The following is a 99,253-nucleotide window of genomic DNA, read 5'->3' as shown; positions in this document are numbered from 1 at the left end:
CCAACTACATCGCCAGGGCACTGCTCGAGACCGGCGGGTTCAGACCACGACTCCTACACCCTCGATTGGGATGAGCCCCCAATGCTCCACGCTGATCACTCCCTCACTGTGTCGGAGGGGGGTCAACATTCATCCGGCACCAGGGGGTCAGTCTTCACGCGGCACTGACACGCGGTACGGCGCCTCGACGAAGGTGAAGCTGTGGGTAGCGGCGTGGGTGTCGACCCCGACGGTGTGCCGGCAGTTGTCGGCCACGGTGGCAGGCAGTCTGGACATGACGAGGTGAGCCTCCAATCGCTTGAATCGACGTCGTTGACGGCGTCGGCCCAGGGCCAGAAGTGCTACGAGGCGGGACTGTAGTGAGCCATGCAACCGGGTCGGCAATCTCGGTGGTGGACATGCTTGTGATCAAGCCATCGTGGGGTCAGGGGCGGCGCCGGAACCTTCACACCCAACGGAAAGCCGGCCTGACACCCGAGCGTCAGACGATTCAGGAGCTACGACGGGCCAAGGGTAGGCGCAAACCCAGGCCAGCGCACCAAGCCATACATGCATTCAATCCGCCGGGCACACGAAAGCGGCTTGCAAACGCTCCGCGTATCGAGCAAGGGAAAGGCAACTAGGCAATGCCGAAATAGCGGGCCACAGGGACGCGCCAAAGGCCACTGAGATTATCGTCCCTCCCCCCTGTCAGGTTACCGGGTGGCCGCCGAGTCGCTGCCTGAGCCCATGAAGGCGTTTCGTGGTCAAGCGATAGGCCAACTCGGAAACAACCAGCGTCGCTACGAGAGCGATGGGCACGGCCAACGAACGTTGGGGAATCCAGTACAGAAGCATGGCGAGGAGTGGCAAATGCCAGAGGTATATTTCGTAACTGATGCGACCCAAGTGAACTACTGGCTTCCATTCCAACATGCGCAGCAGCCAGGCCGAGGACGAGGCGAAGACCACCCCCCAGAAGAACACGAAGATGGCCATGGATTGAGGCGTGTACTTCAGGGCAACTTCGTATGACTCGCTCCAGTGAATCATGGAGAGCAGCATTAGCGCTCCGCCACCCCAGACCAGCGTCATGCCCACAATACGACTACGTGGCGCTCGCAGGAACCCAGCGTCCAGCAAGAGCGTCAGAAGAACACCCCACGCCATAGAATCCAGACGTGTAAAGGTAAAATGGTAGTTGATCTGATCCGCTACGTGACTGCTATCAAAGCTGAAGAAAATCCAGTACCGCAACACCAGCGGCACGAATATGGCAACAGCGACGGCAATTAAACGCCCCGTGCGCGACCGAATCAGGAGTAGCGCAGGAGGGAGCAGCAGGTAGAAATGCTCTTCAACGGCGAGACTCCACAGCGGCTCGAGAGCTTCGTTGCCGGTGTCCCACCCCCAGAGCAAACCGCCGAATTTGACCACATTCCCCAAATAGGCGAACGATAGCCCGACCTGGGTCCATGAAAAATGTCCCGGATACATAATATACAGGGCAGGGACCGTCACTACTCCCATTAGGAGAAGTGGGGGGAGAAGTCGCACGAACCGGCGAGTGTAGAACCGACCGAGGAGTAGGGTCCCGGACCGCTTCTCCTCCGCGAGCAGCAGTCGGGCAATAAGAAAACCGCTAATGAAAAAGAAGAACGAGACCCCGAATCCACCCGGCAGGATATTAACGATCTCGAAATGTCTTACGACCACTATAAGCACTGCGAACAGTCGCAGCCCGTCGAGTCCGTAAACGTAGCCGAACTGTGCGGCGGGCTTGTTATTCATCAATGCTGCTCCGATCCGGCGTAGCGGGAATTTCTGAATCTAGTTGCGCACGCGTTGCGGGCTTGGCGTAGAAATGCGGACTTAGCATTACCCCCAGAAGCACCCAGAAGGGTGGCCACGCGGCAGGGAAGCTCTGCGCCCAAGCGATGAACAACACAGAGACGGCAAGCGCTCGCAGTGGAACTTTCGACCGACAGGCAAAGATGAAGACAACAAGAATGTAGGCCACGCCTACGATCCCATATTCTAAAAGGATGACCGCGAAATATGACACCGGAGATTGCGTCAGGGTCCATGGAACGTTCATAGCGTAGTAACCACTCAAGCCGAACATCGAGCCGAGATCATGCCGTTGATAGACGCCCAGTGCTTCACTCGTGAACGAACCAGCTCCGAAACCGAGCAGGTCCGAATCAAAGAGGCCTAGGATGCCAACCGCGTTATGGAGGACGCGGTAGGAGGCGGTGGTGTCCATGAGTTCATGAGGTGACTGGATTGCAGAGATTAGGAGATCAAGACCCCGGACGTCAGAAGTAGGAGCAGCCCCGAGCGCCATGAATCCACTGATAACGAGACCCCCCATAACGAGCAAGCGCCCCACAAGCCCGAGACGCCCAGAATTAGAGAAGAGTAGGTAAAGCAGAAAGACAACCGCAAGGGTAAAGAAAGCGATTCCAGACTGCGAAAGGAGCGCGCCGAGCACCGCGAGAGCTATGGGCCAACCCCGCACGGACTCCCCGCGACGTTGTAAAGCCGCCCTCGCGATTAAGCAGAGGACCGCGAGGAAGGCCATAGTAAACCCGAAATCCGTCGCCTCTGGCGCCAGGCTTGAGGTGCCTCGTTCCGTAGAAACCACGATCGTGGGCACCAGCGGTGATATTGCAGAGACGTATAACCCAGGAGCGATATATCCCAACAATGCAAACAACACCCAGAGAGGTGTAACGAACTGCAGCGCCCGCCATAGGAGCCGTGGTGTCAGATACTGGCTAGCTAAGACAATCCCGGCGCTCAACAGGAAGGCGCCGGAACGACGGAAATATAGCAGCAAATCGAATCCGTCGCCCGCATAGACGTAGACCATAAACCAGACACTGAAGGCAATGAGTGTCCAGATGAAGTAGGGAACCCTTAGGTCTCCCGACAGAAGTTTGCAGAAGACCCATGCCCAAGCCACGAGCGCCGCCCACGGTTGGACTTGAGAAGGAACGGCAAGTGGCCCGAGCCCTAGGTAAGGGACAAAACACAGGACAACGACAACAAGAAGCCCCTTGCCCTCCGCTACAGCCAACTGCGGAGCGCTGTTCTTGAGCGCGATCGGACTCCTCTTCATGAACGGCCTTCTCGAGGGGGGACGTTTCGCGGGGACGCAGGTGAAGGTCCGGACCTCATGAAACGCAGGCTCGGGTGCAGCCATACCCCCAAGTGTCGCCGTGTTAGAACAATGAGAGTGGTGAATACCGCTACTGAGTAGCCTGCTTGAACTGAAGCCATCATCCAGAGTTCGCTTTGAGAGGCAAGCGCCAAGCCACCCATCAACAGTGAGAGACCACAGGTAAAGACGATGATTACATCTTTCTCGCGACCGAGCATTTTGAGAACTTCATCCACGGCCCCCCCAAAAGACTCGGCCAAGACGCCTACAAGCAGGATCGCGACAAGCAAGCTGACCTGCTGGAACCCGGGACCGAAGGCAAGGGAGAACACAGATTCTCCGAATAGCATTACGAGCACCAGCCCCCCGATCGTCAGAATCGTCGTTGCGGCGCCTGCAGCGCCGCAAACGGTTTGCACGCGAAGCACATCTTTGGTCGCCAAAGCCCTGACGATCCCTGGGCGAATAACAAATCGGACGGCGGCGGTTGCCGCTGCTGCAGCCGCAGCGAGCCTTCCTGCAGTGCCGAGGTAGCCAGCCGACGAGGCATCTAGAAGCACGCCGGCAGCGAGGGTGGGCAACCACAGCCCGAGTGAATAGACCGCTCGCGCACAGGACAACCAGATACCGCGCTGCACCAGTTCTAGGCACTCCCTCGCACGTGCCTTCGCCTGCCCCGAGGTGCGTTGGAAGACGAGCCATTGCGCATAACCCGCCAACAGGAGAGCCGCGGAGGTCGTGAGGGCGGCAATACCACTGAGCGTGGGAGTCGCGGCAAATAGTACATACGGGACGCTGCTCAGAAGCAGCGATACGTTTAGGGCGGGATAAAAAAAGAACGAGCCAATCTTGGGATGTCCGAGCCCCAGAAGAATCTGCGAGGCATTAAAGGTGAGTCCGCAGGCGAGGAAAAGTCCGAGGGAAAACCAAAGGACAACGCTCCCTGGAGCCACAACTGCGATGGCGGAGCCGGCGCCCAAGGCTGCCACACCTGCGCTGCTCAGGGCAGTGACAAGAGCCGTGCGGCCGAGGCGTCGAGCGTCGGCGGTACGTCCCTCCGCGATTAGGGTTGGGGCCTCACGCACGACCGTTTCGGAGGCGCCCAAGCCCAAAATGAAATTTGTGGGTAAGGCGATGCTCAAGGCTACGAGATAGTTCCCGTAGTCATCAGTTGGCAACGCGTGTGCGACTACGAGGAGGATAACGAACTGTAGGCCGATCCCGAGATACCGAAAAGCTACAGTAGAGAGCATCTACTATCCCTCCGCATGCCAGCGGAGTTCATGGCTGGCTAAGTGGAACAATTGAAGAACTCGTTCTCAAGGGCCAAGAAGTGCCGCTCCCAGGTCCATTCTTCAAGGACGTAATCCCGTGCTCGCGTTCCCAGTTGAGCGGCCTGGTCAGGATTTCGCAGAAGTTCGAGCACGGCACTGGCAAAGAGGTCCGCTCCCTCAACAACTAGTAACGAGTCGCCTGGAGCTCTGATGCCCTCGTTGGCTACCGGGGTGGCTACGACCGCCTTGCCGCAGGCCATGTATTCGATCAACTTGTTCTGCATGCCACCCGCAGCGAGCATGGGGTTTATGCATACGTGCGCCGAACGGACGATCTCGCCGACATCGGCCACGGTCCCGGTGACCCAGATGTTATCCCGGCCGTCCAACGCGCGGATTCTCGCAACAGGGTCACGCCCCTGAATAACCAGAGTGGCGGTTGGCACTTCCCGAAGAATCGTCGGCCATATTTCACTAACGAACCACATCACGGCCTGGACGTTGGGTGGATAGAGCATTGAGCCCGAGAACACGATCCGGTTGGGAATCACTTCCTCGGGTTCGGCGGGCTGGTAGCGGTCCGTATCGGTACCGTGGGCCGAGTAGAACCAATTGTCGATTTCCGGTTGCCCATACTTGCGACACTGGCTCCTGACAGCTTCGACGTCAGCGGGCCCAATCAGCGCAACTCGATCGAAGTCACGCCAAACACTGGCCTCGAATCTACCCATCAGGCGAGCCTCTACGCCGAAGACTAGCTTCTTGAGCAGGTTCTTCTCGTGATTTGCCATGCGACGAGTATTCAGTGTTTGTGACAATTGAAGAGCCAAGAAGGAACTGGCGCGACTGTCGCCCCGCTTGACATGGGCCACCATCATCGCCGATCGCGGGTAGTAGCAGTACACGATGTCATACTCACCACTCGCAACGGCACGGCGTATGTCACGTGCCATATCGCGGTTGTGAAACATCCCGATTTGAAGCGGCAGTAGACGCGGGAGCCCGCGCGCTATACCCCAGGCCTTTGCATACTTAGACTGGTGGTAAATCTGGACCCGTCTGCATGTGTTCTTGAGCCAGGTCTCTTGCTCATCAGTCATGGAGCCGTCAGCGTCCTGCGTGTAGAAGTCAACGGAGTGTCCCCGCTGGCCAAGGAAACCAAGTAGATGTGCCACGGTGACCTGATCACCGCGCATCATGGGGAAGGGAACCCGGCTGTATACCATAGCTATTCGCAGTGACCTAGGCGCAGTATGACACCGCATCACTTTGGGAAGGGACGTCATCCATCGCTCCTATTGGTTGCGGGCATCATTGAAGGCGGTTGATATCAACGAGGCGCTTGTAGTCGAGATCGTAGTTTGAGGCTCCAGATCGAGTGTCGATCACCAGATCCCAGGGACTTGCTTCCATGGTTTCCCGGCTGATCAGAATGTCTCGTACAAATGGAGAGCGCGAAAGCACCCCGAGGTTCTGGCCAACCAGGTTCTCGGGCTTTACGTATGGGTCATAGATGGAGAGTTTGTAGCCCGCTGTAATAAGCATCCGGGCGAGGTCGATGTTAGGGCTCTCTCGGAGGTCGTCACTCTTGTCTTTGAAAGCAAGGCCGAGCAGGAGAACTGCCGAACCGTGTTCAAGCGAGGTCGTCACATGGTTGAACAAGAAGTCCTTGTGTGACTCGTTTGATGTGAGCAGGCCTTCAATCACGGGGGTGCGTCCGCCCGCCCCCCGCGCGATGTGCTGAAGAGCCCGGACATCCTTCGGTAGACACGAGCCGCCAAAGGCGCCGCCTGGACGCAAGTAATAGGGGGAAATGTTCAGTTTGGTGTCGGAGATAAAAATACGGTGCACCTCGCGAGCGTCAACTCCCAAGCTGACGCAGATTCGACCGATCTCGTTCGCGAAAGCAGTCTTCAGTGCGTGAAAGGTATTGTCGACAAACTTGGTTATTTCGCTCTCGCGATACTTGACATTAAACGTAGGCGCGTGAATTCCGTCATGTATTGCATTGAGGGCAGCGGAGGGCTCACCGTCATGCGTGCCGATTACAATTTTCGGTGGGGAGAAATAATCCTGGATCGCGGATGACTCGCGTAGGAATTCAGGGTTATAGACGACCTCTACACGTGAGGCCTCCTCGCCGAGAATACTGCGATAGATTGGGATGATGAGTTCGTCGATCGTCCCAGGCTTGATCGTGGACCTGTAAGCCACGGTGGTTACTGCATCGGGGTGTTGACGCATCTGTTCTGCAAGTTGGCGTGTGACTTCGGCGATGTAACCCATGTTGTGGGCCCCGTCAGGCGCGCTCGGGGTTCCCACGCAGACGATGGCCAACTCGCACGGGGAGTCGATGTCGTCCAAGCGGCCCACGGCCGTCAGTCGGCCAGCATCCACTGCTTCGGCGATCAGCTCCTGCAGCCCAGGTTCCTCGATCGGTGAGCGGCCTGCTAAAACTGCGTCTACTTTTGACGGATTTGGGTCGATGCCTACTACGGTGTGTCCTTGTTTCGCAAGACAAGCCGCCGCCGTCATTCCCACGTACCCTAAACCCAAAATTGCAATCTTCATTTTATAGACACTTCCGTCCTTCTCGTCGTTCTTTGTCGGCGCATTGTCCGATGGCGATCCGTCACTGGGCTAGTGTCCATCGAGAATGACGCGATGGGCCAAGCGTGCCAATTCAATCGCAGTGCCTCGATTGGCGACCGACACGCCATAAGCTAGAAGTTGCGTTCTGTCGGATATGCGCTCGGGGCGGAGGGTCAACTCGGTTGCTGGCTCGGGGGACATGTAACGTCGAGTCCATTCGGCTTGAGACGCCGGGCCTTTTGGCTCACCGATTAACAGAGTTAATTCTGTTGACAGCTCGTCTCGACAAAATTGCCAGTAAGCTTGCAGCGGGTCCTCTTGGGAGGTCACGAGACGCCATTCGCCGCTGACCAGCAATCGGACTTCACCTATCGCGGATCTTCTCCACTCGTCCACGATGACGAGCCCGCCACCCGGAGCCGCGACAACTATGCGATTTACGCTTCCTGGTCCGAGTTCCAGGCGCCCCCCGACCCAAGGTGCTCCGATATCCCGACGTTGTGGTATCGGCTGCGCAGCCGCAAGGCGTCCGACCTTAAAGCACCCGGAGTACGCAACGGGTTCTAGGCCGGTCACGCGGGGACCATTATGACTTGCTGCCGACCGCTCGAATGCTCTGCGTTCCCCGGTTGAATATTGGGATGTTCCAGGATCCACAATGAAACGCTTCTCGTGCACGTCCACTTCGAGCGAAAGAAAATCGGCGTGGCCATGCCCTGGGTTCCATCGCGGGCCAATCGGGCCACAATCCATCAGGGCTACCGTGGGCCCAGAGTGAATTCGATGGTACCCGCCATTCTTGAGAGTCTCTGTCGCGTGGTGTGTAGTCGCGGGGCCAGGGATCAAGGCTGTCGGCGGTGGAGTTTCGCCGATCCAACTGTCATTGAATAGCGCAATCTCGCCGTCGTGATGAGTAAGGACTGCCAGTGCGTGCGTGGCCCGTTCTGCCCGATCTCTGGCCAACTCGCGCGTTTCCAAGCTCAGGAAGGGGCAGGCGGCAAATATTCGAAGCGACATAACAGTTAAGCCCTGGTACATAGCGGAGCGCTCGATCTGCATGCCGTCAGGTAGTACGGTCGCGCGGATAATAGCTCGGACCTTGCGCTCAAGCCAGATTGATCGTCTCTGTGTGAGAGAGCCCGCCGCTGTGTGGTAGAGGCAAAGTGCGGCGAGATTTCGTTCGGTGTGGTTGTTCCGTAGATCGAGCTCTACATTCATCCACAAGAAGGCCACATCGCGCCTTATGAATCGCCGCACTCGATCGTGTGTCTCGACGGGGATGTCGCTCGACTGCAGTGCTAGGCCGGTAGTCAGGCTCAGGATACGGTGTGAGACGCCGTATGGAGCCCAAGTGGTTTTGAATGCTTCTGGATGGGCTAGATCAGCGTCAGCATCGAACTTGTCGAGGATTTGATCGATGCCCATGGGCCACTCGGGACCTTGGGAACGGAGCATCGTATGGAGAATCTCGAGCTGGCATAGTTTCATGCGCCAGAGGTGGTGGTCTCGTTCCTCGGGCAGCTTCCGGTACCAGTCGATATGTTCGATACTCCCGAAGTTGACCTGCCTCCCCAGGAGTCGGAATTTCCCGGCCAAGGTGTTCCGCGCGTCCTGAGGTGACTGTTCGTAGTATCTGGCGATGAGTTGGGCCAGGTCCTGATCCAGCGGGATCGGATCGGAGAGTTCGGGTACGCGAGAGGTCTTCGCTCTGAGGAGCCTCGAGTAATTTTTGCCGGCGAGCGGGGCGGCGTGGTCTCTGAGTTTTCGCTTCACCTGGTAGCGAGCCATGGTAGGTGTCAAGCGGGTAGCTGCGACGACAGTTGCCCAGTCCACTTGAGCCCCCTGACAAGTTCCGGACACATTCGGTCGTTCGTGCGACAGAGTATATCTAGCCCGGCCGAGGGATGGTTGCTCCTGACCAGCAAAGTCCGGGCGCGCAGAGTGTCATAGATCACGTGTAAACGGGTTGGTGTCGCCTACTCGCGATCAAAGAGGGCTGGGACGAGAAGGTGGTTGCTAATTTTCGCCCGTCGCTTGGTCGGCCCACGCAGGAGGCTCACGCGGCGCCGTCTCACGTGGCGCCCCATTTTTGCTCCCGTCGTGCGGCAGCGCGTTCTGACAAGACGGAGCTTGGTATAGGCCGTTTGACTTCGCGCGTGAAGCCTTGGCGTGAATCACCTTTGTCACGCTTGTGTTGTGCAGCCGCAACAGAAGTGCCTGGATGCGCGTTGCGTCATTTTCCCCTGGGACCTTGACCTTGGCCGACGGTGGAGGAAGGTGTGACTGGTCAGGGTCCTTCAAGGCGTGCACCCGGGTAGGTGCTCGTCAGCCCGACGCGAGGGCTAGTCGAGCACCACCCTTGCGTTCAACTGCCAAGAGCCGGATGCGCCCCAGACACTTATGGATCGCCACTGCCCGTTCGCTAGAGGACAGGTGTCCCTATCCGAATCTTGGATAGCTCCCGCGCGAGACTCTCTGCGATCGGCCGTTGGCGGCGCCCAAATAGGCACCTTGACCCCTGATTAGCCTGTTAGTTGATCATCCCGGCGCCCACTGTCACGCCCGTGGCCTCATCGATCAGGATGAACGAACCCGTCGTTCGGTTCTTCGAGTACGGGTCGCACAGCAGCGGCACGGTGGTGCGCAGTTGGACGCGGCCGATCTCGTTGAGGCCGAGCTCCTTGGTCTCCTGGTCGCGGTGCAGCGTGTTCACGTCGAGGCGGTACTGCACATCCTTGACCAGCGCCCGCGCGGAGCGGGTGGTGTGCTTGATGGCCAGCTTCTGGCGCGGACGCAGCGGCTCGTTGGTCATCCAGCAGACCATCGCGTCGATGTCCTGCGACGGCTTCGGAGCGTTGGCCGGACGGGCGATCATGTCGCCGCGGGAGACGTCGACATCGTCCTCGAGGCGGATGGTCACGCTCATCGGCGGGAACGCCTCGGTGACCTCCTTGTTGAAGAGGTCGATGCCGGCGATCTTGGACGTCATGCCGCTGGGCAGCACGACGACCTCGTCGCCGGGCTTGAGGATGCCGCCGGCCACCATGCCGCCGTAGCCGCGGTAGTCGTGGTGCTCGTCGGACTTGGGGCGCACGACGTACTGCACCGGGAAGCGCGCGTCGATCAGGTCGCGGTCCGAGGCCACGTGGACGTTCTCCAGGTGGTGCATCAGCGTCGGCCCGGAGTACCAGGCCATCTTCTCGGAGCGGTTGACGACGTTGTCGCCCTGCAGCGCGGAGATCGGGATGACCTGGAGGTCGGGGATGTTGAGCTTGGTGGCGAACTGGGTGAACTCGGCGTGGATCTTGTCGTAGATCTCCTGGGAGAAGTCGACGAGGTCCATCTTGTTGATCGCCAGCACCAGGTGCGGCACCCGCAGCAGCGAAAGGATCACCGCGTGGCGGCGCGACTGCTCGGTGAGGCCCTGGCGGGCGTCGACCAGCACCAGGCCGAGGTCGGCGGTCGAGGCGCCGGTGACCATGTTTCGGGTGTACTGCACGTGGCCCGGGGTGTCGGCGATGATGAACTTGCGGTTGGGCGTCGCGAAGTAGCGGTAGGCCACGTCGATGGTGATGCCCTGCTCGCGCTCGGAGCGCAGACCGTCGGTCAGCAGCGCCAGGTCGGTGTAGTCGTAGCCCTTGGACTGGCTGGTGGCCTCGACGGCCTCCAGTTGGTCCTCGAAGATCGACTTCGAGTCGAGCAGCAGCCGCCCGATCAGCGTCGACTTGCCGTCGTCCACGGAACCGGCCGTCGCGAAGCGCAGCAGGTCCATGTTCTCGTTGAGGGCCGCGGCCGCGGTCGCGTGGGCGACGGTCTCGGGAGCAGGGGCGGTCATCAGAAGTAGCCTTCCTTCTTGCGGTCTTCCATGGCCGCCTCGGAGAAGCGGTCGTCGCCCCGGGTGGCGCCACGCTCGGTGACGCGGGCGATGGCGATCTCGTCGATGATCTCGGCGGTCGTGGAGGCGGTGCTCTCCACGCAGCCGGTCAGCGTCAGGTCGCCGACGGTGCGGAAGCGGACGGTGCGCACGCTGGCGGTCTCGCCGGGGCGCATCGGGTTGAACTCGCTCTCGGTGAGCAGCATCCCGTCGCGCTCGAAGACGCTGCGCTGGTGGGAGAAGTAGATCGTGGGGATCTCGATCTTCTCGCGGTCGATGTAGGCCCAGATGTCGAGCTCGGTCCAGTTCGACAGCGGGAAGATCCGCATGTGCTCGCCGGCGTGGATGCGGCCGTTGTAGAGGCTCCACAGTTCGGGGCGTTGCATCTTGGGGTCCCACTGCCCGAACTCGTCGCGGTGGGAGTAGACGCGCTCCTTGGCGCGGGCCTTCTCCTCGTCGCGGCGCCCGCCACCGAAGGCGGCGGTGAAGCCCTCCTCCTCGATGGCGTTGAGCAGGGTGCCGATCTGCAGCCGGTTGCGGCTGGTCTTGCCGTCGTCGACGACGATGCCGTTGGCGATCGCGTCCTCGACCGAGGCCACGATCATTCGCACGCCCAGCCGGTTCACCCAGGAGTCGCGGCAGGCGAGCACCTCGGGGAAGTCGTAGCCGGTGTCGACCTGCAGCATCGGGAACGGGATCTTCGCCGGGTAGAAGGCCTTCTCGGCCAGGCGGAGCATCACGATGGAGTCCTTGCCGCCCGAGAACATCAGGACCGGCTTCTCGAACTCTGCGGCGACCTCACGGAAGATGTGGATCGACTCCGCTTCCAGCTGGTCGAGCTGACTCAGCCGGTAGTCGGCGTGCGTCTCAGTCATGACTGAATGGGGACCTCTCGTTGGGACAGCAACCGTCATCGTAGCGGCGCCATGCGGAGGGCAGCGAAACGCTCTCAAATGCGCCGCCGTGGCGTGTGACCTGGGGCATCGCGGGGTACGCCGTGCCTACTCCTTGCCGGCGGGCTGGTCGGCCGGGCGCTCGCCCGCTGGGCGCTCGCGCTCCGGGTGGCGCCAGGCGCCGGAGTTGGGGTCGAAGGCCGGCAGCCCCCGGGTCTGGCGCACGAAGCCCCAGGCGAGCGGGCCGAGCAGCAGCAGGCCGGCCCCGATGATGCCGACCGCCTCCGGGCTGACGCCGAGCAGCTTGAGGCCGGTGAGGCTCAGCACGATCACGATGCCGCGGCGGATCACCGACTGGCTCACCCAGTGGGCGATGCGGGCGCCGATGAACGTGCCGGGGATGCCGCCGATGACGAGCGGGATCAGCACCTCCCAGTCGACGCCGCTGACCAGCACGTGCCCGATCGCCGCCGAGAGCACCAGCGGGACGGCCTGGACCAGGTCGGTGCCGACCAGGCGCAGCGCCGAGAGCGTGGGGTAGAGCAGCAGCAGCGCGACCATGATCAGCGAGCCCGAGCCCACCGAGGTCACCCCGACCAGCAGGCCGCCGACCGCGCCCACCAGCAGCGTCGGGATCACCTTGATCTCGGGGTTCTCCGCGGGCGCCTCGTTGCCGGAGGTCACCATCCGCAGCTGCAGGTACATCCGCAGCGTGTAGGTCGCGGCGGTGAACAGCAGTGCCACGCCGATCGCGGTCTTGACGAACTCCTCCTGCTCGGGGCCGCCGCCGAAGTAGTCGATGATGAAGGCGCCGGCGAACGCGAACGGCACCGACCCGGTGATCAGCAGCCCGGCCAGCTTGAGGTCCGGGGACCCCTTGCGCCAGTGCACGCCGGCGCCGACCGACTTGGTGATCGAGGCGGAGACCAGATCGTTGGCCACGGCCGCCGTGGGGGAGACCCCCAGGAAGATGAGCGCGGGCGTCATCAGCGCGCCACCGCCCATCCCGGTCAGGCCGACGACGATGCCGACGCCGAAGCTCACGACGAGAACGGCCAGGGCTGCGGTGGTGAGGAGCTCGTCCATCAGTTCTCCGGAAGGTCGAGGAGGGGCGGGAGGATCGTGTCGAGCAGGCCCGTCAGCAGCGTCGCGCTGGCGGCCGCCGCGGCGGGGCCACGACGGTAGGGGTCCGAGACGTCGAGAGCGACGTCGGCGGAGCCACGGTGCCGGCCGGCCTCGGTGAGCAGGGCCCGCCCCCTCAGTGACGGGTCGAGCTTGCCGACCGTCTGGGCGAACTGCCCGAGGGTGAACACCTTGCGGAAGGCCGCGACGTGGTCGTCGAGGATGAAGCTGCGGTGGGACTGCTCGGCGGTCAGCACCAGGTCGGCGTCGCGGATCAGCGCGCCGTTGAGGCGGCGACTGCGGAAGTCGCCGTGCGCGATGCCGCGGTCGGTGAGCTCGGCGGCCATCACCTCGTCCATCGCGTGGTCCACGAAGCCGTGCGTCCCGGCGCTGGCGACCGCCACCTGGCCCGCGGCGCCGAGGGCCTGGCGCGCGTAGAGCTCCATGAACGGGGAGCGGCAGATGTTGGCGGTGCAGACGAAGAGGATCGAGAGCATCAGGGGGTCACGACAGGCTCGACCGACGAGACGGACAGGTCCAGCAGCCCGGCCTCGCGCAGCGCGATCAGCACGTCGTCCACGGCGTCCTCGATGGACCGTCCCGTGGTGTCGACGCGCACCGCGGCGTCCTCGGGCTCTTCGTAGGGCGAGGAGATGCCGGTGAACTCCGGGATCTCGCCGCGCCGGGCCTTGGCGTAGAGACCCTTGCGGTCGCGGCGCTCGCACTCCTCGAGCGGCGTCGCGACGTGGATCAGGAAGAAGGCGCCGCCGGCGTCCTCCACCATCTCGCGGACCTGCCGGCGGGTCTCCTCGAACGGCGCGATCGGGCTGCACACGGCCACCCCAGCGTGCCGGGCGATCTCCGCGGCCACCCAGCCGATCCGGCGGATGTTGGTCTCCCGGTCGGCCTTGGAGAAGGTCAACCCGGCCGACAGGTTCCGCCGTACGACGTCGCCGTCGAGGCTGGTGACGGTGCGGGTGCCCTGCTCGAGCAGCCGGTCGATCAGCGCGCGGGCCAGCGTGGACTTGCCGGAGCCGGACAGGCCGGTGAAGAAGAGGACGAGGCCCTGGGCGTCGGGGGCCGGGCGGTCGGCCGCGACGACGGCGGCGATGTCGTCGGGGTAGTGGTCGCCGGACGGCTGCTGCGCCGCCCCGTCGACCATCGCGGGCTGAGTGGGGGCCTGGACCGGGTCGGGACCGGCGTAGTTGGCGACGACCTGGACGCCCAGCGCGTGGTCGACCTCGGGGGCGCCGTGCGAGGCCAGCGGAACGGCGACGACGTGGCCGTCGTCCAGTCGGGCGGCGGCGAGCAGGCTGGCCCGGATCAGCGCGACGGCGGAGAGGTCGGGGGTGCCGGCGCCGACCAGCGCCAGCAGCACGACCCGGCCGCCAACGGCGCGCAGCTCCTCGATCTGGCTGGTGGTGAGCGCATCGACGACCGGGACGAACCTGGCGCCAGCGTGGGCCGCGCGGGTCTGCTCCGGGGACAGGTACAACCGACGGAACGGCCCGAACGCGGCGTGCGCGAGCGGCGTGACGTGACCGGTGAGTGGCGCGACCAGGGCCAGCGGCACACCCTCGGGGTCGACCAGCTCGACCGCGCCGGCCGCGCGGGCCGGGGTCGCGACCTCGTCCGGGAGGGTGAGCGTGACCGGGGAGCCCGGCTCGTTGAACGCCGTCAGCGGAGCCAGCGCGCCCTGGGCGAGCAGCTCCAGGTCGTCGAGCTCGGTCGGGGTCGGGCAGTGCTGAGGCACGGGTGGGGTCGACACGGGAGCATTGTCCCAGAGAGCCCCTGACTACCCTGCGCCCATGTCCGCGTTCCCCATTCCCACCCCCACTCCAGCCTCCGTCCCCACCGTCGTCGCCGAGATCGTCCGCTCCGGATTCGTCGAGGGCCGCCACCACGGCTCGGTCGTGGCGCTCGACCGTGACGGCCGCGTCGACTGGTCGCTCGGCGCCGTGGACGTGCCGGTGCTGCCGCGCTCGTGCAACAAGCCGCTGCAGGCCGTGGCGATGGTGCGCGCCGGCCTCGACCTGCCGCCGCACCTGCTCGCGCTCGCCGCGGCCTCGCACTCCGGGGAGGAGTTCCACGTCCAGGGGGTGCGCGAGATCCTGGCGTCGGTGGGGCTCGACGAGTCGGCGCTACAGACACCGCCGGACTACCCGCTCGAGGACCGGGTGCGCGAGGAGGTGGTCCGCGCCGGCGGCTCGCCCTCCTCGATCCTGATGAACTGCTCGGGCAAGCACGCCGCGATGCTGGCCACCTGCGTGGTCAACGGCTGGGACACCGCGACCTACCTGCAGCCGGATCACCCGCTGCAGCGGCTGATCGTGCAGACCTTCGCCGAGCTCACCGGCGAGCCGGTCGACACCATCGCGGTCGACGGCTGCGGCGCGCCGCTGCTGTCCACCTCGCTGGTGGGGCTGGCCCGCGGCTTCCGGGAGCTGGCGCTGGGCCACCAGGGCACCGCCCCGGTCGCCGAGGCCATCCGGACGCACCCGGAGTGGGTCTCGGGGACCGCGCGCGACGAGCGGCGCCTGCTGGCGGCGATCCCCGGGGCGATCGGCAAGGCCGGGGCCGAGGCCAGCTACGCGGTGGCGCTGCCGGACGGTCGGGCCTTCGCGCTCAAGGTCGACGACGGAGCGCCACGCGCGCGGCCGGTGGTGATGGCCGCGGCCCTGGCCCGGGCCGGGGTGGACCGGGAGGCGGGCGTGGACGGTGCCGCCGTACGGCGTACCGGGGAGCACGTCCTGCTCGGCGGCGGGCTCCCGGTCGGGGAGATTCGCCCGAGCGCCCTGCTAGCTCCCTGAGCATCCTCCTGGGCGTGCTTCGCCGGGAGAAATCTGAGGTTTTCCTGACGGGTGCTTGCTAGGTGCTTGCATTTGCTAGCAGTAGCAAGCACTATGGGGGACATGGTCAAGGGCAAGGTAGGCAAGACCGCCGAGTCGCTCGGTGAGTACCTCAGGGAGCAGCGGGTCTCCGCCGAGTACTCCCTGCGGCAGCTCGCCGATCTGGCCGGCGTCTCCAACCCCTACTTGAGTCAGATCGAGCGTGGTCTGCGCAAGCCCTCGGCCGATGTGTTGCAGCAGATCGCCAAGGCCCTGCGGATCTCGGCGGAGCAGCTCTACATCCGCGCCGGGATCGTCAGCCCCGACGACGGCGTGGCCGGCTCGGTCGAGCTCGCGGTCCTCGCGGACCAGGGGCTCACCGAGCGCCAGAAGCAGTCACTGCTCGACGTCTACTCGTCGTTCCTCGCGATGAACGCGGGGACCGCCGGGGACGACGACACCCACCACTAGGCCCCGGCCCGAAGCCGGGACCACCTGAAGGAGAGATCGACATGGCCAAGGCCAAGTTCGACATCAAGACCGAGGCGACCCGTCCGTTCTACGCCGGCGTGGGCGTCACCGACATCGCCGTCGAGTTCGTGCGCAACTACGTCACCGAGGCCCAGACCCGGCTCGCCGACGTGCAGAAGAGCGTCAGCTCCCTCGACCTCGAGCCCAAGGCGCTGCGCGAGCAGGCCGCCTCCGCGGTCAACGCCCGCATCGAGGCCGTCACCAAGGAGGCCAAGGCCCGCCAGGCGGCGGTCGAGGCGCGCGTCGCCGAGCTGCAGGGTGACGCCCTGGGCCTGCCCCGCCGGGTGCAGACGCTCGTCGACGGCAACGTCGCGGCCGTCAACGACACCTACCTCGGCCTCGTGAAGCGCGGCGAGACGCTGGTCGAGCGGATCCGCAAGCAGGAGGCCAGCCAGGCCGCCGCCTCGTCGGCGAAGACCACGACAGCCAAGGCCAAGACCACCACCACCCAGGCCAAGAAGACCACCAAGACGGCCGCCAAGAAGTCCACCACGGCAGCCAAGCGGACCGCGAAGAAGTCGTCGGCGCCGGCCAGCGCCAAGGCGACCACGACCGCGGCCAAGAAGACCGTCGCCAACGCGACGCAGGCTGCCGGCGACGCCGCCAAGAAGGTCGGCGACTGAAGCGTCGTCGACGACGGGCAGCTGACGCTGTTCTGAGTGAGGGCCCCCGGAGGATGACTCCGGGGGCCCTCGACGTTCAGACAGTGGACCCTTCGACGCGTAGGGTGGAGGAGTGATGAACGTGTTCGCCCTCGAGAACGCCGTGATGCTCGTCGTGCTGCTGGTGCTGATCGTGGTGAAGGCATTCGCCTTCATCAACGCGATGACGTTCCCCGCCGAGGCCTACACCGCCGCCGGCAAGCTGACCAAGCCCGCCTGGCTGGCGATCCTCGGGCTCGGGCTGATCTTCGAGCTGCTGATGTTCCAGCCGATCGGGTTCCTCGGGATCGCCTTCACGATCGCCGCGCTGGTCTACCTGGCCGACGTGCGACCCGCGCTCAGCTCGCTGCGTCGACGCTGACCGGAATCCGCGCTTCGGTCACCGAACCTGGTGGCCCACGGTAGCCTTGCGGGATCATTCGGGTCTTCGAAAGGAAGCATCGTGGGGGAGAAGTCAGCCGACCGACCGTGGGGCTCCTGGCACGTCATCGACGACGGCCAGGGCTACAAGGTCAAGCGCATCCACGTCACGCCCGGTCAGCGACTCTCCTACCAGACCCACCAGCACCGCTCCGAGCACTGGGTGGTGATCTTCGGCATCGCCACCTGCGTGGTGGACGGTGAGAACGTGGTGGCGGGCCCCGGCGAGTCCGTGGATGTCCCGACCGGGGCAGCGCACCGGATCTGCAACGAGCACTCCGAGGAGCTCATCATCATCGAGGTCCAGCACGGGGCCTACACCGGCGAGGACGACATCTGCCGGCTCAACGACGACTACGGCCGCGAGGACATCGCGGAGCTGACTGCCGTCGAGCTCTCCGGCGATATCCGCTAGCCGCCGCAGTAGCGACGCAGCGCCACCAGGGCGTCCTCCGGCTCGAACCCGGTGCCGCGGAGCTTCTCCAGGCTCAGCGCGCTGTGCCGCGGACGCGGAGCGAGGTCCTTGCCCGCGCCGTACTGCTCGGTGCTGATCGGCGTCACGTCATCCGCGCTGCGCCCGGAGAGCTCGAAGACCGCCTTGGCGACGTCGGCCCACGAGGTCGGCTCCCCGGCGTTGCTGACGTGGTAGAGGCCGTACGGCGCGCGCGTCTCCAGCAGGTGGCGGGTGGCGCGGACCAACTCACCGGTGAAGGTGAGCCGGCCGACCTGATCGTCAACCACCGACGGCGAGACGCCCTTCTCAGCCAGGGACTGCATGGTGCGCACGAAGTTGGCGCCCTCGCCGACCACCCAGGAGGTCCGCAGGATGTAGTGTCGCGGCGCCTGGGCGACGGCGACGTCGCCGGCGGCCTTGGTCTGGCCGTAGACGCCGAGCGGGCTGAGTGGCTCGTCCTCGGTGTGCTCGCAGCGGGTGCCGTCGAAGACGTAGTCGGTGGAGTAGTGCACCAGCGTGAGCCGGTGCTCGCGGGCGATCCGGGCCAGTGCGGCCGGCGCCTGCACGTTGACCGCCCAGGCGGCGACGCGGCCCTCGGGGGTCTCCGCGGCGTCGACGGCCGTGTACGCCGCGGCGTTGAGCACCAGCGCGTACTCGTGCCACGGCCAGGCGGCGAGCGCCTCGGGGTCGCACAGGTCGAGCTCGTCGCGGTCCACGGCCACGGCGCCGGGGAAGGCGTCGACCAGGGCGCGGCCCAGCTGCCCGTGCGCGCCGACGACCAGGGTCCGCTTCGGGGGCATCGGCGTCACCGCGTCCAGCGTCGGGTTGTGCCGGTCCTTCTCGGAGAGATCGGCCTCGGCCAGCGGGATCGGCCACGGGATCGCGGCGCTCGGGTCACCCAGGTGCAGCGCCGGGTACGGAGTGCCGGGGCGCCAGTGGTCGTTGACCAGGTAGGTGTAGGAGGTGCCGTCCTCGAGCGCCTGGTAGGCGTTGCCGACCCCGCGCGGCACGAACACCGCGACGCTCTCGTCGATCTCCAGGTGGAACGTCGTGCCGAAGGACGGGCCCTCGCGCATGTCCACCCAGGCGCCGAAGACGCGCCCGCAGGCCACCGAGACGAACTTGTCCCACGGCTCGGTGTGGATCCCGCGGGTGGCGCCGCGGTGGGCGTTGTAGGAGATGTTGTTCTGCACCGGTCCGAAGTCGGGCAGGCCCAGGGCCAGCATCTTCTCGCGCTGCCAGTTCTCCTTGAACCAGCCGCGGGAGTCGCCGTGCACCGGCAGGCGCAGCACGACGAGACCCGGGATCGGGGACTCGTCGAGGCGCGGGGTCTCGACAGGCTCGCGCACCGAGGTCACTGGCCCTTCGCGGCGTAGGTGGCCTCGACGGCGTCCTTGTGCGGGCGCCACCAGTCCTCGTGGGCCTGGTACCACTCGATGGTGCGGGCCAGCCCGGTCTCGAAGTCCGCGAAGCGGGGCGCCCAGCCCAGCTCGGTGCGCAGCTTGGTGGAGTCGATGGCGTAGCGCATGTCGTGGCCGGCGCGGTCGGTGACGTGCTCGAAGTCGTCCTCGGGGCGGCCGAAGTGGCGCAGGATCATCCGGACCACGTCGAGGTTGTTCTGCTCGCCGTCGGCACCGATCAGGTAGGTCTCGCCGACCTTGCCCTCGTTGAGGATCGTCCAGACCGCCGAGGAGTGGTCGTCGGCGTGGATCCAGTCGCGCACGTTGAGCCCCGCGCCGTACAGCTTGGGGCGGCCGCCGTCGATGACGTTGGTGATCTGGCGGGGGATGAACTTCTCGATGTGCTGCCAGGGGCCGTAGTTGTTGGAGCAGTTGGAGATCGTCGCCTGGACTCCGAAGCTGCGCACCCAGGCGCGCACCAGCAGGTCGGAGCCGGCCTTGGTCGCGGAGTAGGGGCTGCTCGGGTTGTACGGCGTGGCCTCGGTGAACCGCTCCGGGTCGTCGAGCTCGAGGTCGCCGTACACCTCGTCGGTGGAGATGTGGTGCAGGCGCACGCCGGCCTTGCGGACCGCCTCCAGGATCGTGAACGTGCCGATCAGGTTCGTCTGCACGAACGGGCTCGGGTCGTGCAGGGAGTTGTCGTTGTGCGACTCCGCCGCGAAGTGGACCACCGCGTCGTGCTCACCGGTCAGCCGCTCCAGGAGGGCGGCGTCGGCGATGTCGCCGACCACCAGCTCGACGCGGTTCTCGGGCAGCCCCGCCAGCGCCTCGCGGCTCGCCGCGTAGGTCAGCTTGTCCAGAACGGTCACCCGGACGTCGGAGTGCGCGAGGAGGTGGTGGACGAAGTTGGAGCCGATGAAGCCGGCGCCGCCGGTGACGAGGAGACGATCCATGCCCGCGATCCTAGTGAAGTCCGCGGCGATGGCCCGATCGTCGGCCGCGCGGACCCCTAGGGTGGGGGACATGCGCGGAATCATCCTGGCCGGCGGCACGGGCTCACGACTGCACCCGATCACCCAGGGCATCAGCAAGCAGCTGGTGCCGGTCTACGACAAGCCGATGATCTACTACCCGCTGTCCACGCTGATGCTGGCCGGGATCCGCGACGTGCTGGTGATCACCACCCCGCACGAGGCCGAGGGGTTCGTCCGGCTGCTCGGGGACGGGTCGCGCTTCGGCATCTCGATCAGCTACGCCACCCAGCCCAGCCCCGACGGGCTCGCCCAGGCGTTCCTGATCGGCGAGGAGCACATCGGCGACGAGAAGGTCGCGCTCGTGCTCGGCGACAACATCTTCTACGGCCCCGGTCTCGGCCACCAGCTGCGCCGCTTCTCCGAGGTCGAGGGCGCGGCCATCTTCGGCTACCACGTGGCCGACCCCACGGCGTACGGCGTGGTCGACTTCGACTCCGACGGGATCGCGGTGTCGCTGGAGGAGAAGCCGGCCCAGCCGCGCAGCAACTACGCGGTGCCGGGGCTGTACTTCTACGCCAACGACGTCGTCGGCTTCGCGCGCGACCTCAAGCCGTCCGCGCGCGGCGAGCTGGAGATCACCGACCTCAACCGGATCTACCTCGAGGCCGGCCGGCTCCAGGTCCAGGTGCTGCCGCGCGGCACCGCCTGGCTCGACACCGGCACCTTCGACTCCCTCAACGACGCCTCCAACTTCGTGCGCACCATCGAGGGCCGCCAGGGGACCAAGATCGGCTCCCCCGAGGAGGTCGCCTGGCGGATGGGCTACCTCGACGACGCCGAGCTCGCCGAGCGCGCGCAGGCGCTGGTGAAGAGCGGCTACGGGGCGTACCTACTAGGGCTGCTGGGTCAGTAGGCGCCGCGGGAGCCGACCACGGCCCCGAGAGTGCGGGCCAGGATCGACAGGTCCTGCACCATCGACCAGTTGTCGACGTAGTAGAGGTCGAGGCGGATCGCATCGGCCAGGGACAGGTCGTTGCGGCCGGAAACCTGCCACAGGCCGGTCATCCCGGGGCGGACCCGGAGTCGACGGCTCATGTGCCCCTCGTAGAGCGCCACCTCGCGGGGCACCTGGGGGCGGGGACCGACCAGGCTCATGTCCCCGGAGAAGACGTTGAAGAGCTGCGGGAGCTCGTCGATCGAGAAGCGGCGCATCCACCGGCCGGGCTTGGTGATCCGGGGGTCGTCCTTCATCTTGAACAGCAGGGCGCTCTCGCCCTGTTCCTCCTGCAGTTGCGCGACCATGGCCTCCGCGTCCATCACCATGGTGCGGAACTTGAAGCAGCCGAACTCCACGCCGTCACGACCCACCCGCGTCTGTCGGAACAGCACGCTGCCGCCGTCGTGCAGCTTGATGCGCAGCGCGGTGAAGAGCAGCACGGGACTGAACGCGAGGATCAGCGCCGACGAGCCGACCAGGTCGAAGACTCGCTTGGCCCAGCGCGAGGCGTGCACCGCGCGAGGTCCCTCGACGTGGATGAAGGGGAGCCCGCCGACGGGACGCATGCTGACCCGCTCGCGTGACACGTCGGTGACGCTGGGGGCCACGATGACCTGCACGTCGTGAGGCTCGAGGTCCCAGGCCATCCGGCGCAGATGGTCGGACGAGCCGAGGGCGCCACCGGCGATGAAAAGCACCTCCGCGCCCGCCTCCAGGGCAACCGAGGCGACGTCACCGGCGTTGCCGAGCACGGGCACACCCGACGGCGTCTCCTCGCTGAGGTCGTGCGTTGGGGTCAGGGCGCCCACGATCTGATACCCCAGCCAGTCCTCCCGGTTCAGCACGTGGGCGACCTCGTCGATGTGCTCCCGGGTGCCCGCGATCAGCACCCGGCGCTGCAGCGCCCCGGACTTCCGGGCCTGGTGGAGGGCTCGGCGTAAGAGACGGCGAGCCAGCAGCAGTGCCACCGGGCCGAGGAGGAACGCCAGGACGTAGAACCCGCGAGCCAGGTCGAACTTCACCAGGTAACACCCGATACCGACGCCGGCGGCGGTGCACAGGGAGGCGTTGGCCACCCGGCGGAACTCGTCGGTGCCCTCGCCGAAGATCGCGTTGCTGTAGCCGCCGAAGGCCGCGATGGTCAGCACCCACAGCACGACGATCAGAGGCCCGGCCTGCCACAGCGAGGTGCTGAGCGCGGCCGTGCTGAAGCCGTCCAGCTGCTTGCGTCCCAGCCCGGCCGCGAGCATCACGGCGATCACGACCGCGAGGTCGAGGGTGAACGCCGAGAGTGGCAGCAGCTTGACGGTGCGATGATGCACGAGACTCTGTCGCCGCGCCGTGGTCTGCAACTCCACCGTCATGTCGCCCCCGTTGCTGTGCTCGTGACCATGCCCCCGAGTGGGCTTGCCCCCGCACCAAGTCGAGTGAACCATTCTCGCGGGCGTTCGTTACGAGCACGAGTCAACAGTGCTCAATCTCCGATTTTGGAGAGTGAGTTGCATCACACAAGAGTTTGGCGCTGTCAGATGGAGGCCAGGTCGGCGTCGACCATCCGGCCGACGAGGCCGACGAAGTCGACGCTGGGGGACCAGCCGAGCCGCTCTCGGGCCCGGGTCGCGTCGCCGGCCAGCTCGGTGGCGTCGGCGGGGCGGGTGAGCCCGGCGTCGGTGCGTAGCCGCGACTCCCAGTCGTCGATGCCGGCGTGGGCGAAGGCGGTGGCCGCGAAGTCGCGCACGGAGTGCGCCTCACCGGTCGCCACCACGTAGTCGGCCGGCTCCTCGGCGCGGGCGGCGCGCACCATCGCGTCCACGTAGTCCGGCGCCCAGCCCCAGTCGCGGCGCGCGTCGAGGTTGCCCAGCGTCAGCGTCTCGGCCTCGCCGCGGGCGATCGCGGCCACCGTCGCGGTGATCTTGCGGGTGACGAACCGTTCCGGGCGGCGCGGCGACTCGTGGTTGTAGAGCACCGCGCTCACCGCGTGCAGCCCGCGCCGGCGGTACACGTCGACGGCGAGGTGGGCGTAGGCCTTGGCCGCGCCGTACGGGTTGACCGGGCGCACCGGCGTCCGCTCGTCCTGCGGGCTGCACTCGGGCTGGCCGAAGATCTCCGCGGAGGAGGCCTGCACGAACCGCACCGTTCGCCCCTCGCGCTCCTGGACCTGGCGCGCCGACTCCAGCAGCCCGACTGCCGCGAGCCCGTTCACCCGCGCGGTCAGGTCGGGCTCCGACCAGGACTGGGCGACCGAGCTGATCGCGGCCAGGTTGTAGACCTCGTCGGGGGCGAGGTCGAGCAGCAGCGCGCGGGTCGCCTCGATGTCGGCGACGTCGCCGCGGTGCACGGTGACGCCCTCGGGGACCGTGGTCGGCTCGGTGTGCAGCGCGAGCGCGTGCACCTCGGCGCCGTCGGCGAGCAGGCGCTCGGCGAGGTAGCCGCCGTCCTGGCCGCCCACCCCGGTCACGAACGCGCGGACCACCTCAGAGCCCGGCCAGCCGGCGCTGCTCGGCGAGGTCGGAGTCGACCATCATCGTGACCAGCTCCTCGAAGCCCACCCGCGGCTTCCAGCCGAGCACCTCGCGGGCCTTGCCGGCGTCGCCGACCAGCATGTCGACCTCGGCGGGGCGGATGAACCGGTCGTCCTGGCGCACGTGGGACTCCCAGTCGTCGACCCCGGCGCGCCGGAACGCCACCTCGACCAGCTCGCGGATCGAGTGGGTCTCCCCGGTGGCGATCACGAAGTCGTCGCCGTACGGCTGCTGCAGCATCAGCCACATCGCCTCCACGTAGTCGCCGGCGAAGCCCCAGTCGCGCTGCGCGTCGAGGTTGCCGAGCACCAGCTCCGACTGCAGGCCCAGCTTGATCCGGGCCGCGGCGCGGGTGACCTTGCGGGTGACGAACTCCGGGCCGCGGCGCGGCGACTCGTGGTTGAACAGGATCCCCGAGGAGGCGTGCATGCCGTAGGACTCGCGATAGTTGATGGTCATGTAGTGGCCGTAGACCTTGCTCACCCCGTACGGCGAGCGCGGCCACAGCAGCGTCTTCTCGTCCTGCGGCACCTGCTGCACCTTGCCGAACATCTCCGAGCTCGACGCCTGGTAGAAGCGGATTGACGCCGGGTCGTCGCCGGCCTGCAGGCGCACCGCCTCCAGCATCGTCAGCACGCCCTTGGCGGTGACGTCGGTGGTGACCGCGGCGTTCTCCCAGGAGTAGGCCACGAACGACACCGCGCCCAGGTTGTAGACCTCGTCGGGCTGGGAGTCGCGCAGCGCGCGCATCAGGCTCGACATGTCGGTCAGGTCGCCGTTGTGCAGCTGGACGTCGGGGAGCAGCTCGCGCACCAGCTCGCGCTTGGGGTTGTTCTGCCCGCGGATCACGCCGTGCACCTCGTAGCCCTTGTCGAGCAGCAGCTCGGCGAGGTAGAGACCGTCCTGGCCGGTGATTCCGGTGATGAGCGCGCTGGGCATGCCGGGATTGTGTCAGTACGCGCAGGAAGCGCGTGACGCCGTGCGCGCTGATCCGTTGGGGACAGCGTTGGGCACGAGGCGCAGCGTGGGTACGACGACTTCTGGGAGGCTGGAATGGCACACGTGGACGCGAGCGGGCACCCGCTGAGCGGGAAGGTGGTGCTGGTGACCGGGGCCGCCCGCGGCATCGGCGAGGCCACCGCGCGTGAGCTGGTCCGGCGCGGCGCCCGGGTGGTGCTGGCCGACGTGGACGAGGCGCCGCTGCGGGTGCTGGCCGACGAGCTGGGCGAGGCCGCGGTCGCCGCCCGGTGCGACGTGGTCGATCTCGCCTCCGTGGAGGCGGCCGTCGCCGCCGGCGTCGAGGCGTTCGGCGGCATCGACGTGGTGCTCGCCAACGCCGGGATCGCGTCGTACGGCTCGGTGGCGGCGGTGGACCCGGCGACGTTCCGCCGGCTGATGGACATCAATGTGCTCGGCGTCTTCCACACCGTCCGCGCCGCGCTGCCCTCGCTGGTCGAACGGCGCGGCTACGTGCTGGTGGTCTCGTCGCTGGCCGCATTCGCTCCGGCGCCCGGGCTCGCGGCGTACAACGCGTCGAAGGCGGGCGTCGAGCACTTCGCCAGCGCGCTGCGCCTCGAGGTCGCGCACCAGGGCGTCGACGTCGGCATCGCGCACATGGCGTGGGTCGACACCCCGCTGCTGCAGGACGCCAAGGCCGACCTCAGCGCGTTCCGCGAGCTGATCTCGCGCCTGCCCGGGCCGCTGAAGCGGACCATCGGGGTCGAGGAGTGCGTGACGCGCTTCGTGTGCGGGATCGAGCGCCGGCAGCGTCGGGTCTACGTGCCCGGGTACGTGCGGCTGCTGGGCTGGGCCAAGCCGGTGGTCACCTCGCGGCTCGGTGAGCTCCGCTCGCGTCAACTCGCGCCCGAGCTGCTGCCGCGGATGGACGCCGAGGTGGCGCGGCTCGGACGCTCGACGAGCGCGCGCAACGTCGAGGCGGAAGGGCGGGGCGCGGGGCGCTGACCGGGGTCAGCGCGGGTAGGCGTCTCCGGCGGCCTGCCGTGCCGCCCAGGCGCTGGCGACCATCTGGCGCAGGTCGTGGCGCATCTCCCAGGCCAGGTCGCGCGCCGCGAGCTCGCCGCTGGCCACGATCCGGTCGGGGTCGCCGGGACGGCGCGGGTGGATCTGCGGCTCGAAGTCGATGCCGGTGACCTCGCGGATGGTGTCCATGATCTGACGCACCGAGCTGCCGTCGCCGCTGCCGAGGTTGTAGACCGGCTCGAGGGGCTCACCCGCCGAGAGTCGACGGGCCGCCGCCACGTGCGAGAGCGCGAGGTCGGCGACGTGGATGTAGTCGCGCACGCAGGTGCCGTCGGGGGTGTCGTAGTCGTCGCCGTTGATGCGTGGCGTGTCCCCGCGGTAGAGCGCGTCGAACACCAGCGGGAACAGGTTGTGCGGGCTGGCGTCGAAGAGGTCGTCGGACGCCGAGCCGACCACGTTGAAGTAGCGCAACGACGTGTGGTGCAGGCCGTGCGCCACCTCGGCGTCGCGGAGCAGCCACTCACCGATCAGCTTGGTCTCGCCGTAGGGGGACGCGGGGCGCGTCGGCGTCTGCTCGGTGACCAGGTCGGAGTCCGTCGCGCCGTACGTCGCAGCGCTGGAGGAGAAGACGATCTTGTCGACGCCGGCCTCCTGCATGGCGCGCAGCAGCAACACGGTCGCGGTGACGTTCTGCTCGTAGGTGTGCAGCGGTCGCTGGACCGACACCCCGGCGTACTTGAAGCCGGCGACGTGGATGACGCCCTCGACGTCGTGCTCGGCGATGGTCGCGGCGATCGCCTTCTCGTCGAGCAGCGTCGCCTTCACCAGCGGCACGCCCTCAGGCACGAACGACGCGAAGCCGGTGGAGAGGTCGTCGATGACCACCGGCCGCAGGCCCGCCTCGAGCAGCGCTCGCACCACGTGGGAGCCGATGTAGCCCGCTCCGCCTGTCACCAACCACGTCATCGTGCGCTCCTCGTCCTGTGCTTCGGTAGGACGAGGATAGGCGAGGGCGGTGGTTGGCCGGTGGGGCTGGGGCGGGTGGCGAGGTTGGTGCGGCTTTCACGAGTTACCTCGTGAAACCCGCACTTCCCACGTGATGGAACACGTGGGAAGTGCGGGTTCCGTGTGGCCAGTGCCCCGGGGGTGACCGGGATGCGGACGGCGCGGGCGCGGCGGGGGCGGCTGGCCGCGGGCGAGACGTACGGCGGGCGGGGGCTCGCACCGCGGGCGAAGGGCCGCGCCGGGCCGGGCCGGTGGCGTTCAACGACCGATCCCCGGAAATTGAAGAAGTCGCCCGCGGTCTCGGGTCCGCGGGCGACTTCGAGGACGAAGCTACGCCATTTTGGGGTTGACTGTCACAAGTTCGCGGAGGATTTTACTTTCGCGCTCAGTCGTGACCGGAGCCGGCAGCCGCGCCGGGTGTCCGGCGTGGGCGCTCAGTCTCCTGAGCTCTCCTGGGCGGCCTGTCGGTCGAGCAGCTCGCGGGCGTGGACCCCGGATGCGCCCTCCTGGTCCAGTCCGCGGCGGAAGCTCTCCAGCTTCTGCTCGCCGGCGGGGAACGGTGGCAGCAGCGGCACGTCGGCGTCGACGACCGCCTCGATCAGCGTCGGCCGGTCCGCGGCCAGCGCGCGCTGCCAGGCGTCGTGGATCTGGTCGGGGGAGTCGATGCGGATCCCGCCCAGGCCGAGCAGCTCGGCGTACTGCGCGTAGGGGAAGGCCGGCAGCGTCTGGCTGTCGTCGAAGCGGGGGTCACCCTCCATCTCGCGCTGCTCCCAGGTGACCTCGGCCAGGTCGCGGTTGTTCAGCACCAGCACCACGAACCGCGGGTCGCGCCACTCGCGCCACAGGTGCGAGACGGTGATCAGCTCGGCCACCCCGTTCATCTGCATCGCCCCGTCACCGAGCATCGCGACCACCGGCCGATCCGGTTCGGCGAGCTTGGCCGCGACGCCGTACGGCAGGGCGGAGCCGAGCGTGGCGAGCGTCGAGGAGAGGTGGGCCTGGACCCCGGGCGGCAGCCGCAGGTGACGCGCGTACCAGTAGGTGATCGAGCCGACGTCGACGCTGACCTGGGCGTCACCGGGCAGGTGCTCGTTGAGGCCGCGCACCACCGCCTCGGGGCTCAGCGGCTCGGCCGGCATCGCGGCCCGCTCGGCCGCCAGCGCGTGCCACTCGCCGACCACCTTCTCCACCCGCTCGCGCCACGAGGAGTCGCGGCGCTCCTCCAGCAGCGGCAGCAGCTTGTCGAGGGTGTCGGTGGCGTCGCCGGTCAGCCCCACCTCGATCGGGTAGCGGTTGCCGAGGTGGCGCCCGTCCAGGTCGATCTGGACGGCGCGCGCCTGCCCGGGCGGCGGGTAGTACTCGGTCCACGGGTCGTTGCTGCCGATGATCAGCAGCGTGTCGCACTCCTCCATCAGCCGCGCCGACGCAGTGGTGCCGAGGTGGCCCATCACCCCGCAGGAGTAGGGCAGCGACTCGTCCCACCACGGCTTCCCGAGCAGGCTGGTGGTCACCCCCGCCCCCAGCCGCTCGGCCACCGCGCGGACCCGGTCACCGGCGTCGCGCACCCCCTGGCCGACCAGCAGCGCGACCCGCTCGCCCGCGTTGAGAACCTCCGCGGCCTCTCGCAGCGCGTCGTCGTACGGCGTGACGTGCGGGCGGCGCCACCCGGGCGCGGTGACCATCACGCCGTGCTCCTGGGGCAGCTCCTCGGGCGCCGGCTCCTTCTGTACGTCGTGGGGCACGATCACCACGCAGGGCGAGCGCGTCGCCAGCGCCGTACGGAACGCGCGGTCGAGCACCATCGGCGCCTGCTCGGCCGAGAGCACCATCTGCAGGAACTGCGCGGCCACGTCCTTGAACACCGACTGCAGATCGATCTCCTGCTGGTACTCCGAGCCCAGCGTCGTGGTCTGCTGCTGGCCGACGATCGCCACCACCGGCACGTGGTCGAGCTTCGCGTCGTACAGGCCGTTGAGCAGGTGCACCGCGCCCGGCCCCTGGGTGCTGGTGACGACCCCGACCTCGCCGGTGTACTTGGCGTGACCGACCGCCATCAGCGCGGCGTTCTCCTCGTGCCGGGCCTGCACCAGCTGCGGGTTCCCGTCGGCGCGACGCAGGGCGCCCATGAACGAGTTGATCCCATCGCCGGAGTACCCGAAGAGCCGGGTCACCCCCCAGCGGCGCAGGCGTTCGACGATCAGGTCTGCCACCAGGGGCTGCGCGGGGGTCTCCATGGGCGGGCCGGTACCCGGGGGGAGTGGTCGCAACGCGGTCGGGGCGCGGCGGTTTCCCCGGTCGGCCGGGGAACGCTGACCTTGTCGGCCGAAACTTCGCCCGACAACATCAGGGATCGCCCGCCCAGTCGCGCTCGTACGCCAACCGGGCACCGATAGTTCAGTTGTGTTCTTCACCCTGACACTGTTCAGGTCTAACATGAACTCATGGCAAGTTCAGACATGACCTTCACACTGATCGGTGATCTGGTGGCGTCCCGGTCGGTCACCGCGCGGGCGTCGGCCCAAGGTGCACTGGTCGAAGCACTTGCCCGGGTGGCGGAGGTGGTCCCGCCGCTGGATCGACTCGAGCCCACGGTCGGCGACGAGTTCCAGGGGGCCTTCGGCTCCTTCGCGGACGCGGCGTTGGCCGCGCTCCTCGTGCGGCTGCACCTGCTGCCGCACGTCGACTCGCGCTGTGGTCTCGGCGTCGGTCGCCGAGAGGTGTTCGACGCCGACCGCCGCCCGATGCTTCAGGACGGTCCTGCCTGGTGGAGCGCTCGTCAGGCGATCGACGAGTTGGCTCGGCCGCGGCGACGCTCCGCGCGCACGTGGTACGACGCGAGCCACGCGCCGCTCGAGGAGTCGCCCGGCCCCGACCCCGTGCTCGCCAACGCGTTCCTTCTCTGCCGTGACCAGCTCGTCGACCGCCTCAGCGCACGGGGATGTCGGATGCTTCTGCTCTCCTTGGAGGGTGCGACGCAGCGCGACATCGCGGCTGCGGAGGGGATCAGCAAGTCGGCGGTCTCCCAGCAGTTCGCGCGGGGGATTCAGGCGGTGAAGGAGGCACAGACGATGCTCGGAGACGCTCTGTGACTGCCCTCGCGCTGTGGCTGGTCGTCGTCGGACTGTGCGATCTGCTGCGGGCCGCCGGCGACGCGACAAGCGGGGCGCGCCGGCTGCTGCTGTGCCTGATCGGCCTCGGGCTCCTGGGTGGGGGAGCCGCGCTGGTCGCGCCCGCGGGAAGCGGAGCGCTCGGTTGGTTGCTCGGGGGTGCCGGCCTGTGCGGATGGATCGTCGCCTCGTCGGTCGTAACCACGCAGGGAGGGACCGGTCGTCGCGGATGGGTCGCTGCGTCGTACCTCTCGTTGGGCGCAGGGCTCGCCGGGCTCGTCGTCACCGGACCTCGGGGCGGTGATGCCGATGGGTTGCACGCCGCGCTTGATGCGACGGCGCTCGCCGGCGTCGACCCCGACCGGCTACTGCTGGTGTGCGGTGTGCTGCTCGTGCAGGTGTCCACGGCCAACATCGCTGTTCGGCTGCTCCTGGACGTGGTCGGTGTGCCGGCTGGTGACCACGAGAAGAGGCTCCGTGGCGGACGCGTGCTGGGGCCGATGGAGCGGCTGCTGATCGTCGGGCTCGGGCTGTCCGGCGAGCTGACCGGCGCAGCGCTGGTCGCGGCCGCCAAGGCTCTGCTGCGCTTCCCCGAGCTCAAGGAGTCGGAGCGGGCGGGGCGCGAGCTGCCCGGACCCAGCGACGTGACCGAGTACTTCCTCATCGGCAGCTTCGCCAGCTGGCTGATCGCGCTCGCCGGCGTGGCGTTGGGCTCCATGTGGCTGTGATGTCCGTTACGTTGTCGCCATGCCTCTGGACCCCGCGCTCGGCGCCCTGTTGGAAATGATGGAGTCCGCCGGACAGCCCCCGATGCACGAGGGCACCCCGCAGGAGGCGCGTGCCGCCTTCGGTGCGCTGGCCTCGATGTCGGCCGCGCAGGAGGGCGTCATCGTGATGGCCTCGGTCGAGGACATCACCATCCCCGGTCCGGCCGGCGACATCGGGGCCCGCGTCTACCGTCCCGCGGGCCAGGGGCCGCGCCCGACGGTGGCCTACCTGCACGGCGGCGGCTTCGTCATCGGCGACCTCGAGAGCCACGACCCGAGCTGTCGGCGGATCGCGCGCGACGCGGACGCCGTCGTGGTCGCCGTGGACTACCGCCTGGCGCCCGAGCACGCCTTCCCTGCCGCTCCCGAGGACGCGCTGGCCGCGGTCACCTGGGTGGCCGACCACCTCGCCGACCTCGGCGGTGACGAGCGCCTCGGCGTCGCCGGGGACAGCGCCGGCGGCAACCTCGCCGCGATCGCCGCGCAGGCCCTTCCCGAGCGGATCACCGCCCAGCTGCTGATCTACCCCGTCACCGACCTGGTCGGCGAGTACCCCTCGCGGGTGGAGAACGCCGAGGGTTACTTCCTCGACGCCGCCACCATGGGGTGGTTCGGCATGCACTACGCCAGCCCCGGCACCGACGCCGCGGACCCGCGACTCTCCCCGCTGCGCGCGCCGTCGCTGGCCGGGCTGCCGCCGGCGGTCGTGGTCACCGCCGAGTTCGACCCGCTGCGCGACGAGGGCGAGGCGTACGCCGCGAAGCTCGCCGCGGACGGCGTACCGGTGCAGCAGGTGCGCTACGACGGGCTGATCCACGGGTTCGCCGAGATGGGCATCTTCAGCCCCGCCGCGGCCAAGGCGGTCGACGACTACATCGCCCGGTTCCGGGACCTCCTGCACGCCTGACCCGGTGCCGCACAGCCGCCGACGTGCCGCCGAGCGGACGCGGACGCCCCGGACAGGCCGCTCGTCATTAGTGTGAGGGCGGCGCCCCCGGGCGCGACCCCCGACGACCGCGTCCCGGACGCGGCCTGACCCTAGGAGTAGGCAACGTGACGATCGACGAGAAGCTGGCCGGCAAGACGATCGCCGTGCTCGGTGGCACCGGGCCGCAGGGGCGCGGACTGGCCCGCCGCTTCGCCGCCGCCGGAGTCCCGGTGGTGATCGGCAGCCGCAGCGCCGAGCGCGCCGAGTCGACCGCGGCCACCCTGGTCGAGGCGGTCGGCGGGACCGTCACCGGCGCCGACAACGCCGGCGCCGCAGCGGCCGGCGACATCGTGATCGTGGCGGTCCCGTGGGACGGCCACGGCGACCTGCTCAAGGAGCTCGCGCCCGCGCTGGCCGGCAAGATCGTCGTCGACTGCGTGAACCCGATGGGCTTCGACAAGCAGGGCGCGTTCGCGCTGCCGGTCGAGGAGGGCTCCGCGGCGATGCAGGCCCGCGCGCTGCTGCCGGACTCGATCGTCACCGCCGCGTTCCACCACGTCAGCGCGGTGCTGCTGGAGGACCCCGAGGTGACCTCGATGGACACCGACGTGCTGGTGCTCGGCGACGACCGCGAGGCCACCGACACCGTGCAGGCGCTGGTCGACGTGATCCCCGGGATGCGCGGCATCTTCGGCGGCCGGCTGCGCAACGCCCACCAGGTCGAGGCGCTGACCTGCAACCTGATCTCGGTGAACCGCCGCTACAAGGCGCACGCCGGCGTGCGGATCACGGACATCTGATGCTGACCTCCGCGATGTACCCGGCCTACCCGGCCCCCTCGGAGAAGGCCCAGCGGCTGTTCGAGGAGATGCGCCGCTTCGTGGCCGAGGAGGTGCTGCCGGCCGAGGCGTCGTACGACGAGTATCGGCGCGCCGCCGGCCCCGACGATCACACCCTGCCGCCGGTGGTCGAGGAGCTGAAGGCCAAGGCCCGCGAGCGGGGGCTGTGGAACCTGTTCCTGCCCGCGGAGTCGGGGCTGTCGGTGCTGGAGTACGCGCCGATCGCGGAGCTGTCCGGCTGGTCCATCGAGATCGCCCCGGAGGCGATCAACTGCCAGGCGCCCGACACCGGCAACATGGAGCTGTTGCACCTGATCGGCACCCCCGAACAGCAGGAGCAGTGGCTCACCCCGCTGCTGAACGGCGAGATCCGCTCGGCGTTCGCGATGACCGAGCCGGGGGTGGCATCCTCGGACGCGACGAACATCGAGACCCGCATCGAGCGCGACGGCGACGAGTACGTGATCAACGGGCGCAAGTGGTGGATCTCCGGGGCCGCCGACCCGCGCTGCAAGGTGCTGATCGTGATGGGCAAGACCGACCCCGAGGCCGCGCGGCACCGCCAGCAGTCGATGGTGATCGTGCCCGTCGACACCCCGGGCGTGGACATCCAGCGCTCGCTGCCGGTGATGGGCCACCAGGACCAGCACGGGCACAGCATCGTCGAGTTCACCGACGTCCGGGTGCCGGTCGCGAACATCCTCGGCGAGGAGGGCGGCGGGTTCGCGGCCGCGCAGATGCGCCTCGGCCCGGGCCGCATCCACCACGTGATGCGCGCCCTGGGTGCGGGGGAGCGGGCGCTGGCGCTGATGGTCAAGCGCTCCCAGGAGCGGGTCGCGTTCGGTAAGCCGCTCGCCGACCAGTCCGGGGTGCGCGAGCGGATCGCGGAGTCGCGCATCGAGCTGGAGCAGGCTCGCGCGATCTGCCACCGCGCGGCGTACGTGATCGACACCGAGGGCAACAAGGCCGCCCGGCACCTGATCGCCGCCGCCAAGATCGCGGTGCCCCGCGCCGTGCTCTCGGTGATCGACCGGGCGATCCAGGTCCACGGCGCCGCCGGGGTCTCCGACGAGACCGTGCTGGCCGGGCTCTACGGCTGGATCCGCGCGATGCGGATCTTCGACGGCCCCGACGAGGTCCACCTGGTCACCCTGGGCAAGGCCGAGCTCGGCACCGAGCCGCTGTTCAACCTCTGAGCGCAAACCCTCCGGCGCCGGCCTCTCCGGGGCCGGCTCCCCGGGGATCGGCGCCCCGGGGATCGGCGCCCCGGGGATCGGCGTCGCGGGGGCGGGCCAGGGCGAGGGCCACCGCGGCGGCCGCGGCCATGATGGCGGCGGCCGCCAGCAGCGCCGCGACCATGCCGCGCTCGTCGGGCTCCGCGCCGGCGGAGAACAGCCCCATCACCGTGACGCCGAGCGTGGTCCCCACCGACATCCCGAGGTAGCGCAGCACCTGGTTGAACGACAGCGCGCTCGCGGTCTCCTCGCGCGGGACCTGGCGCACGATCACGCCGGGCATGCTGGCGAAGGTGCCGCCGCTGCCCAGCCCGGCCAGCCCCATCCAGACCAGCACCAGCCACACGTGGCCGTGCCACAGCGCCATCCCGGCCGCCGCCGCGACGTAGAGCAGACACCCCAGCGGCAGCACCAGCTCCGGCGCGATTCGCCGCCCGATCACCAGCGAGACCCGGCTGCCCAGCACGCTCATCAGCGAGTAGGGCACCAGCACCAGCGCCGCCACGCTCACCGGCTGCCCGAGCCCCCACCCGTCGGCCTGCATCAGCACCACCGACAGCGTGAGCAGCATGTACATGCCCACCCCGCCGGCCAGCCCGGTCGCGTGCGCGGCGACCACCCCGCGGCGCAGCGCCAGGCGCAGGTCCACCAGCGGGTACGGCGTGCGCAGCGCGTGCGCGACCCAGCCGGCGAGTGCGACGAGGCCGAGCAGCGCGGTCACCAGCGTGGTCGATGAGGCCCAGCCCCAGGTACCGCCCTGGCTGACCGAGAGCAGCACCGCCGCGGTGCCGGCGCCGAGCAGGACCGCGCCGGTCCAGTCCACGCCGGTGGCGGCGGCGTCGGTGACCGGGGGCAGGAATGCCACCGCGGCGCCCAGCGTCAGCGCGCACAGGACCAGCCCGAACCAGAACGCACCGGAGACGCCCCAGGTCTGCGCCACCAGGCCGGTCACCGGGTAGCCCAGCCCCGCGCCCGCCACCGTGGTCACCGACAGCAACGCGATCGCGCCGGGCAGGCGCTGGCCGCGGATGCCGTCGCGGGCGGCGGCGATCGCCAGCGGGGTCAACGCCAGGCCCACCCCCTGCAGGGCCCGCCCGGCCAGCAGCGCGGTGAAGCCCAGCGGCAGCGCCGCCAGCAGCAGGCCGACCAGGACCACGCCCAGCCCGGCGAGCACCACCCGGCGCCGGTGCCGTCCGCTGCCGAGGCGGCCCAGGACCGGCGTGGAGACCGCGCCCATCAGCATCGTCGCGGTCAGCGTCCACTGCGCGTCGTGCAGGGAGACGTCGTGCTGCGCGGCGATCACCGGCACCAGCGGGGCGCCCAGGCTGCTGACGACCGCGGTGACGGTGGTGAGCAGCGCGAGGGAGGTCAGCAGCCAGGGCTGGGGCTCGGGGGAGTGGTCGGGGCGGGTGGAGTCGGGGGTGATGGTGGTTCCTCGGGTGATCGGGGGCCTTCGCAGGTTACGCCGTGGGCGGGAGCGACCGTTCAGAAGGAAAACGCAACGCCCTCGGGCCTGCCTCAGGCGTGGAGGCCCTCGCGTTTTCCTTCCGAACGGTCGCCTGTGGAGGACTCCAGCGGCCGACGGCCGGTTCCCGGCAGGCTGAGCCGCATGTCCGGCACCGCCGAGTCGACGATCGAGGGCGAGTGGGTCACCGCCCTGGACCCGGTCGACGCGCTGATCCGGCTCGGCGGCGTGGCGACCCGGGCCCGGCTGCTGCGGTTGACCACGGTCCGTCGGCTGCGCACGGCGGTCGCGCGCGGGCAGATCAAGCGGCTGACGCGCAACCGCTACGGGCTGCCGGACATCGACCGGGCGCTGCGCAAGGCCGCCGAGCTGCACGGTGTGGTGTCCCACCTCAGCGCGGCCCAGGCCCACGAGTGGCAGCTCGCGTTCCGTCCGTCGACGCCCTGGGTCACCGTGCCCCGCAACGCCGCCCGCAAGAGCAGAAGGGGCGTCCACCTGCACTACGCCGACCTGGCCGAGGAGAGCGGGCTGGTCACGTCCAAGCTGCGCACGGTCCTCGACTGCGGCCGCGCGCTGCCGTTCGGCCCGGCGCTGGCGGTGGCCGACTCGGCGCTGCGCAGCGGGGACGTCGAGGCGGCCTCCCTGGTGCGGGCGGCGCAGCGGGTGCGTGGGAAGGGGGCGGCGGCCGTGCGGCTGGTGGCGGCGACGGCCGACGGCCGCGCGGCCAACGCGTTCGAGTCGGTGCTGCGCGCGCTGGCCCTCGAGGCGGGGCTGGCGGTGGTGCCGCAGCTGCCGGTGACCGCCGGGGGCAGGGTGCTCCACCCCGACCTCGCGGATCCCGGGCGGCGGATCATCCTCGAGGCGGACTCGTGGGAGTTCCACACCGGCAAGGATGCCCACGAGCGCGATTGCTGGCGCTACACCGCCTTCGTGCTGGCGGGCTGGACCGTGCTCCGGTTCAGCTGGCAGCAGGTGATGCTCGACCCCGACTACGTGCTGGACTCGCTGCGCGCGGTCGCCCGCCTCCGCTAGGTTCCGAGCCATGACCTCCCTGTGGCCTGCCGACCTCGACACGCTGCGACCGGAGGCGCGCGAGGTCGCCGAACGGATGAAGGCCTACTTCGCCGCGAACCGCTCGCCGCTGACCGACCCGCTCGAGCGGGCGCTGGCGATGCGCGCGGCCTACCGGCACACGGAGGTGGAGTCGCCGCACGGGGTCGACGTCGAGCGAGCCGGCGTGCCCTGTCGCGTGTTCGAGCCCGAGACGCCGGCCCGGGGGACCTACCTGCACGTGCACGGTGGCGGGTTCTTCCTCGGCAGCCCCCGGATGAACGACCTCTCCAACGAGAGGCTGTGCCGCACCCACGCCGTCCGCGTGGTGTCGGTGGACTACCGGCTCGCGCCCGAGCATCCCTTCCCGGCCGGCCCCGACGACTGCCTCGCGGTGCTCCTCGACGTGCTCGACGAGACCGGGCCGGGCCCGGTGCTGATCGGCGGCGAGTCGGCGGGCGCGACGCTGGCGGTGAGCGCGCTGCTCCGGCTGCGCGACCTCGGGCGGGTCGGCGAGGTCGCCGGCGCGAACCTGTCCTACGGCGTCTACGACCTGACCCGCACCCCCAGCATGCGCGGAGCCGTCCCCTCCGCGGTGGCCGACGACGCGCTCGGCGCGCTGCCGTTCGAGCTCTACGTCCCCGACCGCAGCGCCGAGGAGCTGCGCACCGGCGAGTACTCCCCGCTCTACGCCGACCTGCACGAGATGCCGCCGGCCCTGTTCACCGTGGGCACCGCCGACGAGCTGCTCGACGACACGCTCTTCCTGGCCGGCCGGTGGGCGGCCTACGAGCGGGAGGCCGAGCTCGCGGTCTACCCCGACTGCGGGCACGGGTTCACGGCGTACGACATGGAGATGACGCGCCGGGCCCAGGCCCGCACCGCACAGTTCCTGGAGCGCTGCCTGTCCTGAGCGGTACCGGGGCTGAGCGCTGCCGGGGCTGGCTCAGCGCTCGAACACCGGCTCCCGCCGCTCCAGGAAGGCGGTGACGCCCTCGGCGAAGTCGGCGGTGCCGGCCAGCACCGACTGCCCGGCCGCCTCGCGCGCCAGCGCACCCTCGAGCTCGGAGAGGCTGCTGGCGTTGATGGCGGCCTTGGTCAGCGCATAGGCGCGGGTCGGTCCGTGCGCCAGCCGCGCGGCGAGCGACGTGGCGTCGGCCAGCAGCCGGTCGTCGTCGCTTACGCTCGCCACCAGGCCCCACGCCAGCGCGTCCGCGGCGGGGATCGGGTCGGCCAGCAGCGCCATCCGCAGCGCCCGGGCCCGCCCGGCCGAGGCGGCCACCAGCGCGGTCGCGCCGCCGTCGGGCATCAGCCCGATCCGGGTGAAGGCGAGCATCAGGTACGCCGAGGCGCCCATCACCACCAGGTCGCAGGCCAGCGCCAGCGAGCAGCCGACCCCCGCGGCCGGGCCGTGCACCGCCGCCACCACCGGCACCGGCGCGTCGCGCAGCGCCCGCACCGCCGCGTTGGCGGCCTCGACCGACACCGGCTCGTCGGTGCCGGAGAGGTCGGCGCCCGAGCAGAACCCGCGCCCGGCCCCGGAGAGCAGCACCACCCGGACGCCCGGCCCGCTGCCGAGTGCGCCGACGTCGCCGAGCGCGGTGGCGAGCTCCTCGAGCAGCGCGGTGGTCACCGCGTTCAGGCTGTCGGGACGGTGCAGGCGCAGGTGGAGCACGCCGTCCTCGGAGAGCTCGCGGCCCAGTCCGTGCGTGGAGACCTCCATCTCAGCTGCCCACCGCGGCCTCGTCGCGGACCAGCTCGCGCAGCGGGCTCTTCAGGATCTTGCCCGAGGCGTTGCGCGGCATCTCGCCGAGCACCACCACCCGCGTCGGCTTCTTGTACGACGCGAGCCGGTCCGCGCAGAACGCGATGATGTCGTCCTCGGTGGGCGCGTCGGCGGGGTCGCGCGGCACCACCACCGCCACCGGGGTCTCGCCCCACTTGGGGTGCGGGCTGCCCACCAGGGCCACCTCCAGGACCTTGGGGTGGTCGGCGATGACCGCCTCCACCTCCGCGCTGTAGATGTTCTCCCCGCCGGAGATGATCATGTCCTTGAGCCGGTCGACGACGTAGAAGAAGCCGTCCTCGTCGACGCGGACCAGGTCGCCGGAGTGGAACCAGCCGCCGCGGAAGGCCTCCTCGGTGGCGCGCGGGTTGTCCCAGTAGCCGCGCATCGTCTGGGGTCCGCGGTAGACGATCTCGCCGATCTCGCCCTGGGCCACGTCGTTCATCTGCGGGTCCACCACCCGCACCGCGACCAGCGGCACCGGCTTGCCGATCGAGCCGATCTTGCGGATCGCGTCCTCCCCGGGCAGCACGGTGGTGATCGGCGACATCTCGGTCTGGCCGAACGTGCACACGTTGGGCACGCCGGGGAAGGCCGCCTCCATCGCCCGCAGCACCGCCGGGGTGGCCGGCGCCGCGCCCCAGGCCATGCTGCGCAGCCGGATGTCGCGGCGGGGGATGGTGGGGCTGGCCGCGACCGCCTGCCACTGGGTCGGCACCAGGAAGGCGCTGGTGGCGCCCTCGGACTCGACCAGGTCGAGGAACGCCTCCGGGTCGAACGCTCCGGTGGGGGTGATCACGGTGGTGAAGCCGAGCACCAGCTGGGGGAGCAGCGCGCCGACCGCGGCGATGTGGAACATCGGCGAGGTGACCAGGCCGATCTCGTCGCCGCCGTGGAGCTGGAAGGCCTGCACCAGCGTGATCGTCTGGCCGAGCAGGTTCTGGTAGGTCAGCATCGCGCCCTTGGGCAGCCCGGTGGTGCCGGAGGTGTACATGATCAGCGCCAGCGCGTCGAGGTCCTCGGGGCCGGCCGCGGGGTGGGGCTGCGCCGCGGCGAGCGCATCCTCGTAGCCCTCCGCGCCGGGTCCGGCGCCGCTCACCTCCTCGCCGGCGACCAGGCAGGGCAGCCCGCCGGGGCGGGCCTGACGCACCTCGGCCACCAGCGGCGCCAGCGCCTGCTCGACCACGACCGCGCAGGCCCCGGAGTTCTCGGCCAGGAAGGCGACCTCGGCGGCCACCAGCCGGAAGTTCACCGGCACCGCGACCGCGCCGAGCCGGTTGATCGCCACCAGCGCCTCGACGAACTCCGGGCGGTTGGTCAGCAGCACCAGCACCCGGTCGCCGGCGCCGACGCCGCGCTGCTCCAGCGCCGAGGAGAGCCGCCGGGAGCGCTCCTCGAGCAGGGCCCACGTCGTGCTCTGGCCACGGAAGCGCAGCGCGGCGCGGGTGGGCTGCGTCTGCGCGTGCTTGGTCACCTGGTGCACCCAGGTGAGGGGCTGGCTGGGGTGGTTGCTGACGGTGCTGGTGTCCATCGGGGGCTCCCTGTGGGGTGGGCGGGTCATCGACCGCTGGAGCGCGGGTCGTCGTCGACGTCGTCGGAGAGGTACGTGGGGTTGGCGACCGCGAGCCGGTCCGCGGTGATGGTGCGCAGCGCGTCGAGCAGCCGTACGTCGTCGGCGTCCAGCTCGCCGTCCCGGATCCGCCGGCCCAGCTCGGCCTCGTCCTGGGCTCCCAGCCCGGCGAGCAGGCGGGCGTAGCGCTCCTCGGTCTGCGGCGCCAACGCCAGCTCGCGCTCCAGCGTGCGCAGCAGGTTGGCCGCGACCCGGGCCTGGAAGGAGACCCCGGCGTCGGTCGCCGGCATCACCTCGTGCTCGAGGAACTCCCGCACGGCGACGACGATCTGCGTGGCGTCGGGGTAGGTGTGCAGCATCAGAGCATCCCTCCCGAGAGCGCGATCGGGGGGCGCACGGGCACCCGGCCGTGCAGCATGTTCAGCAGGTCGAACTCCTGCTCGGCGACCCGGCGCCCGATCGCGGCGAGCTCCACGGACCGGGTGGTGCCGGAGAAGTGCCGCCCGGCCTGGACCAGGCAGCCCACCGCCCACGAGAGCGTGCCGGCCACCTGCCACCAGTGCACGACCTCCGGGTCGGGCCGGTGCCCGCTCACCGCGGTGTAGGCATCGAAGAGCTGGGAGAAGTCGCCGACGCCCGCCACCGGGCGGGGCCCGCCGAAGCGCCACGCCCTGATGCACAGGTAGCCGAGGTCCTCCATCGGGTCGCCGATGTGGACCAGCTCCCAGTCCAGCACCGCGGCCAGGCCGGTCTCGTCGACGATCACGTTGCCCAGCCGGAAGTCGCCGTGCACCAGCACGGGCGCCTCGGTGAGCGGGGGGCGATGCCGCTCCAGCCAGCGCAGCGCCAGCTCGAGGACCGGGCGCACCACGGCGGTCGCGTCGTACTTGGCGCGCAGCTCCTCGAGGACGTCGAGCCGCGGGATCTGCGGGACCTCGGCGAGCGGGACCCGGTGGATGCGCGCGGCCGCGGCGCCGAGGTCGGAGGCGAGCACCTCTCGGGCCCGGGCGTAGCGCTCGTCGCGCAGGATGCGGCGCGCGAAGGTCTCGCCGGGCACGAACGTCATCAGCAGGTAGGGGGCGCCGAGCCGGTGCGGATCGGCCGAGAAGTCGATCAGGTCGGGGCCTGGGACGCCGTGGCGCCGGGCGGCCCGCAGGGCGGCGGCCTCGCGTGCCATCTCCTCGGGGCGCGGCTCGGAGGGCGGGTCCCGGCGCAGGATCAGCTGACGCCGCTCGCCGCCGGGCCCGTGCACCTCGAAGGCCCAGGTCTGGCGACTCGCCCCGCCGGCGACCCGGCCCAGGCCGGCCGGCGTGTGGTCGCCGCCGAAGAGGTCCCCGACCAGGGCGGTGAGCATGCCCTCGAGGGCGCTCTGCTCGTCCACGCGGGTCTCCTTCCACAACGCCCGGGCTGCGGGGCGGATCGGGCCGGTCGTATATCGGTGAGCGAGCGGTCGCTCGTACTTCTAAACTGATTTGACGCACTAGAGAGTGAACTCGGTCACACCATTTGCCGTCAAGTCATTGACTTCTCACCCCTCTGGCGTGTTCGCTTTCAAGCGATCGCTCGGTAATCAGTGAACGACAGCAGTTCGTGTCGAGGCTGGGTGCGGACCGGGCGCAACCCCTGGAGGCTGACCATGAACCACCGCCATCGCGCGCTCGCCGCGCTTGCCTGCGCAGCGCTCGTCCTCTCCGGCTGCGGGGGCCGGGACGACGAGACCAGTGCCAGCGGGGACTGCTCCCCGGGCATCACCGACGACAGCATCAAGATCGGCACGAGCATCCCGATGTCCGGTGCCGGCGCCGTGTACGGCGCGATCGCGCGGGCCAGCGAGGCCTACTTCGACGACCTCAACGCCGAAGGCGGCGTGAAGATGGGCGACGGGGTCACCCGCGAGATCGAGTACAAGGCCCTCGACGACGCCTACGACCCGGCGCGCACCGTCAGCAACACCCGCACCCTGGTCGAGCAGGACCAGGTCTTCGCGCTGATGAACGTGCTGGGCACCTCGCCCAACCTCGCCATCGGCGAGTTCGTGGCCGGCGCGGGGGTGCCCAACCTGTTCGCGATGACCGGCACCGACGAGTTCCTCGACCAGGAGGAGAACTGGTCGATGGGGTTCCTGCCGCAGTACGAGTTCGAGGCCCAGGTCATGGCCGACTACGTGCTGGCGAAGAACCCGCAGGCGAAGGTGGCGGTGCTCTACCAGAACGACGGCTTCGGCAAGGGGATGCTGGAGAACTTCGAGGAGGAGTTCGAGGGCACCGACGCCGAGATCGTCGCCTCCCAGGCCTACGAGCAGTCCGGCGGCACCGCCGACTCCCAGGTGGTCAACCTGGCCAAGTCCGGGGCCGACGTCTGGCTCAACTACGCCACCGGCACGTTCATGACCCAGTCGCTGAAGAAGGCCGACGAGCTCGGCTGGAAGCCGCTGAAGATGATCACCTCCGGCACCAACCACGCCCAGAACATCATGCAGCCGGCCGGCGCCGGGGCGACGGACGCGGTCTCCTTCACCTGGCTCAAGGACGTCTCCGCCCCGAACTGGAAGGACGACGAGGGGATGCAGGCCTGGCAGGCCTTCGCCGAGAAGCACAGCGGCGACGTCGACGCCGCCGACTCGGTCGGAGCCACCGGCTACACCAGCGCCCAACTGATGGAGGCCGTGTTGGAGGGCATGGACGGCTGCACCCGCGAGGACATGCTCGCCTCGGCGCAGAGCCTCTCGGGCGCGCAGGGCGACCTGCACCTTCCCGACGTGAAGGCCTCCACCACCGAGGACTACCCGTTCTTCACCACCCAGGTGCAGATGATGACCTTCGACGGCACCACCTGGCAGCTCGAGGGCGACGTCCTCGAGCGGGAGTGACCCGATGCCCATCGCGAGCGTGGCCGCCGGCGAGCCGTTCCTCACCGTGCGCGACGTGCGGCTGCGCTTCGGCGGAGTGGTGGCCCTGGACGGGCCGTCGTTCGACCTGGCCAAGGGCGAGGTCTGCGGGCTGATCGGGCCCAACGGGGCCGGGAAGACCACGCTGTTCAACTGCATCAGCCGGCTCTACGAGCCCGAGTCGGGCGAGATCGCGCTGGCCGGCGTCGACCTGCTCCGGCTGCGCACCGAGCAGATCGCCTCGGTGGGCATCGCCCGGACCTTCCAGAACCTGGGCCTGTTCGGGTCGATGACGGTGTTGGAGAACGTGCTGGCCGGGGGCTACCACCGCACCCGCTCGGGCATGTGGGCGACCGCCCTGGGCTGGCTCGGCGTGGCCCGCGAGGAACGCGCCGAGGTGGCCCGGGCCCGCGAGCTGCTCGCGGAGCTGGGGCTGACCTCGGTGGCCGGCAGGCTGGCGGCCGGGTTGCCCTACGGCACCCTCAAGCGGGTCGAGCTGGCCCGCGCGCTGATGGCCGAGCCGGAGCTGCTGATGCTCGACGAGCCGGCCAACGGGCTGATCCACTCCGAGGTGATCGAGCTCGCCGACACCATCCGCCGGCTCTGTGACGAGCGCGGGCTCTCGGTGCTGCTGGTCGAGCACCACATGGCGATGGTGATGCGCGCCTCCGACCAGGTGGTCGTGCTCAACCTGGGCCGCAAGATCGCCGACGGCCCGCCCGACGTGGTGCGCGCCGACCCGCAGGTCATCGAGGCCTACCTGGGAGGCGCGGCATGAGCCTGCTCGAGGTGGACCGGCTGGTCGCGGGCTACGGCCCGGTCCGGGTCCTGCACGAGGTCACCCTGAGCGTCGAGAAGGCTCAGGTGGTGGTGGTGCTGGGCGCCAACGGCGCCGGGAAGACCACGCTGCTGCGGGCGCTGTCGGGGATCATCAAGGGCAGCGGCCGGGCCACCTTCGACGGGCACGAGCTGCTGGGGCGCTCCAGCGAGCGGATCGCCGCGCTCGGCATCGCCCACGTGCCGCAGGGGCGCGGCACCTTCAGCGACATGAGCGTGGAGGAGAACCTCCGGATCGGGGCGCACCTGCGCCGCGACCGCGAGGAGCGGTCCCACATCGAGCGCTGGTACTCGATCTTCCCGCGGCTGGGGGACCGCGCGACCCAGCAGGCCGGCAGCCTCAGCGGCGGGGAGCAGCAGATGCTCGCCATCGCCCGGGCCCTGATGCCCTCCCCCCGGCTGCTGCTGCTCGACGAGCCGTCGCTGGGCCTGGCGCCCAACACCACCCGCCAGCTGTTCGACTCACTCGCCCAGATCAACGCCGAGACCGGGACCGCGATGCTCGTCGTCGAGCAGAACGCCCACCTCGCCCTCGACATCGGCAGCACCGCCGTGGTGCTGGAGGCGGGCCGGGTGGTCTCGTCCGGCCGGGCCGAGGACCTGCGCGACAACGACGAGATCCGCCGTGCCTATCTCGGCTACTGAGGAGCGATGATGGACCTGTTCGTGCAACAACTGCTCGACGGCATCGCCTCCGGGGCGTTGTACGGCGCGCTGGCCCTGAGCGTCGTGCTCGTCTACCGCGCCTCCGGGATCGTCAACTTCGCCCAGGGCGAGATGGCGATGTTCGCCGCGTTCCTCACCTGGCAGCTGTGGACCTGGGGAGTGCCCCTGCTCGTGGCGATCCTGATCTCGATGGGGATCGCGTTCGCCTTCGGCGCCCTTGTCGAGCGGGTGCTGATCCGGCCCTTCGGCACCACCGCGTCGGCGCACCTGTCGCTGATCATCGTCACGCTCGGCCTGATGCTGGTCCTCACCAGCGGCGCGGGATGGATCTGGGGCTACCTGACCAAGTCGGTCCCGCCCACCTTCGGGGAGGGCTCGGTCGACCTCGGCCCGGCCGCGATGTCGCGCCAGGCGCTGGGCATCGTCCTCGCCGTCGCGGTCGTCGCCGGCCTCCTGTACTGGCTCTTCCAGCGCACCCGGCTGGGCCTGGAGATGCGCGCGGCGGCCAGCAACCCCGAGTCGGCGCGGCTCGCGGGGATCCCGGTGGGGCGGATGCTGATGCTCGGCTGGGGCCTGGCCGGTGCCATCGGCGCGCTGGTGGGCGCGCTGGCCGCGCCGCAGCTGTTCCTGCAGCCCAACATGATGGCCGCGATGCTGCTCTACGCGTTCGCCGCGGCCACGCTCGGCGGCTTCGACAGCCCGGTGGGGGCACTGGTCGGCGGGCTGATCGTCGGCGTACTGGAGAACCTCGCCGGCACCTACGTCGACGCGATCGGCAACGACTTCAAGCAGGCGGTGGCGCTGGCCATCATCATGGCCGTGCTGCTGCTCAAGCCCGAGGGTCTCTTCGGATCGAGGACGGTGGCACGCGTATGAGCATGGTCAAGATCGGTGCTCCCAGCGGGATCCGCGCACTGGCGGACCGGGCGCTGGCCCTGCGCCAGGCGCAGGCGGTGCTGGACGCGCCGATCTGGCTGAGGGTGGCGGTCTTCGTCGCGGTGGCCGGCGCAGCGGCGATGGTGCCGTTCAACTCCGCGCCGTACGTCAACTTCGACCTCAGCATGGTGATGATCTACGCGATCGTCGGGATGGGCCTCAACCTGCTCACCGGCTTCAACGGGCAGATCTCGCTGGGCCACAGCGCCTTCTTCGCCACCGGTGCCTACGTGGCGGCGGTACTGATCCAGGAGGGCTGGCACTACCTCGCGGTGCTGCCGGTCGCGGTCGTCGCGACGTTCGTGCTCGGCTACCTGTTCGGTCTGCCGGCGCTGCGGCTGCAGGGCCTGCAGCTCGCGCTGGTCACCCTGGCGCTGGCCATCGTCACCCCGGCGGCGATCAAGCGTCTCGACGACGTCACCCAGGGCCAGGAGGGGATCGCGCTGTTCACCGCGCAACCGCCGGAGTGGACCGGCCTGGCCCGCGACCAGTGGGTCTACCTGCTGTGCCTGGCCGCGGTGCTGATCGGGTGGATCCTCACCCGCCGCCTGGCCAGCGGCCGGATCGGGCGCTCCCTGGTGGCGGTGCGCGACAACGAGACCGTGGCGCGGACCCTCGGCGTGCGCAGCTCGCGCACCAAGACGGCCGTCTTCGCGCTCAGCGCCGCCTACACCGGGGTCGGCGGGGTGCTCTACGTGTACGTCGTGCAGTTCGTCGGCCCGGACTCGTTCGGGCTGGTGATGGCGATCGCGTTCATCTCGCTGATCGTCGTCGGCGGCCTGGGCACCATCAGCGGCGCCATCTTCGGGGCCTTCTTCATCACCTACGTCCCGGAGTGGACCGCGGACGTGAACGCCTCGGCGGCGAGCCTGGTCTACGGCGTCTCGCTGATCGTCTTCATGTTCGTGATGCCGTTCGGCATCGCCGGCCTGGTCCGCGCCGGGCTGCGCCCCGTCGTCGAGCGGATCCCCGGGCGGCGCGGCCCGCTGAGCAGCCGCTCCGCCGGCGCCGGCCCCGCCCCGAGCGTCACCACCCCCGCCCCTGCCGAGCGCCAGGAAGTAGAGGAGAGCACGCCATGACGCACCCGACCAGGCGGGACATCACGCTCAGCGTCGCGGACGGCGTGGCGACGATCCTGCTCGACCGCCCCGAGGCCCTCAACGCCTTCACCGACCGGATGGAGGTCGAGCTGATCGAGGCCCTCGACGCGTGCGACCGCGACGACGAGGTCCGGGCCGTGGTGATCACCGGCGCCGGGCGGGCCTTCTGCGCCGGGATGGACCTGAGCGCCGGGGCCGCGGCCTTCGAGGAGTGGGGAGCCGACGACGCCGACGGCCCCGCGCCGCTGCGCCGCGACGGCGGCGGCCGCGTGGTGCTGCGGATGTTCGAGCTCGACAAGCCGGTGATCGCGGCCATCAACGGGCCGGCCGTGGGCGTCGGGATCACGCTGACCCTGGCCGCCGACATCCGCCTCGCCGCCGACGACGCCAAGATGGGCTTCGTCTTCAACCGGCGCGGGCTGGTCCCCGAGTCGTGCTCGTCGTGGTTCCTGCCGCGGGTGGTGCCGATGCAGCGGGCGCTGGAGTGGGTGTTCACCGGCCGGGTGTTCCCCGCCTCCGAGGCGCTGGCGGCCGGCCTGGTGCGCAGCCTCCACCCGCGCGCGGAGCTGCTCGACGTCGCCTACGCGCTGGCCCGCGAGATCGCCGAGCACACCGCCCCGGTCTCGGTGGCGCTCTCGCGCCAGATGCTGTGGCGGATGTGGGGCGCCGACCACCCGATGGTCGCGCACGAGATCGAGACCCACGCCCTGGCCGTGCGCGGCACCAGCGACGACGCGGCCGAGGGCATCTCGGCCTTCCTGGACAAGCGGCCGGCGCGCTTCCCGCTGACCGTCTCCGCCGACCTCCCCGACCTGTTCGCCAGCCTGCCCGCGCCGTCGTACCGCCCACCCGCGGTGGCGGCCTCGGCGGCCCCCGGACCCATCCTCCGCACGAAGGAGCAGCCATGAAGCGCGGCCTGTACACCGCCGACCACGAGGCCTTCCGCGCCGTCGTCGCCGAGTTCGTGGCCCGCGAGGTCGCGCCGCACGTGGAGCGGTGGGACGAGGAGGGGATCATCGACCGCGACGTGTGGCTGGCCGCCGGCAAGCAGGGCGTGATCGGTCTCTCCACACCCACCGAGTACGGCGGCGCGGGCGTCGGGGCCGACTACCGCTACCGCGCGGTGGTGCTCGAGGAGCTGTTCAAGGTGTTCGCCGGCTCGCTGGCCTCCGGCTTCTCGCTGCAGGACGACATCGCGATCCCCTACCTGGCCGCCCTGGGCACCGAGGAGCAGAAGCGCCGCTGGCTGCCGCGGATGGGCGCCGGGGAGCTGATCGGCGCGATCGCGATGACCGAGCCCGGGACCGGCAGCGACCTGCAGGGCATCCGCACCAGCGCCACCCGGGTGGACGGTGGTTGGCTGGTCAACGGGGCCAAGACGTTCATCACCAACGGCATCCACTCCGACCTGGTGATCGTCGTGGCGCGCACCGACCCCGACGCGGGGTCGCGCGGCTTCAGCCTGCTGGTCGTCGAGCGGGAGATGGCCGGGTTCTCCCGGGGGCGCAAGCTGCGCAAGGTGGGCTTGGCGGCCCAGGACACCGCCGAGCTGTTCTTCGAGGAGGTCTTCGTGCCCGAGCAGAACCTGCTGGGCGCCGAGGGCGGCGGGCTCCGCCAGCTGATGGCGCACCTGCCGCTGGAGCGACTCTCGATCGCGGTCGGCTCGGTGGCCGCCTGCGCGCCGGTGCTCGCCGCCACCCTGGACTACACCCAGCAGCGGCGCACCTTCGGCCAGCCGGTCGCCGACTTCCAGAACACCCGGTTCCGGCTCGCCGAGCTGGCCACCGAGCTGGACGTCACCCGGGCCTTCGTGGACAAGGCGCTGCTGGCCTACAACGAGGGCGACCTCAGCGCCGTCGACGCGGCCAAGGCCAAACTGTGGGCCACCGAGGTGCAGGGCAGGCTCGTCGACCAGTGCCTGCAGCTGCACGGCGGCTACGGCTACATGCTGGAGTACCCGGTGGCGCGTGCCTTCCAGGACGCCCGGGTGCAGCGGATCTACGGCGGCACCAACGAGATCATGCGCCAGATCATCGGCCGCGACCTGGTCGGCCGGCGCTGATGAGCGGCCCCGACGAGTACGACGCGCAGGACCGGGTCGGCTGCACGGTCGTCGACGGCGTCGCCCAGGTGAGGTTGACCCGCCCGGACAAGATGAACGCGCTGGACCCGGCGATGTTCGAGGCGCTGCTCGCCACCGGCAGCTCCCTGATCGGCAGCGACGACGTCCGCGCGGTGGTGCTGAGCGGGGCCGGGCGGGCGTTCTGCGCCGGGCTGGACCTCGAGCAGTTCGCGCTGATGGCGGACGGCGGCTCCGGGCCGGCCCTGCCCGCCCGCGAGCCGCTGGGCGCCGCCGAGGCGCTCGCCCAGCAGGCCGTCCACGTGTGGTCGCTGATCGAGGCGCCGGTGATCGCCGCCGTACACGGGGTGGCGCTGGGCGGCGGGCTGCAGCTGGCACTGGGCGCCGACATCCGGATCGTGGCGCCGGACGCGCGGCTGGCGCTGATGGAGGTCCAGTGGGGGCTGGTGCCGGACATGATGGGCACCCAGCTGCTGCCCGAGCTGGTCGGCCGGGACCGGGCCCTGGAGCTGGCGCTGACCGGGCGGACGGTGTCGGGGGAGGAGGCGTTCCGGCTCGGGCTGGCCACGCTGGTCGCCGAGGACCCACTGGCGGCCGCGACGGCGCTCGCCGCCGAGGTCGCCGCGCACAGCGGGTCGGCGACGCGGGGGATCAAGCGGCTCGTCGGCCTGGCCGGGCGGGTCGACCTCGCGGCCGGGCTGGCGGCCGAGCAGAAGGTGATCGCCTCGCTGATCGGGACCGAGGAGCAGGCGGCGGTGGTGCGCCGCCGCCTGAGCCGGCGCGGCTAGGCCGGCTGCTCGCGACGGCGCCCGGTGAACCCGAACAGGGTGCCGGCCACCTTGCGGATCTGGATCTCCTCGGCGCCCTCGGTGATCCGGTAGCGCCGGTGGTGGCGGTAGATGTGCTCGAAGGGCTGGTTGCGCGAGTAGCCCTCGCCGCCGAAGACCTGCATCGCCCGGTCGGCCGCCTCGCAGACCAGCCGGTTCGCCCGGTAGTTGGCCATCGACACGAACTCGCTGACCTCGGTCGGGTCGCCGGCCCGGTCCAGCGTCCAGGCGGCCTTGCGGACCAACCCGCGCACCATCTCGGCCTCGGTGTGCAGCTCGACCAGCGGCCACTGCACCGCCTGGCGGCGCGCCAGCGGCTCACCGAAGGTGACCCGGGTGCGGGCCCGCTCCACGGCCCGGTCGATGCAGTACTGCGCCGCCCCGAGGCTGGAGGCGGCCTGACGGATCCGGTTCTCGTGCAGGAAGTGCTGGGCGATCATCAGCCCACGCCCCTCCTCGCCGAGGATCGCCGAGTGCGGCACCCGGACCCCGCGCACGGCGACGTTGGCGTGGTCGGTGGGCATGTTGAAGGTCCAGTCGTAGCTGGTCACCTCGATGCCGGGGGTGTCCATCGGGACCACGAACGCGGTGATCCCGAGCGCGTCGCCGTCCTGGCCGCTGGTGCGGGCGAAGACCACGTCGTGGGTGGCGTGGTGGACCCCGGAGTTCCAGCGCTTGGCGCCGTCGATGACCCACTCATCGCCCGCGCGCACCGCCCGGGTCTCCATCCAGGTGGCGTCGCTGCCGTGCTCGGGCTCGGTGAGCGCGAAGGCGACCATGGCCTCGCCGGTGATCATCTGCTCGAGCAGCTCCGCGCGCTGCTGCGCCGTACCGAAGTCGCGCACGATGTGCACGAACGGCAGGTTGGCGACGATCGAGGACTCGTTCTGCAGGTCGTTGTGCAGCCCCAGGCCACGGTGGGCCAGGTGCTCGCGGACGATCGCCAGCTCCAGGTTGGACGCGCCGCGGCCGCCGAGGTCCTCGGGCAGCGCCCAACGCAGGAAGCCCGCGGCGTCGGCGCGGCGGCGCATCTCGGCCAGCAGGTCCTCCCAGGCCTGGGCCGGGGTGCCGCCGGCCTCCCAGTCCGTGCGCGCCCACTCGCGGCGGTGGTCGAAGTACTGGACGTGCTCCTGCTCGAGCGGAGCGATCTCCTTGTCGATGAAGGCGTCGATCTCATCGAGGAAGTCCTGGATCCCGTCCGGGAGCGCGAAGTCCATGGCGAAGCCCTTCAGTGCCGTGAGTGGGTGCGTGCGGCGGAAACAGTGTTTAGAGTTTCAGAGTGAGCGCTAGGTTAGTGGCGAAGTTCACTCGCTGTCTACGGCAGAGAATCCGGCGTGTGGCCTTGTAGACCAAGTGAGCGATCGAACCTCTAAACCTCTTGTAGGGTTCACCGGAATCGGCCTTCGGCGCCGATCGACGTGCGAAGGAGTCGGCGTGCTGCGCGAGGACAAGCTGGGCCCGGAGGTCGGGCCGGTGCTGCGCTCGATGCGTCAGGCGAAGGGGCTGAGCCTGCGCGGGTTCGCCGAGGTCGCGGGCCTGAGCGCCGCGACGCTGAGCCAGATCGAGACCGGCAAGGCCGGGGTCCGCCCGGCCCGCGTGGTCCAGCTCGCCCGGGCTCTCGAGGTCGACCCCGCCGAGCTCTCACCGGAGCTGGCTGGGCAGGGCGTGGGCGAGCACGTGGCCGCCGACCCGCAGGACTGGCGCTCCTTCCCGCCGCTGGACATCGACCCCGCGCTGCAGGCGGCGCTGCAGTCGTTCACGATGACCGGCTACCACGGGGCGTCGGTGCGCGACATCGCCCGGCGCTGCGGACTGTCGGTGCCCGGGCTCTACCACTACTACCCGAGCAAGCAGGCGATGCTGAACACCCTCTTCGAGCGCGCGATGGAGGAGCTGCTGGCCCGCAGCGAGGCCGCCCGCGCCGAGGGCGGCGACACCGTCGAGCGGTTCTCGCTGCTGGTCGAGGCCCTGACGCTCTTCCACGCCCACCGCCGCGAGCTGGCCTTCCTGGGGACCAGCGAGCTGCGCAGCCTGGCGCCGCGTGAGCGGCGCCGCCACGCCGCGCTGCGCACCGCCCAGCAGCAGCTCTTCGACGACGAGGTCGAGATCGGGGTCAAGGAGGGCGTCTTCCGCACCCCGACGCCCCACGAGGCGGCGCGCGCGGTGGTGACCCTGTGCGTCTCGGTGGCGAACTGGTACCGCTCGGGCGGGCCGCTGACCCCCGAGGAGATCGCCCAACAGTACGTCCGGTTCGCGCTGGGCATCGTCGGGCACCGCCCGTGAGCGGGATCGACGCGTCGCTGCGGCACGGCGCCTGGCGCTCCTCGGCGCAGCTCGAGCTCAGCCCGATCCTGCTCGCCGCGCTGGACGCGTTCGACGAGCACGGCTACCACGGCACCACCGTGCGCGAGATCGCGCGCCGGGTGGGGGTCACCGTCCCGGCGCTCTACTACCACCACGCCAACAAGGAGGACGTCCTGCACACCCTGCAGATGGCCTCCATCGAGCGGCTCTGCGCGCTGTGCCAGGCGGCCGTCGCCGACGCCGGCGCGGACCCCGAGCAGCGGTTCCTGAACCTGGTCGAGGCGCTGGTGCGCTACATGGCGCACAGCACCAAGCTGGCCGGCCTGGACAGCGAGATCCGCTCGCTGAGCCCGGAGCGCCGCGCGGTGTACGTCGAACGCCGTCGCGCGCTGGAGCAGCTGCTGGTGGACGTGGTGCAGTCGGGCGCGGACGCCGGCGTCTTCGACGTGCGCTCGGCGCGCGACAGCGTCCGTGCGCTGGTCGGGATGATCCAGTCGATCGCCGTCTGGTACCACCCCGAGGGCCAGGTCTCCCCGGCGGCGCTGGCCCACCGCTACACCGAGATCGCGGCCCAGACCGTGGGCGCGTCGCCGGAACTCGTCCGGCGCCTGCGCGCCGTACACACCGCCACCGCCACAGGGGAGGCCCCCGGATGACCACTGAGCTGTTCGACCTGACCGGACGCGGCGCCGTGGTCACCGGGGGCGGGTCCGGCATCGGGCTGGCGATGGCGCGCGGGCTGGCCGGCGCCGGCGCCGGGGTCTCGCTGTGGGGGCGCACCGAGGCCAAGATCCGCTCGGCCGCGGAGGGGCTGGCCGAGCAGGGCGCCCGCGCCCGAGCCCAGCGCGTCGACGTCTCGGTGGAGCAGGAGGTCCGCGACGGCATGCGCGAGGCGGCCGCGGCGCTGGGCTCCCTGGACGTGGTGGTGGTCAACGCCGGTATCGGGCTGCCGCTGGCCAAGCTGGTCGATGCGAGCACCGAGGACTACCGCACCACGCTGGCCACCAACCTCGACGGCGCCTTCTTCACGATGCGCGAGGCCGCCGCGGTGATGAGCGAGCAGGCCGCGGCCGGCGGTCGCCGCGGCGGGTCGATCATCGCGGTGGCGAGCCTGGCCGCGATCGAGGGCGCCGGCCGCAACCACGCCTACGGCGCGACGAAGGCGGCGCTGACCGCGCTGGTGCGCTCCTGCGCCGTCGAGCTCGGCCGCTCCGGGATCCGGGTCAACGCCGTGCTGCCGGGCTGGATCGCCACCGACATGACCGTCGCGGCCCAGGACTCCGAGGCCTTCGCCGACCGGGTGCTGACCCGGGTGCCGGCCGGGCGCTGGGGGCGCCCCGAGGACTTCGCCGGCATCGCGGTCTACCTCGCCAGCGACGCCTCGTCGTACCAGAGCGGCAGCACCGTGGTCATCGACGGCGGGTACAGCGTCTTCTGAGGCCCGGGGCGAGGGGCGGGCGTGGCCGATGGGCCCCACTGGCTAGGGTGCAGGAGTGAGTGAGGACTGGTTCGCGCGGCGCACCCATCGCTGGCAGGACTGGTCCCTGGAGGACCTGCTGCTGGCCAAGGCCGACACCCGGGTCAGCCTGGTGGTGCCGGCGCGCAACGAGGCCGCGACCGTCGGCGACGTGGTGACCCGGGTCCGCGAGCGGCTCCTGGACACCGTCGGGCTGCTCGACGAGATCGTGGTCATCGACTCCGACTCCACCGACGACACCTACGCGGTGGCCACCGACGCCGGCGCGGTCGTGCACCGCGCCTCGGAGATCCGCCCCGACCTCGGCTGGATGCCGGGCAAGGGCGAGGCGATGTGGAAGTCGCTGTTCGTGACCCGCGGCGACGTGTTGGTCTTCATGGACGCCGACCTCCTCGACTGGGACTCCCACTTCGTGCCGGGGCTGCTCGGGCCGCTGCTGAGCTCGCCGGAGGTGGCGCTGGTCAAGGGCTTCTACGAGCGGCCGATGCTGGAGAACGGCACGCTGGCGCCCGACTCGGCGGCGTACGAGGGAGGGCGGGTCACCGAGCTCGTCGCCCGGCCGCTGATCGCGCTGCTCTTCCCCGAGCTGGCCGGGCTGGTGCAGCCGCTGGCCGGGGAGTGGGCGGTGCGGCGCTCGCTGTTCGAGTCGCTGCACGTGCCCACCGGGTACGCCGTGGAGCTGGCCGCGCTGATCGACACCCTGCGCAGCCGCGGCCTCGACGCGATCGCCCAGGTCGACCTCGGCCGGCGCGCGCACCGCCACCAGGCGCTGCGCGACCTCGGCGCGATGGCCACCCAGATCATCGCCGCCGCGCAGCGTCGCGCCGGCGCCTCCGGGCCGAACACCGTGCTGCTGCAGCAGTTCGGGCACGCCCGCTCCAGCGAGGACGGCGCCATCGCGCCGTTGGTGCGCGACGTCGGCACCGGCGAGCGTCCGCCGGCCGCCGCCCTGCCCGGTGGGAGTGCGCCTGCGGGGGGTGCGCCTGCGGGGGGTCGTGTGCCCCACGACGCGGCGGAGCGCGCTCCCAGGCACACGACCCAGGGAGGCGACGCCGCGGCGGCCGGTCGTGTGTCTGACGACGCGGCGCAGCGCGCTCTGGGGCACACGACCCAGGGATCGGGGGGCGCGGCGACCGGATCGCTCGGGCACGCGACCGGGTCGGCGCCCGGCGCCTCGGGGCCCGGGGGTACGCCGGCGGCGGGGGCGGCGCGATGACGCTCCGGCTGGGCCGCCACGAGTTCGCCGACGACGCCACGCTGATGATGGCGATCGTCAACCGGACCCCCGACTCGTTCTACGACAAGGGCGCCACCTGGGCCGAGGACAAGGCCTTCGACCGGGTCGCACACGTGGTCGCCCAGGGCGCCGAGATCGTCGACATCGGCGGGATCAAGGCCGCCCCCGGCGTCGAGATCGACGAGGCCGAGGAGCGCGCCCGGGTGGTGGACTTCGTCGCCCGGGTCCGCGAGGCCTACCCCCGCCTGGTGATCTCGGTGGACACCTGGCGCGCGTCGGTGGGGCGCGCGGTCTGCGAGGCCGGCGCCGACGTGCTCAACGACGCCTGGGGCGGCGCCGACCCCGAGCTCGTCGACGTCGCCGCCGAGCACGGCGCCGCGCTCATCTGCACCCACACCGGTGGCGTCACCCCGCGCACCCGCCCGCACCGGATGGAGTACGACGACGTGGTCGCCGCCGCGATCGCGGACACCGTGGGCTACGCCGAGCGTGCGATCGCGGCCGGGGTCTGCCCCGACAGCGTGGTGATCGACCCCGCCCACGACTTCGGCAAGAACACCTTCCACTCCCTGGAGATCACCCGCCGACTGGGGGAGATGGTGGCCACCGGCTGGCCGGTACTGGTGTCGCTGTCCAACAAGGACTTCGTCGGCGAGAGCCTCGACCTGCCGGTCGGCGAGCGGCTCACCGGCACGCTCGCGGCGACCGCCGTCTGCGCGCTGGCCGGGGCCCGGATCTACCGGGTGCACGAGGTCACCGAGACCCGGCAGACCGTCGACATGGTGTGGACCATCGCCGGGCACCGGCCGCCCACCCGCGCGATCCGGGGCCTGGCATGAGCGGGCGCGTGGTGGTGGTGCCGTCCGCGCCGGCGCTGCTCGCGACGTACGCCGGCCAGCTCGACCCGGTCGCCGAGATGCGCGCGGCCGCCCTGGACGCGGTCGGCTGGCTGACCGGGCAGGGCGTGTCGCGGGTGGTGGTGCTCGGCGCCGCCGCCGACCCGGGCAACGTCGCGCGCGGGGTACGCGAGCCGCTGTCGCTGCGGATCGCGCGCTCGCTGCTGGCCGAGGCGGGCTACGCCGGCGAGATCGTCGAGGCCACCCAGCCCGGCACGCTGCCCGACGTCTCCGCCGCCGAGGTGCTGGTGGTGGCCGACGGCTCCGCGCGCCGCGGGGAGAAGGCGCCCGGCCACCTCGACGAGCGGGCGTTCGCCTTCGACGAGGCCATCGGTGCGGCGCTGGCCGAGGCCGACCTGGCCGCCCTGCGCGAGCTCGACGAGGAGCTCGGAGCGCAGCTGCTGGCCGGCGGCGTGCCTGCCCTGCGGGCGCTCGGGCACACGGTCGACGGGCCGTACGTGGGCGAGATCGCCTGGGCCGGCGACCCGTTCGGCGTGCAGTACTGGGTGGTGCGCTGGCAGTGCGCGTCCTGATCTCCGGCCGGCCCGACGCCCAGCTCGAAGACGCCCAGCCCGACAACGACCGCCCCCTCGCGGGGTCGCCGTGCCTGGCCGAGCTCTACGCGCCGCCGCGCACGCCGTGGCTGCGGGTCAACATGGTCAGCACCGTCGACGGCGCCGCGACCGGCGCCGACGGCCGCTCGGGGTCGATCAACAACTCCGCGGACCGGGAGGTCTTCCACGCGCTGCGGGCGATGGCCGACGCGATCGTGGTCGGCGCGGGCACCGCGCGGGTGGAGGGCTACGGCCCCACCACCAGGCCGATCGTCGTGGTCACCGCGAGCGGCGACCTGCCCGAGGCGCTGCGCGACGCACCGGCCGGCTCGGTGCTGCTGGCCACCTGCACGCGGGCCCCGGGTCTCGCCGCGGCCCGCGAGCTGCTCGGCGCCGACCACGTGCTCCTCGCCGGCGACGACGCGGTCGATCTGCCCGCCCTGGTCGCGGCGCTGCACGCGCGCGGGCTGCGGCACCTGCTCTGCGAGGGCGGTCCGCGGCTGCTCGGCGACGTGCTGGCGGCCGGGCTGCTCGACGAGGTGTGCTGCACGCTGGTCCCCGCCCTGGTCGGCGGCGCCCATCCGCGGATCACCGCCGGCGCGGTCCTCGACGTACCGCTCCAGCTGCACATGCTGCTGGAACACCAGGGCACCCTGCTCGGCCGCTGGCTCGTGCGGCAGCCCGCGCCTGGCGTTGTCGCCGGCGGCTAGCGTGTCGGTATGAGCCAGCTGCGGCCCGCGCCGCGTCCGCCGCGCAGAGGCACGGACTGGGGTACGGCGGCCCGGGTGATCCTCGGCTTCGTGGCGCTGCTGTGGGCCCTGGAGCTGCTCGACACCGCGCTCGACAACCGCCTCGACGGCTGGGGGGTCCGGCCACGCTCCGACGAGGGGCTGGCGGGCATCCTCTTCGCGCCGCTGCTGCACCTGGGCTGGGGGCACCTGGCCGGCAACACCGTGCCGCTGCTGGTGCTCGGCTTCCTGATCCTGCTCTCCGGCGTCCAGCGCTGGGCGGTGGTGACCGCGACGATCTGGCTCGTCGGCGGCTTCGGGGTGTGGCTCACCGCGGACCCGTGGACGGTGCACCTGGGGGCGTCGGTGATGGTCTTCGGGTGGCTGGTCTACCTGGTGCTGCGCGGGCTGTTCACCCGCCGGCCGGGCCAGATCCTGCTCGGCGTGCTGGTGCTGGCGGCGTACGGCGGACTGCTGTGGGGCGTGCTGCCCGGCCAGCCGGGGGTCTCCTGGCAGGGCCACCTGTTCGGCGCCCTCGGCGGTGGCCTGGCCGCCTGGTGGACCCGCGACGACGACTGAGCCCCAACGACGACTGAGCCGCGTCAGCCGGCCGCGCGCTCGGTGGGCGGGGCGTGCCGCTCCTCGGCGGCGTGGCCCGGGGTGAGGTGCTCGGCGTCGGAGAGCCGCAGCGGCGTGAACGGCCCGCCGCTGTGCGCCGAGACCGGCTCGGTGGCCAGGCAGAGGTGGTCGCCGCCCTCGTCGAGCAGGCTGGTGCGGCGTACGACGAGACGGTGCGGGAGGTCGAGCAGCACCGGTACGCCACCGGGGCCGGTCTCGGTGCGCAGGCCGGCGAACTTGTCGTCGCGGTCGCCGCTGAGCGTCCCGAACCGCTCCGCCAACGCCAGGTCGTCGCGGCTGAGGAAGTGCACGACCAGGTGCGTCGAGCGCTGCGCGACCCGGCCGGTGTGGTTGGCCTTGGACAGCCACAGGCAGTAGCGCTCGGGGTCGATGCTGGCCTGGGAGTGGAACCCGACCAGGCAGCCGGCCCACTCGCGCACGCCGTCGGTCTCGTTGCCGGTGGTCACCACGATCAGCGGGGTGTCCAGCGAGGACATGATCGTGGAGAACGCGTCCTGCTCAGCCATCGGTGTCCCTCTCGTAGCGTAGGAAGAGCGTGTCGTCGGCGGCGATCACGTGGCGCAGCGCGAACTCGCGCAGGCCGCTGTCCGGCGGCGTCACCGAGACCGGCAGCAGGTCGCCGCCCAGCACCGGCGCCACCGTCAGGCAGAGCTCGTCGAGACAGCCGGCCGCGGTCAGCTCGCCCAGCCAGCGCGGCCCGCCCTCGCAGAGCACCACGCGGTGGCCCCGCTCGTGCAGCGCGGCCACGGCCCGGGCCGGGTCCACCGCCTCGCCGCCCGCGATGACCACGTCGGCGACCTCCCGGGCGCGCGCCACCCGGGCCGGGTCGGCGGACTCGCAGGTGACCACGATCGTGCGCCGGTCCGCCGGCGCGTCGGCGAAGACGGGGGCGGCCCAGTCCAGCTCCAGGGAGCGGCTGACCACCGCCAGCGGCGGGGTGTCGGGCAGGCCGGCCTCGCGGCGCGCGGCCACCCGCTCGGGGGACAGCCGGACCGGGCCGTAGCCCTCGCGCCGTACCGTCTCGGCGCCGACCAGCACCACGTCGGCCAGCGAGCGCATGTCCACGAACAGCTGCGAGTCCGGGCCCACCGACAGCTGGCCCACCCGGCCGTCGACGGCCGCCGAACCGCTCAGCGTGCCGACCATGTTGGCCATCACCCAGGCCCGGTCGGTGCGGCGGCGCTGGACCGCGGCGTACGGCGCGAGCAGGTCGCGCACCTCGTCGGCGGGCTGGAGCAGGTGCATCGGCGCAGACCTCGAGACGCTGGGGGAGCAGGTCGGCTCAGGCTAGCGCGGGCGGCTCAGTCGTCGAATCCGCGGGCGGCCAGGGCGTCGCCGAGCGCGTCGGCGCGGCGCAGCGCCCCGACGAGCAGGGGGACCGCGAACGCCCGCGGGCTGGCGCCCAGGCCTCGGGCGCGCTGCGCGTCGCGGACCCGTTCGGCGAGCTCGACCACGATCGGGACGGCGCGGATCCCGAGCATCAGCATCAGCCCGACCCGCTCGCCGTTGACGCCGAGTGGGCGCAGCGGGCGGCACAGCGCGACGACCACGTCGACGAGCGCGGTGGTGCGGGTGGTCAGCGTGACCAGGTTGGCCAGCAGCACCAGCATCACGAGCACGCCGACCACGACGGCGGCGCGCTCGGGGCCGTTGACGATCACGTGGAAGACGCCCAGCGGCACCGAGAACCACAGCATCGGCCGCACCAGGCGCAGCCCGACGCGCCACGGCGTGCGCGCCACCGCATAGCCGGCCAGCACGACGGCCAGCGCGGCGCCGACCCGGGCGGGGGTGTCCAGCAGGAGCGAGCCGAGGCCGACCAGCACCATCGCGGCGAGCTTCACCCCCGCGGGCAGCCGGTGCAGCACCGACCCGCCCGGCTGGTAGAGCCCGATCGTGCTCATCGCATCAGGGCCCGGTAGCGCGCGACCGCCTCGGCCGGTGGCCCGTCGTGGACCAGCCGGGCCTCGTCGAAGACCAGCACCCGGTCGAAGCCGTCGAGCAGGTCGAGGTGGTGGGTGACCAGCACGACCTGCTGGCGCAGTCCGGAGACCACCTCCAGGACGCGGCGCGCGTTGCGCAGGTCGAGCAGCGTGGTCGGCTCGTCCATCACCAGCAGGTCCGGCTCGGTGACCAGCACCGAGGCCAGCGCCAGCAGCTGCTTCTGGCCCCCGGAGAGCAGGTGGGCCGGGTGGTCGCCGAACCCGTCCAGGCCGTAGGCGGCGAGCGCGTCGGCCACCTTGGCGGCGACCTCGGCCTTGCTCAGCCCGCGCCGGCGCAGCCCGAAGGCGACGTCCTCGGCGACGGTGGGCATCACGATCTGCGCGTCGGGGTCGGTGAAGCAGAAGCCGACCCGCTTGCGTACCGCCCTGCCGTCCTTGGCGGTGTCCAGGCCGTCGAGGCAGACGGTGCCCTCGGTGGGCACGATCAGCCCGTTCAGCATCCGGGCGAACGTCGACTTGCCCGACCCGTTCGCGCCGACCACCCCGATCCGGTGCTCGCTCAGGCGCAGGTCGAGGTCGCGGACCACGTGGCGTACCGCGCCGGAGCCGGGGTAGGAGTGCGAGACGCCGCTGAGCTCGATCAGCACGACTGCACCACCATCGCCACGCCCTGGCCGCCGCCGACCGCGATCGCGGCCAGGCCGGTGCGTCCCGGCGCGCCCCGGGTGACCAGCTGGGAGAACAGCCGCGTGACGAGGACCGCGCCGGAGGCGCCCCAGGGGTGGCCCAGTGCGAGCGCCCCGCCCTCGGTACAGACCCGCTCGGGGTCGAGGTCGAGGGCGTCGCAGCAGGCCAGGACCTGCCCGGCGAAGGCCTCGTTGAGCTCGATCACGTCGACCTCGTCCAGCGCGCGCCCGGCCCGCTCGAGGGCGAGCCGGACCGCGGGGACCACGCCGATGCCGGGCCGCGCCGGGTCCACGCCGCACGTCGCGGAGGACAGCACCCGCAGCCCGGGCCGACCCAGCCGGGCGTGGGTGGCGGCGTCGACCAGCGCCACCGCCGCGGCGCCGTCGCTGATGCCGCAGGAGTTGCCGGCGGTGACAGTGCCGCCGGCACGGAACGCCGGGCGCAGCCGGCCCAGCCGCTGCACCCCGAGCCCCGGGCGGGGACGGTCGTCGTCCAGGTGCCCGGCCACGGCGAGCACCTCGTCGTAGCACCCGGCGGCGCGGGCGGCCAGCGCCAGCGCGTGCGAGCGGGCGGCGTAGGCGTCCTGGCGCTCGCGGGTCACGCCGCGCTCGGCGGCGAGCAGGTCCGCGGCCAGCCCCATCTCCGGGTCGCCGTCGCCGTCGGGCCCGGCGGGGGCGAACGGGGCCCGCTGGTAGCGCACCGGCTCGGCGCCCGGCGCCGCCGGCGGCCAGGAGCGCCACGGTGCGGTGGAGGCCGACTCGACGCCGCCGGCCAGCACCACCCGGGCGCCGCCGCGCACCATCGCCGCCGCGACGTCGATCGCGGCCAGGCCGCTGCCGCACTGCCGGTCCACGGTGAGGGCGGGTACGGCGAGCGGTAGCCCGGCGGCCAGCGCCGCGACCCGGGCGACGTCCCCGCCGGGGCCCATGCAGTTGCCGAGCACCACGTCGTCGATCGCGTCGGGGTCGAGGCCGGCGCGCTCCACCAGGGCGGCGAGCACGGGCGCGGCCAGCCCGGCGGCGTCCAGGCCGGCCAGCGAGCGGCCGGCGGTGCCGATGGGGGTGCGCAGGGCGGCGACGATCACCGGAGCGGAAGAGGTCATGGCGTGGCCACGCTAGTGCTCCCTCAGACCAGAGGTCGCGCGGCACCCGGTGCGACGACGGCCCGGGCCAGCGCCGCGCGGTCCACCTTGTCGGCCGTCGAGGCGGGCAGCTGCTCGAGGTGGTACCACCGGCGGGGCTGCTGGCCGGGGGCGAGATCGGCGCGCGCCACCGCGCGCAGGGCCGCGAAGTCGTCGGCGCGGGTGAGGACCGCGGTGACCACCTCGCCGAGCTCGGGGTGCGGGGTGCCCACCACCACGACCTGCCCGCGCGCCTCGGCGCGCAGCACCCGCTCGACGTCGCAGATCTGCACGGTCACCCCGGAGGTGGTGATCCCGCCCGCGCGTCCGTGCACGACGACCCGGGCGTCCACGAGTGCCCCGAGGTCGCCGACCGTGGCCCAGCCGTCGGCGTCCACCCGCAGCGGGCCCCGGTCGCCGCGCGGGGTCCTGGCCCGGGAGCCGGGCCGCGAGACCGGCGGGAGGTAGCCGCGGGCGAGGTAGGGGGAGCGGGCCCACAGCTCGCCGTCGCGGACCTCGACCTCGACGCCGGGGAAGGCGCGCAGCTCGCCGGCGTGCGGGCCCCACGCCACGAACGACAGCTCCGCCGCGCCGTAGTAGTGCTGGACGCGGGCGCCGGCCGCCGTCGCCTCGTCGTACGTCGCGGGGTCGAGGCCGTCGCCGGCGACCAGCACGCTCACCCCGGCCAGCGCGGCCGGGTCGGCGCGCAGCAGCCCGCGCAGTGCGGTGGGGGTGAGCTGGGCGTGGGTGGGCCGGTCGGCGAGGGTCGCGACCTGGGTGGCGCCGACCCAGGCGGCGTGCACGGCGGCGAACAGGTTCATCGTCGAGGTGACCGGCCCCGGCACCCAGACCAGGCTGTCGGAGTCCAGGTCGACGAGGTCGCCGACGACGGCGAAGGAGTCGATCCACGAGGCGGTGCTGCGCACGACGTGACGCGGGTGTGCCGAGGAGCCGGACGTGGTCAGCACGACGTCGCGCCCGGCGCGGTGGGCGTCGAGGAACGCCGCGACCGGGTCGGGGGCCAGCAGGACCTCGACGGGCGGGTGGACCGGTGCTGCGGACATCGGGTCAGGCGGTCCCGGTCGGGTGCGCGGGCGTGGCGGCGCGCCGACGGGTGCGCAGCAGGCCCGGGTAGGCGGTGTGCACCCCGCGCGCCACGAGCGCGGTCAGCACCGCCTTGACGACGTCGCCGGGCAGGAACACCAGCGCCGCGACCAGGGCGGCCCACAGGCTGGTGTCGGTGCGGATCGCGCTGCCCGGCACGCCGAAGGCGTAGAGCACCAGCACGCCGCCGAGCAGGTTGGCGGCGATGCCGGTCCACAGCCGGTACGGCGCGCCCGCGACCTGGGTGAGCCAGCCGATGACGAAGGCCGCCACCGGGTAGCCGAGCAGGTAGCCGACGCTCGGGCCGGCGAAGACGCCGAGCCCGCCGCGGCCGCCGGCCAGCAGCGGGAGGCCGAGGGCGACCAGCCCCAGCAGCAGCAGCACCGCCATCGCGCCGCGGCGCGGGCCGAGCAGCGCGCCGGCGAGCATCACGCCCATCGACTGGGCGGTGATCGGGACGCTCCCCCCGAACGGGACGATCGCCGGGATCGCGCCCAGCGCGGCGATGACGCCGGCGAAGATCGCGACCAGCGCCAGGTCGCGACCCGCGCTGGCCGGCGCCGCGGCGGGCGCGGCGGTCCTGCGGGAGGAGAGCTTCACGGCGGACGTCCTCGGGGGAGGGGCGGGCAGGGGCAGGATTGACGGTCGGGCGGGGGTGACCCTGAGGTCACCAGAGTCTAGGTCCGCCGCCGACATCCCCCGTGTGACCTCCGCCACCTGATGCGTCGTACCCTCACAGCGTGACTGTCAACGACGCCTCCGCGGCCCCCTCCTTCCCCGAGCTGATGGACCAGCGCTGGAGCTGCCGCGCGTTCCTCGCCGGGGAGGTCCCCGACGACGTGATGACGCGGATGTTCTCCCTGGCCCAGCGCACCGCCTCGTGGTGCAACACCCAGCCGTGGCAGGTGCACGTGACCACCGGCGAGGTCACGCGACGCTTCGCGAAGAGCCTGGGCGAGCATGTGCTGGCCCACCCGCAGACCTCGGACCTGCCGATGCCGGCGGGCTACCACGGCGTCTACCAGGAGCGGCGCCGTGAGGGCGGCTACGCGCTCTACGCCAGCCTCGGCATCGACCGCGGCGACCAGCAGGCGCGGCTCGCGCAGATGCTGAGGAACTACAGCTTCTTCGGGGCGCCGCACGTCGCGGTGATCACCACCGACCGCGAGCAGGGCGTGTACGGCGCCATCGACTGCGGCGGCTACGTGGCGAACCTGATGCACGCCGCGCACACCCTCGGGCTGGGCACCGTCCCGCAGGCGGCGATCGCGATGTACTCCGACCACGTGCGCGAGTTCCTCGACCTGCCCGAGGACCGGTTGGTGGTCTGCGCGGTGTCGTTCGGCTACGCCGACCTCGAGGACCCGGTGAACCGGTTCCGCACCTCGCGCGCCGAGGTCGCCGACGCGGTCACGTTCCTGCGCGACTGACCGCCTGGAGGAACGGCGCCGGGCGGGCCGCCCCGGTGGCCTAGGCTCCTGCGCGTGACTGAGCACGCAGAGCCCGCCGAGCTGCTGATCCACCGTCGCGACCGCGTCGTCGAGGTGGTGTTCAACCGTCCCGCACGGCACAACGCCTTCACCAAGGCGATGTACACCCAGCTGCGCGACCTGTGCGAGGAGCTGCGCGAGGACGCGTCCGTGCGGGTGCTGGTGCTGCGCGGGGCCGGCGGGCGGGCGTTCGCCGCCGGGAACGAGATCAGCGACTTCGTCGAGGCCGACGCGGTCGCCTACGAGGGCTGGATCCGTGAGCTGCTGCGCGCCCTCTTCGAGCTGCCCCAGGTGACCGTCGCGGCGATCGAGGGCGTCTGCGTGGGCGGCGGGCTCGCCGTGGCCACCCACTGCGACCTGCGGATCGCCGCCGAGGGGTCGCGCTTCGGCTACCCGATCGCCCGCACCCTGGGCAACGCGCTGTCCGCGTCGGTGGTCTACCGCTGCGCGGCGGTCTTCGGGGAGTCGCTGACCCGGGAGATGCTGCTGACCTCCCGGCTGACGTCGGCCGAGCGGGCCTACGCGGTGGGCGCGCTGATGTCGGTGGTGCCCGCCGACGAGCTGACCGCCGAGGTGGACGCGGTCGTCGAGGGCCTGCTCACCGCCTCCGGCGTCACCCTGCGCGCCACCAAGGAGCAGCTGACCGCGCGGGCCCGGGTCCTCGAGGCCGAGCCGGCCGGCGACGACGAGCTGCTGCGCGAGGTCTACACCGGCGACGACTTCGCGGAGGGCGTGCGCGCCTTCGTCGCCAAGGAGAAGCCCACCTTCGCGCGTTGAGCCCGTTGAGCGCGTGGAGCGCGGTTTGGGAGGGCCCGAGCGGCGGTAGATACTGCCGCGTGACCCGCCGGCTGCTCGTCGTCCTCCTGATGCTCGCGCTCGTGCCGGCGCTGCCGGCCCGCGCCGGTGCCGCCACCGACTACGTCACCGAGGTGTCGCGCGCGCTGGCCGAAGGGCCGGTGCACCTCAGCGACGACAGCGGCGCGCTGAGCGTCGCGCAGGCCGACGCGCTCGCCGAGCGCATCGACGGCTGGCGCGAGGACGTGTACGTCGCGGTGGTCCCGGCCGCGGCGCTCTCCGCGATGCCCGGGACCAGCGACCCCGCGCAGGCGATGGCGTTCGTGGACGGGGTGGCCGACCAGGTGGGCCGCGACGGCGTCTACGTCGTCAGCTTCAGCGGGGCGGGCACCTACGGCGCCGCCTACGGCACCGACGACCCGATCGGGGGGATCGTCGCCGACGAGGTCGACGAGCACACGCTGGGCCAGGTCGAGCAGATCCTCAACGGCGTCCTGGACGGGCTCGGCGCCCCGGGCGGCGAGGACGACGGCTTCAGGTGGGGATGGCTCCTGCTCGGGCTGGGCGTCGTGGCGCTGGCCGGGGCCCTGCTGTGGGTGCTGGTGGGGCGCCGGCGCGGCACCGTCCGCTCGCGCGCCACCAGCGAGGAGGAGCGCTGGGCCGGCCCCGCCGACTACCGCCCGGCGTTCGCCGTACAGCCCGACGAGCACGACATCGTCGAGGAGCGCGCCGCACTGGCCCGCGAGGACGTCACCCGGCTCGGCGAGGAGATCGACCGCGAGGATCTGCCGACCACGGACCCGGCGGTGGCCGCGCACGTCGGGGCCGGCCTGGACGCCTACTACGACGCCTCGCGCCGCGTCGACGCGCTCACCACCGACGAGGAGCTGCGCCAGATCGGCGAGGTCGTGGAGTACGCCCGCTGGCAGCTGGCCTGCGCCCGCGCCCGACTCGCCGGCACGGCGCCACCGCCGCGTCGGGTGCCCTGCTTCGTCGACGCCGACCACGGCGTCTCGGTCACCGACGCCCGCTGGGCCCCGCCCGGGGGCGTCGAGCGCCCCGTCCCTGTCTGCCGCCCCTGCCTCGATCGGATGAGCTGATGAGAATCAACCTGGCCAATGTCGTGGTCCCCGGCGTGGTGCTGGTCGTCTTCGCGATGGCCCTGCTCGGGCGCTGCTCGGGCGAGGAGCTCTCCGACGGACCTTCGATCGGCTCCCGCAACGGCGGCACCGCGGACGCCTACCTCGACCAGGTGGCCATCGAGCTCGCGCAGCCCGGGGTGTACGTCGACCCGCGGGTGCACGCGAACGGGGACCTGACCCCGGCGGCGGCGACCGAGCTCGACGAGGCGACCGCGGAGACCCCCGGGCCGGTGCGGATCGCGGTCCTCGCCGCCGAGTCCCTCGTCATCGACGACCCCGTGACGTGGGCCAACCAGGAGGACAACCTGGTCTACGACCCCTCCGAGCTCGTCGGGCAGCTCTACGACCGGGTCGGGGTGGACGGCACGTACGCGGTGCTGGTCGCGGCCGACAGCCCGGAGGACGGGCGATCGTTCACGGCGTACCAGTTCGCCGAGGAACGGCCGTTCTACAAGGTCGAGGACGCCGTGGACAGCGCCGTCGACTGCTGTGCGCCCCAGTACGGGCGGATGCTGACGGAGTTCGTCGCGGAGGTCGACGACGAGGAGGCCAACGTCGGCGCCATCGTGGCCTGGACCGCGGGCGGCGTCGGTGTCGCGGGCGTGGTGGGCGGCGGCGTGGTCGTGGGACGGCGGGTCCGCACCCGGCGGCGGGCCGACGCCGCGGTCGCCGACGCCTGGCGCGAGCCCCTGAACGAGGAGGTCATCGAGCTCTCCGCGACCGTCTCCGCGCTGCCGCCGGCGCCGGCCGACTCGCCGGAGGCGCAGCGGGCGCGCACCGTGCTGGACCTGGTCGAGGCGGCCCGGCAGCGCCTGGACACGATGAGCACCTCGGAGGACGTGGAGGGGGTGGTCACCCGGCTGGCCGACGCCCGCTACGAGCTGACCGTGGTGGACGCGCTGCGCCGCGGCAAGCCGGTGCCGCGCCGTACCGCGCCGTGCTTCTTCGACCCCCGGCACGGGCCCAGCGTCGACCAGCAGCTGTTCACGCCCGCGCGCGGCACCGAGCGGCACGTGCCGGTGTGCGTCGACTGCCGGGCCCAGGTCGAGGCCAAGCGGACCCCGACGACGCGGACGGTGAAGATCGGCAGCGACCGGCGGTTCTACTGGGACGTCGGGCGCACCAGCCGGCCCTACCTCAACGGCTACTGGCAGGACGACCGGTTCGCCGACGAGCAGGCCGAGCGGGTACGCCGCGCCTCGCCTCGCGACTTCGACTCCTCCTCGCCGACGGCCCGGCCGTCCGCGCCCCGGCAGCGCCGGCCGGTCTCGTTCGTGTGGGAGGGCGACTCGGACTCCGGGTCGGGCTCGAGCCGGTCGCGGTCGACGTCGTCGCGCCGGCGCAGCTCCGGCGGTGGGTCCAGCCGGCGCTCGACGCGTCGCTCGGGCGGCAGCCGCCGGTTCTGAGGGGGCTCAGGCCTGGGCGATGTCCGCGTGGGCCGCGCGCAGCTCGCGCTTGAGGATCTTGCCCGACGGGTTCTTGGGCAGGGCGTCGGCGATCACGACGTACTTGGGCGCCTTGTAGCCCGCGAGCACCGAGCGGCAGTGCGCGAGCACGTCGTCGGGGGTGAGGGTGGTGCCGGCCTTGGGCACCACCACCGCGGCGACCGCCTCCACCCAGTGCGGGTGGCTGACCCCGAAGACGGCGACCTCGGCGACGTCGGCGAGGCCGTAGATCGCCTCCTCGACCTCGCGGCTGGCGACGTTCTCGCCGCCGGTCTTGATCATGTCCTTCTTGCGGTCCACGACGTAGAGGCGGCCCTCGTCGTCGAGGTAGCCCAGATCCCCGGAGTGGAACCAGCCGCCGCGGAACGCCTCCGCGGTCTTGGCCTCGTCGCGGTGGTAGCCCAGCGTCGCGTGCGGTGAGCGGTGCACGATCTCGCCCACGGTCCCCGCCGGCACCGGCGCGTCGAGGTCGTCGACGATGCGGGTCTCCACGTTGAGCGCGGCCCGGCCGGCCGAGCCCGCGTGGGAGAGCTGCTCGTCGGGGCCGAGGATCGTGGCCAGCGGGGCCATCTCGGTCTGGCCGTAGAAGTTCCACAGGTCGACCTCGGGCAGCCGCTCGCGGATCTCCTTGAGCACCTCGACCGGCATCGCGGAGGCGCCGTAGTAGCCCTTGCGCAGGCTGGACAGGTCCGCGGTCTCGAACTCCGGGGCGCGCAGCAGACCGATCCACACCGTGGGCGGCGCGAAGAACTTGGTGACCCGCTCGGCCTCGATGGTGCGCAGGATCGCCGCCGGGTCGGGGCCGGGCAGGATGATGCTGGTCGCGCCCAGGTAGACGTCCGGACCGAGGAAGCAGTCGAGCTGCGCGCAGTGGTAGAGCGGCAGCGTGTGCAGGTCGACGTCGTCGGCGCTCATCGACCCGTCCACGACACAGGACACGTACTGCCACAGCAGCGAGCGGCTGGACAGCTGGGCGCCCTTGGGCCGCGACTCGGTGCCGGAGGTGTACATCAGCCGGATCGGGTCGTCGTCGTCCACGTGCACCGGCGGCGCGGCGCCGTCGTGGTCGCACCAGTCCTGCACGTCGTGCCAGCCGGCCGGGGGAGCCGCCCCGGCCGCCGTCCCGGCCGGCTGGATCACGGCCCGCCGCGTCACCGTGCCCGTCGACGCCGCGATCGCCCGCTCGGCGACCGGCACCAGCGCGGACTCCACCACGAACGTGGAGGCCCCGCTGTGGTCGAGGATGTAGGCGATCTCGTCGCCGCCGAGCATGAAGTTGATCGGCACCAACACCACGCCGAGGCGCGCGGTCGCGAAGGAGAGCACCGCGAACTGCCAGCAGTTGTGGCTCAGCAGGGCCAGCCGGTCGCCCTTGACCAGCCCCTGCGCGGCCAGCGCCGCCGCGGTCCGGTCCACCACCGCCTCCAGCTCGGCGAAGGTGAGTCGCACGTCGCCGTCGACGAGGGCGGTGCGGGCCGGCGCCCGCCGCGCCGTACGGCGGGGGAGGTCGCCGAGGGACTGCTGACGGGCCTGGAGGACGGGGGACGGCTCGGGCATGCGGCTCTCCTCGAGTGGCGCGACGTGGCGTGGGTCACGTCCACCCTAGGGGGCGAGGTGGGTGGGTGGGGGTTGCGTGCTGGGGTGCGGCGGGGGCTGGGGCGGGGCTGGGGCGGGATGGCGATGGGGGGTGGCGGAGGAGGGTCCGCGGAGGGGGCGCGCAGGAGGGGCCGCCGAGGAGGGGCCGCGCAGGAGGGGTCGCCGAGGAGGGGCCGCGCAGGAGGGGCCGCCGAGGAGGGGCGAACGGGTGGGCGCGGGGAGGAGCGACCGTTCAGAAGGAAAACGCGGCCCTGCGCAGCCGCCTCAGGCGTGGGCGCCGGCGAGTTTTCCTTCTGAACGGTCGCTGCCCGATCCGCCCCCGCCCGATCCCGCGGGAAAGTCAGCGCCGCCGCGCCGCCGGGGCCGCATGACGCGCGGCGCCGCCCGCACGCCGTACTGGCCACACGAAACCCGTACTTCCCACGTGTTCCTTCGCGTGGGAAGTACGGGTTTCACGAGTTAACTCGTGAATCCGACAGTCCCAGGAGCCCCGCCAGCCCCGAAGGCCCCGTCAGCGCCAGCCCGCCCCCGCAGCGCCGCAGCACCCCCGCAGCCCCGCCCTCACCCCAGCCCGAGCCCCGGGTCCGTGGCGATGCGGCCGGCGCCGGCCTTGTCGAGGTGGCGGGCGATGACCATCCGCTGGATCTGGTTGGTGCCCTCGAAGATCTGCATCACCTTGGCCTCGCGCATGTAGCGCTCGACGGGGAAGTCGCGGGTGTAGCCGTAGCCGCCGAGGACCTGGACGGCGTCGGTGGTCACCTTCATCGCGTTGTCGGTGGCGACCATCTTGGCGATCGAGGCCTCGCGGCCGAAGGGGAGCCCGCGGTCCTTGAGGCGGGCCGCGTGCAGGGTGGTCGCCCGGGCGCTCTGTACGGCGGCCTCCATGTCGGCCAGGACGAAGGCCAGGCCCTGGTGGTCGATGATCCGCTTGCCGAAGGTCTCGCGCTCCTGGGCGTAGGCGACGGCGCGGTCCAGCGCCCCCTGCGCCAGGCCGGTGGCGACGGCGGCGATCCCGAGGCGCCCGGAGTCCAGCCCGGCCAGCGCGATCTTGAGGCCGTCACCCTCGTCGCCGAGGCGACGCTCGACGGGCACCCGGACGTCGTCGAGGAGCATCGTCGCGGTGGTGGAGCCGGTCAGGCCCATCTTGCGCTCGGGGGTGTCGGCGACCAGGCCGGGGGTGTCGGCGGGGATGAGGAAGCAGGAGATGCCGTTGCGGTCCTCGGAGGTGCGGGCCATCACCTTGTAGAAGTCGGCCTGGCCGCCGTGCGTGGTCCACGCCTTCGCGCCGTTGAGCACGTACTCGTCGCCGACCCGGCGCGCGGTCGTCCGCATCGCCGCGGGGTCGGAGCCGGCGTGCGGCTCGGAGAGGCAGTAGGCGCCGAGCAGTTGGCCGCCGAGCATGTCGGGCAGCCAGGCCTGCTTCTGCTCCTCGGTGCCGCGGGTGGCCAGCCCGAAGCAGGACAGCGCGTGCACCGAGACCCCGACGCCGACGCTCGACCAGACCGCGCCGATCTCCTCGAGCACCTGCAGGTAGACCTCGTAGGGCTGAGCGCCGCCGCCGTACTGCTCGGGGTAGGGCAGGCCCAGCAGCCCGGTCTCGCCGAGCATCCGGAAGATGTCGCGGGGGAACTCCTCGTCGGCCTCGGCCTGCGCGGAGCGCGGCGCCAGCTCGCGCTCGGCGAGCTCGCGGACCAGCCGGAGCAGGTCGGTGGCCTCGTCGGTGGGCAGCACGCGGCTGGCGGTCATCGGCACCTCGGCAGGTTCGTCGGGACGGGTCGCACGCAGGGACGGCCGCGCGTCGAGACACGGTAGCGAGGCAGGCTCAGCGCAGGACGAGCGCGGTCAGCTCGGTCACGCCCAGGAGCGCGGTGGCCGCGGCCACGCCCAACGGCGCCCGCCCGCCGCGCCGCAACGGCCGGGCACTCAGGCCGACCTCTTCGTCGTAGCGGTCGCGGGTCTCGATGAAGACCCAGACGGTGAGCACCACGGCGAGACCCAGCGGGACCAGCACGATGTCTCCCGCGCCGTCGGTGCTCACCCGCGCCAGCGCGATGGAGCCGGCCATCAGCGCGACGGCGGTGCGCTGCCAGGCCAGCGCGGTGCGCTCGTTGATCTCCCCGTCGCTGCCGGGCGCGGGCATCTCAGATGCCCAGGAGGATCAGCGCGACGGCCACGACCGCCAGCGACACCGCGAACGGTGCCCCGAAGCCCAGCGAGCGCAACGGCTCGCTGCGGCGCATCGCCCGCTCGCCGCGAGCCCAACGCACCCACCCGCCGAGGGCGCACAGGATCCCGAACGCCACCAACAGCCCGGCGAGGACGCGCTGGAGCCCCTCGGGCAGTCGCGTGTTCACGGCGTCGAGGCCGACCCCGCCTGCCATCAGCGTGAGCGAGGTCCGGATCCAGGCGAGGAAGGTGCGCTCGTTGGCCAGGCTCGAGGAGTAGTCCGGCTCCTCGCCGGTGTCGTACACCCAACTGGGCCAACGCTCATCCTTCATATGCCCAGATTGCCAGTCAGGGCCTCACTCGCCCAGGTCCGGCGCCCAACTGACGCCGTTGATGTGGCTCCCGCCGTCGACGAAGAGCGTGTTGCCGGTGACGTAGCGGCAGTCCTCGGAGGCCAGGAACAGCGCGGCCGGCGCGATGTCGTCGTCGGGGTCGCCGATCCGTCCCATCGGGTTGGCCCGGTTCGCGGACTCCTCGAGCTCGGGGTGCTCGGTCATCATCCGCCGGAACGCCGCGCTCTTCGCGCCCGGCGCGAGCGCGTTGACGGTGACGCCGGTCGGCGCCCACTCGCGCGCCGCGGTGCGGGTCAGCGTGCGCAGCGCCTCCTTGGCGCTGTTGTACTCCAGCGAGCCCATGTGGGCGTTGACGCCGTTGAGGCTCACCATGTTCACCACCCGGCCCCAGCCGCGCGCCTTCATGTGCGGGAACGCCGCGCGCATCGCCCAGAACGGCCCGTAGTAGCCGACCCGGAAACCGGCCTCGAGCATCTCGTCGGTCTTGTGCTCGACCCGGCCCACGTTGCCCGCGCCCCAGGCGTTGTTGACCAGGATGTCCACCGAGCCGTACGTCGTGAGCGCGGTGTCGACCATCGCCTCGACCTGGGCGCGGTCCCCGACGTCGGTGCGCACGAACGTGCCGCCCACCTCCTCGGCGGTGGCCCGGCCGGTCTCCTCGTTGAGCTCGGCGACCACCACGCGGGCACCCTCCGCGGCGAAGCGCCGGACGATGCCGGCGCCGATCCCGTCGCCGCCGCCGGTGATGACCGCGACGCGTCCTGCAAGCCGATTTCCCATGGCGCTCATCCAAGGCCCGGCCCTGGGGCGGGAACGCCGCCGCTCCCGGTGATCGGGATGGATCCGGAGGCGGATGCGCCTGCGCTTCCTACGGTGACGGCTCCGCTCCGTCGCCGGTGACCGGGCGCCACCACACCGAGGAGAACCATGGGCACGCTCGAGGGACAGGTCGCGATCGTGACAGGCGCCGGCCAGGGGGTCGGCCAGGGCATCGCCCTCGCGCTGGCCACCGAGGGGGTGAACGTGGCGGTGCTCGGCCGGACCCTCGCCAAGCTGGAGGACACCTGCGCGCGGCTGCGCGAGCGCGGCGTGAAGGCCGAGCCGTTCGCCTGCAACGTGCTCAAGACCGACACCCTCGCCGGGGTGGTCGACGAGGTCGTCGCGGAGTTCGGCGGCGTCGACATCCTCGTCAACAACGCCTACGACGGGGCGCAGGGCCCGCTGCTGGACCTCGACGACCGCGCGTTCTCGCGGGGGTTCGTGAGCGGCCCGTTCGCGGCGTTCGCGCTGATGCGCGCGTGCCACCCGCACATGGTCCAGCGCGGCGGCGGCAACATCATCAACCTGGTCACCTCCGCGATGGTGCGCTGGGACCTCAGCAACTACGGCGCCTACGCGGCCGCTAAGCAGGCGCTGCGCTCGCTGACCCGCACCGCCGCCGTCGAGTGGGCCTCCGACGGGATCCGCGCCAACTGCATCGCCCCGCACGCGCTGTCGCCGGGGTTGAAGTGGTGGACCGAGGCGCACCCCGAGGAGGCCGAGGAGTTCGTCGCCTCGATCCCGATGAAGCGCATCGGCGACTGCGAGGACGACATCGGCCGCGCCGTGGTGGCGCTGGTCGGCCCGGACATGCGCTACCTCACCGGCGCCACGATCCCGCTCGACGGCGGACAGGCCCACTTCGGCTGAGACCGGCAGGGCCCGCCCAAGCGCCTCAGAGCGGCCGGGCCTCGCTCGGGCGCTGGGGCGCCTCCAGCAGCGCCACCATCATCTCGACGAGGTCGGCCAGCACCTCGCCGGTGCTGGCGGCCGTCTCCGGCCGGATCGCCAGCTCCTGCTCGTGGTCGGCCAGCAGGCGCAGGCTGATCCGGGCCACCCAGCGCATCCGCCGCTCGAACACCTCCGAGCTGAGCGAGGGCATCATCCAGCGCAGCTGGCGCACGGTGGCCCGGAAGGAGGGCGGCTGGACCTGGCTGACCCGCCAGGAGTCGGCCAGCGAGTAGTCGTCCATCGCGTTGGCGAGGAAGCGCAGGTAGTGGGTGCGCGGCGCCGAGCTTCGGAGGCTCTCGGCGAGCGGGTAGACCAGCACCCGGACCAGCGAGCGCACGTCCGGCTGCTGCTGGGCCAGGTCGGCGATCAGCGCCGCGCGGCGCTGGTCGATGGGCACCGAGCGCAGCGCCACGACCGCGTCCACCAGCCCCTGCTTGGAGCCGAAGTGGTACTGGGCGGCCGAGTTGTTCCGCTGCCCCGCGTGCTGGCCGACGGTGCGCAGCGACACCGCGCCCACGCCCTGCTCGGCGAAGAGCCGCTCGGCGACCTCGATCATCCGCTCCCGGGCGTCCTGGGCCTCGCTCACCACTGCACCTCGCTCAACCCCGCTCCTCGTCGCCTGTCGCCGAGCGGGACGGACCGTTGACGCCCTGAGGCGGCTGTCTTAGCGTCCGGCGTAAGACACGTATCTTAGCGCGGACCAGGAGCCCAGATGACCCCCGCCACCCGCACACCCAACGTCGTCGTGGTGCTGCTCGACGACGTCGGCTTCGGCGCGCCCGCGACGTTCGGTGGCGTGATCGCGACCCCCACCCTGGACCGGCTCGCCGCGCGGGGCCTGCGCTACAACCGGTTCCACACCACCGCCATCTGCTCGCCGACCCGCGCCTCGCTGCTCACCGGCCGCGACCCGCACGTCACCGGCGTCGGCACGGTGCTGAACTCGGCCTTCGACCACCCGGCGTACCGCGGCGTGCTGCGCGCGGAGACCGCCGGACTCGCGACGATCCTGCAGGACCACGGCTGGAGCACCGCCTGCATCGGCAAGTGGCACCTGGCGCCGGCCTGGGAGTCCTCCCAGGTCGGCCCGTTCGACCGCTGGCCCACCGGGCAGGGCTTCGACACCTTCTACGGCTTCCTCGGCGGCGAGACCCACCAGTACGAGCCGACCCTCTACGAGGGCACCCGGCCTGTCGAGCGGCCTGACCGCGACGACTACCACCTCACCGAGGACCTGGTGGACCGCTCGATCGAGTGGGTGCGGATGCAGCGCGCGATGACCCCCGAGCGGCCCTTCTTCCTCTATCTCGCCCCGGGCGCGACGCACGCGCCGCTACACGTACCCGGCCCGTGGAGCGCGCGGTACGCCGGCCGCTTCGACGAGGGCTGGGACGCGATGCGCGAGCGGATCCTGCACGAGCAGAAGCGACGCGGCGTGCTGCCGGCCGACACCGACCTGACCCCGCGACCCGAGGAGATCCCGGCCTGGGCCGACCTCGACGACGACGAGCGCACCGTCGCGATCCGGCTGATGGAGGTCTACGCGGGCTTCCTCGAGCACACCGACACCCACCTGGGCCGCCTCGTCGACGAGCTCGAGGCCAGCGGCCAGTTCGAGGACACCCTGTTCTGCTACATCGTCGGCGACAACGGCAGCAGCGCCGAGGGCGGGCCACCCGGGTCGCTCAACTACATGGGTGCGCTGCAGGGGCTCCAGGAGTCCACCGCGCAGCAGCTGGCCGGCCTCGACCGGATCGGCGGCCCCGACTCCTACGCGCAATACCCCGCGGGCTGGGCGTGGGCGATGACCGCGCCGTTCCAGTGGATGAAGCAGGTCGCCTCGCACCTGGGCGGCACCCGCAACCCGATGGTGCTGACCTGGCCGGCCGGGATCCACGAGCCGGGCGGGATGCGCGAGCAGTTCGCGCACGTCAACGACCTCGCGCCCACGGTCCTGGAGCTCGCCGGGATCGCCGCCCCCGACAGCGTCGACGGCGTGGAGCAGCTGCCGATGGACGGCACCAGCCTGGTGTACTCCTTCAACTCCCCGCAGGCGCCCGAGGAGCACCAGACGCAGTACTTCGAGGTCAACGGCCACCGCTCGGTCTACCACCGCGGCTGGCTCGCCTCGGCCCACCACGGGGGCGTGCCCTGGACGGTCGGGCTGCCGCCGGGGCGCCCGCGCCCGTTCGAGGACGACGTGTGGGAGCTCTACGACCTGACCACCGACTTCAGCCAGGCCCACGACCTCGCCGCGCAGGAGCCGGAGCGGCTCGCGGAGCTGGTGGAGCTGTTCGGCCGGCACGCCGAGCGGGTCGGCATCTGGCCGCTGCGCGACACCCGGGTCTCGCGCACCCCGATGCCGAACCTGGTCGAGGACCGCACCAGCTTCACCTTCCACGCGGGCACCGTCGGCATCCCCGAGAGCAACGCGCCCCGGATGCTGGGCCGCTCCTGGCACCTGCGCGCCGGGCTCGAGGTGGCTGCCGACGCGAGCGTGCGCGGGGTGGTGGCCACGATGGGCGGCCGCGCCGCCGGCTGGTCGCTGTGGTTGAGCCAGGACGGCCGCCCCGTGCTGACCTACCGCACCTTCGAGATGGCAGAGCTGGAGCTGCGCGGCGCGCCGCTGGCGGCGGGACGCCACCAGGTCGAGGTGACCTTGAAGTACGACGGCGGCGGGCGCGGGCGCGGCGCCACGATCACCCTGGTGGTGGACGGCGAGGCGGTGGACGAGGGCCGGGTCGCGGTCACCCCGCCGGCCATCTTCTCCATCGACGAGACCTTCGACATCGGGCTCACCACCGGCTCGCCGGTCGGCGACTACCCGGTCAGCTACCCGTTCGCCGGCGGGCGGATCGAGCGCGTCGACATCGAGCTCGACGGGTGAGCGGCTGCTGCTCCCCGGGCGGGCTCGCGCCGGACCCGCAGCGACCGGAGCAGCCCGAACGCCCCCGCAACGCCGCGACCCGCTCGCCGGCTCGGCGGGCCGGGCGCCGGCCGATCCCGGGCGGCGGGTTCGCGATGGGGGACCACTTCGCGGAGGGCTACCCCGAGGACGGGGAGGGCCCGGTGCGGGCGGTGATGCTGGCGTCGTTCCACCTCGACGCCACGACCGTGACCAACGCGCAGTTCGCGGAGTTCGTCGAGGCCGCCGGGCACGTCACCGACGCCGAGCTGGCCGGCCTGAGCGCGGTCTTCCACCTCGCCCACACCGGCCCGGACGCCGACGTCGTGCGGGCGGTGGACCAGGCGCCGTGGTGGCTGGTGGTCCGCGGCGCCGACTGGCGCCGTCCCGCGGGGCGCGGCTCGGACGCCGCGGCCCTGTCCGAGCACCCGGTGGTGCACGTGTCCTGGCGCGACGCCACGGCGTACGCCGCGTGGGCCGGCGCGCGGCTGCCCACCGAGGCCGAGTGGGAGTACGCCGCGCGCGGCGGCCTGCACGGGAGGCGCTACCCGTGGGGCGACCGGCTGACCGAGGTGGGCCCCGACGGTGAGGAGCGCTGGCGCTGCAACATCTGGCAGGGCGACTTCCCGCACGCCAACACCCTCGCCGACGGACACCTGGGCACCGCCCCGGTCCACTCCTACGAGCCCAACGGCTATGGGCTTCTGCAGATGGCCGGCAACGTCTGGGAGTGGTGCGCGGACTGGTTCTCGCCGAGCTCCGTCGGGGCGCCGCTGCTCGCGCCGGCCGGTCCGCCCGCAGGCACCCGGCGGGTGCTGCGCGGCGGCTCCTACCTGTGCCACGCGTCGTACTGCCATCGCTACCGCGTCGCGGCACGCTCCTCCAGCACCCCCCGGTCCACGGCCGGGAACACCGGGTTCAGATGCGCGTCTTAATTTCTTCCGATCAGTGGGACGTGCGTCACGTGATCCACGCCACGCCACCTAGCGTCGGGTCCTGCACGGTGGCTGCCCGAAAGTCCACCTGCATCCCGACCTGGAGGAACAATGAAGTCGACCCATCGTGTCAGCGCTCGTCTCGCCGTCGCGGCCGTCGCCGGCGCCCTGCTACTGAGCTCGTGCGCATCCACCGACGACGACGAGAAGGGCAACGAGGGGAAGGGCAGCGCTGAAGTCGACCGCGGCCGCTACACCTTCGGTGTGATCGGGGACCAGGCCGAGGCCGGCGAGCCGGTCGAGGGTGGCACCCTGGACTTCGCCGACTACGGCGAGATCCGCAGCCTCAGCCCCGCCGCCAGCTACGCAACGGGAGCGTCCGGCGGCGGCGCGATGGTCGCGGTCTACGACACCCTGATGACCCTCGACGCCGAGACCCAGGAGTACACGCCCAAGCTCGCCGAGTCCCTGGAGAGCAGCGAGGACTTCAAGACCTGGACGCTGACCCTGCGCGAGGGCGTCAACTTCTCCGACGGCACGCCGCTGGACGCCAAGGCCGTGATCGGCAGCATCAACTGGTACATGAAGAACCAGGGCGCCGACACCGCGATGCTCGCGCCGAACCTCGCGGGCATGGACGCCAAGGACGAGCGCACGGTCGTCTTCAACCTCAACAACGCGTGGGCCAAGTTCCCCTCGATGCTGGCGCAGGCCTCGGGCATGATCGTCGCCCCCGCCTCCTACGCCGGTGCGGAGTTCAAGCCGATCGGCGCCGGGGCCTTCGTCTTCGACTCCTACAAGCCGGCCGAGGAGCTCATCCTCACCGCCAACGAGAACTACTGGGACGGCAAGCCGCACCTCGACAGCATCCGGATCTTCTGGCCGCTGGCCGACGAGGCCAAGCTCGACGCCCTCGAGGACGGCAGCGCCGACGTCACCTACATGCGCGACCCGAAGGTCGTCGACCAGGCCGTGGACGCCGGGCACGCCGGGCACCTGACCCTGACCAGCCTGGGCAACACGCTCACCATCAACAACCGCGAGGGCTACCCGGGCTCCGACCCGCGCGTGCGCAAGGCGATCGCGCTGGCCTACGAGCCCGAGCTCGACTACAAGCGCTCCTACGAGGGCAAGGGCATGGCGGGCAAGGAGATGTTCCCGCCGGAGTCCAAGTGGGACACCAGCGACGCCGCGCTGCCGACGGACCTGGAGGAGGCCAAGAAGCTGGTCGAGGAGGCCAAGGCCGACGGCTTCGACGGCGTCGTCACCTACATGGACGGCACCGACCCGACCTCGCGCACCCAGGCGGTGGCGATGAAGGCGATGCTCGAGCGCGTCGGCTTCACCGTGAAGACCGACCTGGTCGCCTCGATCGCCGACCAGACCAGCCGGGTCTTCGTCGACCACGACTTCGACATCGCCCGCGGCGCGCTCAGCGTCTCGGAGTCCGACCCGTACCACCGTCTGGTCAACAACCTCAGCTCCACCAGCTACGGCAACGCCACCGGTTACGCCTCCGAGGCGATGGACACCGCGCTGGCCGAGCTCCAGGCCGCGGGTACCGACGAGGAGATCCAGGCCTCGCTGGACGAGATCCAGGCCCTGATGAACGAGGACGTGCCCTCGGTCATCACCGGCGCGAGCGCCGCGTTCCACGCCTGGAACGACAACGTGCACGGCGTGGCGATGGCGGCCGAGTACATGCCCGACTTCTCTGACGCGTGGATCGTGCCGTGATCCGTAGGATCGCCCTGCAGATCGGGGAGCTGGGACTCGTCCTGCTCATTGTCAGCTTCGGGGTCTTCTCGTTGATGGCGCTGCTCCCCGGTGACCCTGCAGTGGCGATCCTGGGAGCCGGGCGGGCACCGGAGGCCTACGCCGAGCTGCGCACGCAGCTCGGCCTGGACGACCCGATGCTCTCCCGGTACGTCGACTGGCTCGGCAGTGCCGTGCAGGGGGACCTCGGCCAGTCCGTGGTCCCCCCGCAGTCCGACGTGATCGACCGGATCGCCTCTGCCCTCCCCGTCAGCATCCAGATCGCCGTGATGGGCCTGCTGATGGCCCTGCTCGTCGCGGTCCCGGTCGCGATGCGCGCGGCGTACCACGAGGGCGGCAAGATCGACCGCCTGATCGGGGCGAGCACCTTCGCCCTGCTCTCGATCCCGAGCTTCCTGGCCGGACTGCTGCTGATCCTGCTGCTGGTCAGCGGGACCGGCTGGTTCCCCCGCTCGGAGTGGGTGCGGCTCGGGGAGGGTGGCCTCTTCGAGAACCTGCACCACGCCTTCCTGCCGGCGCTGACCGTGGCGCTCGCCGAGCTCGCGATGTTCTCGCGGGTGCTGCGCGGCGACCTGATCACCACGCTGCGCGAGGACTACATCCTCGCGGCTCGGGCGAAGGGGATGCATCCCCTGCGGATCCTCTTCTCCGACGCGCTGCGCCCCTCCTCGTTCTCCCTGGTCACGCTGCTGGGACTCAGCCTCGGGCGCCTGATCGGCAGCACCGTGATCGTGGAGTACCTCTTCTCGCTGCCCGGCATGGGCTCCCTGGTCGTCAACGCCGCCAACCAGGGCGACTTCCCGATGGTGCAGGGGGCGGTCCTGGTGATCGCGGTCCTGTACGTGCTGATCAACGCCGGCATCGACCTGTCATACGGCTATCTCGACCCGAGGACGCGACGTGCCCATGTCTGAGCCCAGCACCTCACTCACTCCCGGCTCGGCGGACCCCGACCCGACCGGGCTCGAGGCGCAGGTCCCCCCCACCGCGCTGGCCCCCCAGGCCGCCGCGCTCGCCCCCGGGACCGCGCCGGAGCCGGCGCCGGCCTCGGGTTCGCGCCGCAACCAGCTGCTGCTGGGCGGGGCGCTCACCGTGCTGGGCCTGATCCTGCTCGGCTTCGGCGCCACCACGGCGCTGCTGCTCACCCCGATCAAGCTGCTGCTGATCCTCGGCGGCTTCGCCCTGGCGATGGTCGGCGGCAGCCGGCTCGGGCGCACCCTGTCCGGACCCGGCTTCGACCTGACCTACTGGCTGGCGATGGCGTGGCTGATCGGCCTGGTCGTGGTGGCCGCGCTCGCGCCGCTGCTGCCGTTCTCCGAGCACCAGGACGTCGCCACGACCCTGCTCGAGGAGCCCTTCGCCCGGCCGGACCCGACCTCGGACCACCCCCTGGGCACCAACGGCTTCGGCCTCGACCTGCTCGCCCGCTCGGTGTACGGCGCGCGCTCGTCGCTGCTGATCGCGCTCAGCGCGGTGCTGATCGGCACGATCATCGGCGGGGCGATCGGGCTGATGGCCGGCTACTTCAAGAAGACCTTCGACCGGCTGGTCGGCGTCTTCACCAACTCGCTGCTCGCCGTACCCCCGCTCATCCTGCTGATCGCGCTGGCGACCGTGCTGGAGCCCAACCTGCGCAACATCGCGTTCTCGCTGTCGCTGCTGACGATCCCGAGCATGGTCCGGCTGTCCCGGGCCACCACGATGTCGTACGCCAACCGCGAGTTCGTCGTGGCCGCCCGCGCGCTGGGGGCCACCCGGGGCCGGATCATGCTGCGCGAGCTGCTGCCCAACGTGCTGCTGCCGCTGGTGTCGCTGGCGATCGTGATGATCTCGGTGCTGATCGTGGCCGAGGCGTCGCTGAGCTTCCTCGGGCTCGGCATCCAGCCGCCGGAGCCCACCTGGGGCAACATGATCGCCGAGGGTGAGGGTGACGTCTTCGAGGACCACCCGCACATCATCCTGGTGCCCGGCATGTTCCTCTTCCTGACCGTTTTCGCCTTCAACCTCGTGGGCGAGAAGGCCCGCGCGCGTTGGGACTCCCGGAGCGTGAAACTGTGACCGCCCCCCTGCTCGAGGTCGATGACCTGCACACCGTCTTCCGCACTCCGCGCGGCGAGATGCACGCCGTCGACGGCGTCTCGCTCACCCTGGCCCCCGGGGAGACCCTGGGCATCGTCGGCGAGTCCGGGTCCGGCAAGTCCGTGCTCGGCCGCACGATCATGGGCCTGATCAGCAACGGCGACACCAGCCGGGTGACCGGCACGGTCCGGATCGGCGGACGCGACGTGCACGCCCTCAAGCCCGCTCAGCGCCGGTCGCTGTGGGGCACCGAGGTGGCGATGGTCTTCCAGGACCCGATGACCTCGCTCAATCCGGTCAAGAAGGTCGGGCTGCACCTCACCGAGAGCCTGCGCGCCCACCTCGGGCTGAGCCGCGGCGCGGCCCGCGATCGGGCCGTCGAGCTGCTGCGCCAGGTGGGCATCCCCGAGCCCGCCCGCCGGGCCGGGCAGTACCCGCACGAACTCTCCGGCGGGATGCGGCAGCGGGTGGTGATCGCGATGGCGCTGGCCTGCGACCCCAAGCTGCTGATCGCCGACGAGCCGACCACCGCGCTCGACGTGACCGTGCAGAAGCAGATCCTCGACCTGCTGCAGACGCTCAGCGAGGAGCTCGACATGGCCACCATCCTGGTGAGCCACGACCTCGGCACGGTCGCCGGGCGCACCGACCGGGTCGCGGTGATGTACGGCGGGCGGATCGCGGAGTCCTCCGACACCGACAGCGTGTTCGGGGCGCCGCGCCACCCCTACAGCCAGGCGCTGATCGAGTCGATCCCGCGCATCGACTCCCGGCCGCACACGCTGCTGCCCACGATCGAGGGCTCGCCGCCGAACCTGCTCACCCCGCCGGCGGGCTGCCGCTTCGCGGCGCGCTGCCGCTACGCGGTCGAGCGCTGCCACGTCGAGTCGCCGGCGCTGGAGCTGCGCGGCGCCCGCACCGACAGCGTCGTCGCCTGCCACTTCCCACTGACCGCCCCACTGCACCAGGAGGTCGGAGCATGAGCGCCACGTCCGTGACCGAGCCCGGCACCCGCGCCCACGTCTCGACCCTGCGCGCCGAGGACATCGTGGTGGAGTTCCCGGTCGGCCGTGGCCAGATCGTGCACGCCGTCTCCGGGGTCAGCCTGGAGGTGCAGCCCGGTCAGACGCTCGGCATCCTGGGGGAGTCCGGCTGCGGCAAGTCCACGATCGGGCGGGCGCTGATCCAGCTGCCCTCGCCGGACTCCGGCAGCGTCAAGCTCGGCGACCTCGAGCTGACCTCGCTGAGCCCCAAGGAGCTGCGCCGGGCCCGCGCGCGGATGCAGATCATCATGCAGGACCCGGTGTCCGCGCTGAACCCGCGCCGCAAGGTCAAGGACCTGGTCTGGGAGGGCCTGTCGATCTGGGGCTACGACGGCGACGACAAGGCCACCAAGGTCGACGAGGCGCTGCGTGCGGTCGGCCTCGACCCGGCCGCCGTACGCGACAAGCACCCGCACGAGCTGTCCGGCGGCCAGTGCCAGCGGGTGTGCATCGCGCGGGCGCTGATGATGGACCCCGACGTGCTGATCTGCGACGAGCCGGTCTCCAGCCTCGACGTGTCGGTGCAGGCGCAGATCCTGAACCTGCTCGAGCAGAGCGCGCGCCGCTTCGGGCTGAGCATGGTCTTCATCGCCCACGACGTGTCGGTGGTGAAGAACATCAGCGACAAGGTGATGGTGATGTACCTGGGCAAGGCCTGCGAGGTCGTGCCCTCCGACGAGATGCACATCAAGTCCGTGCACCCCTACACCCGGCTGCTGCTGGCCTCGATCCCCGGTGAGGCGGTGGAGCACCCGCACGGCCACCAGGTCGCCAGCGAGCTGCCCTCGCCGCTGAACCCGCCCTCGGGCTGCCGCTTCCGGACCCGCTGCCCGCTCGCCACCGAGCTGTGCGCGCAGCAGGAGCCGGTGATGCGCGAGATCGCCACCGGCCACACGGTGGCGTGCCACCACGTGGCGAACTGATGGGGGGCTCGGTGGCCTCGGGGCGTTCCGCCTCGGGGCGTGCGGCCTCGGTGGGGGCGGCGTCGGGGGCGTCGCTGGGTGGCCGCGACGCGACCGGGCTGGCCGCCGCGATCGCCGCCGGCGAGCTGTCCGCGCGCGAGGTCGCCGAGGACGCGATCGCCCGGATCGAGCACGGCGACGCCGAGCTCAACGTGATGGTGAGCCGGCGCTACGAGCAGGCGCTGGCCGAGGTCGAGGCCGGTCTGCCCGACGGCCCGCTGCGCGGCGTGCCGATCCTGATCAAGGACCTCGGCACCGAGGTCGCCGGGCTGCCGGCGACCGGCGGCTCCCGGCTGTTCGCCGAGGCGGTGGCGACCCGCGACAGCGAGATCGTCGCCCGCTACCGACAGGCCGGAATGGTGGTGCTCGGCACCACCAACACCCCGGAGTTCGGGCTGAACGCGAGCACCGAGCCGACCTGGCAGGGCCCGACCCGCAACCCCTGGGGCACCGACCGCTCGCCCGGCGGGTCCAGCGGCGGGTCGGCGGCCGCGGTCGCCGCGGGGATGGTGCCGGTGGCCCACGCCAGCGACGGCGGCGGGTCGATCCGGATCCCCGCCTCGGCCTGCGGCCTGTTCGGTCTCAAGCCGAGCCGCGGCCGGGTCAGCACCGCGCCGTCCACGGCCTCGCTGGCCAACCTGGTCAGCGTGCAGCACGCGGTCACCACCACGGTCCGCGACAGCGCGCTGCTGCTCGACGTCGCGGCGGGCCCGCTGCCCGGTGACGCCTTCGCCGCGCCCACGCCGGCCGCCTCGTTCACCGAGCTGGCCGCGCGGACGCCGGGACGGTTGAGGATCGGCCTGTACACCTCGTTGCCCGGACGTCAGACGCACCCGCGCTGTGTCGAGGCCACCCTGCGCGTCGCCCAGCAGCTGGAGGAGCTCGGCCACGAGGTCACGCCCATCGACGCGCCGTACGACCCCGGGCAGGTCGCCGCCGACTCCAGCGTGGTGATGGGCGCTCACCTCGTCGTCAGCATCGACGACCGGCTCGCCGAGCTCGGCCGGACGCTGCGCGAGGACGACGTGGAGCCGTTCACCCGGATGATGTACGAGCACTACTCCACCCTCTCCGCGGCCGACCTGAACCGGGCGCTGCGCGCGGTGCAGGACATCGGCTGGCACGTCGGCGCCGCGTTCACGTCGTACGACCTGCTGCTGTGTCCCACGCTCGCCCAGCCGGCGCCGCCGCTCGGGCTGCTCGACACCACCCGCCCGGAGAGCATCTACGAGCACGCCACGACGTACTCCGCCTTCACCAGCGTCTTCAACGTCACCGGCTCGCCGGCGGTGTCGGTGCCGGCGGGGCTGGACGGCACGGGCGCGGACGGCACCGGACTGCCGATCGGGGTCCAGCTCGTCGCCGACCTCGGCGGGGAGGGCCTGCTCCTCGCGGTCGCCACCCAGCTCGAGCAGGCGATGCCCTGGCCAAGGACGGTCCCGGGCCGCGCCTGACCGACGCAGCGTTGCCCTGTCTGGGTGGCGCCGCCCGCTCCGCCCCTGTGGGTTGTGTGTCCCTGGGCGCGGTATGGCGCGTGGTCAGGCACACGAGCCGGCGTCGGCCTGTCTGGGTGGCGCTGCCCGGTCCGCCGCTGGGGGGTTGTGTGTCCGTGGGCGCGGTATGGCGCGTGGTCAGGCACACGAGCCGGCGTCGCCCGCTCTGGGTGTCGTTGCCCGCTCGCCCGCTGTGGGTTGTGTGCCCGTGGGCGCGGTATCGCGCGTGCTCAGGCACACGACCCGGCGTTGCCCTGAATGACTCGTGTCGCCCGCTCCGCCCCCTGTGGGTCGTGTGTCCGTGGGCGCGGTAGGGCGCGTGGTCAGGCACACGACCCGGCGTTGCCCTGAATGACTCGCGTCGCCCGCTCCGCCCCCTGTGGGTCGTGTGCCCGTGGACGCGGTATGGCGCGTGCTCAGGCACACAACCAGGCGTTGCCCGCTCCACGACCCGGGGCCGCCACGACCCGGCGCCGCCCCCTCCAGCGCCCCGACACGCCCCACCTCAGCCGACCGCGAGCGCGCGGGTCAGGAACGCCACCTGGTGGGCGACCACCCGCTCGTGCTGGGACTTGCCCGGCCAGACGTCGAAGTGGTCGCAGGGGTAGTGGCGTACCTCGGCGCGCCCCGCGAACGCCGCCCGGGCGGCCGCGTGCGGCGGGGCGCTGCGGTCGAAGTCCGCGATCTGCACCAGCAACGGCGCCCGCAGCTCGGCGGCGTGCCTGCCCGGGCGCACCCGGCCCAGCTCCAGCGTCACGCCGGCGTCCACCTCGTTGCGCCAGGTGGGCCCGGCCAGCGAGCGGTAGTCCTCCAGCGCGCCGTCCAGGGTGAGCGCCCCCAGCTCGCCGGGCCGCGCCACCAGCGGGATCATCACCTGCCCGCGCCCGGCCAGCTCGGCGACCCGGCCGCGGACCCCGGCCGCGCTCGAGCGCAGCAGCTGGCCCGGGCGGTGGTGCTGCAGGGCGAGTCGTCCGGCGGCCAGTCCGTCGACCAGCGGGGTGAGCGAGACGACCGCGGCCACGTCGTCGCGCCGGGCGCCGGCGGCCAGCACGTGACCGCCGGCCAGCGAGACGCCCCACAGCACCAGGCGCTGCGGGTCGACGCCGTCGAGACGCGCGGCGGCGTGCATCGCCGCCCGGTAGTCCTCGACCTGGCCCTGCGCGGAGACCCGCTGGCGTGGCGTCCCGTCGCTGGCGCCGAAGCCGCGGTAGTCGAAGGCGAGCACGTCCAGCCCGGCCGCGGCCAGCGCGGTCGCGAACGGCGCCAGGCCGGAGTCCTTGGTACCGCCGAGCCCGTGCGCCATCACCACCACCGGTCGCCCCGCCGCCGAGGCGAGGGCGTCGGAGGCGGCGGTGAAGTGCCACGCGTCGCAGCGGGTGCCGTGGGAGTCGAAGGAGATCGGGGTCATCGGGGGGTCCCTTCGGTGGACGGGTCGAGGTGGCCGTGGACCGAGCGCAGCCAGATCGCGATGGTGGCCTCGGCCAGGCCCGCGCGGTCGGCGTCGGCGACGTAGGTCAGTCGCGCGAGCAGGCTCTCGTTGAGGTCGAGCAGGACGGTCGCGAGGTGTACGGCGTCCGGTCCGGGTGGCGCGGCTCCGCGGGCCCGCTCCGCCTCGATCATCGCCGCGATCCGCTCCACCAGCATCCGGCGCCCGGTCTCCCACATCCCACGCACGCCCGGCGAGGCGTCGTGCGCCTCGAGCAGCGCCCGGTGCAGGTGGCGGTGGCGGTCCCAGATGTCGACCAGGCCGTGGACGGTGCTGGTGATCCGCTCGCGCGGCGGGTCCTGCCCGACCAGTACGTCGGTGACCGCGAGGATCTCGTCGTACATCTCCTGCGAGACCGCCGCGACCGCCGCCGCGAGGTTCTCGAAGTAGAAGTAGAACGCCGAGCGGGTGACCCCGGCGCGATGCGAGATGTCGGCGATGTTCACCGGCTCGAGGTCGCCGCCGGTCTCGCGCAGCACCTCGTCGAGGGCACGCAGCAGCTCCGCGCGTCGTACGTCGCCGCGCGGGGCCGGGCGGCGGTCGCTGGGCAGGGCGCGGTTCACGCGGAGGCCCCGGCGCCGGCCTGGTCGAGGGCCCGGCCGGCCAGCCTGGGCGCGCCGTGCGCGCGGGCCCGCGCCAGCCCGGCCGGGATCTCCTTGGTGCGCATGTCGTGCTCGTAGAGGAAGTAGTCGACCTGCTGGGTGTGGCGCGGCGTGGGCACCATGTGGCCGGTGTACTTCTGCTGCTCGGCGAGGATCACCCGCTCCATCTCGGCGACGTCGGGCAGCCGGTAGCGGCCCACGGCGTACGCGCCGACCAGGCGGGCCTGGGCCTCCACGAACGGGAACAGCGTGGGCGTGGACTGCGCGAAGCCGACCAGGGCCAGGTCGTCGACGCCGGGCTTGAACATCCGCTTGTACAGCGGGATGTGGTTGTCGGGCGCGGAGAGGAACTCGGGGTCGAAGAACGGGAAGGTGATGTGGTAGCCGGTGGCGTAGATGATCACGTCGAAGTCGGCGCTGGTGCCGTCCTCGAAGTGCACCGTCTCGCCGTCCAGGCGGGTCACGTTCGGCTTGGCGGTGACGTCGCCGGAGCCCAGCCGCAGCGGCAGCTCGACCGACTGGGTGGGGTGGGCCTCGAAGAACTTGTGGTTCGGGGTGGGCAGGCCGATCTGCTCGGGGCGCCCGGTCATCTTCGGCGTCCCGAACTGCACCATCCGGCGCTGCCAGGCGTAGGGGATGCCGGGGTAGGTCTTGAAGTACTTGTCGGCCGGGGCGCCGGCGATGTACTTCGGCACGATCCAGGCGCTCGAGCGGGTGGAGAGCACCACGGTGTTGTCGAGGGTGCGCGAGGACAGCTCGACGGTGATGTCGGCGGAGCTGTTGCCGATCCCGACGACGAGGATCCGCTTGCCGCTCAGCCCGTGGCTCTGCGGGTCCACGTAGTGGTGGGAGTGCATGGTGGTGCCGGTGAACTCGCCGGGGAAGCGCGCGTAGCGGGGGTCCCAGTGGTGGCCGTTGCCGACCACCAGGAAGTCGAAGTGGCGCAGGTCGCCGCGCTGGTCGCGGATCTCCCAGCCGCCGCCGTCCAGGCGGCGCGCGTGCTCGACGCCGTTCTCGAACTCGATGTGCTCGCGCAGGCCGAACGCGTCGGCGTACCCGTCGAGGTAGTCCTTGATCAGCGTGTGGTGCGGGAAGTCGGGGTAGTCCTCGGGCATCGGGTAGTCGCGGAAGGACAGCTGGTGCTTGGAGGTGTCGATGTGCAGCGAGCGGTAGGCGCTGCTGGCGCCGTTGGGGTTGCCGAACGCCCAGTTGCCGCCGACGCGGTCGGAGAGCTCGAAGACGGTGTGCGGCACGTCGTAGTCGTTGAGCATCTTCGCGCTGGTCAGGCCGCTGATGCCGGCGCCGATGATCGCGGTGGTGGGTCCGGGCACGAGGGCTCCTAGCGGGGAGGGGCGGCCGGGGTGTGAGTCAGTTCACAGCGCGGCCTGTCGCTGGGCGACGCTAGGGGCTAGGTTGACGGGCGTCAAGAGACGTCGACACGCATCAGGAGACCGCCCGTGAACGCACCGCCCCCGTCGTCGGGACCCGCCGGCAGTCCCGTCGCCGTCGTCGTCGGAGGTGCCTCCGGGATCGGTCGCGCCACCGCCCGGGCGCTGGCCGCCGAGGGCTGCCGCGTCACCGTGGCGGACCGCGACGCCGGAGGCGCCGCCGCGGTCGCCGAGTCGCTCGAGGGCGCGCACGCGGCAGCGGTGGACGTCTGCGACGAGCCGGCCGTCGAGGCCCTGCTCGACGAGGTGCTGGCTCGGTGCGGGCGCCTGGACACCGTGGTCAGCACCGCCGGCGTCGGCGGGCTGGGAGCGGTCACGGACCTGGCGGTGGAGGAGTTCCGCGGCCTGGTCGACGTCAACCTCACCGGCTCCTTCCTGGTCGTGAAGCACGCCGCGCGGCGGATGCCCGCAGGCGGGTCCATCACCCTGCTCAGCAGCCTCAACGCCCGGCAGCCGGCGGCCGGGATGGCGGCGTACTGCGCGGCCAAGGCGGGGGTCTCGATGCTCACCGAGGTCGCCGCGCTCGAGCTCGGACCGCGCGGGATCCGCGTCAACGCGGTGGCGCCCGGGCTGGTGCTGACGGCACTGACCGAGGGGTCGATGGAGATCCCCGGGGTGCGCGAGGACTACGTCGCGAACACCCCGCTGGGGCGGGTGGGCACCGCGGAGGAGATCGCCGAGGCGGTGGTCTTCCTGACGCGTGCTCAGTGGCTGACCGGCGAGGTCATCGACCTCAACGGCGGCGCGCACCTGCAGCGCTACCCCGACCTGCTCGGCCACGTGCAGCGGATGCTCGACGCATGAGCGACTCGCCGACCCCGGGAGCGCCGGTCCCGACCACCGACGACGTGCTCGCCGGCATCACGCTGACGGGTATGACGTGTCTGGTCACCGGCGCCACCAGCGGCCTCGGCCTGGAGACCTCGCGGGCGCTGGCCTCGGTCGGCGCGCGGGTGCTGATGGCGGGCCGGGACGCGGCCCGCTGCGCGGAGGCGACCGAGCGGGTACGGGCCCTGGTGCCGGGGGCGGCGGTGGAGAGCGTGCTGCTCGACCTGGCCTCGCTGGCGTCCGTGCGACGCGGCGCCGCGGACGTGCTGGCCCGGGTCGACCGGCTGGACCTGCTCGTCAACAACGCCGGGGTGATGTTCACGCCGTTCGGGCGCACCGAGGACGGCTTCGAGCTGCAGTTCGGCACGAACCACCTCGGACACTTCGCGCTGACCCGGCTGCTGGAGCCGCTGCTGGTCGCCGGCTCCCGGGTGGTCAACCTCAGCTCCGCGGGGCACAGCATCGCCGACCTCGACCTCGACGACCCGAACTGGCAGCGCCGCGACTACGAGAAGTTCGCCGCCTACGGGGCGTCGAAGACCGCCAACATCCTGTTCACCGTCGAGCTCGACCGGCGCCTGCGCGAGCGCGGCGTCCGGGCGTACGCCGTACACCCGGGCATGGTCGCCACCGACCTCGCCCGGCACATGGACCGCGACGACTTCAAGCGGATGGCGGCGATGGCGGCCGCGGTGAAGCCCTCCGCTGGTGAGGGGGCGTCGGGTGGTGGGGCGTCCAGTGGCGGGGCGTCCGGGGACGCGAAGCCGCGGATGAGCTTCCTCGACGTCGAGCAGGGCGCGGCCACCCAGGTGTGGGCGGCCACCTCGCCGGAGCTGGCGGACATCGGCGGCGTCTACCTCGCCGACTGCGCGGTGAGCCCCCGGCACCGCTCGTACGCCGTGGACCCCGAGCGCGCCCGTCGCCTCTGGGACCTCTCCGAGCACCTCACCGCCCCCTGACCCGCCCGCCCCAGTGACCCACGGGTAACTGGAGATTCCCGTGCACCTGGTGCGTGCGATCCTCCAGTTACCTCCGGGTAGGCGGGGCGGGCGCAGGAGCAGGGTGTCCGGGCGACGTGCACGATCGTCCCGACCTCGTGCTGGGCGGCCTCCTTTTTCGCCCTTCCCCGGGCGCTTCGAGATGACGGGCCGCGGAGGTGAGCACGGCCCAGAACCGACAGCCCGGGAAGGTCGAGACTCATCAAGATGAGAATGCCGCTGCAGGCGGCTCCGATCAGCCCGAAGGCTGGCTTTCGCGTTTGCCAACACCCGGGCTGGGGTGTCGCTAGGTTCTGCCTGGTGAAGTCCGAGAAGCAGGCGTCTGTGCTGTGGCTGCCGTCAATGGCTTTCTGCAACGCCTGGCTCGCAGCCTTCTTGCTCTCGCACCTGCATGATCCCCTTGCTCCGAAGTATTGGCCTGCCTTCTTGGTTCTGGCCGGTGTCAGCTGTGTGGGGTCCTGCGCCAGGGACTGTGTGCGCTTGTGGCGGGTGCCTGGCCGGGCCGCGTCCTATCCACTCCGTGTCACCGTGATCTCGCTCGGCCTGCTCAGTGGCCTGGGCTCTACCGTGGCTTTCGTTGGCAGCTCGCACTGGGAGTGGCTCATTCCTGGCGTGCTCGCGTTGTACTTCGCCGTCCTGTTCGCCCGCGAGCGCGGGCGGCTCCCGCAGCACTCCTAGGCAGCTCCCGCAGCACTCCTAGGCAGCTCGCGCCGACGCTCCGCCGGCGGCGGAGCAGGGGGCCCGCGGGACGGACCGGCCTCGCGCCTCTCGTCGCAGCAGACCGCGTAGCGGGGCGGGGACACAACGCCACGCGGGTCACCGCCGAGAGAGGACGCAGGTGCGGCCGCACGGCTGGGGCGCGCCGGGCCATCCGCGCGCTTGGAGCAGCGCAGCGATCCGGGCGGTGGTCTGGCACGGACGCTCGTGGACCTGGCCCCACCCCAACCGCACGGTGACGCTGCCCGTCAGTGCGGCATCGAGGTCCCGCTCGAGGTCGCGATCTCGTTGGCGGGCCACCTCGTGGAAGAGGCGACCGTCGAGCTCGACGACCAGCCCCCACTCGTCGTACCCCACGTCGCGCAGCGCCAGCCCCGCGCCGGCGACGGAGCGGGACTGGCGAACTCCGCGCGGCAGGGCGTGGGCACGCTCGACCTGGGTGAGGTAGCCGTGCTCCAGGACCGAGCAGGTGCCCTCGGCGAGGTCGCGCAGCACGGAGTCCAGCCATCGCCGGCGTCGCAGTCGCCGACGGCCATCAAGGGCGAGGCGGAGCCGGTGCGGGGTGGTCCAGCGGGACTGGCAGAGGTCCGCGAGACCGGCCACCGCGGCGAGGTCGGTGTCGGCCTCGGCGGCCACGTCGAGTGCGGCCTGCTCCACGCGGACCCGCGGCGGGCCGGTGTTCCACAGGACGTGACCGTCCAGGTGGCGGTAGCGAGTGAGGCGGTAACCCTCGGCCACGACCAGTCGCCGGTCCTCGGCCACCCCCACGTGGATCGCGGCGCCGTCATCGTGGTGGCGCCAGCCGGGACCGGCCGCGGCGCGCAGCGCGGAGCTGCCAGCGAGCGCGGCGGGCTCGTGGAAGAGCACGCCCGCCCACGCCCGCTGCAGCCAGGTGGGCTCGCCGGTGTGGTCGACGTACACGCCGGGCAGCATCGGCGCCCACTCCCGGCGGCGGAGCTTGCGGGCGATGTCGTGGTCCGAACCGCCGAGGGCGAACACCTGCCGGCGCGCGACCACGCCTGCTTGGCCGACCGCAACGGCGGCGAGGGCCGCGTCCACGGCGGACGGGGTGCTGGTGTGCGCCGGTTCTCCCATGCCGGGATCCTGCGGCCGGCCGGTACACCGCGCCAGAGGGAGATGGCCGCCTGTGGAGAACGACGCGCGCACCGGATGCTCCCCGGCGAGTTCACGCCGACTCGGCCGCCGTACGCCGCGAGTTCACGCCGACTCGGCCGCCGTACACCGCGATTTCGCGCCGACTCGGCCGCCGTACGGCGCGAGTTCACGCCGACTCGGCTGCCGTACGGCGCGAGTTTGCGCCGACTCGGCCGCCGTACGGGGTGGGTTAGTCGCGGGGGAGGCCCAGGATCCGCTCGCCGATGACCGAGAGCAGGATCTGGCTGGAGCCGCCGGCGATCGAGTGGGCGCGGGCGCTGAGCATCTCGCGGGTCACCGGGCCCCGGACCAGGCCCTCGTTGCCGACCAGCTCCAGTGACAGCTCGGCGGCGTCCTGGCGGGCCCGGACGCCGACGATCTTCTGCACCGACGACTCCGCGCCCGGCTGGGCGCCGCCGATGCGGGCCAGCAGCGCGCGGTGGCCGAGCAGGGCCGTGGTCATCGTCTGCGCCACCAGGTGACCGAGCCGGTCGTCGACGAGGTCGCCGGTGTGGGCGCTCGCGCGGGCGACCAGCTCCTCGGTACCGCTGCCCATCGAGGAGCTGCCGCCCATCTCCACGCGCTCGTTGGCCAGCGTGGTGCGCGCCAACCGCCAGCCGTCGTTCACCTCGCCGACCACGCAGTCGTCGGGGACGAAGACGTCGTCGAGGAAGACCTCGTTGAACAGCGCCTCGCCGGTGATCTCGCGCAGCGGGCGGATGTCGAGCCCGGGGGTGCGCATGTCGACCAGGAAGTAGGTGATGCCGCGGTGCTTGGGCGCGTCCTTGTCGGTCCGCGCCAGGCACACGCCCCAGTCGGCCTGCGCGGCCATCGACGTCCAGACCTTCTGCCCGCTCAGCGACCAGCCGCCCTCCACCCGGGTGGCGGTGGTCGACAGCGACGCCAGGTCCGAGCCGGCGCCGGGCTCGCTGAACAGCTGGCACCAGGTGATGTCCCCGCGCAGGGTCGGCATCGCGAACCGCTCGACCTGCTCGGGGGTACCGCCGGCCAGGATGGTCGGCATCGCCCACCAGCCGATCACCAGATCGGGGCGCGAGACCCCGGCGCGCTCCAGCTCCTGGGCGATCAGGACCTGGGCGGCCGGCCCGGCGTCGCGTCCGTACGGCGCGGGCCAGTGCGGCGCGTAGAGGCCGGAGTCGGCCAGCGCCGCCCGCAGCTCGCGCCCGGACTTGCCGGCCAGCTCGCCGGCCAGGCGACGTACCTCCTCGCGCTCGGCCTCGACCTCGCCGAGCTCGACGCCGAGGTGGCGGCGCTCGCCGGCGCGCACCAGCTGCGCCAACCGGATGCGCCACCGCGACGAGCCGCCGAGGCTCTGGCGCAGCACCAGCGCGCGGCGCAGGTACAGGTGGGCGTCGTGCTCCCAGGTGTAGCCGATCCCGCCCAGCACCTGGATGCAGTCCTTGGCGTTGTCCACCGCCGCGTCCAGGGCGACCGCGCCGGCCACCGCGGCCGCCAGCGAGCGCTCGCCCGGCTCGGCCACGGCCGCGTCCCACGCCGCCACGCGGGCCTGCTCGGTGCGGCACAGCATCTCCGCGCACAGGTGCTTGATGGCCTGGAAGGAGCCGATCTTGCGCCCGAACTGCTCGCGCAGCCCGGCGTACGACGCGGCGACCTGGAGGGCGCGCCCGGCGATCCCCGCCGCGAGGGACGCGGCGAGCAGCAGGTGGGCGTCCTCCACCTCGTGCTCGGCGAGCCCCGTCAGCGCCACGGCCGGGGCCTCGTCGAGCTCGACGGTGGCCAGCGGGGTGGCCAGGTCGAGGCTCTCCAGCGCGCTGAGTGCGACGCCCTCGCCGGGCAGCACCAGACACCAGGTCCGCGCCCCGTCCAGCTCGGCGGGCACCAGCAGCGCGGCCTCGGCGCAGGCGCCGACCACGGCGCCGAGCGACCCGGTGAGCCGCAGCGCACCGTCGGCGGCGGGGGCGCCGCCAGCGACAGCCGGCGCGGCGACGCCGGGGGAGGCGATGGCCACCGGCAGCTCCCCGGCGAGCACCTCGTCGCGGGCCTGCGCCGCCGAGCCGGACAGGGTGGCCCGGCCGAGCAGGTGCGCGGCCGTGGCGGTGGCCACCAGCGGGCCGGGGACGCACTCGACCCCGGCCTGCTCGACCATCACCGCGAGGTCGACCAGGTCGGCCTCGGCGCCGCCGTGCTCCTCGGGGACGGTGACCGCGAACATCCCGAGCTCGGCCAGCCCCGGCCAAATCTTGCGCCACGCGTCGGCGGACTCGTCACGCGCGGCCTCGAGCACCTGGGCCGAGCGCGCGAAGGAGCGCACCGCGTCCTGGACGGCGGCCTGCTCGGGGGTGGTGGCGATGCCGGCGGAGCCGGTCCGGGGGCCGCTCTGAGAACTCATGCAGGCACCGTCCCCGGTTCCTCGCGTGCGCGTCCGCGCGCCTCCCGGTGAGCGGGAGAGCAGCGGCGCGTCGCGCGTCCGACTGGTCGGATGACGCCCGTGGAGACCTTTGCCGAGATCGTGCGCAGCCGAGCCGGGGACGATGCGGTCGGCCTGCTCTTCGAGGACCGTTCCTGGACGTGGGCCGAGGTGGTCCAGGAGTCCGCGGACCGGGCCGCGGCGTTGCTCGCCGCGGTGCCGGCGCCCGAGGGCCGCCAGATCCACGTCGGGGTGCTGCTGGAGAACGTGCCCGATTTCGTCTTCTGGCTCGGCGCCGGCTCGCTGGTCGGCGCGGTGGTGGTCGGGATCAACTCCAGCCGCAGTGCCGCCGAGCTGGCCGTCGACATCCGCCACGCCGACGTCGACCTGATCGTCACCGAGGAGCGGCTGGCCCACCTGGTCCGCGACCCCGCCGGCGCCCCGAGCACGTCGGCCGGTGGGCACGGCGTACCCGAGGAGCGGGTGCTGGTCGTCGACACCGCGCCGTACGACGCGTGGCTGGCGCCGCACCGGGGCGCCGCGCTGCCGGACGACGCGCCCGCGGCCGACGACATCGCGCTGCTGCTGTTCAGCTCCGGGTCCACCGGCGCGCCGAAGGCGGTGATCGTCGGCCAGGGACGCCTGGGCCGGCTCACCTCGGCGATCGTGGGGCGCATCGGGCTGGACCGCGAGTCGGTGACCTACCTGACCATGCCGCTGTTCCACGGCAACGCGGTGATGATGAACCTGGCCCCGGCGATGGCGGTCGGCGCCCGGGTCGGGATGGCCCGCAAGTTCTCCGCGAGCCGGTTCTCCGAGGACGTGCACCGCTTCGGCGCCACCTACGTGAACTACGTGGGGCGCGCGCTGTCCTACGTGCTGACCCGTCCCGAGGACCCGCGCGACCGCACCGGCACGCTGCGGCTGGCCTACGGCACCGAGGCCTCCGAGGCCGACGTGACCCGCTTCGGGGAGCGCTTCGGCTGCGTGGTGCAGGAGGGCTACGGGATGAGCGAGGGCGTGTTCCGGATCAACCGGACCCCCGACACCCCGCCCGGGTCGCTGGGCAAGCCGGCCGGCGACGTCGACGTGCGGGTCCTCGACGAGGCGACCGGGCTGGAGTGCCCCCGGGCCGTCTTCGACGCGGCCGGCCGGCTGACGAACCCCGAGGCGGTCGGCCAGCTCGTCGGGGTGGGGCTCGCGCACACCTTCGAGGGCTACTGGGCCAACCCCGGCGCGATGGCCGAGCGGGTGCGCGGCGAGGACTTCTGGGCCGGGGACCTGGCCTACCGCGACGCCGACGGCTGGTTCTGGTTCGCCGGGCGCTCCTCGGACTGGCTGCGCGTGGACTCCGAGAACTTCGCCGCCGCGCCGGTCGAGCGGCTGCTGCAGCGCTTCCCCGGCGTCACGTCGGCGCCGGTCTACGCCGTACCCGACCCGGCCACCGGGGACCGGGTGATGTGCGCGCTGGAGCTGGAGGCCGGGGCGGTCTTCGACGCCGAGGCGTTCGGCGCGTTCCTCGCGGCCCAGCCGGACATGGGCGCCAAGTGGTGGCCCTCGTTCGTGCGCCTGGTCGACGCCGTGCCGCTGACCGGCAGCAACAAGGTCGACAAGGCCCCGTTGCGCGCCGCGGCCTGGCTCACCGACGACCCGGTGTGGGTGCGGGTCGGACGCACCGCCCAGTACGCCCTGCTCGACGAGCACGTCCGCGCGGCCCTCGAGGCGGAGTTCGCCGCGCACGGGCGCAGCGCGCTGGCGCCCGCGTAGCCCGTCCAGCCGCGCGTGGCGCACCGTCCGGCTCAGCCCTCGACGAGCACCTGCCCGAGCCGCTCCAGCTCCGAGTCGCGCAGCCCCACGCCGAGCAGGTAGGAGCGGGCGTCGCCGTGGGTGGCCCGGAGCCGCTCGAGGAAGCGCTCCATGCTGGCCGGCTCGGCGGTGAACGACTCCTCCGGCAGCGCCGCGAGCCGCTCCTCGTAGGCCGGCAGCGACCGGATCCGGCCGAAGATCGCGTCCAGGTGCTCGCGGGTCCGGGCGTAGTCGGCGACGATCTCGTCGTCCTCGACGCCCACCGCGGAGAGGACCAGGGCCAGCGCGACGCCGGTGCGGTCCTTGCCGGCCGTGCAGTGCACCAGCGCCGGGACGCTCTCGGGCTGCACCAGCAGCCGGACCAGCGCGGTGACCGAGTCCGCGGAGTGCGCCAGGTAGCGCAGGTAGTGGCTGGAGACCCGCTGCGCGGGGTCCGCCGAGGTGGGGTCGTGCTCCCACGCGCCGCCGGCCCGGAACGGCAGGTGCGCGACGCGTCGCTCCAGCGCGCCGAGCACGGGGTTGGTGGACTGGCTGACCTCGAGGTCGCTGCGCAGGTCCACCCGCACCCGGATGCCGAGGTCCTCGACGAGCACCCGCGCCTGCGTCTCGTCAACGAACGACGTGGTGGCGCTGCGGTAGAGCACGCCGTGGCGGGTGCGAGCGCCGGTGGCCGTGCGCAGTCCGCCCACGTCGCGCAGGTTGGGCAGATCGGGCAGGCCGGGCAGCTCGGGCCGGCCGGGCAGGGTGCTGTCGGTGCTGGTCATCGTCGCTCCGCTCTCGTCGCCGCCTCAGCCTAGATCGGGCCCCCGCATCCCGGGGCCCAGCGTCGTACGCAGCAGGGAGCGGAAGCGCTCGCGGTCGGCGCCGATCGCGACCAGCGCGTTCGCCGGCTCGGGGCCCACCCCGCGGAAGTCCATCACCGTGCGCCCGGTGGTGAGCCGCCCGGCGGTCTCGACCGCGACGTACGCCGGGACGAGGCGCACCAGGCCCGGGTCGACCAGGTAGGCCACCGCCAGCGCGTCGTGGACCGGTCCGGCGTGCTCGGCGCGGTCCTCCTCGGACAGGTGCGGCGAGCCGTCGTAGCGCACGATCCGCGCCTGGATGAACCCGGCCACCGCGGCCGGCACCGGCCCGGCGGCGCGCAGCTCGTCGCACAGCCGGGCCGGCACGGTGGCGGACAGCGTGGCGTCCAGCGGCACGAGCACCAGGCGCCGGAAGCCGGACGCGCAGACCCGCGCGGCGGCGACCGGGTCGCGCCAGACGTTGGTCTCGGCGCTCGCGGTGACGTTGCCGTGGGCGTGCGCGCCGCCCATCACCACCAGCTCGGCGACCGCGTCGACGACGCCGGGGTCCGCGGCGACGACGGCGGCCACGGTGGACAGCGGTCCGGTGGCCACCCAGGTGATCGGCTCGGTCGCCGCGCGCAGTGTCTCCAGCAGCCACTCCACCGCGCCCTCCCGGCCGGGCGGGCGGGAGGCGGGCGGCAGCGCCAGCGCCACGTCCGGTCCCGGGCGGGGAGCGGGCCGCTGACATCGCGCGTACGGCGCGGCCAGGCCGGCGTGCACGGGGACCTCGGTGCGGCCCACCAGGTCGAGGACGCGCAGGGTGTTGTCGGTGGTCCGTGCGAGCGGGTGGTTGCCCCACACCGTGGTGACGCCGCGCAGGTCGAGCGCCGGGTGCAGCGCCGCCAGGACGATCGCCACGGCGTCGTCGGTACCGGTGTCGCAGTCGAGCAGGACGGGCCGGGCCATGCCGCCATGATGCCGCGCCACCCCGAGCGGTTGGCTCGGATCTGGCGCGGCCGGGGAATCTGCGGCGCGGCGCGATGGTTGTGACCCGCATGACACCTCGCACCCGTGACGACTCCGCCCGGGTGTCGGTGCTGCTGGGGCTGCTCTTCGGGTTCGCGGGCCTCGGCTCCTCCTCGGCGGCGATCGGGCTGCCGCTGCTCGCCGAGGACCTGGACGTGACGATCGGGGTCAGCGCCTGGGTGATCAGCCTCTACGCGCTGACGCTGGCGGTCACCACCGCGGTCTACGGGCGGGTCTCGGACCTGGTCGGGGTGCGGCTGCCGCTGGTCTTCGGGGTGGGGCTGATGACGGCCGGGGCGGTCGTCGCGGCCCTCGCCCCGTCGTTCCCGGTGCTGCTGGTGGCCCGGCTCTTCCAGGGCGCCGGCGCGGCGGCGGTCCCGACGCTGGGCGTCGCCATGCTCTCCCGGCGCTACGAGGGAGCCGTGCGGGGCCTCGCGCTGGGTCGCCTGGCCGGCGTGGCGGCGGCGCTGAGCTGCGCCGGGCCGTTGGCCGGCGGCCTCGTCGAGGCGGCCTTCGGGTGGCGCGCGGTGATGGCGCTGCCGGTGCTCGGCCTGCTGGTGCTGCCGCTGCTGTGGCACACGCTGCACACCGACGGCACCGGCGCCCGCCTCGACGTGCTCGGCGCGCTCACGGTGGCCGGCACCGCCGCCGGGCTGGTGCTGCTGGTGCAGTCACCCTCGACCGGCCTCGTGGTGGCCGTGGTGGGCGCGCTGCTCCTGCTGCTCGGCACCCCGGCCGTGGTGATGCGGGTACGCCGCCGACCGCACGGCTTCCTGCCGCTCGCGGTGGTCCGCAACCCGATCGTGGTGCGCAGCGCGCTGGCCGCGGCGGCGGTGCCGGCCGCCTGGTTCGCGATGCTGATCGCGGTGCCGGCCATCCTGGTGGGCCATGGTTGGCAGGCGTGGCAGGTCGGCCTGCTGCTGCTGCCCAGCGCCGGGCTGGCGCTGCTCACCCCCCGGGTCGCCGGGCCGCTGCTCACCCGGATCGGCGCCGCGGCCGCGCTGCGCCGCTCCGGCATCGGCGCGTCGCTGGCGCTGCTGATGGCCGCCGCCGGCGCCGCCGTGGTCGAGCCCGCGCCCGCGGTCGCGGCCGGCGTGCTGCTGCTGGCGGTGGGGCTGGTCACGGTGGCCTTCGGGCTCGGCCAGCCCGCGCTCAGCGCCGCGGTCGGCGACGCCGTCCACGAGCACGTGCGCGGGGTCGCGCTGGGGGTGGCCACGCTGCTGTTCCTGGTCGGCGGCAGCGTCGGCTCGGCGGTCGTCGGCGGGCTGGGCGACGTCTGGGGGATGGCCTGGAGCCTGCTGCTGCTCGCCGCGCTGCCGCTGCTCGGGCTGATCGCGCTCGCCCCCACGCTGCGCGCGCCCGCCGCGACGCCGGCTACCGACGGGTGAGCGCCGAGCTGCGCATCCGCCAGCTGACCAGGGCCAGGTCCAGCGCGGTGCGCGCCTGACGCTCCTCGAAGTCGAGGCCGCCCAGCAGCCGGCTGATCCGGTCCAGCCGGCCGTAGAGGGTCTGGCGGCGGATCCCCAGCAGCCGCGCCGCGGCCGTCTTGGACAGCCCGGCCTCCAGGTAGGCGTCGAGCGTCGGCACCAGGTCCGATCCGCGCCGGGCGTCCTGCTCGAGCAGGGGCCCGAGCTGGTCCTGCACGAAGCGCTCCAGGTCGGCGTCGGCGACCACGCCGGCGAGCAGGTGGTAGACGCCCAGGTCGCTGGCCAGCACCACCCGCGAGCCCAGGGTCAGCCGCCCCGCCAGCCGCAGCGCCTCCCGCGCGGCGGGCAGGGAGCGCGCCAGGCCGGCCACGTCGTCGACGGGCGTGCCCGCCGCGACGCGCACCGCGCTGTGGCCCACGGTCGCGCTCAGCTCCTCCTCGAGCGCCGCCGCGAACGCGGCCACCCGGGCACGCAGCTCGGCGGGACGCACCGAGGTCGCCACCAGCAGCTCCCCGTCGGCCTCCGCGGCCAGGGCCGGGCCGAAGACCGCGCGGGCCGCCTCGGTGGCCGCGGCCAGCGCGGGCCGCCCGGGGCGGGCGCTGCCCGGCAGGGACACGTCGAGGGCCAGCCCGAGCGCGCGGTTGCCGGGCGGCAGGAACAGTCCCGCCGCCCGGGCCCGCGCCGCGATCTCGGTGCTGGACAGGTAGTAGCCGCCGGCCAGGGCGCGGACCAGCTCGGAGCCGGGCCGCCCCAGCGCAGCGGCCCCCGCGCCCAGCCGGATCCCGAGCACGGCCGCGCACAGCTCGCCCATCCGTCGGGTGGTCGCCGTCCCGGGCGCCGCCGCGGACGCCGCCAGGACCAAGACGGCCCAGCCGGCCCGGCCCGCCTCGCACTCGAGGAGGCTTCCGGTCGGTTCCGCGCGCACGTCGAGCCCGGCCAGCAGCTCGCCGTCAGCGGCGTACAGGCCGGCCGGCGCGCCGCACACCTCGGCGGCGAGCGCGACCAGCTCGTCGATGCCGCACCCCTCGGCCAGCGCGCCGTGCAGACGCGCCGAGGCCAGCTCACGGCGGCGCAGCTGCTCGACCTCGCCGCCGATCAGCAGCGGGTGCACCGCCTCGGTGATCTCGATGAACGGCACCACGCCGTGCAGCAGCACCAGCGGCAGCGCGTGCGCGGCGGCGGCGCCGAGCAGGG

At 71.8% G+C, this 99,253-nt stretch carries 94 protein-coding genes (1 of these 94 only partly in view); 48 read left to right on the top strand and 46 right to left on the bottom strand.

The window, feature by feature from the left end; genetic code table 11:
* Window positions 1–147: 147 nt before the first annotated feature.
* The 12 genes from AC6EH9_RS14915 to cysC form a co-directional block, all read right to left on the bottom strand.
* The gene (locus AC6EH9_RS14915) at window positions 148–276 is read right to left on the bottom strand and encodes a hypothetical protein (RefSeq protein ID WP_498424207.1); all 129 of its coding nucleotides are present in this window, start codon (window positions 274–276) and stop codon (window positions 148–150) included.
* Between the two features lie 414 nt (window positions 277–690).
* Window positions 691–1,770, bottom strand: a complete 1,080-nt coding sequence (locus AC6EH9_RS14910; protein ID WP_498424205.1) for an acyltransferase family protein — start codon at window positions 1,768–1,770, stop codon at window positions 691–693.
* Window positions 1,763–3,103 (bottom strand): O-antigen ligase family protein, encoded by a 1,341-nt coding sequence (locus AC6EH9_RS14905; RefSeq protein WP_498424204.1) that lies wholly within the window; start codon window positions 3,101–3,103, stop codon window positions 1,763–1,765. Before AC6EH9_RS14905 ends, AC6EH9_RS14910 begins: the two co-directional genes overlap by 8 nt.
* Window positions 3,100–4,398 carry a lipopolysaccharide biosynthesis protein gene (locus tag AC6EH9_RS14900; RefSeq protein WP_498424203.1) on the bottom strand — a complete coding sequence of 433 codons (1,299 nt, stop codon included), beginning with the start codon at window positions 4,396–4,398 and terminating at the stop codon, window positions 3,100–3,102. Before AC6EH9_RS14900 ends, AC6EH9_RS14905 begins: the two co-directional genes overlap by 4 nt.
* Window positions 4,399–4,436: 38 nt before the next feature.
* Window positions 4,437–5,615, bottom strand: a complete 1,179-nt coding sequence (locus tag AC6EH9_RS14895; RefSeq protein WP_498424202.1) for a glycosyltransferase family 4 protein — start codon at window positions 5,613–5,615, stop codon at window positions 4,437–4,439.
* Window positions 5,616–5,730: 115 nt separating this feature from the next.
* Window positions 5,731–6,990 (bottom strand): nucleotide sugar dehydrogenase, encoded by a 1,260-nt coding sequence (locus AC6EH9_RS14890; RefSeq protein ID WP_498424201.1) that lies wholly within the window; start codon window positions 6,988–6,990, stop codon window positions 5,731–5,733.
* A gap of 69 nt (window positions 6,991–7,059) precedes the next feature.
* Window positions 7,060–8,028 (bottom strand): heparinase II/III domain-containing protein, encoded by a 969-nt coding sequence (locus tag AC6EH9_RS14885; RefSeq protein WP_498424212.1) that lies wholly within the window; start codon window positions 8,026–8,028, stop codon window positions 7,060–7,062.
* A gap of 1,513 nt (window positions 8,029–9,541) precedes the next feature.
* Complete coding sequence (locus AC6EH9_RS14880; protein WP_498424211.1) at window positions 9,542–10,783, bottom strand: sulfate adenylyltransferase subunit 1; 1,242 nt, start codon at window positions 10,781–10,783, stop codon at window positions 9,542–9,544.
* Window positions 10,784–10,845: 62 nt separating this feature from the next.
* Window positions 10,846–11,760 (bottom strand): sulfate adenylyltransferase subunit CysD, encoded by a 915-nt coding sequence (cysD, locus tag AC6EH9_RS14875; RefSeq protein WP_498424200.1) that lies wholly within the window; start codon window positions 11,758–11,760, stop codon window positions 10,846–10,848.
* Window positions 11,761–11,886: 126 nt separating this feature from the next.
* Entirely contained in the window at window positions 11,887–12,864 is a 978-nt protein-coding gene (locus AC6EH9_RS14870; RefSeq protein WP_498424198.1) for a sulfite exporter TauE/SafE family protein, read from the bottom strand.
* The gene (locus AC6EH9_RS14865) at window positions 12,864–13,397 is read right to left on the bottom strand and encodes an arsenate reductase/protein-tyrosine-phosphatase family protein (RefSeq protein ID WP_498424196.1); all 534 of its coding nucleotides are present in this window, start codon (window positions 13,395–13,397) and stop codon (window positions 12,864–12,866) included. Before AC6EH9_RS14865 ends, AC6EH9_RS14870 begins: the two co-directional genes overlap by 1 nt.
* Window positions 13,397–14,668 carry an adenylyl-sulfate kinase gene (gene cysC / locus AC6EH9_RS14860; RefSeq protein WP_498424195.1) on the bottom strand — a complete coding sequence of 424 codons (1,272 nt, stop codon included), beginning with the start codon at window positions 14,666–14,668 and terminating at the stop codon, window positions 13,397–13,399. Before cysC ends, AC6EH9_RS14865 begins: the two co-directional genes overlap by 1 nt.
* A 40-nt stretch (window positions 14,669–14,708) precedes the next feature.
* On the opposite strand from cysC, the gene AC6EH9_RS14855 reads away from it, so the two are divergent.
* The 5 genes from AC6EH9_RS14855 to AC6EH9_RS14835 all read left to right on the top strand — a co-directional run bounded on the left by AC6EH9_RS14855 (window position 14,709) and on the right by AC6EH9_RS14835 (window position 17,756).
* A complete protein-coding gene (locus tag AC6EH9_RS14855; RefSeq protein ID WP_498424194.1) occupies window positions 14,709–15,710 on the top strand; it encodes an asparaginase in 1,002 nt (333 codons plus the stop codon).
* Between the two features lie 102 nt (window positions 15,711–15,812).
* Window positions 15,813–16,199 carry a helix-turn-helix domain-containing protein gene (locus AC6EH9_RS14850; RefSeq protein ID WP_498424193.1) on the top strand — a complete coding sequence of 129 codons (387 nt, stop codon included), beginning with the start codon at window positions 15,813–15,815 and terminating at the stop codon, window positions 16,197–16,199.
* Between the two features lie 41 nt (window positions 16,200–16,240).
* Window positions 16,241–16,882: a hypothetical protein gene (locus AC6EH9_RS14845; protein WP_498424192.1), complete on the top strand. Its 642-nt coding sequence runs from the start codon at window positions 16,241–16,243 to the stop codon at window positions 16,880–16,882.
* 115 nt (window positions 16,883–16,997) lie between these two features.
* A complete protein-coding gene (locus AC6EH9_RS14840) occupies window positions 16,998–17,282 on the top strand; it encodes a DUF2516 family protein (protein ID WP_498424191.1) in 285 nt (94 codons plus the stop codon).
* Between the two features lie 81 nt (window positions 17,283–17,363).
* Window positions 17,364–17,756 (top strand): phosphomannose isomerase type II C-terminal cupin domain, encoded by a 393-nt coding sequence (locus AC6EH9_RS14835; protein ID WP_498424189.1) that lies wholly within the window; start codon window positions 17,364–17,366, stop codon window positions 17,754–17,756.
* Here AC6EH9_RS14835 and AC6EH9_RS14830 read toward each other — a convergent pair.
* Together AC6EH9_RS14830 and rfbB are read right to left on the bottom strand one after the other, a co-directional pair.
* Window positions 17,753–19,144, bottom strand: a complete 1,392-nt coding sequence (locus AC6EH9_RS14830; RefSeq protein ID WP_498424188.1) for a sugar nucleotide-binding protein — start codon at window positions 19,142–19,144, stop codon at window positions 17,753–17,755. The two genes, AC6EH9_RS14835 and AC6EH9_RS14830, sit on opposite strands and share 4 nt — an antisense overlap.
* A 5-nt stretch (window positions 19,145–19,149) precedes the next feature.
* Window positions 19,150–20,148, bottom strand: a complete 999-nt coding sequence (gene rfbB / locus AC6EH9_RS14825) for a dTDP-glucose 4,6-dehydratase (RefSeq protein WP_498424209.1) — start codon at window positions 20,146–20,148, stop codon at window positions 19,150–19,152.
* Window positions 20,149–20,218: 70 nt separating this feature from the next.
* On the opposite strand from rfbB, the gene rfbA reads away from it, so the two are divergent.
* A complete protein-coding gene (rfbA, locus tag AC6EH9_RS14820) occupies window positions 20,219–21,082 on the top strand; it encodes a glucose-1-phosphate thymidylyltransferase RfbA (protein ID WP_498424186.1) in 864 nt (287 codons plus the stop codon).
* Here rfbA and AC6EH9_RS14815 read toward each other — a convergent pair.
* The 3 genes from AC6EH9_RS14815 to gmd form a co-directional block, all read right to left on the bottom strand.
* Window positions 21,076–22,488 (bottom strand): sugar transferase, encoded by a 1,413-nt coding sequence (locus tag AC6EH9_RS14815; RefSeq protein ID WP_498424185.1) that lies wholly within the window; start codon window positions 22,486–22,488, stop codon window positions 21,076–21,078. The genes rfbA and AC6EH9_RS14815 overlap by 7 nt on opposite strands.
* A 203-nt stretch (window positions 22,489–22,691) precedes the next feature.
* Window positions 22,692–23,639 carry a GDP-mannose 4,6-dehydratase gene (locus AC6EH9_RS14810; RefSeq protein WP_498424183.1) on the bottom strand — a complete coding sequence of 316 codons (948 nt, stop codon included), beginning with the start codon at window positions 23,637–23,639 and terminating at the stop codon, window positions 22,692–22,694.
* 1 nt (window position 23,640) lies between these two features.
* Window positions 23,641–24,627 carry a GDP-mannose 4,6-dehydratase gene (gmd, locus tag AC6EH9_RS14805; RefSeq protein WP_498424182.1) on the bottom strand — a complete coding sequence of 329 codons (987 nt, stop codon included), beginning with the start codon at window positions 24,625–24,627 and terminating at the stop codon, window positions 23,641–23,643.
* Window positions 24,628–24,741: 114 nt separating this feature from the next.
* Between gmd and AC6EH9_RS14800 the strand changes: the two genes are divergently transcribed.
* Window positions 24,742–25,650: an SDR family oxidoreductase gene (locus tag AC6EH9_RS14800; RefSeq protein WP_498424181.1), complete on the top strand. Its 909-nt coding sequence runs from the start codon at window positions 24,742–24,744 to the stop codon at window positions 25,648–25,650.
* A 6-nt stretch (window positions 25,651–25,656) separates the two neighbouring features.
* On the opposite strand, the gene galE is transcribed toward AC6EH9_RS14800, so the two are convergent.
* Window positions 25,657–26,634, bottom strand: coding sequence for a UDP-glucose 4-epimerase GalE (gene galE, locus AC6EH9_RS14795; RefSeq protein ID WP_498424179.1), 978 nt, complete (start codon window positions 26,632–26,634; stop codon window positions 25,657–25,659).
* A 473-nt stretch (window positions 26,635–27,107) separates the two neighbouring features.
* Window positions 27,108–28,907: a thiamine pyrophosphate-requiring protein gene (locus AC6EH9_RS14790; protein ID WP_498424178.1), complete on the bottom strand. Its 1,800-nt coding sequence runs from the start codon at window positions 28,905–28,907 to the stop codon at window positions 27,108–27,110.
* Window positions 28,908–29,114: 207 nt separating this feature from the next.
* Here AC6EH9_RS14790 and AC6EH9_RS14785 point away from each other — a divergent pair, with 207 nt between their 5' ends.
* The 5 genes from AC6EH9_RS14785 to AC6EH9_RS14765 all read left to right on the top strand — a co-directional run bounded on the left by AC6EH9_RS14785 (window position 29,115) and on the right by AC6EH9_RS14765 (window position 33,510).
* Entirely contained in the window at window positions 29,115–29,762 is a 648-nt protein-coding gene (locus AC6EH9_RS14785; RefSeq protein WP_498424176.1) for a SatD family protein, read from the top strand.
* Window positions 29,759–30,508 (top strand): hypothetical protein, encoded by a 750-nt coding sequence (locus tag AC6EH9_RS14780; RefSeq protein WP_498424175.1) that lies wholly within the window; start codon window positions 29,759–29,761, stop codon window positions 30,506–30,508. The genes AC6EH9_RS14785 and AC6EH9_RS14780 overlap by 4 nt, the downstream gene beginning before the upstream one ends.
* A 19-nt stretch (window positions 30,509–30,527) precedes the next feature.
* Complete coding sequence (gene lipP1 / locus AC6EH9_RS14775) at window positions 30,528–31,454, top strand: LipP1 family hormone-sensitive lipase (protein ID WP_498424174.1); 927 nt, start codon at window positions 30,528–30,530, stop codon at window positions 31,452–31,454.
* 146 nt (window positions 31,455–31,600) lie between these two features.
* Window positions 31,601–32,275 carry an NADPH-dependent F420 reductase gene (npdG, locus tag AC6EH9_RS14770; RefSeq protein ID WP_498424173.1) on the top strand — a complete coding sequence of 225 codons (675 nt, stop codon included), beginning with the start codon at window positions 31,601–31,603 and terminating at the stop codon, window positions 32,273–32,275.
* The gene (locus tag AC6EH9_RS14765) at window positions 32,275–33,510 is read left to right on the top strand and encodes an acyl-CoA dehydrogenase family protein (protein WP_498424172.1); all 1,236 of its coding nucleotides are present in this window, start codon (window positions 32,275–32,277) and stop codon (window positions 33,508–33,510) included. Before npdG ends, AC6EH9_RS14765 begins: the two co-directional genes overlap by 1 nt.
* On the opposite strand, the gene AC6EH9_RS14760 is transcribed toward AC6EH9_RS14765, so the two are convergent.
* Window positions 33,500–34,906 carry an MFS transporter gene (locus AC6EH9_RS14760; protein ID WP_498424208.1) on the bottom strand — a complete coding sequence of 469 codons (1,407 nt, stop codon included), beginning with the start codon at window positions 34,904–34,906 and terminating at the stop codon, window positions 33,500–33,502. The genes AC6EH9_RS14765 and AC6EH9_RS14760 overlap by 11 nt on opposite strands.
* Window positions 34,907–35,158: 252 nt before the next feature.
* Here AC6EH9_RS14760 and AC6EH9_RS14755 point away from each other — a divergent pair, with 252 nt between their 5' ends.
* Window positions 35,159–36,046 (top strand): DUF559 domain-containing protein, encoded by an 888-nt coding sequence (locus AC6EH9_RS14755; RefSeq protein WP_498424171.1) that lies wholly within the window; start codon window positions 35,159–35,161, stop codon window positions 36,044–36,046.
* 10 nt (window positions 36,047–36,056) lie between these two features.
* Window positions 36,057–36,977 carry an alpha/beta hydrolase gene (locus AC6EH9_RS14750; protein WP_498424169.1) on the top strand — a complete coding sequence of 307 codons (921 nt, stop codon included), beginning with the start codon at window positions 36,057–36,059 and terminating at the stop codon, window positions 36,975–36,977.
* A gap of 33 nt (window positions 36,978–37,010) precedes the next feature.
* Here the strand turns inward: AC6EH9_RS14750 and AC6EH9_RS14745 are convergent, their stop codons facing one another.
* Genes AC6EH9_RS14745 through AC6EH9_RS14730 form a run of 4 tightly spaced genes read right to left on the bottom strand, consistent with a single transcriptional unit; the run spans window position 37,011 to window position 40,801 of the window.
* On the bottom strand, window positions 37,011–37,787 hold the full coding sequence (locus tag AC6EH9_RS14745; RefSeq protein WP_498424168.1) for an enoyl-CoA hydratase: 777 nt from the start codon (window positions 37,785–37,787) through the stop codon (window positions 37,011–37,013).
* Window position 37,788: 1 nt separating this feature from the next.
* Entirely contained in the window at window positions 37,789–39,381 is a 1,593-nt protein-coding gene (locus AC6EH9_RS14740) for a long-chain-fatty-acid--CoA ligase (RefSeq protein WP_498424167.1), read from the bottom strand.
* 26 nt (window positions 39,382–39,407) lie between these two features.
* Window positions 39,408–39,779 carry a DUF6285 domain-containing protein gene (locus AC6EH9_RS14735; protein ID WP_498424166.1) on the bottom strand — a complete coding sequence of 124 codons (372 nt, stop codon included), beginning with the start codon at window positions 39,777–39,779 and terminating at the stop codon, window positions 39,408–39,410.
* Complete coding sequence (locus tag AC6EH9_RS14730; RefSeq protein WP_498424164.1) at window positions 39,779–40,801, bottom strand: phosphotransferase family protein; 1,023 nt, start codon at window positions 40,799–40,801, stop codon at window positions 39,779–39,781. Before AC6EH9_RS14730 ends, AC6EH9_RS14735 begins: the two co-directional genes overlap by 1 nt.
* 255 nt (window positions 40,802–41,056) lie before the next feature.
* Between AC6EH9_RS14730 and AC6EH9_RS14725 the strand changes: the two genes are divergently transcribed.
* From AC6EH9_RS14725 to AC6EH9_RS14690, 8 genes are read left to right on the top strand one after another with little or no spacing between them, the layout of a single operon-like run.
* On the top strand, window positions 41,057–42,289 hold the full coding sequence (locus AC6EH9_RS14725; RefSeq protein ID WP_498424163.1) for an ABC transporter substrate-binding protein: 1,233 nt from the start codon (window positions 41,057–41,059) through the stop codon (window positions 42,287–42,289).
* 4 nt (window positions 42,290–42,293) lie between these two features.
* Window positions 42,294–43,085 carry an ABC transporter ATP-binding protein gene (locus tag AC6EH9_RS14720; protein ID WP_498424162.1) on the top strand — a complete coding sequence of 264 codons (792 nt, stop codon included), beginning with the start codon at window positions 42,294–42,296 and terminating at the stop codon, window positions 43,083–43,085.
* Complete coding sequence (locus AC6EH9_RS14715; protein ID WP_498424161.1) at window positions 43,082–43,789, top strand: ABC transporter ATP-binding protein; 708 nt, start codon at window positions 43,082–43,084, stop codon at window positions 43,787–43,789. Before AC6EH9_RS14720 ends, AC6EH9_RS14715 begins: the two co-directional genes overlap by 4 nt.
* A gap of 9 nt (window positions 43,790–43,798) precedes the next feature.
* The gene (locus AC6EH9_RS14710; RefSeq protein WP_498424160.1) at window positions 43,799–44,686 is read left to right on the top strand and encodes a branched-chain amino acid ABC transporter permease; all 888 of its coding nucleotides are present in this window, start codon (window positions 43,799–43,801) and stop codon (window positions 44,684–44,686) included.
* Window positions 44,683–45,825 carry a branched-chain amino acid ABC transporter permease gene (locus AC6EH9_RS14705; RefSeq protein ID WP_498424158.1) on the top strand — a complete coding sequence of 381 codons (1,143 nt, stop codon included), beginning with the start codon at window positions 44,683–44,685 and terminating at the stop codon, window positions 45,823–45,825. Before AC6EH9_RS14710 ends, AC6EH9_RS14705 begins: the two co-directional genes overlap by 4 nt.
* Entirely contained in the window at window positions 45,822–46,754 is a 933-nt protein-coding gene (locus AC6EH9_RS14700) for a crotonase/enoyl-CoA hydratase family protein (protein WP_498424157.1), read from the top strand. Before AC6EH9_RS14705 ends, AC6EH9_RS14700 begins: the two co-directional genes overlap by 4 nt.
* Window positions 46,751–47,908, top strand: a complete 1,158-nt coding sequence (locus tag AC6EH9_RS14695; RefSeq protein WP_498424155.1) for an acyl-CoA dehydrogenase family protein — start codon at window positions 46,751–46,753, stop codon at window positions 47,906–47,908. Before AC6EH9_RS14700 ends, AC6EH9_RS14695 begins: the two co-directional genes overlap by 4 nt.
* Entirely contained in the window at window positions 47,908–48,714 is an 807-nt protein-coding gene (locus AC6EH9_RS14690; protein ID WP_498424153.1) for a crotonase/enoyl-CoA hydratase family protein, read from the top strand. Before AC6EH9_RS14695 ends, AC6EH9_RS14690 begins: the two co-directional genes overlap by 1 nt.
* On the opposite strand, the gene AC6EH9_RS14685 is transcribed toward AC6EH9_RS14690, so the two are convergent.
* The gene (locus AC6EH9_RS14685) at window positions 48,711–49,970 is read right to left on the bottom strand and encodes an acyl-CoA dehydrogenase family protein (protein WP_498424152.1); all 1,260 of its coding nucleotides are present in this window, start codon (window positions 49,968–49,970) and stop codon (window positions 48,711–48,713) included. The two genes, AC6EH9_RS14690 and AC6EH9_RS14685, sit on opposite strands and share 4 nt — an antisense overlap.
* Window positions 49,971–50,187: 217 nt before the next feature.
* Between AC6EH9_RS14685 and AC6EH9_RS14680 the strand changes: the two genes are divergently transcribed.
* From AC6EH9_RS14680 to AC6EH9_RS14645, 8 genes are read left to right on the top strand one after another with little or no spacing between them, the layout of a single operon-like run.
* On the top strand, window positions 50,188–51,036 hold the full coding sequence (locus AC6EH9_RS14680; protein ID WP_498424150.1) for a TetR-type transcription factor C-terminal domain-containing protein: 849 nt from the start codon (window positions 50,188–50,190) through the stop codon (window positions 51,034–51,036).
* Window positions 51,033–51,713, top strand: coding sequence for a TetR/AcrR family transcriptional regulator (locus tag AC6EH9_RS14675; RefSeq protein WP_498424149.1), 681 nt, complete (start codon window positions 51,033–51,035; stop codon window positions 51,711–51,713). The genes AC6EH9_RS14680 and AC6EH9_RS14675 overlap by 4 nt, the downstream gene beginning before the upstream one ends.
* Entirely contained in the window at window positions 51,710–52,495 is a 786-nt protein-coding gene (locus tag AC6EH9_RS14670) for an SDR family NAD(P)-dependent oxidoreductase (protein ID WP_498424147.1), read from the top strand. Before AC6EH9_RS14675 ends, AC6EH9_RS14670 begins: the two co-directional genes overlap by 4 nt.
* A gap of 55 nt (window positions 52,496–52,550) precedes the next feature.
* Window positions 52,551–53,750: a glucosyl-3-phosphoglycerate synthase gene (locus tag AC6EH9_RS14665; RefSeq protein ID WP_498424146.1), complete on the top strand. Its 1,200-nt coding sequence runs from the start codon at window positions 52,551–52,553 to the stop codon at window positions 53,748–53,750.
* Window positions 53,747–54,610, top strand: coding sequence for a dihydropteroate synthase (gene folP / locus AC6EH9_RS14660; protein ID WP_498424145.1), 864 nt, complete (start codon window positions 53,747–53,749; stop codon window positions 54,608–54,610). The genes AC6EH9_RS14665 and folP overlap by 4 nt, the downstream gene beginning before the upstream one ends.
* On the top strand, window positions 54,607–55,200 hold the full coding sequence (locus tag AC6EH9_RS14655; protein ID WP_498424143.1) for a class III extradiol ring-cleavage dioxygenase family protein: 594 nt from the start codon (window positions 54,607–54,609) through the stop codon (window positions 55,198–55,200). Before folP ends, AC6EH9_RS14655 begins: the two co-directional genes overlap by 4 nt.
* Window positions 55,188–55,931 (top strand): dihydrofolate reductase family protein, encoded by a 744-nt coding sequence (locus tag AC6EH9_RS14650; RefSeq protein WP_498424142.1) that lies wholly within the window; start codon window positions 55,188–55,190, stop codon window positions 55,929–55,931. Before AC6EH9_RS14655 ends, AC6EH9_RS14650 begins: the two co-directional genes overlap by 13 nt.
* Window positions 55,932–55,940: 9 nt before the next feature.
* Complete coding sequence (locus AC6EH9_RS14645) at window positions 55,941–56,528, top strand: rhomboid family intramembrane serine protease (RefSeq protein WP_498424141.1); 588 nt, start codon at window positions 55,941–55,943, stop codon at window positions 56,526–56,528.
* A gap of 23 nt (window positions 56,529–56,551) precedes the next feature.
* Here AC6EH9_RS14645 and AC6EH9_RS14640 read toward each other — a convergent pair whose 3' ends face one another.
* The 7 genes from AC6EH9_RS14640 to AC6EH9_RS14610 are packed head-to-tail and all read right to left on the bottom strand — an operon-like array spanning window position 56,552 to window position 62,042.
* Entirely contained in the window at window positions 56,552–57,094 is a 543-nt protein-coding gene (locus AC6EH9_RS14640; protein WP_498424140.1) for a flavin reductase family protein, read from the bottom strand.
* A complete protein-coding gene (locus AC6EH9_RS14635; RefSeq protein WP_498424139.1) occupies window positions 57,087–57,833 on the bottom strand; it encodes a pyrimidine reductase family protein in 747 nt (248 codons plus the stop codon). The genes AC6EH9_RS14640 and AC6EH9_RS14635 overlap by 8 nt, the downstream gene beginning before the upstream one ends.
* Before the next feature lie 56 nt (window positions 57,834–57,889).
* Entirely contained in the window at window positions 57,890–58,492 is a 603-nt protein-coding gene (locus AC6EH9_RS14630) for an energy-coupling factor transporter transmembrane component T family protein (RefSeq protein WP_498424138.1), read from the bottom strand.
* Window positions 58,489–59,178: an energy-coupling factor ABC transporter ATP-binding protein gene (locus tag AC6EH9_RS14625; RefSeq protein ID WP_498424137.1), complete on the bottom strand. Its 690-nt coding sequence runs from the start codon at window positions 59,176–59,178 to the stop codon at window positions 58,489–58,491. The genes AC6EH9_RS14630 and AC6EH9_RS14625 overlap by 4 nt, the downstream gene beginning before the upstream one ends.
* Window positions 59,172–60,320, bottom strand: coding sequence for a thiolase family protein (locus tag AC6EH9_RS14620; protein ID WP_498424136.1), 1,149 nt, complete (start codon window positions 60,318–60,320; stop codon window positions 59,172–59,174). Before AC6EH9_RS14620 ends, AC6EH9_RS14625 begins: the two co-directional genes overlap by 7 nt.
* A 23-nt stretch (window positions 60,321–60,343) precedes the next feature.
* Window positions 60,344–61,402, bottom strand: coding sequence for an AMP-binding protein (locus tag AC6EH9_RS14615; RefSeq protein WP_498424135.1), 1,059 nt, complete (start codon window positions 61,400–61,402; stop codon window positions 60,344–60,346).
* Window positions 61,403–61,406: 4 nt separating this feature from the next.
* Window positions 61,407–62,042 carry a biotin transporter BioY gene (locus tag AC6EH9_RS14610; protein ID WP_498424134.1) on the bottom strand — a complete coding sequence of 212 codons (636 nt, stop codon included), beginning with the start codon at window positions 62,040–62,042 and terminating at the stop codon, window positions 61,407–61,409.
* 140 nt (window positions 62,043–62,182) lie between these two features.
* Here AC6EH9_RS14610 and AC6EH9_RS14605 point away from each other — a divergent pair, with 140 nt between their 5' ends.
* The 4 genes from AC6EH9_RS14605 to AC6EH9_RS14590 are packed head-to-tail and all read left to right on the top strand — an operon-like array spanning window position 62,183 to window position 66,275.
* Entirely contained in the window at window positions 62,183–62,872 is a 690-nt protein-coding gene (locus tag AC6EH9_RS14605) for a nitroreductase (protein ID WP_498424132.1), read from the top strand.
* Window positions 62,873–62,926: 54 nt separating this feature from the next.
* Complete coding sequence (locus AC6EH9_RS14600) at window positions 62,927–63,709, top strand: enoyl-CoA hydratase-related protein (protein ID WP_498424131.1); 783 nt, start codon at window positions 62,927–62,929, stop codon at window positions 63,707–63,709.
* A 59-nt stretch (window positions 63,710–63,768) separates the two neighbouring features.
* Entirely contained in the window at window positions 63,769–64,827 is a 1,059-nt protein-coding gene (locus AC6EH9_RS14595; RefSeq protein ID WP_498424129.1) for a hypothetical protein, read from the top strand.
* Window positions 64,827–66,275 carry a hypothetical protein gene (locus AC6EH9_RS14590; RefSeq protein ID WP_498424128.1) on the top strand — a complete coding sequence of 483 codons (1,449 nt, stop codon included), beginning with the start codon at window positions 64,827–64,829 and terminating at the stop codon, window positions 66,273–66,275. Before AC6EH9_RS14595 ends, AC6EH9_RS14590 begins: the two co-directional genes overlap by 1 nt.
* A 6-nt stretch (window positions 66,276–66,281) precedes the next feature.
* Here AC6EH9_RS14590 and AC6EH9_RS14585 read toward each other — a convergent pair whose 3' ends face one another.
* The 5 genes from AC6EH9_RS14585 to AC6EH9_RS14565 form a co-directional block, all read right to left on the bottom strand.
* Entirely contained in the window at window positions 66,282–67,871 is a 1,590-nt protein-coding gene (locus AC6EH9_RS14585; protein ID WP_498424127.1) for a fatty acyl-CoA synthetase, read from the bottom strand.
* A gap of 600 nt (window positions 67,872–68,471) precedes the next feature.
* Window positions 68,472–69,656 (bottom strand): acyl-CoA dehydrogenase family protein, encoded by a 1,185-nt coding sequence (locus tag AC6EH9_RS14580; RefSeq protein ID WP_498424126.1) that lies wholly within the window; start codon window positions 69,654–69,656, stop codon window positions 68,472–68,474.
* Window positions 69,657–69,732: 76 nt separating this feature from the next.
* Window positions 69,733–70,050: a DUF202 domain-containing protein gene (locus AC6EH9_RS14575; protein WP_498424125.1), complete on the bottom strand. Its 318-nt coding sequence runs from the start codon at window positions 70,048–70,050 to the stop codon at window positions 69,733–69,735.
* Window position 70,051: 1 nt separating this feature from the next.
* Window positions 70,052–70,408 (bottom strand): YidH family protein, encoded by a 357-nt coding sequence (locus tag AC6EH9_RS14570; RefSeq protein WP_498424124.1) that lies wholly within the window; start codon window positions 70,406–70,408, stop codon window positions 70,052–70,054.
* Window positions 70,409–70,432: 24 nt separating this feature from the next.
* Window positions 70,433–71,209, bottom strand: coding sequence for an SDR family NAD(P)-dependent oxidoreductase (locus tag AC6EH9_RS14565; protein WP_498424123.1), 777 nt, complete (start codon window positions 71,207–71,209; stop codon window positions 70,433–70,435).
* A gap of 147 nt (window positions 71,210–71,356) precedes the next feature.
* Between AC6EH9_RS14565 and AC6EH9_RS14560 the strand changes: the two genes are divergently transcribed.
* A complete protein-coding gene (locus tag AC6EH9_RS14560; RefSeq protein ID WP_498424122.1) occupies window positions 71,357–72,118 on the top strand; it encodes an SDR family NAD(P)-dependent oxidoreductase in 762 nt (253 codons plus the stop codon).
* A gap of 25 nt (window positions 72,119–72,143) precedes the next feature.
* Here the strand turns inward: AC6EH9_RS14560 and AC6EH9_RS14555 are convergent, their stop codons facing one another.
* Window positions 72,144–72,785: a TetR family transcriptional regulator gene (locus AC6EH9_RS14555; RefSeq protein ID WP_498424121.1), complete on the bottom strand. Its 642-nt coding sequence runs from the start codon at window positions 72,783–72,785 to the stop codon at window positions 72,144–72,146.
* Between the two features lie 126 nt (window positions 72,786–72,911).
* Here AC6EH9_RS14555 and AC6EH9_RS14550 point away from each other — a divergent pair, with 126 nt between their 5' ends.
* From AC6EH9_RS14550 to AC6EH9_RS14515, 8 genes are all read left to right on the top strand, one after another.
* On the top strand, window positions 72,912–75,086 hold the full coding sequence (locus AC6EH9_RS14550) for an arylsulfatase (protein ID WP_498424120.1): 2,175 nt from the start codon (window positions 72,912–72,914) through the stop codon (window positions 75,084–75,086).
* Window positions 75,083–76,039 carry a formylglycine-generating enzyme family protein gene (locus AC6EH9_RS14545; RefSeq protein ID WP_498424118.1) on the top strand — a complete coding sequence of 319 codons (957 nt, stop codon included), beginning with the start codon at window positions 75,083–75,085 and terminating at the stop codon, window positions 76,037–76,039. Before AC6EH9_RS14550 ends, AC6EH9_RS14545 begins: the two co-directional genes overlap by 4 nt.
* A 111-nt stretch (window positions 76,040–76,150) precedes the next feature.
* Window positions 76,151–77,776: an ABC transporter substrate-binding protein gene (locus AC6EH9_RS14540; protein ID WP_498424117.1), complete on the top strand. Its 1,626-nt coding sequence runs from the start codon at window positions 76,151–76,153 to the stop codon at window positions 77,774–77,776.
* Window positions 77,773–78,729 (top strand): ABC transporter permease, encoded by a 957-nt coding sequence (locus AC6EH9_RS14535; RefSeq protein WP_498424116.1) that lies wholly within the window; start codon window positions 77,773–77,775, stop codon window positions 78,727–78,729. The genes AC6EH9_RS14540 and AC6EH9_RS14535 overlap by 4 nt, the downstream gene beginning before the upstream one ends.
* Complete coding sequence (locus tag AC6EH9_RS14530) at window positions 78,722–79,873, top strand: ABC transporter permease (RefSeq protein ID WP_498424114.1); 1,152 nt, start codon at window positions 78,722–78,724, stop codon at window positions 79,871–79,873. The genes AC6EH9_RS14535 and AC6EH9_RS14530 overlap by 8 nt, the downstream gene beginning before the upstream one ends.
* Complete coding sequence (locus AC6EH9_RS14525) at window positions 79,870–80,877, top strand: ABC transporter ATP-binding protein (protein ID WP_498424113.1); 1,008 nt, start codon at window positions 79,870–79,872, stop codon at window positions 80,875–80,877. Before AC6EH9_RS14530 ends, AC6EH9_RS14525 begins: the two co-directional genes overlap by 4 nt.
* Complete coding sequence (locus AC6EH9_RS14520) at window positions 80,874–81,860, top strand: ABC transporter ATP-binding protein (protein WP_498424112.1); 987 nt, start codon at window positions 80,874–80,876, stop codon at window positions 81,858–81,860. Before AC6EH9_RS14525 ends, AC6EH9_RS14520 begins: the two co-directional genes overlap by 4 nt.
* An 11-nt stretch (window positions 81,861–81,871) precedes the next feature.
* Window positions 81,872–83,353: an amidase gene (locus tag AC6EH9_RS14515; RefSeq protein ID WP_498424111.1), complete on the top strand. Its 1,482-nt coding sequence runs from the start codon at window positions 81,872–81,874 to the stop codon at window positions 83,351–83,353.
* Window positions 83,354–83,897: 544 nt separating this feature from the next.
* On the opposite strand, the gene AC6EH9_RS14510 is transcribed toward AC6EH9_RS14515, so the two are convergent.
* From AC6EH9_RS14510 to AC6EH9_RS14500, 3 genes are read right to left on the bottom strand one after another with little or no spacing between them, the layout of a single operon-like run.
* Window positions 83,898–84,800 carry an alpha/beta hydrolase gene (locus AC6EH9_RS14510; RefSeq protein WP_498424109.1) on the bottom strand — a complete coding sequence of 301 codons (903 nt, stop codon included), beginning with the start codon at window positions 84,798–84,800 and terminating at the stop codon, window positions 83,898–83,900.
* Entirely contained in the window at window positions 84,797–85,441 is a 645-nt protein-coding gene (locus AC6EH9_RS14505) for a TetR/AcrR family transcriptional regulator (RefSeq protein ID WP_498424108.1), read from the bottom strand. Before AC6EH9_RS14505 ends, AC6EH9_RS14510 begins: the two co-directional genes overlap by 4 nt.
* On the bottom strand, window positions 85,438–86,811 hold the full coding sequence (locus AC6EH9_RS14500) for a flavin-containing monooxygenase (protein ID WP_498424107.1): 1,374 nt from the start codon (window positions 86,809–86,811) through the stop codon (window positions 85,438–85,440). The genes AC6EH9_RS14505 and AC6EH9_RS14500 overlap by 4 nt, the downstream gene beginning before the upstream one ends.
* Window positions 86,812–86,937: 126 nt before the next feature.
* Between AC6EH9_RS14500 and AC6EH9_RS14495 the strand changes: the two genes are divergently transcribed.
* The 3 genes from AC6EH9_RS14495 to AC6EH9_RS14485 all read left to right on the top strand — a co-directional run bounded on the left by AC6EH9_RS14495 (window position 86,938) and on the right by AC6EH9_RS14485 (window position 89,432).
* A complete protein-coding gene (locus AC6EH9_RS14495) occupies window positions 86,938–87,732 on the top strand; it encodes an SDR family NAD(P)-dependent oxidoreductase (RefSeq protein ID WP_498424106.1) in 795 nt (264 codons plus the stop codon).
* The gene (locus tag AC6EH9_RS14490; RefSeq protein ID WP_498424105.1) at window positions 87,729–88,715 is read left to right on the top strand and encodes an SDR family NAD(P)-dependent oxidoreductase; all 987 of its coding nucleotides are present in this window, start codon (window positions 87,729–87,731) and stop codon (window positions 88,713–88,715) included. The genes AC6EH9_RS14495 and AC6EH9_RS14490 overlap by 4 nt, the downstream gene beginning before the upstream one ends.
* A 339-nt stretch (window positions 88,716–89,054) precedes the next feature.
* Window positions 89,055–89,432: a hypothetical protein gene (locus AC6EH9_RS14485; RefSeq protein WP_498424104.1), complete on the top strand. Its 378-nt coding sequence runs from the start codon at window positions 89,055–89,057 to the stop codon at window positions 89,430–89,432.
* 138 nt (window positions 89,433–89,570) lie between these two features.
* On the opposite strand, the gene AC6EH9_RS14480 is transcribed toward AC6EH9_RS14485, so the two are convergent.
* Both AC6EH9_RS14480 and AC6EH9_RS14475 read right to left on the bottom strand, forming a co-directional pair.
* A complete protein-coding gene (locus AC6EH9_RS14480) occupies window positions 89,571–90,566 on the bottom strand; it encodes a putative endonuclease domain-containing protein (RefSeq protein ID WP_498424103.1) in 996 nt (331 codons plus the stop codon).
* Between the two features lie 250 nt (window positions 90,567–90,816).
* Window positions 90,817–92,997 (bottom strand): acyl-CoA dehydrogenase family protein, encoded by a 2,181-nt coding sequence (locus AC6EH9_RS14475; protein WP_498424102.1) that lies wholly within the window; start codon window positions 92,995–92,997, stop codon window positions 90,817–90,819.
* 99 nt (window positions 92,998–93,096) lie between these two features.
* Here AC6EH9_RS14475 and AC6EH9_RS14470 point away from each other — a divergent pair, with 99 nt between their 5' ends.
* Window positions 93,097–94,782 (top strand): AMP-binding protein, encoded by a 1,686-nt coding sequence (locus tag AC6EH9_RS14470; protein ID WP_498424101.1) that lies wholly within the window; start codon window positions 93,097–93,099, stop codon window positions 94,780–94,782.
* Between the two features lie 32 nt (window positions 94,783–94,814).
* Here AC6EH9_RS14470 and AC6EH9_RS14465 read toward each other — a convergent pair whose 3' ends face one another.
* Together AC6EH9_RS14465 and AC6EH9_RS14460 are read right to left on the bottom strand one after the other, a co-directional pair.
* Window positions 94,815–95,585: a tyrosine-protein phosphatase gene (locus AC6EH9_RS14465; RefSeq protein ID WP_498424099.1), complete on the bottom strand. Its 771-nt coding sequence runs from the start codon at window positions 95,583–95,585 to the stop codon at window positions 94,815–94,817.
* Between the two features lie 24 nt (window positions 95,586–95,609).
* Window positions 95,610–96,572: a nucleoside hydrolase gene (locus AC6EH9_RS14460; RefSeq protein WP_498424098.1), complete on the bottom strand. Its 963-nt coding sequence runs from the start codon at window positions 96,570–96,572 to the stop codon at window positions 95,610–95,612.
* Window positions 96,573–96,661: 89 nt separating this feature from the next.
* Between AC6EH9_RS14460 and AC6EH9_RS14455 the strand changes: the two genes are divergently transcribed.
* Window positions 96,662–98,020, top strand: coding sequence for an MFS transporter (locus AC6EH9_RS14455; RefSeq protein ID WP_498424096.1), 1,359 nt, complete (start codon window positions 96,662–96,664; stop codon window positions 98,018–98,020).
* On the opposite strand, the gene AC6EH9_RS14450 is transcribed toward AC6EH9_RS14455, so the two are convergent.
* Window positions 98,007–99,253 carry the 3' portion of a PucR family transcriptional regulator gene (locus tag AC6EH9_RS14450; RefSeq protein ID WP_498424095.1) on the bottom strand. Its footprint extends 289 nt past the window's final position, so 1,247 of the gene's 1,536 nt are visible here — the last part of the coding sequence; its start codon lies off the right edge, out of view — the gene reads right to left on this strand; it ends in the stop codon at window positions 98,007–98,009. The two genes, AC6EH9_RS14455 and AC6EH9_RS14450, sit on opposite strands and share 14 nt — an antisense overlap.

It is taken from the genome of Nocardioides sp. Z21_20 (assembly GCF_059766585.1).
This window is presented reverse-complemented; position numbering and strand designations above follow the sequence as displayed.

Excerpts from the sequence above, each read along its gene's own strand:
- AC6EH9_RS14915 (WP_498424207.1), bottom strand. The coding sequence starts at position 276 with ATGTCCAGACTGCCTGCCACCGTGGCCGACAACTGCCGGCACACCGTC.
- AC6EH9_RS14910 (WP_498424205.1), bottom strand. The coding sequence starts at position 1,770 with ATGAATAACAAGCCCGCCGCACAGTTCGGCTACGTTTACGGACTCGAC.
- AC6EH9_RS14905 (WP_498424204.1), bottom strand. The coding sequence starts at position 3,103 with ATGAAGAGGAGTCCGATCGCGCTCAAGAACAGCGCTCCGCAGTTGGCT.
- AC6EH9_RS14900 (WP_498424203.1), bottom strand. The coding sequence starts at position 4,398 with ATGCTCTCTACTGTAGCTTTTCGGTATCTCGGGATCGGCCTACAGTTC.
- AC6EH9_RS14895 (WP_498424202.1), bottom strand. The coding sequence starts at position 5,615 with ATGCGCGGTGATCAGGTCACCGTGGCACATCTACTTGGTTTCCTTGGC.
- AC6EH9_RS14890 (WP_498424201.1), bottom strand. The coding sequence starts at position 6,990 with ATGAAGATTGCAATTTTGGGTTTAGGGTACGTGGGAATGACGGCGGCG.
- AC6EH9_RS14885 (WP_498424212.1), bottom strand. The coding sequence starts at position 8,028 with ATGTCGCTTCGAATATTTGCCGCCTGCCCCTTCCTGAGCTTGGAAACG.
- AC6EH9_RS14880 (WP_498424211.1), bottom strand. The coding sequence starts at position 10,783 with ATGGACCTGCTGCGCTTCGCGACGGCCGGTTCCGTGGACGACGGCAAG.
- cysD (WP_498424200.1), bottom strand. The coding sequence starts at position 11,760 with ATGACTGAGACGCACGCCGACTACCGGCTGAGTCAGCTCGACCAGCTG.
- AC6EH9_RS14870 (WP_498424198.1), bottom strand. The coding sequence starts at position 12,864 with ATGGACGAGCTCCTCACCACCGCAGCCCTGGCCGTTCTCGTCGTGAGC.
- AC6EH9_RS14865 (WP_498424196.1), bottom strand. The coding sequence starts at position 13,397 with ATGCTCTCGATCCTCTTCGTCTGCACCGCCAACATCTGCCGCTCCCCG.
- AC6EH9_RS14855 (WP_498424194.1), top strand. The coding sequence starts at position 14,709 with ATGTCCGCGTTCCCCATTCCCACCCCCACTCCAGCCTCCGTCCCCACC.
- AC6EH9_RS14850 (WP_498424193.1), top strand. The coding sequence starts at position 15,813 with ATGGTCAAGGGCAAGGTAGGCAAGACCGCCGAGTCGCTCGGTGAGTAC.
- AC6EH9_RS14845 (WP_498424192.1), top strand. The coding sequence starts at position 16,241 with ATGGCCAAGGCCAAGTTCGACATCAAGACCGAGGCGACCCGTCCGTTC.
- AC6EH9_RS14840 (WP_498424191.1), top strand. The coding sequence starts at position 16,998 with ATGAACGTGTTCGCCCTCGAGAACGCCGTGATGCTCGTCGTGCTGCTG.
- rfbB (WP_498424209.1), bottom strand. The coding sequence starts at position 20,148 with ATGGATCGTCTCCTCGTCACCGGCGGCGCCGGCTTCATCGGCTCCAAC.
- rfbA (WP_498424186.1), top strand. The coding sequence starts at position 20,219 with ATGCGCGGAATCATCCTGGCCGGCGGCACGGGCTCACGACTGCACCCG.
- gmd (WP_498424182.1), bottom strand. The coding sequence starts at position 24,627 with ATGCCCAGCGCGCTCATCACCGGAATCACCGGCCAGGACGGTCTCTAC.
- AC6EH9_RS14800 (WP_498424181.1), top strand. The coding sequence starts at position 24,742 with ATGGCACACGTGGACGCGAGCGGGCACCCGCTGAGCGGGAAGGTGGTG.
- galE (WP_498424179.1), bottom strand. The coding sequence starts at position 26,634 with ATGACGTGGTTGGTGACAGGCGGAGCGGGCTACATCGGCTCCCACGTG.
- AC6EH9_RS14790 (WP_498424178.1), bottom strand. The coding sequence starts at position 28,907 with ATGGAGACCCCCGCGCAGCCCCTGGTGGCAGACCTGATCGTCGAACGC.
- AC6EH9_RS14785 (WP_498424176.1), top strand. The coding sequence starts at position 29,115 with ATGGCAAGTTCAGACATGACCTTCACACTGATCGGTGATCTGGTGGCG.
- lipP1 (WP_498424174.1), top strand. The coding sequence starts at position 30,528 with ATGCCTCTGGACCCCGCGCTCGGCGCCCTGTTGGAAATGATGGAGTCC.
- AC6EH9_RS14765 (WP_498424172.1), top strand. The coding sequence starts at position 32,275 with ATGCTGACCTCCGCGATGTACCCGGCCTACCCGGCCCCCTCGGAGAAG.
- AC6EH9_RS14755 (WP_498424171.1), top strand. The coding sequence starts at position 35,159 with ATGTCCGGCACCGCCGAGTCGACGATCGAGGGCGAGTGGGTCACCGCC.
- AC6EH9_RS14750 (WP_498424169.1), top strand. The coding sequence starts at position 36,057 with ATGACCTCCCTGTGGCCTGCCGACCTCGACACGCTGCGACCGGAGGCG.
- AC6EH9_RS14745 (WP_498424168.1), bottom strand. The coding sequence starts at position 37,787 with ATGGAGGTCTCCACGCACGGACTGGGCCGCGAGCTCTCCGAGGACGGC.
- AC6EH9_RS14740 (WP_498424167.1), bottom strand. The coding sequence starts at position 39,381 with ATGGACACCAGCACCGTCAGCAACCACCCCAGCCAGCCCCTCACCTGG.
- AC6EH9_RS14735 (WP_498424166.1), bottom strand. The coding sequence starts at position 39,779 with ATGCTGCACACCTACCCCGACGCCACGCAGATCGTCGTCGCCGTGCGG.
- AC6EH9_RS14725 (WP_498424163.1), top strand. The coding sequence starts at position 41,057 with ATGAACCACCGCCATCGCGCGCTCGCCGCGCTTGCCTGCGCAGCGCTC.
- AC6EH9_RS14720 (WP_498424162.1), top strand. The coding sequence starts at position 42,294 with ATGCCCATCGCGAGCGTGGCCGCCGGCGAGCCGTTCCTCACCGTGCGC.
- AC6EH9_RS14715 (WP_498424161.1), top strand. The coding sequence starts at position 43,082 with ATGAGCCTGCTCGAGGTGGACCGGCTGGTCGCGGGCTACGGCCCGGTC.
- AC6EH9_RS14710 (WP_498424160.1), top strand. The coding sequence starts at position 43,799 with ATGGACCTGTTCGTGCAACAACTGCTCGACGGCATCGCCTCCGGGGCG.
- AC6EH9_RS14705 (WP_498424158.1), top strand. The coding sequence starts at position 44,683 with ATGAGCATGGTCAAGATCGGTGCTCCCAGCGGGATCCGCGCACTGGCG.
- AC6EH9_RS14700 (WP_498424157.1), top strand. The coding sequence starts at position 45,822 with ATGACGCACCCGACCAGGCGGGACATCACGCTCAGCGTCGCGGACGGC.
- AC6EH9_RS14695 (WP_498424155.1), top strand. The coding sequence starts at position 46,751 with ATGAAGCGCGGCCTGTACACCGCCGACCACGAGGCCTTCCGCGCCGTC.
- AC6EH9_RS14690 (WP_498424153.1), top strand. The coding sequence starts at position 47,908 with ATGAGCGGCCCCGACGAGTACGACGCGCAGGACCGGGTCGGCTGCACG.
- AC6EH9_RS14685 (WP_498424152.1), bottom strand. The coding sequence starts at position 49,970 with ATGGACTTCGCGCTCCCGGACGGGATCCAGGACTTCCTCGATGAGATC.
- AC6EH9_RS14670 (WP_498424147.1), top strand. The coding sequence starts at position 51,710 with ATGACCACTGAGCTGTTCGACCTGACCGGACGCGGCGCCGTGGTCACC.
- folP (WP_498424145.1), top strand. The coding sequence starts at position 53,747 with ATGACGCTCCGGCTGGGCCGCCACGAGTTCGCCGACGACGCCACGCTG.
- AC6EH9_RS14655 (WP_498424143.1), top strand. The coding sequence starts at position 54,607 with ATGAGCGGGCGCGTGGTGGTGGTGCCGTCCGCGCCGGCGCTGCTCGCG.
- AC6EH9_RS14645 (WP_498424141.1), top strand. The coding sequence starts at position 55,941 with ATGAGCCAGCTGCGGCCCGCGCCGCGTCCGCCGCGCAGAGGCACGGAC.
- AC6EH9_RS14640 (WP_498424140.1), bottom strand. The coding sequence starts at position 57,094 with ATGGCTGAGCAGGACGCGTTCTCCACGATCATGTCCTCGCTGGACACC.
- AC6EH9_RS14635 (WP_498424139.1), bottom strand. The coding sequence starts at position 57,833 with ATGCACCTGCTCCAGCCCGCCGACGAGGTGCGCGACCTGCTCGCGCCG.
- AC6EH9_RS14630 (WP_498424138.1), bottom strand. The coding sequence starts at position 58,492 with ATGAGCACGATCGGGCTCTACCAGCCGGGCGGGTCGGTGCTGCACCGG.
- AC6EH9_RS14620 (WP_498424136.1), bottom strand. The coding sequence starts at position 60,320 with ATGACCTCTTCCGCTCCGGTGATCGTCGCCGCCCTGCGCACCCCCATC.
- AC6EH9_RS14615 (WP_498424135.1), bottom strand. The coding sequence starts at position 61,402 with ATGTCCGCAGCACCGGTCCACCCGCCCGTCGAGGTCCTGCTGGCCCCC.
- AC6EH9_RS14590 (WP_498424128.1), top strand. The coding sequence starts at position 64,827 with ATGAGAATCAACCTGGCCAATGTCGTGGTCCCCGGCGTGGTGCTGGTC.
- AC6EH9_RS14585 (WP_498424127.1), bottom strand. The coding sequence starts at position 67,871 with ATGCCCGAGCCGTCCCCCGTCCTCCAGGCCCGTCAGCAGTCCCTCGGC.
- AC6EH9_RS14580 (WP_498424126.1), bottom strand. The coding sequence starts at position 69,656 with ATGACCGCCAGCCGCGTGCTGCCCACCGACGAGGCCACCGACCTGCTC.
- AC6EH9_RS14575 (WP_498424125.1), bottom strand. The coding sequence starts at position 70,050 with ATGCCCGCGCCCGGCAGCGACGGGGAGATCAACGAGCGCACCGCGCTG.
- AC6EH9_RS14570 (WP_498424124.1), bottom strand. The coding sequence starts at position 70,408 with ATGAAGGATGAGCGTTGGCCCAGTTGGGTGTACGACACCGGCGAGGAG.
- AC6EH9_RS14565 (WP_498424123.1), bottom strand. The coding sequence starts at position 71,209 with ATGGGAAATCGGCTTGCAGGACGCGTCGCGGTCATCACCGGCGGCGGC.
- AC6EH9_RS14560 (WP_498424122.1), top strand. The coding sequence starts at position 71,357 with ATGGGCACGCTCGAGGGACAGGTCGCGATCGTGACAGGCGCCGGCCAG.
- AC6EH9_RS14550 (WP_498424120.1), top strand. The coding sequence starts at position 72,912 with ATGACCCCCGCCACCCGCACACCCAACGTCGTCGTGGTGCTGCTCGAC.
- AC6EH9_RS14540 (WP_498424117.1), top strand. The coding sequence starts at position 76,151 with ATGAAGTCGACCCATCGTGTCAGCGCTCGTCTCGCCGTCGCGGCCGTC.
- AC6EH9_RS14530 (WP_498424114.1), top strand. The coding sequence starts at position 78,722 with ATGTCTGAGCCCAGCACCTCACTCACTCCCGGCTCGGCGGACCCCGAC.
- AC6EH9_RS14520 (WP_498424112.1), top strand. The coding sequence starts at position 80,874 with ATGAGCGCCACGTCCGTGACCGAGCCCGGCACCCGCGCCCACGTCTCG.
- AC6EH9_RS14510 (WP_498424109.1), bottom strand. The coding sequence starts at position 84,800 with ATGACCCCGATCTCCTTCGACTCCCACGGCACCCGCTGCGACGCGTGG.
- AC6EH9_RS14490 (WP_498424105.1), top strand. The coding sequence starts at position 87,729 with ATGAGCGACTCGCCGACCCCGGGAGCGCCGGTCCCGACCACCGACGAC.
- AC6EH9_RS14480 (WP_498424103.1), bottom strand. The coding sequence starts at position 90,566 with ATGGGAGAACCGGCGCACACCAGCACCCCGTCCGCCGTGGACGCGGCC.
- AC6EH9_RS14475 (WP_498424102.1), bottom strand. The coding sequence starts at position 92,997 with ATGAGTTCTCAGAGCGGCCCCCGGACCGGCTCCGCCGGCATCGCCACC.
- AC6EH9_RS14465 (WP_498424099.1), bottom strand. The coding sequence starts at position 95,585 with ATGACCAGCACCGACAGCACCCTGCCCGGCCGGCCCGAGCTGCCCGGC.
- AC6EH9_RS14460 (WP_498424098.1), bottom strand. The coding sequence starts at position 96,572 with ATGGCCCGGCCCGTCCTGCTCGACTGCGACACCGGTACCGACGACGCC.
- AC6EH9_RS14455 (WP_498424096.1), top strand. The coding sequence starts at position 96,662 with ATGACACCTCGCACCCGTGACGACTCCGCCCGGGTGTCGGTGCTGCTG.